This window comes from Ideonella sp. sgz306126, assembly GCF_056032705.1.
This window is the reverse complement of the sequence record NZ_JBVYWP010000002.1, coordinates 612363-721606: the sequence shown is the minus strand read 5'-3', so window position 1 is coordinate 721606 and position 109244 is coordinate 612363. Positions and strand designations below refer to the sequence as shown.

Sequence of the window (109244 nt, the reverse complement as noted above, 5' to 3'; positions counted from 1 at the left end):
CGGCGGCATCGGGATCCGGCGACTGGCGTGCCGCCAGCCGCTGGCGCAGCCGCTCCACCGTGAGCTTCAGCCGCTCGCGCTCGGCAGGCTTCAGGACATAGTCGGCCGCGCCCTGCTCGAAGGCCTCGACGGCGTACTGGTCGTACGCGGTGATGAAGACGATCTCCGGCAGCCATTCGTCGTCGGCCACCGCCATCTGCGCGATCTGCTTGGCCGCTTCGACGCCGGTCATGCCCGGCATCCGGATGTCCAGGAACACCACCTCGGGGCGGTGCTGCTCGACCAGCGCCACCGCTTCGGCGCCATGGCGGGCCTCGGCCACGATCTGCAACTCCGGCCAGGCCTCGGCCAGCCGGCCACGCAACTGCTCGCGCATCAACCGTTCGTCGTCGGCCAGCACGGCACGGGCCGCGACCGCGGAAGGTGTCTTGGCATTCATGGGCGGATCGTAGCCGAGCCACGCGACGCCGCGGCCGTCCCGGCGGCCGGGTTCAGACGCTGCCCTCGGTGGCCGCGCCAGCGGGCGACCCGGCGCTCAGACTGCGATAGGGCACGGTGATGCAGACCACCGTGCCGCTGGGCTGGTTGGCGGTGACGGTCAGCGAGGCCTGGCTGCCGTGCAGCAGTTGCAGGCGCTCGCGGATGTTGGCCAGGCCGACGCCGGTGCCGGCGGTGGCCGCGCTGCCGAAGCCCACACCGGTGTCGGCCACCGTGACGGCGAGCTTGCCGTGGACGATCTCGGCCCGCACCCGCAACTGGCCGCCCTCGGGCTTGGGCTCCAGGCCGTGGCGGATCGCGTTCTCGACCAGGGTCTGGATCATCATGGCCGGGAACTCGGCCGACAGCAGCCCGTCGGGCACGTCGATCCGCGCATCCAGCCGCTCCTCCATCCGCACCTTGAGGATCTCGACATAGGGACGCACGACGGCCAGCTCGCGGCCCAGGTCGCGCGCCGCGTTGTCGCCGGTGTCGCGCATCGTCGGCATGCTGGCGCGCAACAGCGCGATCAGGTTCTTCTGCATCAGGCTGGCGCGCGCCGGGTCGGTCTCGATCAGGTGATCGATCGAGGCCAGGGTGTTGAACAGGAAGTGCGGCTCGACCTGCGCCTGCATCGCAGCCATCCGGGCTTCGATCACCTGTCGCTTGAGCGACTCGGCTTCGGCCGTCTCGGTGGCCTGTGCCGCCTTCACCTCGGCCTGCAGGCGACCTTTGTAGGTGGCCTTGAGCACCGCCGAGGCCAGGATCCACAGGAAGGCGAACGGCGGCAGCGAATCGCCGTAGCTCACCGTGTGAGTCTGCACGCGCGTGCCGCCGCCGTCTTCGGCCGCCTGGGCCGCATCGGCCCGGGCCTGGCGGGCATCGGCCATCGCCTCGACGATCGCCTGCCGCGCCTCTTGCACGGCCTGCTTGACCTCGGCCGCATCGGCGCCGGGTGGCAACACGATGTGCACGCCCTTGTCGCCGGCGCTGACCTCGACCTGCGGCCGGGAGGCGGCCGAGGACGCCGCCGACGCCGTCGCCTGCGGAGCGGACGCCGGATCGTCGTCGGCGAGGATCCGGATGCCGTTGGCGCCGATCGAAATGTCGACCCCGCGTTGCGCGCCGTCGGTGGCCACGCCCGGACCGAGATGGATCACCGGCGGCACCGGCGGAGTGGGCGGTGTGAGCGTCCGGTGCGCGGCGGGTGGTGAATCCACGACCACGGTTTCGGTGTATTTCCAGCTGAACGGCGGCAGCGACGACACGATGCCCGCGCCGATCAGCAGGGCCAGCGACAGCAGGATGAAACGCCCCCAGCTGATGCCGGCCAGCCAGGTGCCGTAGGCGTGGAACCCCCGCACCGACGCGGCGGCGAAGCGCTGCCAGGCGGTGGGCGGCTGAGCGGAAACGGGGGGCGTCGGTGCGGTCATCGGGATCGTTCCAGGCGGGTGGCAGGGCTCACTGTACGCAGTCGGGCACCGCCCGGTGGCGGCATGCGACGCAGTGCCTGCGGGCCACGACAGCCCGCACCCGGCCGTGACAGGCTGCAGCCGGACCCGGCGGCACCGCCATCGACGCTAGCGCCGCTGGACCAGCACCGGCACCAGGCGCAGGTCGCTGCGCAGCCGCTCGGCCATCGACCGGGCCTGCTCGCGGCTGGCGAACGGTCCGGCCTGCACGCGGTTCAGACCGCCTTCGGAAAACACCGTCAGCAGCGGCGCGAGCCAGTCCAGATCCCGGGCCACCCGCTGCTGGAACCCGAGCGCGCCCTCTTTCTTGGCGAAAGCCCCCAGTTGGACCCAGAAGCCGGCGGCAGCCGCCGTGAACGCCCGCTGGGGACCCGCCTCGGCCACCGCCTCGGGCGGCGGATTCGCCGGGACGAGGGCCGGCATCGGTACCGGCTCCACCGCGGGCGCCGCCGCGACCGGCGTTGTCGAGGCCGCACTGGCCATCGGCGGCACGCTGGCGACGGCCGGCGCCGTCGCGCGATCAGCCGGCGCCGCGACCGCGCCCAGGTCCGGGGACGCCGCCGCCGCCCGTGCCTCGCGGCGAACCGGATCCAGGCCGGCGCGGATCTCGTCGTTGGTGATGCGCTGCACTTCGACCTCGGCGACGCCCTTCTGCAGGCCCAGCCTGACCGCGGCCGCCCAGGACAGGTCGATGATGCGGTCCGGCGCGAAAGGACCTCGGTCGTTGATGCGCACGATCACCTCGCGGCCATTGGCCGGGTTGCGCACCCGGGCGTAGCTGGGAATCGGCATGGTCTTGTGCGCTGCCGTCATCGCATTCATGTTGTAGATCTCGCCGCTGGCGGTGCGATGGCCGTGGAATTTGCGGCCATACCACGACGCCAGGCCGCGCTCGACCACCGGCACGTCGCCGGTTTCCGGAACATAGCGCTGGCCCAGCACCTCGTAGGGCTTGTTCGGCCCGCCCTGGCGAATCGGCTCGACCCGGGGCTGCGCATCGGGCACCTGCATCGGATCGGGGGCGGCCCCCAACGGCGGCCCATCGGCGCCGGCGCCCAGCGGCGCCCGCCCGACCGCGCCGCCGCCGACGGTGGAGCAGCCTGCCAGCAGTGCCAGGCCCCATACCGCCCATACCGCGGCCAGCCCGCACCAGGCCATCGGGCGACGCCGGACTGCCGGCAGCCCCCGTTCGCGACACCCGCCCGGCGAAGCGGCCGGACGCAGCAGCGATGCGATCTGAAGCTTCATGCGCCGGATTGTGCCGCCCGCCCGGCCCGGGGCCAGGGCGGCGGTCCCCGACCGCCACGGCACCGGGTCGCCGCATGGCGGCAGGTACACTGCCGGCGATGTTTTTTCGAACGGGTCCGGGTATGGGAGACACGCGCGAAGAACGATGTTCCCTTGCGATTTCTCTGGGTCGGGACGCGTGCCGCCAGGCCCGTTCCGACCCGGATGTCTCGGACCCTCCGTGACGACACCTGGAAGTTGACCGATGCCCTCGTCGCCCGCCGACCCCCCCGTGGAAGACCTGCCCGCCGATGCCGCCGCGCCGTCGGCCTGGAGCCGGTTTCGCCAGCAGCTGCACTACTACGTCCTGCTGCTCGATCTGCCGGGCAAGGGCTTCTCGCTGCTCGCCGGCTTCTTGCTGCTGGCCTGGATCTCGTCGGGCATCTACAAGGTCCAGCCCGACGAACAGGGCGTGATCCTGCGCTTCGGCCGCCATGTCGACGACACCGGCCCGGGCCTGCACTACCACCTGCCGTTCCCGGTCGACCGCGTGCTGCTGCCCAAGGTCACGCAGGTCAACCAGCTGCACATCGGCAACCTGCCGGTGCAGACGGCCGACGGCTCGGACGACACCCACACCGGCCAGATGCTGACCGGCGACGAGAACATCGTCGAGGCCGAAAGCACGGTGCAGTGGCGCATCAAGGACGCCGGCAAATACCTGTTCAACATCCAGGACCCGGGCAGCGCCGTGAAGATCACGGCCGAGAGCGCGCTGCGCGAGGTGATCGGCCGCACGCCGATCCAGGCGGCGATGTCCGACAAGCGCCAGCAGATCGCCGACGAGACGCGCGACCTGATGCAGCGCCTGCTCGACCAGGCCAACGCCGGCGTCTACATCATCCAGGTGCAGCTGCAGCGGGTCGACCCGCCCAAGGAAGTCATCGACGCCTTCAACGACGTGCAGCGGGCGCGCGCCGACCAGGAGCGCTCCCGCAACGACGCCGAGTCCTACACCAACGACATCCTGCCGCGCGCCAAGGGCGACGCCAGCCGCATCGTGCAGGACGCCGAGGCCTACCGGGCGCAGGCCGTCAACCTGGCCGAGGGCGACGCGAAAGGCTTTCTGTCGGTCTACCAGAGCTATGACAAGGCCAAGGGCGTGACCGCCTGGCGGCTGTACCTGGACAGCGTCGACGAAGTCCTGCGGCACGCCACCAAGGTCATCATCGACACCTCCGGCAAGGGCGTGAACGGCGTCGTGCCGTACCTGCCGATGACCGAACAGGACAAGGCCGCCAAGAAGGACGCGTCGAAATGAAAAGCCAGACCAAATGGTGGATCGCCGGCGCGCTGTTCGTGGTGTTCTGGCTGGAGTCGGCCACGCTCTACACGGTCAGCCAGACCCAGCAGGCGCTGATCATCCGGCTCGGCGCGCCGAACCGCGTGGTGTCCGAGCCCGGTCTGAAGACCAAGATCCCGTTCATCGACACCGTCGTCTACTACGACAAGCGCCTGCTGACGCTGGAGCCCGCGAACGAGCAGGTCATCCTGGGCGACCAGAAGCGGCTGGAGGTCCAGCCCTACACCTGGTTCCGGATTTCCGACCCGCTGCGTTTCTACCAGTCGCTGCGCAGCGTCGACCAGGCCACGCCGCAGCTGAGCCAGCTGGTCAGCTCGTCGCTGCGCCGCCGACTCGGCCAGGTCAGCCTGCCCACGCTGCTGTCGCCCGAACGCCAGCGTGTCGTCGACCAGATCCAGGCCGATGTCGCCGAGCGGGTCAAGCCCTGGGGGCTGGCGGTGGAAAGCGTGCGCTTCCACCACGCCGACCTGCCCAAGGAGACCAGCCAGGCGATTTACGACCGGATGAAGTCCGAACGGCGGCGCGAGGCCAAGGAATTGCGTGCCCAGGGCTTCCAGTGGGCACAGACCATCCAGTCCACGGCCGACCGGCAGCGCACCGTGATCCTGTCGGAAGCGCAGAAGCAGTCCAAGATCATCCGCGGCGAAGCCGACGCGTCGGCCAACCAGATCCTGGCCCAGGCTTTCGACAAGGATCCGCAGTTCTACAAGCTCTACCGCTCGCTGCAGACCTACCGCCAGGCCCTGGCCGAATCCAACCCGACCCTGATCCTGTCGCCCGATGCCGATTTCCTGCGCTTCTTCCGCAACGGCCCCGGCGCCTCGGCGGACAAAAAGCGCTGAGCGTGCGCGGATGACCGCCTCGACATCCGGCCCGCTCGACTGGCGGCGGGCGCTGGCACTGTTCGGCCCGGGCCTGGTGGTGATGCTGGCCGACACCGAGGCCGGCAGCGTCATCACCGCGGCGCAGAGCGGGGCACAGTGGGGCTATCGGCTGCTGCTGATGCAGGTGCTCGTGATCCCGCTGCTGTACATCGTGCAGGAACTGGCCGCGCGCCTGGCGCTGAGCACCGGACGCGGCTACGGCGAACTGATCCGCCAACGCTTCGGTCGCGGCCTGGCGTGGCTGTCGGTGGCCACGCTGGTGATCAGCTGCTTCGGTGCGCTGGTCACCGAAATGGGCGGGCTGGCCGGCGCCGGGCAGATCTTCGGCATCCCCGCGTGGATCACGATCTCGGTGCTGGTGGTCGCGATCCTGACGATGGTGGCCGCCGGCGCCTACCAGTCGGTCGAGCGCATCGTGATCGTGCTGGGCCTGTTCGAGCTGGTGTTCCTGGTGATCGCCTGGCGCGCGCGGCCCGATCTCGGTCAGGTTTCGACCCAACTCTTCGAGCTGCCGCTGGACCACCACGATTACCTCTACATGGTCGCCGCCAACCTGGGCACCACCATCATGCCCTGGTCCATCTTCTACCAGCAGTCGGCGCTGATCGACAAAGGCCTGGACATCGGCCACCTGCGCGTCACCCGCATCGACACCCTGCTCGGCGCCGTGCTGTGCCAGGTGATCACCGCCGCCGTGCTGGTCGCCGCGGCGGCCACCTTCCATGGCCATCTGGGGCCGGTGCAACTCGAAAGCGTGCTGCAGATCTCGACCGCCTTCGCGCACGTGCTGGGCAGCACCTGGGGCCACGTGATCTTCGCCATCGGCTTGAGCGGCGGCGCGCTGGTCGCGACCGTGGTGGTCTGCCTCACTGCGGCCTGGACCATCGGCGAAGCCAGCGGACGCCACCACTCGCTGGAACAGCACCCGCTGGAAGCGCCCTGGTTTTATGCCGCGCTGGCCGCAATGCTGGTCGCCGGCGGCGCGCTGGTGGTCTCGGGCGTCAACCTGGTCCGGCTGGCGATCGCGATGGGCGTGGTCAACGCCCTGCTGCTGCCGGTGGCGCTGGCCTTCCTGTTCTGGTTGGCGCGCACCGAGCCCGAAGCGCCGCACCGCCTGCGCGGCGGCTATGCCTGGGTGGTCGCCATCACCTTCCTGTTCACGGCCGGCGTCGGTGTCTATGCCAGCGTGGCAGGCATCCTGGGTTGACTCGAAAGGCAGGCCGACATGGTCATGGACACCGCGCTCCACTCCTTTGACGCCATCTTCGCGCTGCTGGTGGTGGACCTGCTGCTGAGCGGCGACAACGCGATGGTCATCGCGCTGGCCTGCCGCTCGCTGCCGCCGGTGCAGAAGCGCCAGGCGATGCTGATCGGCACCGGCGGCGCGATCGTGATGCGCATCCTGCTGACCACGGTGGCCGGGTTCCTGCTGCAGGTGCCGCTGCTCAAGCTGGCGGGCGGAGCGCTGCTGGTGATCATCGCGATCAAGCTGCTGCTCGACGAAGACGACGAGGCCGGCGACGACGCCCACGGCCCCGCCGCCACCGACCTCTGGGCGGCGGTGGTCACCGTGGTCACGGCCGACCTGATCATGAGCCTGGACAACGTCGTCGGCCTGGCCGCCGTGGCCCAGGGCAGCGTGCTGCTGCTCACGCTGGGCCTGCTGATCAGCATGCCGCTGTTGATGTTCGGCAGCCTGTTCGTCTCGACGCTGCTGGCGCGCTACCCGCTGATGGTGCGCGGTGGCGGCGCGCTGCTGGGCTGGATCGCCGGCGACATCGCGATGTCCGACGCACTGATCGCCGATTGGGTCAACCAGCAGTCGCCCGCGCTGACCGTGGTGGTGCCGGCGCTGACCGCGGCCTTCGTGCTGCTGCAAAGCCGGATCATCGCGCAGCGCCGCCCGGCGCTGGCGGCCTTGCGGCAACGCATCGAGAAAGCGCGGCCGGCGCGGGCCGCGGCGCCGCCCCGCGCGCCGGCAGGCGCCGCCGCCGGCGCACGCCCCGAGATGCAGGCGAAGCTCGCCGCGCCCCTGGCCTCGCCGCCACCGGCGGCCGCCACGCCGGCCATCGCAGCACCGGCCCCCGCGGTGCGCCCCGCACGGCCCCGTCCGCCCCCCCGCGACGAGCCGCCCGGCATCAGCCCGCGGATGTTCTGGCTGCGTGCGGCGGCGGTGGTGGCCTTCCTGACGGTGATGCCCGTGCTCTACGTGAACTTCTGGATGCCCAACCGGGTTCACCTGCAGACCTACAGCTGCTCGCCGGTCCACGCCACGCTGTCCTATCACGAGGGCCAGCCGGCGATTCACCTGGACTTGGGGTCGGCCTTCGCCACCGGCACCGTGGGCCTGCATCACAACATCGAGTGGGGCGATTACCACGCCGTCTCGGTCGCGCTCGGCGCGGCGCCGCCGACCCACATCGAGCCCTCGGGAAGCCAATCGGTGGTGCTGACCGGCGGCAGCTTCGACCACGTCGAGTGCCAGCTGCACACGGCGGCGGCGCCATGAGTCCCAAGCCCGTTTCGCCCCGCGGCGCCGCGGCCGGCCCGGTGCGCCAGATCCTGGCCTACAACCAGGGCCGCGAGCCCGAGCGGCTGGCGCTGAAATACCAGGCCATGCGCCAGAGCACGCTGAACTTCCTGCGCGGCAGCTGCCACCTGTTCTATGCCCGCCTGCCGACATCCAAGACCCTCCACTCGGCGCCGCTGGCCTGGGCCTGCGGCGATCTGCACGTGCAGAATTTCGGCAGCTACAAGGGCGACAACCGGCTGGCCTACTTCGATCTCAACGACTTCGACGAGGCGCTGCTCGCGCCGGCCACCTGGGACCCGCTGCGCTGCCTGACCAGCCTGCGCGTGGCCGCCCACGATGGCGTCTGGTCACCGTCGCTGGCCGAGCAGATGAGCCAGGCCTTCGTCGCGTCCTATGGCCAGGCGCTGGCCGCGGGCAAGGCCTACTGGGTGGAACGCGAAACCGCGCAAGGACCGGTGCGCGACCTGCTGGACAGCCTGCGCAACCGGCCGCGCGCCGAATTCCTCGACACCCGCACGGTGCTGAAGCGGCGCCGGCGCCAGCTGCGCGTCGACGGCCGGCACGCCTTGCCGGCGTCCGAGGCGCAGCGGACCGCGGTCACCGCGTTCATGGCCGGCTTCGCGGCCACCCGGCCCAACCCCGGCTTCTACCGCGTGCTCGACGTGGCCCGGCGCATCGCCGGCACCGGCAGCTTGGGGGTCGAGCGCTACGTGGTGCTGGTCGAGGGCAAGGGGTCGCCTGACGGCAACTACCTGCTGGAGCTGAAACAGGCGCTGCCGTCCTCGCTGGCGCCTCGGCTGGCGTCGCTCCAGCCCGCGTGGCCGAGCGAGGCGCACCGCATCGTCGCGTTGCAGCAGCGCATGCAGGCGGTGTCGATGGCCTTCCTGCAGCCGGTGCACATGGCCGGCCAGGCCTACGTGCTGCGCGGCCTGCAGCCCACCGAGGACCGGCTGGCGCTCGACCGGGCCCGCGTCAGCGACGCCGATCGCACGTCGGCCGTGGAGACCATGGGCCGCCTGCTGGCCTGGGCGCAACTGCGCAGCGCCGGACGGGAAGGCTCGGCCACGGCCGATGCCTTGATCGCCTTCGGCCAGCGCAAGAAGTGGCGCCGCCGCCTGCTCGAGCTCTCGGACGATTGCGCGCGCCAGGTCGCCGCCGATGCCCAGGCCTTCAACCAGGCGTTCGACGGCGGCCGTCTGACCGCCGGTTGATGGCTCGCGCGCGGCGGCGGCGAGGCCCCGCCGCTACAGCGTGCCGAGGATGCTCGACTGGTTTCGCCCGGCCTGCTTGGCGTCGTACATCGCCTCGTCGGCCAACGCGATCAGCGCTTCGGCCTGCTGGCCGTGGGTCGGATAGCAGGCGACGCCGATGCTGGCGGTCACCTGCAGCGACACGTCGCCGGCCAGGTCGATCGGCGACGCCAGCACCGCGTTGACGCGGTCGATCACCGGCCGGCATTCGTCCAGCGTGTCCAGCGGCGTGAGCAGGATCACGAACTCGTCGCCGCCGATACGCGCCACCGTGTCGCTCGCCCGCACACACGACAGCAGGCGCGTCACCACCACCCGCAGCAGCGCATCGCCGACCTCGTGACCATGCTGGTCGTTGATCGGCTTGAAGCGGTCCAGGTCGACATAGCAGACCGCCAGCATCTGCCCCGAGCGCTCGCAGTGCTGCATCGCCTGGTTGATGCGGTCGAACAGCAGGTGCCGGTTGGGCAGGCCGGTCAGCGCGTCGTGGAACGCGAGGTGCTCGATGTTGTCCTGGTAGCGCTTGAGCGCGGTGATGTCGTTCATCATCCACAGCGTCTCGCCGCGCTCCCGCGACAGCAGCACGCCGCTCAGGTCCACCCACAGCGGCTCGCCGTCCTTGTGCATCATCTTCAGCTGCGAGCGATAGGTCAGGCCCTGATTCACCACCGGGTAGGCGGCCTCGGCCAGCGCGAGGTAGGACGCGTCGTCGGGATACAGACACCGTGTCGACTGGCCGATCAAGGCCTGCGGCGGGTGGCCGAACAGACGGTCCAGCGCCCGGTTCTGCCAGGTGATCCGGCGGTCGACCACCTTGACGATGGCGACCATGTCGTTGTCCAGCATCGCGGCCTGTTCCCGATTGACCTCGTCGAGGGCGGTGCGGACGCGGTGCAGCTCGCTGATGTCGACGACGACGGTGCGAAACATCAGGAAGCGGCCGTCTTCGTCGCGCACGGCGGTCGCCATCAGGCTGACGCGGCGCTTCACGCCGCGGCGGCTCAGCAGGTCGAATTCGAGCGGGCCCAGGTGGCCGTCGGCGACGAAGCGGGCATAGCTCTGGTGAAACCGGGCCCGGCCCTCGGCGGTGAAGAAATCCTGCAGGCTCAGGCGGCCGATGACGTCGCCGCGCTCGCAATCCAGCCAGGACAGCGCCAGCGCGTTGATGCGGACGAACAAGCCGTCGCTGTCGAGGGCGAGATAGCCGCAAGGCGCGTTGTCGAACAGGTCGTGGACTTCGGCGGCCGAGGCCGCCAGCTGCACCTCCAGCGTCCGACGGTCGGTGAAGTCCCGACCGACCGCCTGCACCTCCGTCAACCGCCCGTGCGCGTCGAAGAAGCCCCGGTTGACGAACTGCACCCAGCGCAGCCGTCCCTGCCCATCGCGCAGCCGATGCTCGACCGTGACGACCGGTTGCTCGGGCGACAGGCGGGCCAGCTCCCCTTGCACCCGCGCCCGGTCCTCGGGCCACACGCACTCCAGCCAGGCATGGGACAGCGCGGCATCGCGGGTCAGGCCGAAGATCTGCCCGTAGGCGTCGTTGGCGAACAGCACCGTGCCGTCCGGGCGATAGCGGCAGATCAGGTCGGACTGGTCATGCACCACGGCTTTCAGGTGCTGCTCGCTCGTGGCCAGCCGCGCCGCGGTGTCGGCCAGGCGCTTGCCTGTGCGGTGCAGGCGCTCGACCAACTCACCCATGAACAGCGTCGACAGGATGAAAAAACCGGTCGACAACACCGCCCCGGTCGAGCGCAGCCCGGCGCCGAAATGCGGGTAGGTGTTGATCATGAAACCGGCCAGCGCTCCCAGCACCACGGCCGCCCGCCCCGGCCCGGCGCCGCACAGCACGAACACGGCCACCACGGCCGGGTACAGGGTCAGGTAGGTGTGCTGGTCGTGGATCGGCAGCAACGCCAGACGCAGCATCACCGCCACCAGAACGATCGCCCCCGCCAGCCCGTAGCACGCCACGCCGGACTGCGGCGTCGCTTGAATCAAGGTGCTGCGCTGCTTCACCCTGCCATCATAGGGAGAATGCCCCATGGCAACACCTCCTTGGCGCAAGCCGCGCGCCCCGCGGCCATGGCAGGCCGTGCCGTTTCTCACGGACCACGGCCCCCGCTCGACCCAGATCACGAAGGCTTTCGCCAGGAGCAAGTGCCCACATCGAATTGATTTGACATGACGACCCTGGCCACCGATCCCCCCTGGTTCTGCCTGGACGCCGCGCACGCGCATGCGGCGTCGCTGCGGCTGCCGTTCTACGTGGCGGAGCAGGGCGCGCTGCATCGGGTGGGCTCGGTGGCGCACGCCGAGCTCCCCGCGCTGGCGCCGTGGGCAGACGCCTTCCAGCGCCACGCGCACCAGATCGAGCTGCATGTCGACGCCGGCGAGCGCGATGCGCTGCTGGCGCGGGTCCACGCCGCACTGCACGAGCAAGGGCGGATCCGCGGCTGGCGCGACGAGCCCTTCCCCTTGCTGGACGACGGCGGCCGGCGACTGGCGGTGATCGAGCGCGCGGCCGCGCGCTTCTGGGGCGCGCTGACCTTCGGTGCCCATGGCAACGGCTACCTGGCGGACGCGTCGGGGCGCCCCACCCACCTCTGGATCGCCCGGCGCGCGCTGGACAAGCCGACCGACCCGGGCCGCTGGGACAACCTGGTCGGCGGCGGCGTGCCGCTCGGCCAGACCCCGCGCGAGGCGCTGGTGCGTGAAGCCTGGGAAGAGGCCGGCCTGCGCCCGCCGCAGCTGGCCGGCTTGCGGCGCGGCAGCGTGCTGGCCTTGTACCGCGACCTCCCCGAGGGACTGCAGCACGAATGGCTGTTCGTCTACGACCTGGCGCTGCCGCCCGGCCTGCAACCGCGCAACCAGGACGGCGAGGTCGCCGAGCACCGCCTGATGGCCGTCGACGAGGCGCTGGCCTGCGCGGCCGAGGGCCGGATGACGGTCGACGCGGCCCTGGCCACGCTCGACTTCGCGCTGCGCCACGGGCTGCTGGCGCCCGCGGCCGCCGAACGGCTCGCCCCGCGCCTGGCGGCGCTGCAGGTGCCCCCGGCGCGCACGGCGCTCATCGATCCGGCGACTTAGCCCGTCCCCACGCCGCCGAACCACCGCCTGCCGCAGGGGGTTGGGCATTCAGCCAAACTGAAGCCCGTCGTCCATCGCGCTGAACCGCAGCGCGGGCCGGCTCGGCCACACTGCCTTCACTGCGAACCGCCGACCCCGATCGGCTCCTGCCCCATGACCAAGCTCCTCAACCCACCTGCGCGCTACAACGGCCCGGCGATCGCCTTGCACTGGCTGCTGGCGCTGCTGATCACCGCGGCCTTCGGCGTCGGCCTGTACATGGCCGACCTGCCGATGTCGCCCGCCCGGCTCAAGCTGTTCAACTATCACAAGTGGGCCGGCGTGACGATTCTGGTGCTGTCCGCGCTGCGCCTGCTGTGGCGCCTGACGCACCGTCCGCCGGCCGACCTGCCGGCGCCGCGCTGGCAGCAGCGGGCGGCGCACGCGATGCACTGGGCGCTCTATGCGCTGTTCTTCCTGGTGCCGCTGGCCGGCTGGGCCTACAGCTCGGCGGCGGGGTTCCCTGTGGTCTGGTTCGGCGTGCTGCCGCTGCCCGATTTCGTCCCCAAGGACAAGGCGCTGGCCGAGATCCTCAAGTCGCGCCATGAACTCCTCGCCTGGGCGCTGGCCGTGCTGGTGCTGCTGCACATCGCCGCCGCGCTCAAGCACCAGTTCATCGACCGCGACGGCCTGCTCGACCGCATGCGTCCGGCCCGGCGCTGAACCGCACCGGCCGATTCACCCCGACCTTCCGAAGAAGACCCCCATGAACAACGTGCTCACCACCCTGGGCGCCGCCGCGCTGGCGCTGTCGGCCGGCGCCGCCTCGGCCCAGCAAACGCTGCTGCCGGCGCGCAGCGAGATCGCCTTCACCTCGCACCAGATGGGCGTGCCGGTCGACGGCCGCTTCAGCCGCTGGACCGGGCAGCTGAGCTTCGACCCGAAGAAGCCAGCCGCCGGTCAGGTGTCCTTCGCGATCGACACTGGCAGCGCCAGCTTCGGCGCCCCGGAAACCGACGCGGAGGTGCCCAAGCCGACGTGGTTCAACGTCGCCAAGTTCCCGCAGGCCCGTTTCCAGTCCACCGGCATGAAGGCCCTGGGCGGCGGCCGCTACGAGGTCGACGGCCAGCTGACGATCAAGGGCACGGCCCGCGCGGTGCAGGTGCCGGTGCTGCTGACCCAGGCCGCGGGCGTCACCACGGCCAGCGGCAGTTTCACGATCAAGCGGCTCGATTTCAAGATCGGCGAAGGCGAGTGGGCCGACACCTCGATGGTGGCCAACGACGTCCAGGTCCGCTTCAAGCTCGCCGTGACCGGCGTGGCGCCGCTGTAGTCCCTTTGTTCAACCGACCCTTTCCCGACCCATCCTCTTTTCCCAGGAACGCCCTCCCATGAAAACCACGATCCTCGCCGCCGCCCTGCTCGCCGCCGCTGTCGGCGCCCGCGCCGAATCCGCCACCTACGTGATCGACCCGGCGCACACCTACGCCACCTTCGAGATCGGCCACATGGGCACCTCGACCAACCGCGGCCGCTTCGACAAGAAGCAGGGCACGGTGCAGTTCGACCGCGCCGGCAAGACCGGCTCGGTGGACCTGACGATCGACATGGACTCGATCGACACCGGCTTCGACCCCTTCACCAAGCACCTCAAGAGCGACCAGATCTTCGACGCGGCGAAGTACCCGACCGCGCACTTCGTCGGCAACCAGTTCAGCTTCGACGGCGACAAGGTCAGCGCCGTCAGCGGCGAGCTGACGCTGCACGGCCAGACCCACCCGATCACGCTCAAGGCGCTGAACTTCAACTGCTACATGAGCCCGATGATCAAGCGCGAAGTCTGCGGCGGCGACTTCGAGGCCTCGCTGGTGCGCAGCCAGTACGGCGTCGACTACGGCCTGCAGTACGGCTTCCCGGACAACGTGCGGGTGGTGGTCCAGGTCGAGGCGATCAAGCAGTAAACGCCGCGCCCGCATCGCGACAAGGCCCGGCATGCCGGGCCTTGTTTCGTCCGGCGTCGCTCAGGAAGCCGTTAGCCGCTCGAAGTGCTCGACCACCGGCGGCGCCGCGAAGAACGGGCCGACGATCGCCCGCCACTGCGCGAACGCCGGCGACTGGCGAAAGCCCACGGTGTGGTCTTCCAGCGTGTCCCATTCGACCTGCAGCACATAGCGCTCGGGGCTCTCGATGCCCTTGTGCACGCTGAAACGGCGGAAGCCTCGGGCCTGCGCCAGCACGGTGGTCAGGCCACGCTGGAGGGCCTCGTCGAAGGCGGCTTGCTGGCCTGGAACGATGCGGATGTCGGCAAGTTCAAGAATCATGCGGGACTCGCTGGCGCCGTTGGCGGCGCGGGGTGGATGGAAGCGTCGAAGTGTGCCACCGCCGCAGCCTCGATAATCGGCTCCCCCGCACGCTTGGAGCCCGCAGTGACCCGCCCTGACGACTGGCAGCACGACCACGAGATCGGCCGCATCGCGCCCGGCAGCACCCAGGACACCACCCGAGTCGACGATGTGCGCATCGAGGCTGTCCGGCCGCTGATCTCGCCCGCGCTGCTGCAAGACGAGATGGCGCCGACGCCGCCGATGCAGGCGCTGGTCGAGCGCGCCCGCGACGCGCTGTCCGGCGTGCTCTCGGGTGCCGACGACCGGCTGATCGCGGTGGTCGGCCCCTGCTCGATCCACGACCACGAGCAGGCGCTGGACTATGCCCGGCGGCTCAAGGCCGTGGCCGACGAGCTGCGCGGCGAGCTGCTGGTGGTGATGCGCGTGTACTTCGAGAAGCCGCGCACCACCGTCGGCTGGAAAGGCTACATCAACGACCCGCGGCTGGACGGCAGCTTCCGCATCAACGAAGGCCTGCGCCGCGCCCGCCAGCTGCTGCTCGCGGTGGCCGAGCTGGGCCTGCCGGCCGGCACCGAGTTCCTCGACCTGCTGTCGCCGCAATACATCGCCGACCTGGTGGCCTGGGGCGCGATCGGCGCGCGCACCACCGAAAGCCAGAGCCACCGCCAGCTGGCCTCGGGCCTGTCGTGCCCGGTGGGTTTCAAGAACGGCACCGATGGCGGCGTCAAGGTGGCGGCCGATGCGATCGTCGCGGCCGCCTCCGCGCATGCCTTCATGGGCATGACCAAGATGGGACAGGCCGCCATCTTCGAGACCCGCGGCAACCGCGACTGCCACCTGATCCTGCGCGGCGGCAAGACCCCGAACTACGACGCCCGGGGCGTCGACGCCGCCTGCGCCGCACTGCGCGCCAGTGGGTTGCGCGAGCAGGTGATGATCGACTTCTCGCATGCCAATTCCGAGAAGCAGGCGCGCCGCCAGATCGAGGTCGGGCGGGACGTGGCCGCGCGCATCGCGGCCGGCGACCGCCGCATCACCGGCGTGATGATCGAAAGCCACCTGGTCGAAGGTCGCCAGGACCTGGTGCCGGGCCGGCCGCTCGCGCCCGGCGTGTCGATCACCGACGCCTGCCTGGGCTGGGACGACACGGTGCCGCTGCTGCGCACGCTGGCGGCGGCGGTGGCGCAGCGCCGCCGCACGGCCGCGCCGCTCAGTTGATCATTGCCGCGTGCGGCTCGTAGAGCGACGCACGGAATTCGGCCGGGTGGGTCTCGCCATCGCCCATGGCCCACAGGGTCAGCATGTGGGCCGACATCGGCTTGGCGTACAGGAAGCCCTGGAACTCGTCGCAGTGCATCGCGAGCAGCAGTTCGCGCTGGGCGTCGGTCTCGACGCCCTCGGCCACCACGGTCAGGCCCAGCGCGTGCGCCATCTTGATCATCGCGTCGACCACGGCCAGCGCGTCGCCGCTTTCGTGGATGTCGGTGAACAGGCTGCGGTCGATCTTGAGCTGCTTGGCCGGCAGCTTTCGCAGCGCGGCGAAGTTCGAATAGGCGGTGCCGAAATCGTCGATCGACAGTGACACCCCGACCCCGGCCAGCGCGCCGAAGGCGCGCACCGTGGCGTCTTCCATCGCCACCGATTCGGTGATCTCGAAGGTCAGCAGCCGCGGCTCGACGCGGTGGCGCTCCAGCGCGCGCTGGATGCGCGGCACCAGGTCTTCCTGGCGCAGCTGGTGCATCGACAGGTTGACCGCCACGCGCATCCGCAGGCCGCCGTCCAGCCATTCGCTGATCTGGCGGCAGGCCTCCTCGATCACCCAGTTGCCCAGCGCGCCGATCATGCCGAAGCGCTCGGCCACCGGAATGAAGACGTCGGGCATGATCAGGCCGCGGGTCGGGTGGTGCCAGCGCGCCAGCGCCTCGACCCCGGTGATCTGGCCCGACAGCGCATGGATCTTGGGCTGGTAGTACAGCTCCAGCTGGCGCCGGTCGATCGCCAGGCGCAGGTCGTGCTGCAACTCCAGCTGGATGCTGACGTCCAGCTCCATGCTGGGCTCGAAGAACGCGAAGGTGGCGCCGCCGGCCCGCTTGGCGGCGTACATCGCGGCGTCGGCATCGGCGATCAGCTTGTTGCCCGGGCCATGCTCCGGGTACATCACGATGCCCACCGAGCACGACAGGTTCACCGCCACGCCATTGGGCAGGGTGTAGGGCTCGCCGATCGCCTGCAGCACGCGCTGGGCCACCTGGGCCGCCGTCGCGTGGTGACGCGGCTCGCTGACCAGCAGCAGGAATTCGTCGCCGCCGACCCGCGCCGCCAGGTCCACTGCGCGGGTGATGGTCAGCAGGCGGCGGCCGACCTCGCTCAGCACCGCGTCGCCCGCGACGTGGCCAAAGGAATCGTTGACCGGCTTGAAGCCGTCCATGTCGATGAACATCACCGCCAGCGCGCCCGGACGCTCGTCCGCCATCGACAGGCTGTGGGCCAGACGCTCCTCGAACAACAGGCGGTTGGGCAGGTGCGTCAGCGGGTCCGCCAGCGCCTGTTCGCGCAGGCGCCGGTGCGCGTCGTCCAGAGACTCGGCCAGTTCCTCGTTGCGGCCGCTGACGCTGGACTCGGCCAGCACGCCGAACAGGCCCAGCACCAGGCTGACGGCGCCGGCCAGCGCCATCAGCCACACCGCCTGGACGTGGAAGTTGGCGTCGTCCCGCAGCAGGCTGTCGTCGTCGAACAGCCAGCCGCTCAGGGCCTGGTCCTGCGCCATGCCGGCCATCAGTCCGAAGACCAGCGCCGCCAGGCGCTGACGCAGCACGAACGGGCCCAGCGTCGCGAGCCGCGGCTCGAACAGCAGGCCCAGGCACATCGCCGACGCCAGCAGCATCAGCGCGTCGGTGCCGCCATTCGACACCCAGCCCCCACCCAGCGGCTGCGTCCCCAGGCTGTCCCGCGCCATCCACAGCAGCACCGACCACAGCGACGCCAGCGCCAGCGCCAGCGCCGCGACGCGCCGGCCGTCCTGCCACGGCCGCCGCGCCACCGCCAGCACCAGCGCGGTGCCGGCCACCGACACGCCCCAGGCCAGGCCCAGGCCGACCGGCCGGAACAGCATCTCCCAGGGCAGCGTCAGGCCCGACAGCGCCAGCAACTGGGCCGCCCACAGGCCCCCGCCGCCGGCCAGGGCCACGGCCGCCAGCCAGGCGAGCGCCGCCAGGCCCTGGCGGCCGCGGGAGCGCTGGATGCCGTGCGTCAGCAGCAGGAAGAACAGCGCCGCCACGGCGGCGGACGCCAGCGTGGCCACGCCGTGCAGCGAAGGGGAAATCGAGGCGTTCATCAACGGGTGGCGTTATCCGTCACTATCGGCCGGGCCACAAGTCTCTGAAGCCGGCAAGCGTGACGCCTGCCCATTTTCAGGCCTGCCGTGCAGTGCCCAAGCCTCACCGCCGTCGACGCATGACGCCGCAGGCCGCGGCTCACCCGCGGAAACCGATGCGGCGGCGCTCCCGGACCTCCGGTTTGACGCGGTGCTCGCCTTCGAGCTGGGCCAGGAACTCGTCGGCCGCGAACGGCACGCCCAGCACGTCGACCTGGCGCTTGACCGCGGCGAAATCGCCCGGCGTCAGCTGGTCCAGTGCGGCCAGGCGCTGGCGCTGGTCGTCGTCCAGCCGTTCGGCAGCACCGTCCAGCGCCTCGGTGACGAACATCGCCACGCGCTGCGCCGCCGTCAACGGCCTGAAGCGGATCTTGAACGTGAAGCGGCGCAGCGCCGCCTCGTCGAGCTCGTCGAACAGGTTGGTGGTGCAGATGAAGATGCCGGCATAGCGCTCCATGCCCTGCAGCATCTCGTTGACCTCGCTGATCTCGTGATGGCGCTCGGCCAGGCGACGGCTGCGCAGGAAGCTGTCGGCCTCGTCGAGCAGCAGCACCGCCTCCTCGGTCTGCGCCTCCTCGAACATGCGTGCCATGTTCTGCTCGGTCTCGCCGACGTACTTGCTCATCAGATCGCTTGCCTGGCGGATCAGCAGCGGCCGGCCCAGGGCCTGGGCGATGTGCTCGGCGAGCGCCGTCTTGCCGGTGCCCGGCGGGCCGAAGAAGCACAGCGTGCCGTGGCCGCGCCGACGCAGCGCCTCGACCACCGCCGGCACCTCGAAGCGGCTTTCGATATGGATCAGCGCCGGATCGTAGGTGGTCACCACGCGCCTGGCGCCGCGCTCGCTGCCGCCGACGCCCAGCGCCTTGTCGGCATGCGCCAGCTGGCGCTCGATCAGCGCCTCGGCCTCGCTGGCGCCGCCGGCCAGGTCGGCAAAGCGCACGGCGGTGCGGATCTGCGCCGGCGTCAGCGCGCGCCGGGCGGCCAACCGGCTGCAGAAGCCGTCGCTGACCGGCACCCCGACCAGCGCCCGCGCCACCAGCGCCTCGCGCGCGCCGGGCGGCGGCGACACCAGTTCAAGGTGGTACTGGAAGCGGCGGCGGAACGCCGGATCAATCTGCTCGATGCGGTTGGTGATCCAGATCACCGGCACCGGGTTGCTCTCCAGGATCTGGTTGACCCAGGCCTTGCCGCTGATGCTGGAGGAGCCGCCGTCGCCGGCGTCGAGGCGGGCCATCAGCTGGGCGGTGTCGCTGGGCAGCGATGGAAAGACGTCCTCGACCTCGTCGAACAGCAGCGCCACCCGGGGGCTGCCCTTCAGGAAGACCTGGCTGATTTGCAGCGAGCGATAGCGGTCGCGCCCGGCCAGCGAATGGCCTTCGCGATCGGCATATTCGACCTCGTAGAGCGCCAGACCGGCCTGCTGCGCGCAGACCTTGGCGAGCTCGGTCTTGCCGGTGCCGGGCGGGCCGTAGAGCAGCACGTTGACGCCCCTGGCCTTGCGCTCGACGGCACTCGCCAGCAGCGCCGACATCACCCGCACGTCCTCGGCGACGAACTGGAAGTCGACCGGCGTGAGTTCGCTGCGCGCCGCCGGCCGGGTGAACACCGCCATCAACTCGCCCGGCGCACGGTACTCGCGCATCAGCACCGGCGGCATCTGCTCGCTGACCTTCATCAGGTCGGCCAGGTCGGTGATGTTGTGCTCGGAGATCAGGTTCTCGACCATGCCGATGCGCTCCAGCCGCGAACCGGCGCGCAGCGCCTCGGCCACGTCGCGCTCGTCGACGCCGGCCACCTGGGCGATCGCCGCATAGGCCTCCTGGGCATTGCTGACCTTGAACTCCACCAGCAGGCCGCGCAATTCGCGCTGGTAGCGCGCCAGCGTGCCGTACAGCAGCAGCGCCCGCTCGGCCGGATTCAGCTGCAGCAGACCGGCCAGCGCGTCGATGTTCTTCTGCACCAGGGTCGACTGCTTCTTCAGGTCGCGCGCCAGCCACTCGGCGGTGCTGCCCAGCACCGCCAGCAAATCCTTGGGCGCGTCCTTGATGTACTCGTCGATGTAGAAGAACAGCGAGCCTTCTTCATACGGGCCGCGCCAGGCGCCGTGGCGCTCGATGAAGGCGGCGTCGGTCAGCGCCGCCTGGCCGCGCCAGTGTTCGCTGCCGGCGCAGCGCCGCTCCAGGAAGGCGCGCAGCCGGCGCAACACCGCCACCGGCCACACCAAGTGCCGGCCGGTCAGGCCCAGCAGCGCGCTCCAGTCGCGACGCAGGTTGAAGCGGCCGCTGTGGGCCAGAGTCAGCGTCAGCACGAAGTGCGAGCACATGCGGTCGAGCACCGGAGCTTCCGCCAGCCCTGGCGACAGCACCGCCCGCACCTCGCCCGTCCGCTTGACCATCCGCGCGACCCCTCGGTGACGGCGGCCAGACCGCGGCCGCCCGGGGCCGATCTTGGCCCAGCCACTGCCTCAGGGCAAGCCCCGCAAAAACGGCGCGCGGGCGCCGCGGATCAGTGCAGAACGACGGGTTGCGACAAGCCCATGTAGCGGGCCAGATGGGCGTCAATGTCGTCCGGATCGGTCGCATCGCGCGCCAGCGCCTCGACGGCGGCGCGGAACTCGCGTCCGCTGGCGCCGTCCAGAAAGATGCCGCGGCGCCCCGCCTTGTCGATGATCTCGTAGCCGCTGCGGCCCGGCGCCGGCTCGGTCTGGTCGCCGCCCGCCTGGACGGGCGCGGGCAGGTCGACCTGCATCACGGCGAAACTGTCGGAGTTGTAGAGCACGATCATGGTGGACCCTTCAAACCTCAAGGCCCCCGGGTCGGGAGCCGCTACCACGGCAGATGGCAGCGAGGGTCCGCATTTCAAGGGGCGGCCGTGTCAGGCGCGGGCGACGGAGGGTCGAAGGTCCACTGCGTCTCGGCGCCGCCTGGCAGCACCAGCCAGCTCAGGCGCACGGGCCAATGCGGCGGCACGGGCGACAGCCAGACCTCGATGCGCGCGTCGTAGGGCCGCAGCGGCTCGCGCAGCCAGGCCAGCCCCGCTGACGGATCGTCCACCGCCACCGGGCGGAACCACCACAGGTCCAGGTCGCCGCGCGGCCCGGCGACCGACAGCCGCAGCGTCTGCGATCCGCGCTGCGCCGCCGGCAGCGCGTTGACCCGCGCCAGCATTTGCGGCAGCCAGCTGGCCCGGTCCTGCGTGCCGGGCGCCAGCGGCCATTCGCGGGTCGAGCCCGAGAAGCTGATCAGCCCCTTGTCGCGCTGGAAGTTCACCGCCCGCACCGGCCGCTCGCCCTTGAACTCCACCATGCGCTCGGGCGCCAGGCCGGCGCCGTCGAAACGGCCCCGGCTGAGCAGGTTCAGCAAGGGCTTGCCCGCCAGTTCGGCCTGCAGGCGCGAGCTGAACGCCCGGCCGTCCTGCTGCCACTGCCAGACGCCGTGGCCGATGGCCTCGCCGCGCTGGACGCGGAAGTCCAGCGTGGCCGACGGCACCAGCCGGGTCGGCTCGGCCAGCCCGACGAGCCCGCTGCCGCCCTCGCCCACCGCCGCGAGCGCCGGGGAGGCCGGGGCGACGACGCCCTGCAGCACCGGCGTTGCTGGCGGCGGGTTCGTCGCGTCGCCCGGCAGCGGGCGCGATCGATCGCGTTCCGGCGCCGGCTGCGGCAGTGACGACGAGGCGGTGGTGCGGTCCGCGGCGGTTGGGCGGGCCGGGGCCCGGACGGCGCCGCCCCGGTGCGCCGGGTCGGCCGCCGGCAGCGCCAGATCGCGCAGTGGCAGCCCGGCCACCGGCGGCCGCGGCGCGACGAGCTGCATCGGACGGACCGGCGCGCTGCGGCGGGCGGATGGGCCCGCGTCGCCCGGCCCGCGCAGCCAGCCGCCCAGCGCGTCCAGGCTCTGACCGTGAAACCAGGCCACCGCCAGCGCCAGCAGCCCGAAGGCCAGCCCGCGCCGCGCGCCGGCGGGCCACGGACGAGGGGCCGGGGGCCGGCCGGTGGAGGTCGCGGGCATTGGACAATGCTGCCACCAAACTCGCATCAGCCCATGAAACTTGCCACCTACAAGGACGGATCGCGCGACGGCCAGCTGGTGGTCGTCGCGCGCGACCTGGCCAGCGCCCATTACGCCAACGGCATCGCCACCCGGCTGCAGCAGGTGCTGGACGACTGGAACTTTCTGTCGCCGCAGCTTGAAGACCTGTCGACCACGCTGAACCACGGCAAGGCCCGCCACGCCTTTCCCTTCGACCCGGCGATGTGCATGGCGCCGCTGCCGCGCACCTACCAGCGAGTCGACGGCTCAGCCTACCGGAACCATGTCGCGCGGCTGCGCGCGGCGCGCGGCGCTGCGATGCCCGACCCCGCGCCCGGCGAACCGCTGATGTACCAGGGCGGCAGCGACGATCTCCTGGGCCCGTGCGATCCGGCGGCGTTCGCCAGCGCCGACGACGGCATCGACTTCGGCGCCGAGCTGGCGGTGATCACCGGCGACGTGGCGAGGGGCGCCAGCCCGGCGCAGGCCTTGGAAGGCGTGCGCCTGCTGATGCTGGCCAACGACTGGACGCTGCGCGAGCGGGAGCCGGCCGAGCTGGCCCAGGGCTTCGGCTTGCTGCAGAGCAAGCCCGCCACGGCCTTCGGTCCGGTGGCCGTCACGCTCGACGAGCTGGGCGAGTCCTGGCAGGGCGGCCGGCTGCACCTGACGCTGCGATGCCGCTGGAATGGCCGCCCGGTGGGCTCGTGCGACACCGGGCCCGAGATGAACTTTCACTTCGGCCAGCTGATCGCCCACCTCGCCCGCACCCGCAACGTGCGCGCCGGGAGCATCGTCGGCTCCGGACCGGTCAGCAACCAGGACGCCGCCAAGGGCTGCGCCTGCATCGCCGAGCAGCGCGCCATCGAAACGATCACCCACGGCGCGCCGCGCACCACCTACCTGCAGTTCGGCGACACGGTGCGCATCGAGGTCACGGGGCGGGATGGCCTGAGCCTGTTCGGCGCGATCGAGCAGACCGTGTCGGAGCCGGACTGATGCGCCGGCGCGGGGCGGTTCCACGCGCGGCGCGTCGAGGCCTGCTGGCCGTGCTGTTGCTGTGGAGGCTGTCTGCCGGCGCTGAGCCGAGCTGCCCGCCGCCGGCCCAGCCGCTGGACGCCGCCGCGGTGCGCCAGGGCCTGGCCGAGGCCCGGGACCACGGCTTTCTGTGGCAGGTCGACAAGGACGGCCGGCGCAGCTGGCTGTACGGCAGTCTCCACGTCGCGACGCGGGACTGGATGTTCCCCGGGCCGACGGTGCGCGCCGCGCTGCACGATGCCGACCAGGTCGCGCTGGAACTCGACGTGCTCGACCCGGACGTCCTGCGCCGCCTGCAGTCGGGCATGGCGGCCCGTCCCGGCGCTGCGCCGCTGCCGCCCGCGCTGGCCCGGCGCCTGCAGGCCCAGGCCGAGGCGGCCTGCGTCGGCGCGGCGCTGACCGGGCTGCGCCCGGAGATGCAGGCCATCACGCTCGAGGCGCTCGCCGGCCGCCGCCAGGGACTGGACCCGTCGTACGGCGTCGACGCCTTTCTGGCCGGCCTGGCGCACGGCCTGGGCAAACCGGTGATCTCGCTCGAAACGCCCGAGCAGCAGCTCGCGCTGCTCTTGCACGACGACCCGGCGCAGATCGAGGAGCAGGTCGGCCAGACACTGGACGAGCTGGAGCACGGCCAGGCCCAGCGGGTGACCGAGCGGCTCGCCCGCGACTGGGCGCAGGGCCGGCTCGACGACCTGCGGGACTACGCCCAGTGGTGCGACTGCATGACCACTGCCGAGCAACGCGATTTCCAGCGCCGCCTGATCGACGACCGCAACCTGCGGATGGCGCAGCGCATCGACGCGATGCACGCCGCCGGCCACCGCGTCTTCGTCGCCGTCGGGGCGCTGCACCTGGTCGGTCCGCAAGGCCTGCCGGCGCTGCTGGCGGCGCGCGGCTACCAGGTCCGCGCCGTGCCCTTGGGCGGGTCAGTCCCGAGCCGGAACGAGGCCGCGCCCGGCGCACAATGAACGCCAGCTCGTGACCTGACTGAAGGAGATCCGATGACCGCTGCGACCGATTTCGCCAAACTGGTGCCCGGGTTCGATTTTCTGCAAGGGCTGGTGAAGAACGCCGGCTCGGCGCTGCCCAACATCGGCCAATGGGTGGCGCCGACGCTGAACCCCGAGGAACTTGAAAAGCGCATCGAGGAGCTGCGCACGGTGCAGTTCTGGCTGGAGCAGAACGCACGCATGCTGGGCGCCACGATCCAGGCGATGGAGGTGCAGCGCATGACGCTGTCGACGCTCAAGACCATGAACGTCTCGATGGGCGACCTGCGCGACGCGATGACGCTCAAGACCCCCGAGGCCGCGCCGCCCGAGGTGGCCCCGCCGCCGCCCCCGGCCGCCCCCCGGCCCGCGGCGCGCCACAAGTCCAGGCCGGCACCGGCCGCCGCGGCCGCCGCCGCGGTCGACCCGATGCAGTGGTGGGGCGCGCTGACCAAGCAGTTCACCGAGCTGGCCGCCACCGCGATGAAGGACAGCGCCACCGACGCCGCCAAGAACCTCGCCGGCGCGATGGTCAAGCAATCGTTCGACGCCGCTGGCGAGACGCTGAAGAAGGCGGTGGAGATGCCCGGCGCCGTGGCGCAGAAGGCCGCGGCGGCCGCCGGTGCGGTGAGCTCTGCCGTGGGCGCAGCCGCCCGTCCGGCGCGCCGTCCCGCGGCCAAGACGCCTGCCAAGGCCGCCGCCAAGACGCCCACCCGTCCCACGCGCGCCAAGGCCCGCTGACCCGGCCCGCCGCTGACCCGCCATGCGCTGCGCCGGTCCGTTCCTGCCCGCCCACGCCACCCATCCCGATGGCCGCATGGCGCTGGCGCTGGCCGCAGCGCAGATCGACGCCCAGCGGGCCGCGCGCCCCGACTTCGTCGCGTCGCTGGGCCTGCTCTACCTGACCGACGCGCTCGCCGGCCAGGCCGCCGAGGTGCTGGCCGAGGCGCAACAGCGCTGGCCCGGCGTGCACTGGGCCGGCACGGTGGGCGTCGGCATCTGCGCCAGCGGGGTCGAATACGTCGACGAGCCGGCACTGGTGATGATGCTGACCGATCTGCCGGCCGACCAGTTCCGGCTCTTCCACGGCCGCCAGCCGCTGTCCGACCGGCCCGGCGACGGTGCGTGGACCGCGCTGGTCCATGCCGACCCGGCCACGCCGGAGCTGCCCGAGCTGCTCGCCGAGCTGGCGGATCGCACCGGCGCGCGCTACCTGTTCGGCGGCCTGGGCAGCTCGCGCGGACGCTGCCCGCAATGGGCCGACAGCGTGTACACCGGCGGCCTGTCGGGCGTGGCCTTCGGCCCCGGCGTCGCGCTGATCTCGCGCGTCACCCAGGGTTGCCAGCCGATCGGCCCGGTCCGGCACATCACCGCGGCCGAGGGCAACGTGGTGATCGCCCTCGACGAGCAGGCGGCATTGCCGCTGTTGCTGGGCGATGCCGGCGTCTCGCTGGAGCGCCCGCAGCAGGCGATGCAGCGCCTGCGCCAGACCCTGGTCGGCCTGACCGACGCGCGCGACGACGCGCTCGGCCGCGGCGGCCAGTTCGGCGCCGACACCCGGGTGCGCCACCTGATCGGCTTCGACCCGGCGCGCGACGCCCTTGCCGTGGCGGACACGCTGGAAACCGGCATGCAGCTGAGTTTCTGCGAGCGCAACGCCGAGGCGGCGCGGCGCGACCTGGTGCGCATCTGCACCGAAATCCGCGAAGAGGTCGAGGCCGGCGCGACGGCGCTGGCCGCGGGCGACGACCCGTCGCCGCCCGCCGGCCGGCAGATCGCCGGCGCGATCTACGTCAGCTGCACCGGCCGTGGCGGCGCCCACTTCGGCGGCCCGTCGGCCGAGCTGCGCATCGTGCGCCAGGCGCTGGGCGACGTGCCGCTGGTCGGCTTCTTCGCCGCTGGCGAAATCGCCCGCCACCACCTCTACGGCTACACCGGCGTGCTGACCGTGTTCCTGACCGAGCCGCCCGCTTGACGCAGGCGGGCGCGTCGGGCGGGTACGCCAGCGCTCCCGCGATCCGCCGGGCAGGTCCATGCAGCGGGGACCACGAGAAGTTGTCAGTCGCGCTCACGCCTCCGATCACCGTCTGCCCCTCTTTCGGCCGAGTCCTTGTCCGCGCTGCGGTGGCACCTCACGCAGTTCTCGACGTCGCGGATGCCTTCCTCCTCGTGTTCGGCGCGCACGTTCGCCGGCGTATGCTCGTGGCATCCGTAGCAGGTGTAGCGCCCGTAGTCATTGCCGGTGTGGCAGGTCGCGCAGGTGGTGTCGTGGTCACGGTCGAGCGCGAAGGACTTGCCGTGATCGAAGGTGGCCGGCTTCCATGCGGCGGTTGCGTGGCACTGTCCGCAGTGACCCTGGATCCGCCGGTGCAAGGTGTCGGACGGCGCCTTGTGGCAGGCGGTGCACGGGGCGTTCTTGGCCAGCCGCGCATGGTCGAAGGAGGCCGGCTTCCAGCCCCGCGGGCTGTGGCACTGGCTGCATCCGGCCGTCAGATCGCGGTGGACGTCGTTCTTCGGCGCGGCATGACACGCATCGCAGCGGTCGCGGGTGGCCGCGCGCAGCAAGTCGTGCGAGAACGGCTTGCGGCTGCGCTGCGTGAGCCGGGGGCCGGCGTGGTCGCTGTGGCAGGCGACGCAGTCCTGTTCGATCAGCTGCTGGTGGAACGACGATGTCCGTCCCTGCCGAGTCAGCACCGCGCCTCGGGTCGAGCGCAGGCCGATGTCGGCCAGGGCGTGACACTCGACACAACGTTGCGCCGCCGCCCCGCGCCAGGGGGCATGGCAGGCGAAGCAGTCCGTCGCCAGCCCGGCGTGGCCCCGCGACAAGGTCCCGGGACTCACCATCAACTGCGGGTAGACGAAGGCCAGCGCCACCAGCGCGACCAGGTTGGCCGCGATGACGATGAGCAGCCAGGGCGGGCGCTTCACTTCCAGCCCCAGAAGAGAAACACGGCGACGATGTGGGCCAGTGCAAGTACCACGAACGCCAGCGTGATCGGCAGGTGGACCACACGCCACTTCCGGACCGCGTCGAAGGTCAGACTGTCCCAGTACGTGCGGTCCTCGAGCTCCGCGGCCGACAAGCCCTGCCGGCGCATGCGCTGCTGGGCCTCGGCCAGCCGGCGGCGCGAGCGGTCCAGCAGGAACTTGCCGGTCAGGCCGCTGATCACGTTGACCAACATGGCCGCCACCGCGAGCCAGCCGAGGATCGCGTTGAAATGGATGCCGGCATGCACCAGCACCAGCAGCGATCCCAGCCAGGCCAGGCCTTCGTGCCAGCGCAGCAGCCGCGCCGGCTGGCCCGCGCGGATCAGCCGGTGCTTGCGCAGCGAGTAGACCGAGGAGGCCAGGATCAGCAGCGTGCCGGGGATGCCCAGGTAACGGCCGACCCACACCACATCGAGCAGGTGCAGCAGCGCATCGAGCAGCAGCGTGAAGCCCACCAGGACGGAGATGCCACCCAGGAAGGGCAGCACCTCGCGGCGGAACAGGCGGGCCTGCATGGCCTCAGGCCTCCAGAACCAAGGCCGACGACGGCCGGCCGACGCACATCAGGCAGTGGCCCGGCGCCAGGTCGTGGTCGGGCGGGCTCGCGTAGTGCACGGAGCCGTTGGCCAGGCGCGTCTCGCAACTGCCGCAGCTGCCGGAACGACAGCCCGAGTCCACGGCCACGCCGTGACGTTCGGCGAATTCGAGCAGGTTGGCATCCTGCCCGTCCCACACCAGCGTCCGGCCGGAGCGACTGAATCGGATCTCGACGGGCGCCGACGGGACGGCCGCCGCGCCTGTGCGGTCGAAAGGCAGCGTCACGGAGGCCGGGCCGAAGGCCTCGAAGTGCAGATCGTCGTGCGGCACGCCCCACTCTGCCAAGGCCGGCACCAGGCTCTGCATCATGGCGGGAGGTCCGCAGACGTAGAACTGGTGGCGCCCGTGCGGCAGCGTGCGCTTGAGCAGCTCGACGTCGACGTGACCGGCGTGCTGGTAGTCCGCCCCCGGCCGGTCTTGGGGTCCGGGGCGGCTGTAGGCCACCGTCAGGGTGAGCTGCGGGTACGAGGCCGCCATCTCCTGCAGCGGCGCCTTGAAGGCCTGTTCGGCGCCGTTGCGCAGGCCGTAGACCAAGTGGACGCGACGGCCGGGCTGCTCGGTCAGGCACCAGCGGAGCATGCTCATCATCGGCGTGATGCCGATGCCTCCAGCCACCAGCACGGCGGGCACGCTGGCGTCGGGGTCGATGAAGAAGTGACCCGACGGTGCCTTCGCCCTGAGCACGTCGCCGACCTGGATCCGGTCATGAAAGTGACTCGACGACAGGCCCGGTGACAGTTCGGGTCGGTCGGATGGTGCCGGCACGCGCTTGACCGTGATCCGGTAAGCGCCCGGGTCGGGCCGGTCGGACAGCGAATAGCAGCGCGTCACCGTGCACGCCTCGCCGCGGGCGTCGGGCACGTCGAGCGAGAACGTCAGGAACTGGCCGGGCTTGAAGGGCGGCAGCGCCGCGCCGTCCACCGGCACCAGGGTGTAGGAACACTGCGTTTTTGCCGCATCTTCGTAGCTGCGCGAGCGCACCCGGAATTCGCGCCAGCCCGCCCACGCGGCACCGGGCGCCGGCGCCTCGGGTTCGGCCACGATGGGCAGGACCGACGCCGTGCCGCGTCGCCGCCACAGCACGAACCCGATCCCTGCCGCGAGTTGGAAGAGCAGCGCGGCAGCGATCCAGGCCAGAAGTTGGGCAACAGTCACGCGGAAGGTCCGCCAAGAACTCGGTGGGTGTGGACGATTCTGGTATCCGCGTGGTGTCCCGCCGTTGACAGTGGTCAATCACGAGAGAGGCTCGCGGCAATGGGACGCCGTTGACGGCTGTCACTGTGCAGCCAAGGACGTCGCTCGCCGCAGGAGGGCTCCTCCGGAACGCCCTTCACGGACCGCTTCGAGCCCTCTCCTTCCACCTCCCCAGTGATGGGCAGCGGACCAACGGATGGCCCGTGCGCCCTCACGCCGCGCCGAAGTTCTCCGGCATCTGCACCGCCACCACCTCGCCGCGCGCGGTGACCACGCCGCGCGACGAGACCGTGGTCTCGACGATCACCTTGCGACCCTTGACCTCCTTGATCCGGCCCCGGATCTCCAGCTCGGCGTCGATCGGGGTGGGCTTCAGGTAGTCCACGTGCAGCGAGCCGGTGACGAAGCGAAATCCCGGCTGGGTGTCCATCTCGCGGTGCTCGGCGCGGTACATCGCCGCGGCCGCGGTGCCGGTGCTGTGGCAATCGATCAGCGAGGCGATCAGGCCGCCGTAGGTGAACCCAGGCACCGCCGTGTGGTACGGCTCGGGCCGGAAGCGGGTCACGGTCTCGTCGCCCTCCCAGAAGGTCTTGATCCGGTGACCGTGCGGGTTGAGCGAGCCGCAGCCATAGCAGTGCGACACGCTCTCGGGGTAGTGGTCCTGAAAGGCCTTCATGCGATCTCCGCGGGGATATCCGTCCAGGCCTGATTCTCGCCGGGAGGCCGGTCGATTCCCGCCGCCCAGGTCAAAAGCGTTTTGACCGCACGGCGGCCGCAGCGCTCGCGGAGTGGCCGGGTGCGGCAGTACAGTTGCCCCTTGCTCTCGCCCGCGCCCCGCGGGCCGCCGCCGCCCATGACTGCCCTGACCGATTCCGCCGCCTCCCCGCCCACGCCCGCCGAGCGCGCCGCCCGCCAGGCCGACGTGGTGGCCGCCCTGCAGGCGGTGCTGCCGGCCCATGCGCTGCTGTGGCAGGCCGAGGACACCGTGCCCTACGAATGCGACGGCCTGACCGCCTTTCGCGAGCGTCCGCTGGTGGTCGCGCTGCCCGAGACCAACGAGCAGGTGGCCGCCGTGCTGCGCACCTGCCACCGGCTGCAGGTGCCGGTGGTGGCGCGCGGCGCCGGCACCGGCCTGTCGGGCGGCGCGCTGCCGAACGCGATGGGGGTCACGCTGGGGCTGGCGCGCTTCAACCGCATCCTCCAGCTCGACAAGTTCAGCCGCACCGCGGTCGTCCAGTGCGGCGTGCGCAACCTGGCGATCAGCGAGGCGGCGGCGCCGCTGGGCCTGTACTACGCGCCCGACCCGTCGAGCCAGATCGCCTGCACCATCGGCGGCAACGTGGCCGAGAACTCGGGCGGCGTGCACTGCCTCAAGTACGGCCTGACGGTGCACAACGTGCTCAAGGTCAAGGGCTACACGGTCGAGGGCGAGGCGATCGAGTTCGGCGCCGACGCGCTCGACGCGCCGGGCCTGGACCTGCTGGCCGTGCTGGTCGGCAGCGAGGGCATGCTGGCGGTGGTGACCGAGGTCACCGTCAAGCTCACGCCCAAGCCGCAGCTCGCGCGCTGCATCATGGCCAGCTTCGACGACGTACGCCGCGCCGGCGAGGCGGTGGCCGGCATCATCGCCGCCGGCATCATCCCGGCCGGGCTGGAGATGATGGACAAGCCGATGACCGCGGCGGTCGAGGATTTCGTCCACGCCGGCTACGACCTGGACGCCGCGGCCATCCTGCTGTGCGAGAGCGACGGCACGGCGGAGGAGGTCGAGGAAGAGATCGCCCGCATGCAGGCGGTGCTGACGCAATGCGGCGCCACCCGCATGGCGGTGAGCGAGACCGAAGCCCAGCGCCTGAAGTTCTGGAGCGGACGCAAGAACGCCTTCCCGGCCTCGGGCCGCATCAGCCCGGATTACATGTGCATGGACAGCACGATCCCGCGCAAGCGCCTGGCCGACATCCTGCTGGCGATCGCCGAGATGGAGAAGAAGTACGCGCTGCGCTGCTGCAACGTCTTCCATGCCGGCGACGGCAACCTGCATCCGCTGATCCTGTTCGATGCCAACGACCCCGACCAATGGCACCGCGCCGAACTGTTCGGTGCCGACATCCTCGAAACCAGCGTCGCGATGGGCGGCACCGTCACCGGCGAACACGGCGTCGGCGTCGAGAAGCTCAACTCGATGTGCGTGCAGTTCAGCGCCGAGGAACGCGAGCAGATGTTCGGCGTCAAGCGCGCCTTCGACCCGGTCGGCCTGCTCAACCCCGGCAAGGTCGTGCCGACGCTGCACCGCTGCGCCGAGTACGGCAAGATGCACGTGAGTCGCGGCCTGCTGCCGTTCCCGAACCTGGAGCGCTTCTGATGAACGCCGCGTCCAACCATGACGCCGCCGTGCTGGACGCCCTGGTGTCCGCCGTGCGCGACGCCGCCGCCGGCGAGCACCCGCTGTGCATCCGCGGCAGCGGCAGCAAGGATTTTCTGGGCGGCCCGCTCAACGGCGCGCCGCTCGACCTGAGGCCGCTGCGCGGCATCTCGTCCTACGAGCCGACCGAGCTGGTGGTCACCGCGCGCGCCGGCACGCCGCTGGCCGAGCTGGAGGCGGCGCTGGCCGAACAAGGCCAATGCCTGCCGTTCGAGCCGCCGCGCCATGGCGGCGGCGGCACGGTGGGCGGCATGGTGGCTGCGGGCCTGGCCGGCCCGGCGCGGGCCGCGGTCGGCGGGGTGCGCGACTACGTGCTCGGGGCCACGCTGCTCAACGGCCGGGGCGAGTTGCTGAGCTTCGGCGGCCAGGTGATGAAGAACGTCGCGGGCTACGACGTCTCGCGCCTGCTGGCCGGCTCGATGGGCGTGCTGGGCGTGATCTGCGAGGTCTCGCTGAAGGTGCTGCCGGTGGCCCCGGCGACGCTGACGCTGCGCTTCGAGCTCGACCAGCCCAGCGCGCTGCGCCGCCTCAACGAATGGGCCGGCCAGCCGCTGCCGATCAACGCCAGTGCCTGGTGGGAAGGCATGCTGGTGCTGCGCCTGCGCGGTGCCCAGGCGGCGGTGGCCGCCGCCGCCCACCGGCTCGGCGGCGAGACCGTGCCCGAGCCGATGGCCTCCCAGTTCTGGCAGGGCCTGCGCGACCAGAACGACGAATTCTTCTCGCTCGCCGCCGAGGCGGTGGCCGCGGGCGCGACGCTGTGGCGGATGTCGGTGGCCGCCACCGCCCCCAAGCTCGATCTGCCGGGCGAGCCGCAACTGATCGAGTGGGGCGGCGCGCAGCGCTGGATCGTCTCGTCCCTGCCCGCCGCCCGCCTGCACGCGGTGGCCGCCGACGCGCGCGGCCACGCCAGCATGTTCCGTGGCGGCGACCGCTCGAACGGCGTCGGCGCCGCCTTGCCCGAAGCCGTGATGCGGGTGCACCACGGCCTGAAGCGGGCCTTCGACCCGGCCGGCATCTTCAACCGCCAGCGGCTGCTGCCGACGCTGTGATGCAGCGCCTGCGCCGCTCCTGCCCGCGCGCCCGCGCCGGCGCACCGGCCCAGGCCGCCGCATGAACCTGCTGCGGGGCTTCGCGCTGCTGCTGCTGTGCCAATCGGCCGGCGAGGCGCTGGTGCGCCTGACCGGGCTGCCGCTGCCCGGCCCGGTGCTGGGCATGGGCCTGCTGCTGCTGGCGTTGCGCTGGCCGGCGCTGCGCGGCCCGGCCGAGAGCGCCGCCGACGGCCTGCTGGGTCATTTGTCGCTGCTGTTCGTGCCGGTGGGCGTGGGCGTGATCACCCACCTGGATCTGCTGGCCGAGTACGGCGGCCGGATGCTGATCGCGATCGTCGTCTCGACGCTGGCCGGGCTGGCGGTGACGGCGCTGGTGCTGCGCGCGCTGCTGGTGCCGCGCGGCAAGGCGGGCTGACCCATGCGCAGCTTCGTCGAGCTCTGGGTCTACATGTCGGCCACGCCCTTGTTCGGGCTGACCGCCACCGTCTCGGTCTACGTCGCGGCGCAGTGGGCCTACCAGCGGCTGGGCCACGCGCCCTGGGCCAACCCGGTGCTGTGGAGCGTGGTGGTGATCGCGCTGCTGCTGGTGGCCACGCGCACGCCCTACCCGAGCTATTTCAGCGGTGCGCAGTTCATCCACTTCCTGCTCGGCCCGGCAGTCGTCGCGCTGGCGTGGCCGATGTGGCAGCGCCGCGCCCAGCTGCGCGAGCGGGCCGGCGCGCTGCTGCTGGCCGCGCTGGCCGGCGGGGCGGCCGCCAGCGCGACGGCGGTGGCCACAGGCTGGGCGCTGGGCCTGCCGCGCGACGTGCTGCGCTCGCTGGCGCCCAAATCGGTCACCGCGCCGGTGGCGATGGGCATTGCCGAGCAGATCGGCGGCATCCCGGCGCTGGCCGCGGTGTTCGCGGTGCTGACCGGCCTGACCGGCGCGCTGCTGGGCAAGTACCTGTTCGACGCGCTGGGCGTGCGCACGCCCGAGGTGCGCGGCTTCGCGCTGGGCACGGCGGCCCACGGCATCGGCGCCGCCCGCGCGCTGCAGGTCAACCCCGATGCCGGGGCCTACGCCGGCCTGGCGCTGGGCCTGCAGGTGGTGCTGGCCTCGCTGCTGCTGCCGCTGATGTTCCGCCTGTTCTGACCGCACTTTCACCCGGACCGACTTCCCCATGCAAACCCACCTGGCACCCGAATTCGCCGGCACCCCCGACGGCCAGGCCGCCGAGGCCATCCTGCGCAAGTGCGTGCATTGCGGCTTCTGCACCGCCACCTGCCCGACCTACCAGCTGCTGGGCGACGAGCTCGACGGCCCGCGCGGCCGCATCTACCTGATGAAGCAGGTGCTGGAAGGCGGCGCGGTCACGCGCGCCACCCAGGCCCACCTGGACCGCTGCCTGACCTGCCGCAACTGCGAGACCACCTGCCCCAGCGGCGTGCAGTACGGCCAGCTGGTGGAGATCGGCCGCCGCGTCGTCGACGCCCAGGTTGAGCGGCCGCGGGGCGAGCGTGCGATGCGCTGGCTGCTGAAGGAGGGCCTGACCTCGCCGGCCTTCGCCCCGGCGATGAAGCTGGGCCAGACGCTGCGCCCGCTGCTGCCGGCCTCGCTGCAACGCAAGGTGCCGGAAAAGGCCGGCGCCGCGGCCCACCGCTGGCCCACCCGCAGCCATCCGCGCAAGGTGCTGATGCTGATGGGCTGCGTGCAGCCGGCGATGCTGCCCAACATCAACTCGGCCACCGCCCGGGTGCTGGACGCCGCCGGCATCCAGACCCTGGTGGCGGACGACGCCGGCTGCTGCGGCGCGATCCGCAGCCACCTGGGCGACCTGCAGGGCGGCCTGGCCGACATGCGCCGCAACATCGACGCCTGGTGGCCGCTGGTCGAGGGACTGACCGATGCCGGCGCCGTCGAAGCCATCGTGATGAACGCCAGCGGCTGCGGCGCCACCGTGAAGGAGTACGGCCACGCGCTGGCCGCCGACCCGGCCTATGCCGACAAGGCCGCCCGCATCAGCACGCTGACGCGCGACCTGAGCGAATTGCTGCCCGACCTGGTGCCGCGCCTGAAGCCGCTGATCGAGCGGCGGCGCACCCGCCAGGAGGCCGAAGACGCCGAGCCGGTGCCGCTGGCCTACCACCCGCCCTGCACGCTGCAGCACGCCCAGCAGCTGCGCGGCGGCGTCGAGACCCACCTGGCCGCGCTCGGCTTCGACGTCCGGACCGCCCCCTGTGACAGCCACCTGTGCTGCGGCTCGGCCGGCACCTATTCGGTGCTGCAACCCGAGCTGGCGCTGCAGCTGCGCGACCGCAAGCTCAAGGCGCTGGCGCCGGTGCAGGCCGAGGTGATCGTGTCGGCCAACATCGGCTGCATCCAGCACCTGCAGTCGGGCAGCGAGCGCCCGGTGCGGCATTGGGTCGAGGTGCTGGACGAGGCGCTGGCGCGCGGCGAGCCGCCGGGGTTCTGAGCGCCGCCGGCGCTGTGCCGCGATGCCCCCGCACGACCCATGGCCCCCCCATCGATCACCGCCATCCGCCCCGCCCGCTGGCCCGCGGACCTGGCCACGGTGCGCCGCCTGTTCCGCGACTATGCGGACCGCCTGGACGTCGACCTGTGCTTCCAGGGCTTCGAGGCCGAGCTGGCGCAGCTGCCGGGCCGCTACGCCCCGCCTGCAGGCCAGCTGCTGCTGGCCTGGCGCGGCGACGAGGCGGTGGGCTGCGTGGCGCTGAGGCCGCTCGATGCGCGGGTCGGCGAAATGAAGCGGCTCTACGTCAGCCCGCAGGCCCGCGGCGAGCAGCTGGGTCGCCGCCTCGTCGAGCAGCTGTGCCAGGCGGCCCGCGACGCCGGCTACGAGCGCCTCGTCCTCGACACGCTGCCGAGCATGGCGGCGGCGCAGGCGCTGTACCGGTCGATCGGGTTCCGCCCGGCCGAGGCCTACGGGTTCAATCCGGTGCCGGGCGCGACCTTCCTGTCGCTGGAGCTCTGACCGGCACCGCTTTCGGCGGACAATCGAAGGCTGTTCGACTCTTCCCGGGCGCCGCCTGTTTCGCGGCCCACCCGGTCTGGCCATGACCTACAGCGTCAAGGAAATCTTCTACACCCTGCAGGGTGAGGGCGCCAATGCCGGGCGCCCGGCGGTGTTCTGCCGCTTTGCCGGCTGCAACCTGTGGAGTGGCCGCGAGGCCGACCGCGCCAGCGCGATCTGCCAGTTCTGCGACACCGATTTCGTCGGCACCGACGGCACGCTGGGCGGCAAGTTCGACAGCGCCGCGGCGCTGGCCGACACGATCGCCGCGCAGTGGCCGGCCGGCGCCGCGCCGGGCCTGGTGGTGCTGACCGGCGGCGAACCGCTGCTGCAGGTGGACGCGGCCTTGATCGACGCGCTGCATGCGCGCGGCTTCACGCTGGCGGTGGAAACCAACGGCACGCTGGCGCCGCCGCCCGGGCTGGACTGGATCTGCGTCAGCCCCAAGGCCGGCGCCCCGCTGGTGCTGACCGCCGGGCAGGAGCTGAAGCTGGTGATCCCGCAGGAGGGACTGGACCTGGACGCGCTCGCCGCGCTGCCCTTCGAGCACCACTTCCTGCAGGCGATGGACGGCCCGCTGGCGCGCCGCAACGCCGAGATCGCCGTGGCCGCCTGCCTGGCCGACCCGCGCTGGCGCCTGTCGGTGCAGACGCACAAGCTGCTGGGCATCCGTTGAACCCGAACCTGAAGCATCCGATGAAGTACGAACTGAGCCAGACCTTTTATTTCGAGGCCGCCCACACGCTGCGCCGCCAGATCGATGCCGAACCCAGCCTGCGCATCCACGGCCACACCTACATCGCCGAGGTCACGCTGGCCGGCCAGCCCGACCCGGCCAGCGGCATGCTGGTCGACCTGGCGCACCTGCGCCGCGCGATCGAGACGCTGCGCCGCGAGCTGGACCACCGCTTCCTGGACGAGGTCAAGGGCCTGGGGCCGGCGACGCTGGAAAACCTCTGCACCTACATCTGGCGTGCGATGGAGTTGCTCTACGGGGCGCAGCTGGCCTGCGTCGAGGTGCGCCGCGACGCCAGCGGCGACGCCTGCCGGGTGCGGCGCTGAACGGCGGGACGGGACAGGCCCGTCCGCCCGGTCACTTCTTCGCGGCGGCCGCTGGCTTCACCGGTGCGGCCAGCAGGTTGCGCAAGGTCTGCTCGTGCAAGGCCACGCGCACGGCGGCGCCCGGCACCCGCACACGGGTTTCGCTGCGGGCCTTGTGGATCTTGGCGCGGGTGCGCTTGAGCGCGATCTTGTGGCGGGAGCGGGTGGTCATCAAAGGCTTTCGGGAACGCAAGGAGACGTCAGCCCGGCGCGCAGACTGACGCGTCGATCATAGTCCGCACCCCGGGCCGTCCCGGGCACGCGACAATGGACCGGCGGGACCACGTCCCCTCCGCCCATCCCTCTCCTGTCTGCTCGATGCTGGATCTCGCCGCCCTCTGTCTCGTCGTCACCGCGCTGCTGGCCTGGGTCAACCAGCGCTTCATCCGCCTGCCGATCGCGATCGGCGTGATGGTGATGGCGATGACCCTTTCGCTGACCCTGGTCGGGCTCGATGCGATGGGCCTGGCGATGGGCCTGCACACGCAGGCGCGCAGTTGGCTCGGGGCGATCGACTTCGAGAAGCTGCTGATGCAGGGCATGCTGTCGATGCTGTTGTTCGCCGGCGCTCTGCATGTGGATTTGAGCCAGTTGCGCGCGATGCGCTGGCAGGTCGGGGTGCTGGCGGGCGTCGGGACCGTGGCGTCGACGCTGGTGGTTGGCCTGGGCGCCTGGTGGGTGCTGCCGTGGGTGGGCGTGACGCTGCCCCTCTTGCACTGCCTGCTGTTCGGTGCCCTGATTTCGCCGACCGACCCGATCGCCGTGATGGGCATCCTGAAGACCGCCGGTGCGCCGAAGAAACTCGAACTGGTGCTCGCCGGCGAATCGCTGTTCAACGACGGGGTGGGCGTGGTGATTTTCTCGCTGCTGCTGGGCTTGCTGGCAGGAGGTGGCATCCCGACCGTCGGCCAGGCTGGACTGATGTTGCTGCACGAGGCCGGCGGCGGCCTGCTGTTCGGCGCGCTGCTGGGTTATGCCTGCTTCCGGCTGCTGCGCAGCGTCGACAGCTACCAGGTCGAGGTGCTGCTGACCCTGGCCACGGTGATCGGCGGCTATGCGCTCGCGCCGGCACTGCACGTCTCCGGCCCGCTGGCGATGGTCGTGGCCGGCCTGGTGGTGGGCGACCACGGCCGTCGGCTGGCAATGTCCGACACGTCGCGCCATCACGTCGACCTGTTCTGGGAACTGCTCGACGAGATCCTGAACGCGGTGCTGTTCGTGCTGATCGGGCTGGAGATGCTGCTGATCCCGTTCTCGCCGCGCCTGCTGCTGGCCTGCGGGCTGAGCATCGCCGTCACGCTGGCCGCCCGCGTGCTGACGGTGGGCCTGCCGGTGGGCCTGCTGCCGCGGGTCTTCAAGCTGCCGCCGGGCTCGTGGAAGGTGCTGGTGTGGGGCGGCCTGCGCGGCGGCATCTCGGTCGCGCTGGCGCTGTCGCTGCCCGTCGGGCCGCAGCGCGAGACCGTCCTCGCGCTGACCTACGGCATCGTCGTGGCTTCGATCCTGGGCCAGGGACTGACGATAGGTCGCGTGGTCCGGCGCGCACTGCGGACCGCGGGCTGAGACAGGCGGCACCGGCAAGGCACGGCGGCCCGGCCGTCAGCTCAGCGACCGCAAGGCGTCGATCGCCTGTTCGATCCGCTCCACCGGGTGGATCGTCAGCCCGTCGATCGGCTTCTTCGGCGCGTTGGCCTTGGGCACCACGGCCACCGAGAAGCCCAGCTTGGCGGCCTCGCGCAGCCGCTCCTGGCCGCGCGGCGCCGGGCGCACCTCGCCGGCCAGGCCGACCTCGCCGAACGCGATGAAGCCGCGCGGCAGCGGCCGGCCGCGCAGCGAGCTCTGGATCGCCAGCAGCACCGCCAGGTCGGCCGCCGGCTCGCTGATGCGAACGCCGCCCACCGCGTTGACGAACACGTCCTGGTCCATGCAGGCCACGCCGGCATGGCGGTGAAGCACCGCCAGCAGCATCGCCAGGCGGTCGCGGTCCAGGCCCACGCTGAGACGGCGCGGGCTGGGGCCGCCGGCATCGACCAGCGCCTGGATCTCGACCAGCAGCGGCCGCGTGCCCTCCAGCGTCACCAGCACGCAGGAGCCCGGCACCGGCTCGGCGTGCGTGGACAGGAAGATCGCGCTCGGGTTGGTGACGCCCTTGAGCCCCTTCTCGGTCATCGCGAAGACGCCGATCTCGTTGACCGCGCCGAAGCGGTTCTTGATCGCGCGGATCAGGCGGAAGCTGCTGTGCGTGTCGCCCTCGAAGTACAGCACCGTGTCGACGATGTGCTCGAGCACGCGCGGCCCGGCCAGCGCGCCCTCCTTGGTCACGTGGCCCACCAGCACCACGGTGCAGCCGCCGCTCTTGGCGGTGCGGGTGAGCTGGGCCGCGCATTCGCGCACCTGGGCCACCGAGCCCGGCGCGCTGCTGAGCTGCTCGGAGTACAGGGTCTGGATCGAGTCGATGACGCAGAACGCGGGTTGTTCGGCCTCGATCGTCGCCAGGATCTTCTCCAGGTTGATCTCGGCCAGCACCCGCACCGTCGCGCCGCTCAGGCCCAGCCGGCGCGCGCGCAGCGCCACCTGCGCCGGCGATTCCTCGCCGGTCACGTACAGCACCTTCATGCGCGAGGCCAGCGCATCCAGCGCCTGCAGCAGCAGCGTGCTCTTGCCGATGCCGGGGTCGCCGCCGATCAGCACCACCCCGCCTTCGACGATGCCGCCGCCCAGCACGCGGTCCAGCTCGTCCAGCCCGGTGGGTGTGCGCGAGACGTCGCCGGCCTCGATCTCGCTCAGCGTGCTCACCGGCTGCGAGCTGGCCAGCGCCTGGTAGCGGTTCTTCGAGGCGGCGGCCGGCGCCTCGGCCACCGTTTCCTCCAGCGTGTTCCAGGCCTTGCAGTGCGGGCACTGGCCCAGCCAGCGCGGCGCGCTGCCGCCGCACTCGGCACAGGTGTAAACGGTCTTGGCTCGGGACATGGCGGAACGAAGGGGAATGGCGGCGGTGCGGGCGATTCTCTCAGGCCACCCCACTACACTGGACGCCCCCCAGCCTTGCCGCGCGGAGCCCGCCTTGGAACTGTCGACCTGGATCACCTTCTTTCTGGCCACGGTGGCCATCAGCCTGTCGCCCGGGCCGGGCGCGCTGGCGGCGATGAGCGCCGGCCTGGGCCACGGCTTCCGGCGCGGCCAGGCGATCGCCTTCGGGCTCGCGCTGGGCGTGTGGACGCAGCTGCTGGTGGTGGGCATCGGGCTGGGCGCGCTGCTGTCGGCGTCCGAATCGGCCTTCGCCACGCTCAAGTGGCTGGGCGTGGCCTACCTGATCTGGCTGGGCGTGCAGCAATGGCGCTCGGCCGCCGCGCCGCTGGCCGCCCCGGTCGATGCGCCGCAGGCCAGCCGCGCCAGCCTGGTGCGGCGCGGCTGGACGGTGAACTCGCTGAACCCCAAGGGCACGGTGTTCCTGCTCGCGGTGGTGCCGCAGTTCATCGACCCGGCCCGGCCGATGCTGGCGCAATACCTCGCGATCGCCGCCACCTTCGGCCTGGTCGAGTGCTCGGTGATGACCGGCTACGCGGCGCTGGCCTCGCGCGTGCTGCGGCTGCTGCGCACGCCGCGCCAGATCCGCGTGCTGAACCGCAGCATCGGCGGCCTGTTCATTGGCGCCGGGCTGCTGCTGGCCAGCTTCCGCCGCAGCCACTGAGGACAGTGGCCATGACGGTTACCGCGTCCGCGTCCGAGATCAAGCCGCCGTATTACGCGGTGATCTTCAGCAGCCAGCGCAGCGAGGTGGCCGAGGGCTACACCGAGACCGCCGAGCGCATGCTGGCGCTGGCCGCCGAGCAGCCCGGCTACCTGGGCGTGGACAGCGTGCGCGACGCCGACGGTGCCGGCATCACGGTGTCGTACTGGCGCACGCTGGACGACATCGCCGCCTGGCGCCGCAACGCCGAGCACACCGAGGCCCGCAACGCCGGCCGGGCGCAGTGGTACAGCGACTTCCGGGTGCGCATCGCCAAGGTGGAGCGCGAGTACGGCTGGCAGACGCAGGACGGCTTGGCCGACCCCATTGCCCCTTCAGCCGCGCCCTAAAATCAGCGTTTTACGCACCCTACACCCCGAAGGAATGGCCATGGGCATGGAAGACCGCGACGGCAAGATCTGGATGGACGGACAGCTGGTGGACTGGCGTGACGCCAAGATCCATGTGCTGACTCACACGCTGCACTACGGCTGCGGAGCCTTCGAGGGCGTGCGCGCCTACAAGACCGCCCGTGGCACGGCCATCTTCCGCCTGCGCGAGCACACCGAGCGCCTGCTGAACTCGGCCAAGATCCTGCGCATGAAGGTGCCGTTCAGCGTCGAGCAGCTCGAAGACGCCCAGAAGGCCGTGGTGCGCGAGAACCACCTGGAAAGCTGCTACCTGCGCCCGCTGGTCTGGATCGGTTCGGAGAAGCTGGGCGTCAGCCCCAAGGGCAACCAGATCCACGCGATGGTCGCCGCCTGGTCCTGGGGCGCCTACCTGGGCGAAGAGGGCATGAAGCGCGGCATCCGCGTCAAGGTCAGCAGCTACACCCGCCACCACGTCAACATCACGATGACCCAGGCCAAGGCGGTGAGCAACTACACCAACTCGATCCTGGCCAACATGGAAGCCACCGAGGACGGCTACGACGAGGCGATGCTGCTGGACGCCTCCGGCTTCGTCTCGGAAGGCGCCGGCGAGAACCTGTTCGTGGTGAAGAACGGCGTGGTCTACACGCCCGACCTGTCGGCCGGCGCGCTCAACGGCATCACCCGCAACACCATCTTCCACATCTGCCAGGACCTGGGCCTGAAACTGGTGGAAAAGCGCATCACCCGCGACGAGGTCTACATCGCCGACGAGGCCTTCTTCACCGGCACCGCCGCCGAGGTGACGCCGATCCGCGAGCTCGACCGCATCGAGATCGGCAGCGGCTCGCGCGGCCCGATCACCGAGAAGATCCAGAGTGCGTTCTTCGACATCGTCAACGGCCGCAACGACAAGTACGCGCACTGGCTGACGCCGGTCTGAGCCCCGCCCCGACCCCACCCAACGAGACCCCCATGAGCGAACAAGCCAAGGCTGTTGTCGAAGTGAGCGCCGCCGACCTGCAGGGCGACGGCGTCGTCTTTTGCCCGAACCCGAAGATGACCCTGTGGAGCACCCACCCCAAGGTCTACGTGGACCTGAGCCACGGCGGCCAGGGCGTGTGCCCTTACTGCGGCACCGTCTACCGCCTGAAGGCCGGCGAGAAGATCGCCCACGGGCACTGAAACTGGCGCACCCGGTTGCGGGGTACCGCAACCACCCTCCGGGAGGGTTCGCAGGCCGCTTCGGAGCGGCCGTGCGCTGGCCTGCGGTGGCGCACCCGGTTGCGGGGTACCGCAACCACCCTCCGGGAGGGTTCGCAGGCCGCTTCGGAGCGGCCGTGCGCTGGCCTGCGGTGGCGCTCCCGGTTGCGGGGTACCGCAACCACCCTCCGGGAGGGTTCGCAGGCCGCTTCGGAGCGGCCGTGCGCTGGCCTGCGGTGGCGCTCCCGGTTGCGGGCTACCGCAACCGCTGTCAGTGGGCTCAGCGAGGCTGTGCGGCGGCGCGGCGCAAGTCCAGCAGGCAGCGCAGTTGCCGCGCTATTGGGCGAGGCAGCGGGAAGCTGCCGTCCAGCATCGCCCGGGTCAGTGCGGCGGTGCTGTCGGCGTCGATGGCGGCGGGCAACTCGGGCAGGCTGTCCAGCGAGCCGCCCTGCGCCTCGACCGACAGCGTGTCGCTGAGCTGGCCGTGCAAGAAGCACTTGAGCGCGGGCAGGCGGCGCGCGTCGGCCACCGGCTCGCCCTCGGTGCCGCGCAGCAGCAAGGCATCGGCCTGGGTCAGCGCCAGGAATTCCGACAGGCTGACCGCGTATTCCGGATGCGTGTGGTTGACCACCCGCAGGCTGCCCGCCACCGCCGGCAGCAGCTTGGCCAGCGTGTGGCCCGGGTTGCGCAGGCCCAGCTCCGCGCGCAGCGCCAGCAGGCCGGCCAGCGACGGGTGCAGCGCGCCGATCGGCATGAAGGCCGGCTCGCCCGCCGCCCAGCGCGCCTGGGCGGCAGCCGCGTCGGTGACGGGTGGCAGGCTCAGGGCCTCGAAGACCTGGGCGCTGGTGACCCGCGCCGGGTCGGTCAGCGGACCGTGCACCAGCACCGGCACGCCCTCGCGGGCCAGCAGCAAGGCCAGCAGCGGGGTCAGGTTGGGCAGCTTGCGCGCGCCGTTGTAGCTGGGCAGCACCACCGGGGTCGACGGCGCCTGCAAGGCCAGCGTGCGCGGCACCACCGCGTCCATGAAGCCGGCCAGCTCCTCGGGCGTCTCGCCCTTGATGCGCATGGCCAGCGCGAACGCCCCTTTCTGCAGGTCGTTGACCCGGCCGTCGAGCAGCTGGCTCATCAGGTCGCAGGCCTGCTCGCGCGTCAGCGCGCGGGCGCCGTCCTTGCCTCGGCCGATTTCGCGGATGTAGGGGGCGATGCTCATGGGCGTGTCGAAGGTGGGGGTGGGCGGATTGTGTCAGGGCGGTTGCTATGCGGATGTTCATCCAATGCTTCGCCCAGCCGCCCAGGGTCGAGATATTGAACTGGTCGCCCTGAAGACCAGCGTTTCGGTAGCACCACCTCGTCGTGTGACTGCTCTTTGCGTCGACTGCTAACTGGCGCCCAATAGGGATCCTGGAAAGAGAACACCGACGCCCCATCTTGCGCGACCTACGCCGAGTCTGGATCGGCGACGGCAGCCAGCTTCCTCTGGTGGGCCGGTCCTCTGCCAGGCCCTCAGCCCACCGGCACCACCACCGCCACCGTCTTCGCCAGGTTGCGCAGCGCCGGCAGGCAGGAGCCGCAGTTCGTGCCGCACTTCAGCATGGCCTGCAGGTGGTCCAGGCGTTCGGCGGGGCTGCCGGGGCAGGTGTGCAGCGCGGTGCGGATCGCGTCTTCGCTGATGTCGAAGCAGGTGCAGACCTGGGGGCTGCGGGGGGCGGCGGTCCTGCCGGCGAGCGCGCCGGGGGCCAGCAGCTGGCGGCCGGGGCCGGGCAGGGTCTGGTCGGCTTCCAGCAGCGCACGCAGCCAGGCTTCGCCCGCGGCGTCGCCGGCCACCCAGAAGGCGGCGAGGCGCTCGGCGCCGCTCGCATCGCGGGCGATGCGCAGCGCACGCTGCTGGCCGCGCCGGGCGTCCTGGTAGGCCAGCACGCCGCCGGCGTCGAGGCCGAAGGCCTGGCGCAGCGGGCGCAGGTGCTCGTCGGGCAGGGCTGCGGCGGCGGCGGCGCGCAGCAGCAGGCCCACGCGGCCTTGCGGATCGGGTTCGCGGCCGAAGGGCAGCAGGCTGGCGGTGTCGAACGCGGCCAGCGCGGGCTTGAGTTGTTCGCGCACCGCCAGGGCCTGGTCGGCCGGCAGCCAGGCCATCGCGGTCAGGCGCCAGGGCAGGTGGACGGGCTCCAGCGCCACCGCGGCGTGCTTGAGCTCCGGCTGCTGGGACTGCGGGCATCGCGCCGGGCTGGTGAGCGCGTTGACGCCGGTGGCGGGCCGGCCCTGGTCGTCGTGGCCGCCCAGCACCTCCTCGCCCCAGTGCATCGCGATGAAGACCTGCGTCGGCGCGACGGTGGTGCTGGCGCGCGCCGGCAGCAGCACGCTGCCGCGGCGCGAGCGCACGCGCAGCAGCGCGCCCTCCGCCACGCGCAGGCGCGCCAGGTCCTGCGGGTGCACTTCCACCACCGGTTCGCCGTCGTGGCCGAACAGGCGGCCCAGCGTGCCGGTGCGGCTCATGCCGTGCCACTGGTCGCGCAGCCGGCCGGTGATCAGGCTGAACGGCCAGCGCGCGTCGCGCGGCTCGGCCAGCGGGGTGAACGGCAGGTCCGCGAAACGGGCCTTGCCGTCGGCGGTGGCGAAGACGCCGTCTTCGTACAGGCGGGCGCGGCCGGCGGCGTCGCCCTCGCGCAGCGGCCACTGCTGCGGCCCCTGCCGCTCCAGCATCGCGTAGCTCAGGCCGGTGATGTCCAGGTCGCGGCCGCGGGTCGTTTCGCGGTGTTCGCACCAGACCGATTCCGGGCTCGGGTAGGCGAACAGCGGGGCGCGCTCGGGCGCCAGCCGCGCGGCCAGGCGGGCGCCCAAGTCGGCGGCGATGGCCCAGTCGTGCCGCGCCTCGCCCGCCGCCGGCACGGCCGGCCGCACGCGGCTGATGCGGCGCTCGCTGTTGGTGACGGTGCCGTCCTTCTCGCCCCAGGGGGTCGCCGGCAGCAGCAGGTCGGCGTGGGCGCCGGTGATGGTGGTGGCAAAGGCCTCCTGCACGAGCACGAACTCGGCCAGCTGCAGCGCGCGCCGCACGGTGGCCTGGTCGGGCAGCGACTGGGCCGGGTTGGTGCAAGCGATCCACAAGGCCTTGATCTGGCCGTCGGCGGCGGCCTCGAACATCTCCACCGCGGTCAGCCCCGGCGCGGCGGGCACCTCGGGCACGCCCAGGCCCGCCAGGCCCCAGAGCGCCGCCACCTCGGCGCGGTGCGCCGGGTTGGCCAGGTCGCGGTGGCCGCTCAGCAGGTTGGCCATGCCGCCCACCTCGCGCCCGCCCATCGCGTTGGGCTGGCCGGTGAGGCTGAACGGGCCGGCGCCGGGCTTGCCGATCTGGCCGGTGGCCAGGTGCAGGTTGATCAGCGCGGCGTTCTTGGCGGTGCCGCTGTGGCTCTGGTTCAGGCCCTGGCAGTACAGGCTGAGCGTGGCCGGGCTGTCGCCGAACCAGCGCGCGGCGGTGACCAGGTCGGCTTCCTGGAGCCCGGTCAGGCGCGCGGTCTCGCGCGGCGTGAACTCGCGCACGCGGGCCTTCAGCGCGTCGAAGCCGGTGGTGTGCGCGGCGATGTAGTCGGGCCGGGTCAGGCCTTCCCACAGCATCAGGTGCAGCAGGCCGTGGTACAGCGCCACGTCGCTGCCGGGCCGCAGCGGCAGGTGCAGGTCGGCCTGGTCGGCGGTTTCGGTGCGGCGCGGGTCGGCGACGATCCACTTCTGGCCCGGGTTGGCGCGCCGCGCGTCTTCGAGGCGGCGGAACAGGATCGGGTGGGCCCAGGCCAGGTTGCTGCCGGTGATGAACACCGTGCCGGCCAGCGCCAGATCCTCGTAGCTGCAGGGCGGTGCGTCGGCGCCCAGCGTGGCCTTGTAGCCGGCCACCGCGCTGGACATGCAGAGCCGCGAGTTGCTGTCGATCTGGTTGCTGCCCAGCAGGCCTTTGACCAGCTTGTTGAAGACGTAGTAGTCCTCGGTCAGCAACTGGCCCGAGACGTAGACGCCGATGGCTTGCGGGCCATGCGCGAGGTGGATCGCCGCGAGCCGGTCGGCCGCCTCGTCGAGCGCGGCCTCCCAGCCGATCGCCACCGGCGCGGCGCCGCGCGACGGGCGCTGCATGGGCTGCAGCAGCCGGGTCTGGCGCGTCACGCCGGCGCTGGCGGTCAGGTGCAGGGTCGAGCCCTTGGTGCACAGCCGGCCGAAGTTGGCCGGATGCGCCGGGTCGCCGCGCACGCCGGTGATCTGCGCGCCCTCGCTGGCGATGATCACGCCGCAGCCCACGCCGCAGTAGGGACAGGTGGACTTGGTCTCGCGCATGGTGGGTCCGCGTCGGGAGTTCAGGCGGCGCAGCCGCGCCGGGCGGGGCCGGCCACCGGCAGCGGAAGATCCACGCCCAGCGTGGCCAGCTCGTGGGCGTCGAGCGAGACCTGGCCGTCCGCCAGCCGCACCGCGAAGCGGGGCGTGCAGCCCACGTCGGGCGCGGCGGCCACGCCGTCGCACAGGCCGATGCTCCAGTTGTGCAGCGGGCAGGCCACGCTCTCGCCGAAGACGATGCCCTGGCTCAGCGGACCGCCCTTGTGCGGGCAGCGATCGAGCAGCGCGAAGACCCGGTCGCTGGCGGTGCGGAAGATCGCCACCGCCGCGCCCTGCGGCCTGGCCACGCGGCGCGAGCCCAGCGGCGGGATGTCGTCGAGCTGGCAGATGGGGGTCCAGGTGGTCATGACAGGGTGCTCTCGGCGGGGGCGGCGGCGACCGCGATGGGGATGAACTGGCGCGTGTCCACGCGCGCCTTGTCGAACTCGAACCAGGGGTCGGGCTCGCCGTCGAGCGCGAACTGCAGTTCGGCCCACAGCGCCTTGCGGCCCTCGGCGTCGTCGAGGATGCGGGCCTTGACGTGGTCCAGCCCGACGCGGCTGACGTAATGCACCGTGCGCTCCAGGTACCAGCCTTCCTTGCGGTAGAGCTGCATGAAGGCGCCGGTGTACTCCAGCACCTCCTCGGCCGTCTTCAGCTTGGTGAAGAAGTGCGCGACCTCGGTCTTGATGCCGCCGTTGCCGGCCACGTACATCTCCCAGCCGCTGTCGACGCCGATGATGCCGACGTCCTTGATGCCGGCCTCGGCGCAGTTGCGCGGGCAGCCGCTGACCGCGAACTTGACCTTGTGCGGCGCGTACATCCGCCACATCGCGCGCTCCAGGTCCTTGCCCATCTGGGTGCTGTCCTGCGTGCCCATGCGGCACCACTCGGAGCCGACGCAGGTCTTCACGGTGCGCAGCGCCTTGGCGTAGGCGTGGCCGCTGGGCATGCCGATGTCCTTCCAGACGTTGACCAGGTCCTCCTTCTTCACACCCAGCAGGTCGATGCGCTGACCGCCGGTGACCTTGACGGTGGGGATCCGGTACTTGTCCACCGCGTCGGCGATGCGGCGCAGCTCGTCGGCGGTGGTCTCGCCGCCCCACATGCGCGGGATCACCGAGTAGGTGCCGTCCTTCTGGATGTTGGCGTGCGAGCGCTCGTTGATGAAGCGGCTTTGCGGATCGTCCCGGGCCTCCTTGGGCCAGGTGCTGATCAGGTAGTAGTTGATCGCCGGGCGGCAGCTGGCGCAGCCATCGGGCGTCTTCCAGCCCAGCGTGTCGTGCACCGCCGCCATCGAGGTCAGGTGCTCCTTGACGATCGCGTCGCGCACGTCCTGGTGGCTCAGCTCGGTGCAGCCGCAGATCGCCTTCTTCTTGGGCGTGGCCGAGTAGTCGCCGCCGGCGGTGAACATCAGCAGCTGCTCGACCAGCCCGGTGCACGAGCCGCACGACGCGCTGGCCTTGGTGTGCTTGCGCACTTCCTCGAGCGTGAACAGGCCCTTGTCCTTGATGGCCTTGCAGATGCTGCCCTTGGTGACGCCGTTGCAGCCGCAGACCTCGTCGCTGTCGGCCATCGCGGCGGCCTTGTTGTGGCCCTGGTGGCCGACGTCGCCGATGTTGGACGTTGTGAAATGTTGGCCGAACATCAGCTTGTCGCGGATGTCGTGCACGGTGCGGCCTTCGCGCAGCAGCTTGAAGTACCAGCTGCCGTCCACGGTGTCGCCGTACAGGCAGGCGCCGACCAGCTTGTCGTCCTTGAGCACCAGCTTCTTGTAGACGCCGCCCATCGGGTCGGACAGCACGATCTCCTCGGTGCCCGCGTCCTCCGGACGCCCGGATGACGCGCCCATGAAATTGCCGCAGGAGAACAGGTCGATGCCGGTCACCTTGAGCTTGGTGCTGGTCTGCGAGCCGGTGTAGCGGCCGATGCCGAACTGCGCCAGGTGCGTCGCGCAGACCTTGCCCTGCTCGAACAGCGGCGCCACCAGACCGTAGGCAACGCCGCGGTGGGCGGCGCACTCGCCGACCGAGTAGACGCGCGGGTCGGTCACCGTCTGCATCGTGTCGCTGACCACGATGCCGCGGTTGACCAGCAGGCCGGCGCGCTCGGCCAGCGCGGTGTTGGGGCGGATGCCGGCGGCCATCACCACCAGGTCGGCGGGGATCTCGCGGCCGTCCTTGAACGCCACCGCGCGGACCCGCCCCTGCGCGTTGCCCAGCAGCGCGGCGGTCTGCGCACCCAGCTCGAACTGCAGGCCGCGCGCGCGCAGCGACTGGGCCAGCAGGCCGCCGGCCACGTCGTCGAGCTGGCGCTCCATCAGCCAGTCGGCGAGGTGGACCACGCTGACCTGCATGCCGCGCAGCATCAACCCGTTGGCGGCCTCCAGGCCCAGCAACCCGCCGCCGATCACCACCGCGTGCCGGTGGGTCTTGGCGGTCTCTATCATCGTCTGGGTGTCGGCGATGTCGCGGTAGGCGATCACGCCGTCCAGGTCCTTGCCCGGCACCGGCAGGATGAACGGCACCGAGCCGGTGGCGATCAGCAGCCGGTCGTACCCGGCCTCGGTGCCGTCCTCCGCCGTCACCTTGCGCCGGACGCGGTCGATGGTCGTCACCGTCCGGCCCAGGTGCAGCGTGATGCCGTGCTCGGCGTACCAGCTCAGCGGGTTCAGGACGATCTCGTCCATCGTCTGCTCGCCGGCCAGCACCGGCGACAGCAGGATGCGGTTGTAGTTCGGGTGCGGCTCGGCGCCGAACACGGTGATGTCGTACAGGTCGGGCGCGATCTTCAGCAGCTCTTCGAGCGTGCGCACGCCGGCCATGCCGTTGCCGATCATCACGAGCTTCATCTTCTTCATGGTGCGGGGTCCTTTCGGGGCGATTCAGGAAGGGCAGGCGCGGCCGGCGGCGCGCACGGTGACAATCGCGCGATGAGCTTCGACGTCGAGATCGGCTACAGCAGCCAGCGCGGCCCAAGGGCGTTGAACGAGGACTTCGGCGGCGCCGTGCGCGCCGCCGCCGCCGAGGCCTCGCGCGGCCTGATCGCCGCGGTGGCCGATGGCGTCTCCGGCGGCGGCCTGGGTCTGGAGGCGGCGCAGACCACGGTGATGGGCCTGCTGGGCGACTTCTTCGCCACGCCCGCCACCTGGGAGACCACGGTGGTGCTGGACCGCCTGATCGGCGCCCAGAACGCCTGGCTGGCCGACCACAACCGGCGCCGCAACGGCGGCGGTGCGGCGCTCACCACGCTCACCGCGCTGGCGCTGCAGGGCCAGACCTGGACGCTGGCCCATGTGGGCGACACGCGCGCCTGGCTGCTGCGCGACGGCCCGCAAGGCACCGAGCTGAGCCAGCTCAGCCAGGACCATGCGTTCGACCATCCGGACCAGCGCAGCCGGCTGACGCGCGCCGTCGGCCTGGACGACCTGGTGCGCCTGGACTTCGCGCAGGGCGAGGCCCGCGCCGGCGACTGCTTCGTGCTGACCAGCGACGGCGTGCACGGCCGGCTCAAGCCCGCCCGCCTGGCCGAGCTGGCCCGCGCCGGCAGCGCCCAGCAGGCCAGCGACGCGCTGGTGCAGGCGGCGCTGGACGCCGGCGGCCACGACAACGCGACCGCGCTGGTGATCCGCGTGACCGGGCTGGACGCGCGCCAGCTGCACGACGAGCTGGGCGACGTGAAGCGCCTGCCCGTGCCGCCGCTGCTGGCGGTGGGCGAGGTGCTGGACGGCCACACCATCACCGCGCGGGTGGCCGACACCGGCGTGCACCTGCTCTACCAGGCGCGCGAGCCGCAGGGCCGCGGGCTGGTGGCGCTGAAGACGCTGCACCCCTCGCGCGCCAGCGATCCCGAGGAGCGCGCGATGCTGGCCCACGAGGCCTGGCTGGGCCAGCGCGTGACCGCGCGCGGCGAGCGCGGCTTCGTGCGGGTGCACGAACGCCGGCCCGACGCCAGCGCGCTCTACACGGTGTTCGACTGGCACCCCGGCCGCACGCTGGAGCAGATGATGGCGGGCGGCCCGCGCCCGGCCGTGGCGGAGGTGCTCGCGGCGGCGCTGGACTGCAGCCGCGCGCTCGGCCGCTTGCACTGCCACGGCGTGGTCCACCGCGACATCAAGCCCGGCAACCTGCACCTGGGCGACGACGGCGTCTGGCGCATCCTCGACCTGGGCGTGGCGGTGAGCGGCCGCGAAAGCGCCGCCCAGCGCGACCTGCACGCCGGCACGCCCAGCTACATGAACCCCGAGCAATGGGACGAGGGGGGCCGCGCCGACGCCGGCAGCGACCTGTTCGCGCTGGGCGTGACCCTGTACCAGTGGCTCACCGGCCGGCTGCCCTATGGCGAGATCGAGCCCTGGCAGACCGCCCGCTACCGCCGCGACCCGGTACCCGCCTCGCGGCTGCGGCCGGACCTGCCGATCTGGCTGGACCACGTGCTGGCCAAGGCCATCGCACGCACCGGCGCGCAGCGCTTCGAGACCGCCGAGGAGTTGCTGCTGGCGCTGGAGCGCGGCGCGTCGCGGCCCTTGCCCGCGCCCGGCGCCACGCCGCTGCTCCGGCGCGACCCGGCCGCGCTGCTCAAGCTGGGCCTGGGGCTGTCGCTGATGCTCAACCTGCTGCTGGTGCTGTGGCTGCTGTTCCTGCCGCACTGAGGCGGCCGGGGCGGGGTGCGCGGTCATCGACGAAACCCCTCAGCCGACGCGCCGCACGCCCTGCACGCGCACCGGGCTCGGCGACAGGGCCGCGACCGTGCGGGCCCGGCCGCCCTTCTCGGCCCAGGTGCGGGTCCAGCGGACCTGCATCTTGCGCATCACGACCAGCATCAGCAGCGAGAACACCGCCAGCACCACGAAACCGGTCAGGAAGCTGCCGGAGTTCTGCTTGGACTGGCCCATCAGCGCCGGCACCAGGCCGCCGCCCAGCGCGCCGATCTCGCCGATCATTGATCCGGCCACCGCGGTCGTGCTGGGCCAGCGCAGCGGCACCAGCTGGAACAGCGCGCCGTTGCCCGCGCCCAGCGCGGCGAAGCAGAGGATCAGCAGCAGCGTGGTCATCACGACCGAGCCGGACGACAGGCCCACGCCGACCAGCGCCAGCGCCACCACCGCCAGCACCACGGTCAGCGTGTTGACGCCGCCCCAGCGGTCGGAGATCCAGCCGCCGGCCACGCGCACCACCGAGCCCATCAGCGCCGCCAGCATGGTCAACTGGCCGGCCTGCACCTTGCTGACCGAGAACTGGTCGTAGTAGTAGGTCGGCAGGAAGGTGGTGATGCCGATGAAGCCGCCGAAGGTGACCACGTAGATCAGGCTCAGCACCCAGCCGTCCTTCTCCATCAGGCAGGCCAGGTGCTCGCGCAGGCTGGCGTGCGCGTCGCGGTCGGGCGGCTCCTTGGCCATCAGGCCCACCACCAGCATCGGCAGCAGCGCCGACAGCGCGGCAAAGCCGTACACCGTCTGCCAGCCGAAGTGCTGCGCCAGCGGCGGCGCGATCAGCGCGGCGATGGCGGTGCCGCCGTTGCCGGCGCCCACCAGGCCCATCGCCAGCCCCTTGTACTGCGGCGGGAACCAGCCCGAGCCCAGCGACATGGCCACGCCGAAGCTGGCGCCGGCCACCCCCAGCAGCAGCGCCATCTTCAGCATGTCGTCGAAGCTGTGGACGAAGAAGTAGCCGAAGGCCATCGCGACGGCGATCAGGCTCAGCTCCACCAGCGTGGCCGTCTTGCGCCCCACGTACTGCGCCAGCAGCCCGAGCGGGAAGCGCATCAGCGCGCCGGCCACGATGGGAATCGACAGCATCGTGCCCTTCTGCGCGGCGGTGAGGTGGAAGGTCTCGCTGATGAACGGCGCCATCGCGCCGTTCAGCACCCAGATGACGAACGAGTACGTCAGGTAGAAGAACGCGGCGAACAGCGTGGGGGCATGGCCGGCGCGCAGGAAGGTGCGGAAGGAGTTCATGGCGTTGATGGCAGCGAGTGAGGAAACGGCAAAGGCCTGGCCCCCGATCCGCAGCGTGCGGACCGGCCAGGAACGGACAGTCGGGGGATCGGGGGCCAGACCAGGCCCTCGATGAAAGGGGGTGGAACGTGACGCGGGCGCAGCCGCAAGCGCATGCAGCGGGTGTCGGGCCGCCAGCCGGGCGTCAGGAACCTGATCGGAAGCGGTGCGTCGTTACACCGCGCCAAGCCTGACGCAAGTCGTGTGCCCGGATTCGCGGCGGCGGCGATCCGGGGCTGGCCGCGATCTTGCGATCCCCCGGGCACCATGCCGCCGCTGCTCGTGCTTTCCTCGGACCCCGCCGCCGCCCAGCGGGCGCTGCAGGCGCTGGCCGTCGCCGGCCTGGCGGGCGAAGCCGGCACCGACGCCGCGGCGTGGCAGCCTCAAATTGGTGCCGAAGCGGGGGGCAACGCACCGCGACAGGTCGTGATCGTCGGGCCGCAGGCCCTGGCCCGGGTCGGCGACCTGCTGGCCGACCCGGCCGGCGTGCCCCCCGGTCCGGTCAGCCTGGTGGCCGATGCGCCGGACGCCGAGGCCCTGGTGGCTTGGCTGGCCCGGGGTCTGGCCGGCTGGTGGCCCGCCCGTCTGCTGGCCCATCCAGCCGAACTGGCGACCGCGCTGGCGTTGGATCGCGCCCGCTGGCGCCACGACCAGGCGCTGCGCCAGGACCTGGTCCGCGCGCGCGGCGAGCTGGACGAGCGCAAGTGGGTCGATCGGGCCAAGGGGGTGCTGATGAGCGCCCGCGGCATCGGCGAGGACGACGCCTTCCGCCTGCTGCGCAGCGCCTCCATGCACGCCAACCTGCGCGTCGGCGAGATCTCCCGCTCGGTGATCGAGATGGCGCAGTGGGCCGACGCCATCAACCGCGCCGGCCAGTTGCGCATGCTGTCGCAGCGCATCGTGAAGCTGGCCGCGCAGCGCCTGGCCCAGGTGGAGGCGCGCCGGGCCCGCAGCCTGCAGGACGAGGCCCTGGCGCGCACCCAGGAGAACCTGAGCCATCTGGCGGCGCTGCCGCTGCTGGCGCCGGCGGCGGCGCCCTTGCACGACGCGTGGCGCGCCGTCGACGCCGCCTGGCAGGCGCTGCGCGCCGGGCTGGGCCCGCGGCCGACGCTGGCCTCGCTGGCCGAGGCGGATCGGCAGGCGGCGGCCCTGCTCGGCGCCGCCGAACAACTGACCGACGCGCTGGAGGCCGGCGCTGGCCGGCGTGCGCTGCGCATCGTCAACCTGTGCGGGCGCCAGCGCATGCGGGTGCAGCGCCTGGCCAAGGAGGCGCTGCTGGCCGTGCTGCTGGGCGAGCCGGCGCGCCAGCAAGCCCTGGTGCCGCTGATGGAGGCCTTCGAGGCCGCGCTGCTCGAACTGGAGCAGGCGCCACTGTCCAGTGCCGAGATCCGCGACACGCTGGCGGCCGCGCGCGACGAATGGCTGCGCCTGCTGCGCGGCCTTCGCGGCGCCGACGGCAGCGAAGGCCGGGCGCTGCTGGCGCGCTCCAGCGACGCGCTGCTCGGGCTGTTCGATCGCCTGACCGACCGCTACGAGCACAGCCTGCAGGTCATCATGGCCTGATCCGCTGGCGCGGCCCCGCTGCGCTGCCAGGCGGACGCTCCTTACAATCGTGCGTCCAACGGCGCCGCACCCGCGTCCGCCGATGCACCGCAGCCATCATGCCCCGTCCCCAAGAATTCATCCTGACCCTGTCGTGCCGCGACACCAAGGGCATCGTCCACAACGTCTCGGGGCTGCTGTACCAGGCGGGCTGCAACATCCTCGACTCGCAGCAGTTCGGCGACGTGCTGGGCGACGACGCCACCGGCCTGTTCTTCATGCGCGTGCATTTCGAGGCGCCACCGCAGCTCGCCGAGGTGGCGACGCTGGACAAACTGTTCGGCCACGTGCGCGAGCAGTTCGGCATGGAGGCGCGCTTTCACGCCGCCAGCCAGCGCCCGCGCGTGCTGCTGATGGTCAGCCAGCACGGCCATTGCCTGAACGACCTGCTGTTCCGCTGGAAGAGCGGCCAGCTGGCGGTGGACATCCCGGCCATCGTCTCGAACCACCCGAGCTTCGCCGCGCTGGCCGACAGCTACGGCCTGCCCTTCCACCACCTGCCGCTGGCCGCCGGCGCCGACGCCGCCGCCAAGCGCACGCAGGAAGCGCAGATCGAGGCCCTGATCGACGCCGAGCGCGTCGACCTGGTCGTGCTCGCCCGCTACATGCAGATCCTGTCGCCCGCGTTCTGCGAGCGCCTGCGCGGCCGGGCGATCAACATCCACCACAGCTTCCTGCCCAGCTTCAAGGGCGCGCGGCCGTATTTCCAGGCCCATGCGCGCGGCGTCAAGCTGATCGGCGCCACGGCGCATTACGTCACGCCGGACCTGGACGAAGGCCCGATCATCGAGCAGGACGTGGCCCGGGTCGATCATTCGCTGTCGGCCGAGGACCTGACTGCCGTCGGCCGCGACGTGGAATGCGTGGTGCTGGCGCGCGCGGTGCGCTGGCACGTGGAGCACCGGGTGCTGATCAACGGCCACAAGTCGGTCGTGTTCCGCTGAGCCGCCGCCCCGTCCCTCCGAACCCACCCGAGAACGCCCCATGCCCCGCCTCAAGAAAGCCCAGACCGCGGCGCTGATGGCCTCGCCCGACGACGTCGAGCAGCAGTTCTACGAGGCCATGCGCGAGGCCGATCTCGACAAGCTGATGGCCGTCTGGGCCGAGGACGAAGAGGTGATCTGCGTCCATCCCGGCGGCCCGCGGCTGGTGGGTGCCGCGGCGGTGCGCGCCGCCTTCGAGGCGGTGTTCGGCCATGGCGGCGTGGCGGTGCAGCCCGACCACGTGCGCCGCATCCACCTGCTGGGCCACGCGGTGCACAGCGTGATCGAGAAGGTGGAGGTGCGCACCGCCGAAGGCCCGCGCGTGGGCTATGTGGTGGCCACCAACGTCTACCTGAAGACGGCGCTGGGCTGGCGCATGGTCGCCCACCACGCCAGCCCCGGCGGCCCCAGCGAGCCGGCCGAGCCGAGCGAGACGCCGTCCGTGCTGCATTGAGCGCGGGGATGGAGTCCTTTCGCGCGCCGCGCTGGCTGCCCGGCGGCCATGCGCAGACGATCTGGCCGGCGCTCTACGCCCGGCGCACCGACGGACCCGCGCCGGTCTTCCAGCGCGAGCGCTGGACCACGCCGGATGGCGATTTCATCGACGTCGACCTGCGCCCCGCGGCCCGGCCCGACGCGCCCTGGCTGGTGCTGTTCCACGGCCTGGAGGGCTCGTCGTCCAGCCAGTACGCGCAGGCCTTTGCCGAGGTCGCCGAGCGCCACGACCACCACTACGCGGTGCCGCATTTCAGGGGCTGTTCGGGCGAGCTGAACCTGGCGCCGCGGGCCTACCACTCGGGCGATTTCGAGGAGATCGGCTGGATCCTGGATCGACTGCGCCGACGCGCCGCCGCGCCGCTGCGGGTGGTCGGCATCTCGCTCGGCGGCAACGCCTTGCTGCGCTGGGCCGAGGAGGCGGGCGAGCAGGCCGGCGCCACCGCCAGCGCCGTCGCCGCCGTGTGTTCGCCGATCGACCTGGCGGCCGGCGGCCACGCGATCGGGCGCGGCTTCAACCGGCAGGTCTACACCCGCATGTTCCTGCGCTCGATGAAGCCCAAGGCGCTGGCCAAGCTGGCCCAGCATCCGGGCCTGTTCGACCGCCAGCGCATGCTCGCCGCCCGCGACCTGTACGAGTTCGACAACCTGTTCACCGCGCCGCTGCACGGCTTCCGCAACACCGACGACTACTGGCAGCGCGCCTCGGCCAAGCCGCACCTGGCCCGCATCCGCGTGCCGGCCCTGCTGCTCAACGCCGTCAACGACCCCTTCGTGCCGGCCGCCAGCCTGCCCGGCGTGCGCGAGGTGGGCCGCGGGGTCACGCTGTGGCAGCCCCGGCACGGCGGCCACGTCGGCTTTCCGGCCGGCCGCTTCCCCGGCCATGTGCAGACCATGCCGCAGGCGGTGATGGCCTGGCTGGAGCAGGCCGGCGGGGCCGCACCGCCGGCCCCCGAACTCGGGTAGTCTTGCGCGATGGATGAGATCGTCCGCGCCGCGATCGCCAAGTGGCCCCACGTGCCGAACTGCCACGGCTGGCTGGCGCTGGACGCGCGCGGCGAGTGGTACATGCGCGACGAGCGGGCGCAGGCCGCCGGCCCGTTCCCGCAGGTCAAGGGCAGCGTCATCCGCCACGACAAGCTGCGCGAGTTCATCCACCGCAACTACGAGGCCGACGCCCGCGGCGCCTGGTTCTTCCAGAACGGGCCGCAGCGGGTCTACGTGACGCTGGAAGCCGCGCCCTGGATCTGGCGGCTGCAGGCGCCGGACGCTGGCCAGGCCGGCGAGCTGGCCGTGCACAGCCACAGCGGCCGCCCGGCCACGCCCGTCCAGGCCTGGCTGGACGAACAGGGCCGCCTGTTCCTGGACACCGATCTCGGCTTCGGCCTGGTCCACACGCTGGACACGGGCCTGGCCGCCGACGCGATCGAAGCCGGCCGGTGGCCGCTGCGCGAACTGCCGTTCGCCGAGATGCCGGCGCGCTTCGGCTACCGGCTCGTCCCCGCGCCGGAATGAAAAAAGCCGCCCGGTGGGCGGCTTTCCGAACGCTGCAGGCGCCTTATTGCGCTGCGCTGGCGGCGCTCGCGCCGGCATCGGCGCCGCTGGCCGCCCCCGCAGGCGGCTTGGGCTCGTCGAAATGCGCGCCGCCGTGGTTGGCCATGTAGACCAGGGCCCGGGCGATCTCGTAATCCGAGGCATCGCCCCCGCTCTGCGCCGGCATGTTGTTCTTGCCATGCAGTGCCGACTGGTAGAGCGCATCGAAGCCCTTGGCGATGCGCGGGCCCCAGGCCGCCGCGTCGCCGAACTTCGGCGAACCGAGCGCGCCCACGGCGTGGCAGGCACCGCACTGGGCCTGGAACACCTGCTCGCCGGTACGGGCCTCGCCGCCGCCGGCGGCCTTGATCTCGATCGCGCCGATCGGCTGGATGCGCGCGGCGGTGGCCTGCTCGTCCAGCGCATCGGTGCCGGCCGCGGTCTTGTTGCCGTGCGACACGAAATTGATCAGCAGCACGATGCCGATGATCGGAATCAGGAACGACGCCAGCACGGCGGCAACCAGCTGCTTGGGCGTCTTGATCGGGCCTTCGTGGGGGGCGTCGTGTGCTTGGTCTTGAGCGTCGCTCATGGGATCCTCGGTCGCGGGGCGTGAAGATGAGGCAGCCGGCAAAGGCCGCCCGGGACGGCAATGTGGCGCCCTGCTCGGGCACCGCGAAGGCACAGCCGGAGCGGCTGACCAAAACCCATGAATTATAGCCGCGTGCACCCCCCGGCCCGCCGACCGGGCCCGCCACTGCTAGAATCCGCCTCTCTCCGCAGTGCGCCCGTAGCTCAATGGATAGAGTACTGGCCTCCGAAGCCAGGGGTTGCTGGTTCGATCCCAGCCGGGCGCACCATCCGCCGCCGCCAGACGGCCATCGCGTGCTATGACTTGACCCATAAGTTGGCCGGATTGACAGAGTTAGCTAGATTCTTCAATCGGCCAATCTTTGGTACAACAGTCGCGCAGAGAGCAGAAAGCCTCCGAAAGGAGGCTTTTTTTGTTGGGTGTGGAAGCCTGAGGCCCGAGCGATCTTCATGGCTTTTCGAAGGCTACTGGTTCCAGGATGTAGCCCGAGGATTGCCTACGGCCACATCCAACCAGAGCACGCCTTAGCTCAGGCACATGCCGGCACACCCTGACGTACCAGTTCGTCATCGAGATCGACCCACTTGGCGTGGTCGATCAAGGGCACATCGTCCTGCCCGGCCTGCCAGCGCAGCCAGGCACTGATTCTCAGGTCCGCCATAGAAAGCGAGCGCGCGCCGCGGGTGCACAAATGCGGATGCAAGGACAGCGTCAGTTGCCGTTTCACCGACGGCCCATCGGCAGCCTTCCAGGCGGCCGCCCGCTGACGCAAGGCTTGCCATCGCTGTTGCTCATCGGCGTCGAAAGTCAGCGCGACCCAGTGGACGCCGGGTTCGGACGCGGCAGGCCGCTGGGCCGGCAGCGCTGCGGCGTCGGGACGCAGGGTCAGGGTCTCGGTCAGGATCTCGGCGGAGCCGTTGCCCCGGGCGATCTTCACGTCCACCTGCAGCGCGTCGCGGGGCGTTTGCGCCGCGACGGGCAAGGCGGCCAGCACGCGCACCTGCGCTACATCGAGGGTGGCCAGGTCGAGATGGCGCAAGACCCACAGCGATCGCAATGGAATCTGGCTGCAGCCGGCGAGGATCAGCAGGCCGGCACACCCCAGGTATCGACTCAACAATAGTTGTTTGACGTTCATAAATTACTGTTTTACAGTAAACATCATGCACATCGCAAGTCCTTCGTCGGCCTCCGAGCCCCAGCACGCGCTGGCTCGCCGCCTGCACCGCTTGTCCACCGCCGTCCAGGCCTTGGTGGCGCTCGGGGCGCTGGTCTTGTTGGCTTGGCCGCTGCTATTGGCCATCACGCCACTGAGCGTTCAGCAAAGCTGGTTGGGGCCGGACGGCAACAACCTGCTGCACTTGCTGCGGGGACCGTTCACCTCTGCCGTGCGCTGGCGCCTGGCACTCAGTTCATTGCCTCCCATCGCGGTGGGTCTGGCGGTGCTGTGGCAGGTGTGGTCGCTGTTCGGCCAGTACCGGCGCGGCGCGGTGTTCGGGGCCCCAGCGCTGTTGCATCTGCGGCGTTTCGGTTGGTGGCTGCTGGCGTTGGCCGTGGTGGAGCCGGTCTCGCGTTCGTTGGCCACGGTGGCCATCTCGCTGGACAACCCGCCCGGCCAGCGCATGCTGGTGTTGAGCCTGGGATCATCCGATTACACCGTGCTGCTGCTGGCGCTGGTCTTCATTGCCATCGCCCGGGTGATGGCCGAAGCTGCGCGCGAAGCCGAAGAAAACCGTCAGTTCGTCTGAGCACGGCCATGGCCATCGTCGTGCACCTGGATCTGATGCTGGCGCGGCGCAAGATGCGCTCGCGCGATCTGGCCGAGCAGGTGGGCATCACCGAGCAGAACATCTCGCTGCTGAAATCGGGCAAGGTGCGCGGGGTGCGCTTCGACACCCTGCAGGCCATCTGCAAGGTGCTTCAATGCCAGCCTGGTGAGCTGCTGGAATATGTGCCCGATGCTGCCGTGCCAGAGCCCTGAGCCCCGCAATGAGCCCGACGCCGTGGCATGGCCGACGCCGGCCCGGGCTGCTCGCCCTGGTGCTGCTGGCGCATGGGCTGGCGCTGCTGGGTTGGCAGCGCACGATGGCGCCCGCCCGACTGCCAGTCGCACCCGCAGTCACCACCTCACCCTTGGTCTGGCTGCGCTTGTTGCCCCCCGTGACGGCCATGGCCGACAAGACGCCGGCCGCGCCGACGGCGCCTTCCAAGCCCGTGCCACCAACCCCGCCAGACCGGGGCCAGCGAGTCGCTCGCCGGCACGAAACCCAAGGTATTGCCGTCGCCACCGAGCCCGCACCCAAGCTGCCCGAACTCCCGCGGGCCGTGGCCGCTGAACAGCCCGCATCGGCGGCCAGTGCACCGCCGCGTCGATTGCTCGACACCGAGGCGACGCGCAAGGCCATCAGAGCGGCCGCCCAAGCGCCTTTGCTGTCCGAGCGTGCCGATGCCGCTACTGGCGCGAGCCCGCGCAGCGGCGCCCAGCGCCTGTCCGACGCCGAGGCGGCCGCGCTGAAGGGCGACTGCGCGAAGGGCGACTGCGCGAAGGGCGACTATGCAGGAGGCGGCATGGGTTTGCTGAGCCTGCCCTTCCTCGCCTACGCCGCAGCGACCGGCGCCTGTGCACGGTGATGCCACCGGCCTGGCGCCGCGTGGCGCCTGGATCTGTGTGGCGGCTGCGATCGCGGCAACCGCTACCGCGGAACCGCGCTGGCACCGGGCTCGGGTCGAAACGCGGCGCCAGCCCGCGCAGCGTTATTCGACATGGGCCAGGCCCAGCTTCACAGCCCAGGGCGAGGTTTGGGCCGAGGCGGCGGTGGTCGCCCTCAGGTTGACCGCCAGCAGAGTGGCGATCTTCACCTGGGTCTTCATCGGTATCGTCTCCTCGAAAAAAATGGGTTTTGTGCTTGTCTGGACCGGTTCAGAAGAAGCGGTCGAAGTGGACTTGTTGATAGGGCACCATCAGCTTGCCCATCAGCAGCTCCTGGATGGCTTGGGTCATGGGCGGTGGGCCGGCGAGGTAGAACTCGTGCAGAGGCAGGTTGGCGCCCAACTCGCGTGACAGCGCCTCGTGCACAAAGCCCTGGTCGCCCGCCCACCTGGCGGCGTCGGCGCTGGCGCGGTCGGACACCACCGGATGGAACCTCAGCGCCGTGCCAAAGCCGGACAGTTCGCGCAGGAAGGCATCGCCGCAGACGTCCCGTGGGGTGCGTGCGCCATAGAAGAAATGCAGCTTGCGCCTGGACAGGATCCCAGCGGCGGCGGCGCCGCGGGCGATGGACACCATCGGCGCCAGCCCCGACCCTCCGGCCACGCAAACGATGTCGCGCGGCGCGTCCTCGCGCAGACCCGCCAAGCCAAAGGGCCCGTCGATCTCGATCGCGTCGCCAGCAACGAGTTGCTCGAACAGCACACCGGTGGCCCTGCCGCCCGGCAGCTTGCGGACCATGAACTCCCAGCGCCCTTGGGCGTTGGGCAGGTTGGACATGGAATAGCTGCGCGGTGCGGCAAGGCCCGGCAGCGTCAGGCTGGCGTACTGCCCAGGCAGGAACTCGGCAGGGGCGTCGGTCTCGAAGCGGAACTCACGGATGTCGTGCGTGACCTCGGTGCTGCCGACAAGGCGGGCCTGAATGCGCCGAGGCCGGGTGGCTGGCACGTACTCCGCCGCCGTGTGCACCTTGATGGCCAGTGCGCTGGTGGCAACGCACTGGCAGGCCAGTTGCCGACCCTTGCGGCGGTCCCGTTCGGTCAGGCCAGGTGCGTCGGGCCAGAGCACCTGGACCTCGCCTGAGACGATGTCGAACTTGCAGCCACCGCAGCCGCCCGCATTGCACTCGTAAGGGAAGCCCACGCCGGCGCGCAGCGCGGCGCGCAAGACAGTGTCCGGAGTCACCTGCTCGAAGGCGACGGTGCTGCCGTCGATGTAAATCGGATGGCTCATTCGGACAACGTCCCGTTCACAAGCCCAGTGCGCTGCGGATCCTGCGTGTGGCGGCCTTGGCGTCCGCTGCCGCGTTCGGCACGTCCGGCAGGGCCATGCAATAGGCGTCGATGGCTTCGTCTGCCAGCGGCTCCCACTTGGCGATCCAGCCCTTGATGACTGCGCTGTTTCCTTCCGTCTCCAGCGCCATCTTGACCAGCGCGGCAGACCAGCGGCGGTGGCGCTCGGCGTCCTGCAGCTGCGCGTCCGTCAGCATGCCCAGCAAAGTGTCGTTGTTGTGGCGGGCAGCCTGTCCCAGACCGCGCAGCACGGCCTCTTCCACGGCCGGACGCACCACCAGGTTCATGGCCACGAACGACTCGGCCCAGTCCCAGGCCACCAGGGCCTGCTCGACCAGCTTGCGCCAGCCCTGCCAAGCTGGGTGCTCTTCCCACAAGCTGCGCTCGTTGGTGCCGAAACCCAGGTCGGCAAAGCTCAGCGAAAGCTCTTTGGTGCGGTACGCGGTGTGTGTCAGCCAGCGCAGAGAATCGGCGGTCTGGTAGGCGGCACAGTTGGAGATGGTGGACGACGGTGCGATCTGCGTCAGGTAGGCCGAGCCCATCTGCAGTGTGTGGAACAGGTAGCGCGCCGGGCTGTGCAGGCGAGCCAGCGTGGCGGCCCAGGGGCGCTCCAGCATGCTGTCGTGTCCGCGGTCGGAGAACTGGCTCAGCAGCCCGAAGACATAGGTCTCCTGCCCATCCTGCAGCATGTTGTAGGTGCGGTAGACGATCTCGTCCGGATCACGAAAGGCGTTCCAGTCCGGGTGCTTCAGCGGCGATGCGTTGCGATGCTGCTTGTACCAACTGGCCATCGGGAAGTTGGGGTCAAGCTCGAACGGCGCATCGGGGTTGTCGGTACTGAAGTGCAGGTTGGTCGAGACGATCTCGTACTCGCTGGGCTTGCGGCGCCGTCCGGCCAGATGGCTCCAGGTCTTCAACGGCTTGAGGACTTCGGGTTGCGTCATGGGTGTCTCCTGGTCAGAGCGTCAGTTCGTAGTAGAAGCGGACGTACTCGTCCGTGGTCTCGATGCGGCCGGCGAACGAGCCGAGGTTGACCTCGAGTTCGGTCATCTTGAACGGGCGGCCCAGCGTCTCTTCCAGCGTCTTGCGGCGAAGGATGAGTTCGCCATCGGTGTCGATGCGCACGTAGGCCAGCTTGTCGTCGACGCGGATCTCCTTGCCGGGGTTGTCTTCATGCGCTGCCTCGATGACGCCCGCGGTGATGCTGCTGGCACGAAGCACCGGCCCGACGCGGTTGTTGCGGTAGCCTTCGGCTGCCTTGGGGTTGCTCATGGTGCGATCCTTGTTCGGTGTCAGGAATGGGCGAACAGCGGCTCGACGCCGTCGACGGCGACCAAGATGTCGTCGCCATCCACCTTGACGGGGTATTCGGCGAGCCTGCAGTTGCCTGGGTTGATGCCTGCGCCGGTGTTGGCGTCAAACGTCCACTGGTGGGCGCGGCACATCAACACCTTGCCGTCAAACTTGCCTTCGGCCAGGGCAATGTCCTGGTGCGGGCAGACGCCCTGAAAGGCGCGCAATTCGCCGCCTTCCGGCCAGACCAGCACCACCACGTGGTCGCCGATCTCGACTTCAATCATTTCGCCTTCCCAGAGGTCATCCACGGAGGCTGCCTTCTGAAATGTCATCGCGGCCTCACTCGTCGCAGAAGATGAACTCGAGCGACTCCATCGGCTGGACGTCGGTTTCGCTCAGCTTGGCAGTGCGGGGAAAAAAGGCATCAGAGCCCTGGCGGCGCACGCGGATGACCTTGTTGGGCCGGGGTGCCACGCGCCGGCCCACCGAGTGGTGGGCCGCGGCGGCGGCTACCTCGTCCATCGTGTTCTCGGTGTCCACCGGCAGCAGCTGCAGCACAAAGTCGTACTGGAAATTGGAGATCAGGGGAAACAGGGCCATGTCGTCTTCCTTTCGGTGGCGTGGTCAGGCTGCACGAGGTGTTTGCCGCAGCTGGCGGTAGGCCTCGACCCAGGCGTACTGGTGGGCGTCGTCGCCCATCTCGCCGGGGGCCAGCCCCATGTACTGCAACGCACCCATCAGGTTGGGCGGCTGGATCTGGCCGGCCAGGAAGCGGTCCACCAAGCTCAGGTGGTCGCGGTAGCGCACCGGGTCTTGCTGGAACACCCAGCGGTCGATCTCGGAGTTGAAGTGGTAGGTACGGCCCTTGTAGGTCAAGGGGTAGTCCTTGACGTTCCAGCCCTTGCCGGGGATCGCGCAGATCGGCAGCTGACTCATGTTGCAGACGATGGGCAGCGTCTCTGGCACGGTGAGCTCATTGCGGCCGGCCACCAGGTTGTCGATGATCACGTCCCAGGCCTGGCCGAAGCTGTCGTTCCAGCCCGGGTACTTGTCTTCCAACCAGTCGCGGCAGTCCGGCGTCACGCCCGCGGCCGGGTTCCACCACAGCGTGGGCCGCCAGAACCACAGGCCCATCTGGTAGGCGTGGTGCTGGTAGTCGAACTCGTTGACCATCTGATCCCAATACCAGGGCAGGTCCAGGCCGAGGTCGATCAGCGAGCGCTCGAACTGGCCGACGATCCACTCGCGCATGAATTCCTTGAACGACTGCTTGCGGTGGTGCAGCGGCGTCGAGTAGTCCATGGACGAGCCGGTGAGCAGGCTGAACAAACGCCAGGCGCGGGCGATGGCCACGTCCACCAGCTTCTGCGCCTCTTCCTTGCGACCGTTGGCGATCAGGATCTGAAGTGCCGGGCCGCCAATCTGGGCATGGCGCGACTCGTCGGTCTGGATGCTGGAGATCAGGCTGGCGAAAGTGAAGTCTCCGGCCTCGGCGGCGTCAGCGGCCAGACCCAGGAACTGCATGTTGGTGAAGCCGGTCTCGAACGCGAAGGTCAGCATCACCGCGATCTCGATGGCACTGCGGCCCAGGAACAGGTCGTCGAAGGTGTGGCGCGCAGCGATAGCGCCCCATTCATTGGTGTGATATGCCTTGTGTGCCCAGTCGAACTGCCGGTCCTTGGGGCAGTAGTCGTGCGGGAAGTACAGCTGCAGCTGGGCGTGGCGGTTCTCGTCCAGCAGGCCGAAGGTGGCCATGTTGCGCATGCCCGGAGCACGGCCGAAGCGGGCCATGCGCGCCTCTGCGCTCATGGCCGCGTATTCGCCCAGCGCGATGGCGCCGTAGTGCGACTTGAGGATCGACAGCCAGCCCGGATCGGCGTCCTCGAACATGCGGCTGCGCTCCAGCGCGGCCTTGACGGAGTACGCGCCAGCATCTTTCTCGCGCTGGATACGCACGTACTCGGAATACGAGGTCTTGTAGGGCTCGTCGTAGCTCTCCCAGGACGCCATCGGTACGCCCATGGCACCGGTCATCACGTCTGGAAAGAGTTCGGACTCGGCGACGTACGTCGGTGTCCAATTGGTGGCACGCGCAATGTCGTACCAGTCCGCGCGTTCAAGCAGCGCCATGGCCTTGTCTCCTTCTTGGTTTGCTCGGGCCCCCGAACCGCGCATGGCGGATGGCCCAGGTCAAAGAATAGGGAGAGGCCGCCAGGCCCGCCATTGCACCTTCTCCGGTGCGCCATTGAACTTTGGTTTAGACCGCGCCGCCGTCACCAGCGTGGACTTGCTCGAACATGCCGATGAGTGCCGGCAGTGAGCGCGCGCCCATCTTCTCCATGATGTTGTGGCGATGGACCTTGACCGTGACTTCTGTGATGCCCAGCTCGACAGCAGTCTGCTTGTTGCGCTTGCCGCGCACGATGCGGGTGATCACCTCGCGCTCACGCGACGTCAACTTGTCGTAGCGTGCCTGGATCTCGGCCAGCTCGGCGCGCTGGTGGCGCGCAGTGCCGTCCAGCTCGAGCGAGTGCGCAATCACGTCCAGCAGGTCCTGATCGCGAAAGGGTTTGGGCAGGAAGTCAATGGCGCCAGCCTTCATGGCATGCACCGTCATCGGGATGTCGCCATGGCCGGTGATGAAGATGATGGGAATACGCTGCCCGATCCGCGTCAGTTCGCGCTGTAGTTCGAGACCGCTCAGCCCCGGCATGCGCACGTCGAGCACCAAGCAGGCCGGCGCGTCCGGGCGATCGAACTGCAGAAATTCTTTCGCCGAAGCGAACGACTCGACCCCCAGACCCACCGATCGGATCAGGCTGCACAGCGCCTCGCGCACCGAGAGGTCGTCGTCGACCACAAAGACGATCGATTTCATGCCCGGGGGATGGGTAAAGTGAAGTGGAAGGTCTCGCCACGGTCGTCGTTTGGAGATGCCCACATCCGGCCGCCGTGCGATTCGACGATCGAGCGACTGATGGCCAGGCCCATGCCCGTGCCGTCCGGCTTGGTGGTGTGGAAGGCATCGAAGATGCGGTCGCGGTCCAGCGGGTCAATGCCCGGGCCGGTATCGCGCACGGCGATCCACACGGCCTGCTCCGCGTCGACCACGCGAGCACTGAGATCGATCACCCGCGGCCCGTCGCTGGCCCCCATCGCCTCCATGGCGTTCATCACCAGGTTCAGCAGCACTTGTTGCAGCTGGACGCGATCCGCCAGCACCGCAGGCAGGTCGATGGCCTGGACGTGGCGGAGCGACACGCCTTGGGCGCGGGCCTCGGCGCCCACGAGCTCGATCACCTCAAGCATGGCTTCCTCGACATCCGCAGGCGCCGGCAGGAATTCCTGACGCTTGAGGAAGCCGCGAATGCGCGCGATCACCTGTCCGGCTCGATTGCCATCACGCACGATGCGCTGCACGGCCGTTTCTACTTCGGCCAAGTTCGGCGGCTGCGCAGCCAACCAGCGCAGACCCGCCTGACCGTTGGCCACCACGGCCGCCAGGGGTTGGTTCACCTCGTGAGCGATCGACGCGGCCAATTCGCCCAAGGTGGAGGCCCGGGCCACACGGGCCAATTCGTTCTGAGTCTTGGCCAGGGCTTCTGCCGCCAGCTTGCGTTCGGTGATGTCTTCGGCCACCAGAACCAGCATGCGTGGTGTCCGGCGGGTGGCGGGAATCAACGACACGCTGGTGTTGGCCCAGACCACTCCGCCGTTGCGGTGCTGATAGCGCCTTTGCAGGTGATATTCATGCACCTCGCCAGAGAACAGCTTGGCAATGCGCGCCTGCATCGTCGTGTGATCTTCTTCCGGTGTGATCTTCAGCATGGAGCCATTGCGGAACTCTTCGGCGGAGTAACCCAGCATGTTCTGGAAGGCCGGATTGGTTCTGCGGATCTGGCCGCCTGCGTCGGTCAGGGCAATGCCCACCGGCGAGTGCTCGTACAGCGCTCGCCAACGCTGCTCGGATTCCTGCAAGGCTTCCATGCTGCGTTGCAGCGTCTGACGGTTGGCGATGAGCTGACGAGTCAATTGCGACAAGTCCTCGTTCTGCGTGGCCAGCTCATGCTGCATCGCGTCGCGGGACAGCTTCATCATCAGCAGGTTGCGTACACGTGCCCGCAATTCATGGGGAGAGAAAGGCTTGGTCACATAGTCCTGCACCGATTCGGCCAGCAACTGGGCGCGCAAGGCTTCGTCGCCCTTGGCCGACAGCACCAGCACCGGCACCTGCACCAGAGCTGGGTGGTTGCGCATTTCGGCCACCAGGCGGTCTCCCCCCAGCCGAGGCATCATCAGGTCGGTGACCACCAGGTCAGGGGGGTGCGCCAACACATGCGCCAGGGCCTGCTCACCGTCTTCCACCGCCACAACGCGGTAGTCGCCCACGAGCACGTTGGAGACGAAGCGACGCATGTCGGGGTTGTCTTCTACCACCAGGATGGTGGCCCGGCCATCGCTGGGTGCCGTCGCTTGCTCGTCAGCCCCGGCCTGGCCCTGCCACGTGACGATGTCCTCTGCAACGACCTCATCGGCATCGGATTCCGACGACGTCTCGATTTCGCGCACATAAGCGCCGGCTGGCGCCCGCAAGGGCAGTTCAACCTGGAACAGCGAGCCACCGCCGGGTGCGGCCAGGGCAACGATGGTCCCCTGGTGCAGATCAACCAGTTCCTTGGCGATGGCCAAGCCCAGTCCGGTGCCGGCGGCTTCGCGCGTGGTGCCGGTCTGGGCCTGACGAAAGCGCTCGAAGATGGCGCGCCGCATGTCAACCGGAACGCCAGGCCCGGTGTCTTGGACGCTGAGCAAGAAGGTATCGGCCTCGCCTTGTTCTAACGCCACGCGCACGCGCCCCCCAGCCGGGGTGAACTTAAAGGCGTTGGACAGCAGATTCAATAGCACGCGCTCGACCTTCTCCGGGTCGATCTCTGCATGCAGGCCATCTGGCGTGTCGATCACATACGACACGCCGCGTTGCGGGGCGATGGCGTGGAACTGGCCTGCAACCCTGGTGACGAGTCGCACCAGGTCGAGGCGTGCAAGGTTCAGCCCCAGCTTGCCTGCGTCGATTGTGGCGAGATCCAGCAGGTCATTGACGTGGTTGAGCAGCGTGGCGGCATTGCGGTGGATGACATGCAAATCTCGGCGTTGCAGGGGGGTGAGCTTGTCATCGCCTGAGAGCAGGGCCTCAGCCGGTCCGAGGATCAACGCCAATGGTGTGCGCAGCTCATGGCTGATGTTGGCAAAGAATTCGCTCTTGAGCTGGTCAGCCTGGCGCAGCTTGTCGAGCAGGTTCTGCAGCTCCTCGGTCTTGCGGGCCAGCTCGGCCTCGGCGCGCTTCTTCTCGGTGATGTTGCGGCCTTCCGCGAGCAGGAAGACGATGCTGCCGGTGTCGTCCCTGACCGGCAGCAGCGAGAAGTCGATGACGATGGTCTCCTCGCCGGCCGCCTTGCCAAAGACCTCGACATCGCATCGCACGAACTCGCCACCACCGGCGCGCGCGACGAGTTGCCGCGTGTTCTCGACCGTCTCACGCGACACGGCCCACCAGCGCGCCTCCCAGAAGGGTTTGCCCTGGATGTCTTCGAGGCGGATGGCAGCCGCTTCGAGTGCAGCCCGGTTGATTTCGAGCGTGGTGCCCTTGGCATCCAACAGGCCGATGAACTGGTACATCTCGGCCAGCACGATGCGGGCGAGCTTGCCGCGATGTGTTTGCACATCGTCACTGGCTCGAAGCGTTACGTCACGCAGACGGTGTTGGATGGTGCTCGACACCCTCTGCCTCTCGGGCTGATCCAGCGCCACTGGGCGGGCCCCTAGGCCAGCACGCTGGCGACGGTGGGGCCACTCCATTCGTGGGCCTTGAGCACATCGCAGGTCAGCCGGATGTGTGACTCGAGCGCCAACGCGGCACGCGCCTCCTGTCGGGCCATGGCGGCGTTGAAGATGTCGGTGTGTTCCTTGTGCACGTCGCGGTGCACGGCTTCGGTGGCGCCGATCTTCAGCGCGATGTGGCGATAGCGTTCGGAATGCCGGTGGAGGATGCCCAGCATGTACTTGCTCCAGGCCGAATCGCAGGCGCTGATGAGGGTTTCGTGAAAGGCCTTGTTGGCCATTTCCCAGTCCCCAGGGTCGTCACCGCGCAGACGGTCTTCGCTTCGGGTCAGGCGGGTGAAGGCCTGGTGCAGCGCTTCCTCCCAGCTCGCTCCGCCGCGGCGGATGGACTGGCGCAGGGCTTCGGTCTCGATCATCACGCGCGTGCTGGTGACGTCTTCCAGGTCGGCCATCGACATGGCCGTGACCCTGAAGCCACGCTGCCCCTCGGCCACCACCAGCGCATCGGACACCAGCAAGGCCAGGGCTTCGCGCAGCGTGCCCGCGCCCACGCCGTAGCGGTCCTTGAGGTGCTCCACGCGCAGGCGATCGCTGGGCTGGTGCAGGCCGTGGACAATGTCCCGTCGCAGGGCCAGGTAGGCCCGCTCCACCAGGGTGCGCGGCGCCGTGCCGCCATGGCCCGTCGTGGTGAGTTTGGTCCGGGCGTGCAGCATCACGCTTCTCCTGGCTGGGACGCCTCGGGCTCAGCCAGGCGCTTGAGCCGGTAGGCCAGCTGCGGTCGGGTCAGGCCCAGCGCCCGCGCTGCCCCGGCCAGGTTGCCCTGGGCCCGGACCACGGCCATTTCCAGCAATCGCTGCTCCAGCGCGTCCAGCGTCAGGCCCGAGGCCATCACCTGTTCGCACAGGGCCTGCTGGGCACGCGTGCCGGGCGTGTCGAGTTCGCCGCTGGCTGTCACCTCGGCGTGGGCCTCATCGGGGGCATTGGGAAACAGATCGCCGGCCTCGATCCAGCCGCCCTGCGCGGCCAGGATCACTCCACGCTCGATCAGGTTCTCCAGCTCGCGCACATTGCCCGGCCAGGTATGCCGGTGCAGGGCTTGCAGCGCACGCTCACCGATGCCTTCGATGCGCTTCTGGTGCAGCGCGGCAAAGCGGCTGAGCATGGCCAGGGCCAGCGGGGTGATATCGGTGGGGCGCTCGCGCAGCGACGGGATGCGGATGGGGTAAACGTTCAGCCGGTACAGCAAGTCGCGCCGGAAGCGGCCCGATTTGACGGCCTCGTCCAGGTCCACGTTGGTGGCGGCAATCAGGCGTACGTTCACCTTGCGGCAGGCCTCTGAGCCCAGCCGCTCGATCTCGCCCTCCTGCAGCGCGCGCAGCAGCTTGGCCTGCGCAGGCAGCGGTAGCTCGCCCACCTCGTCCAGGAACAGGGTGCCGCCGTCGGCTCGCTCGAAACGTCCGGCGCGGGCCGCGTGGGCACCGGTGAAGGCGCCTTTCTCGACGCCGAAGAGCTCGGCCTCGATCAGCTCGCCCGGCAGCGCAGCACAGTTCACCGCCACGAAGGGCGCGGCGCGGCGTTCGCTGAGCTCATGCAGCGAGCGCGCAAAGCGCTCCTTGCCCACGCCGGTCTCACCGGTGAGCAGCACGCTCACCTGGGTGGGGGCTGCCTTGCGCAGCAGGTCGAGTGCGCGTTTGAAGGTGGGCGCGTTGCCGATCAGGTTGCCCACGTCGGCCGGCTCGAGCGAGGAGCGCAGGGCCTCCACCTGCTGGCTCAGACTCTCCATTTTCTCGAGCAGCGAGTCGGCTTCGAAATACCGGCGCAGCGCCTCGCCGTCCGGCCACTCGTCGGCAGGGCGCCCCACGATGCGGCAATGAGCGTCGCCGCAGGCCGTGCACAGCACCTCCTTGAACAGGATGGTGCGGCCCATGAAGCCGCTGGTGTAGCCCGAGGCATAGCCGGTCAGCGTCCAGCACGAAGGGTCCTTGGCGGGGCCGATCTTTTCGCGGTGGGCATGGGCCTCCCAGGAATGGTCCCACCGGAACTCGCCGTAGAACGTGCCCGCAGCCATGTCGAACTCCATCACCTCCGGCGTGACGCGCGCTGCCCCTTCCAGCATGTGTAGTTGCGGCCCCACCAGGAAGGCGGCGTCGAGCGAATCGCGGCCGTGCAGGCGCTTGGCGAATTCGGCGTCGCGCATGCCGCTGGCAAAACCCATGCGGGTGAGCACACGGCGCGCCTGCTCCGGGCCGATGGAGTTCACCAGTTCTTGGCGCAGGGCTCCCAGCGAGGCGGTGTGCAGCAAGACCATGCGCCGCTCACCCAGCCAGATCGAGCCCTCGTCTGGCGAAAAGCGCAGCAGGCGCCGCAGATCGGCATCGGGAGGGTAGTTGAGGTTCATGGCCAAATATCGAGATATTGATGCGATGCAGCAGTTCGAGGCTCTGGCGAAGGGATCGATCATTTCGACAGATCAGGCGCGAACGATTGATCAAATCATCAATTGAATCGGGATTAAGCGCTGTTTCCAGCGATCCTGCGTCGAGGGTTTCCACGGAATGGGCGTCATCGTGGCGCTCTTGTCGGGTCTGAATTCTCCGGACATACCCTAGGAATATCGAGATTTCAGACCGCGCGCCATATTTCAGGCGCGGGCTTTGCGATGTGTGGGGCATGACCGATGTCGCGCTGTTCAACCCCGCTCAACGTTTCGTGCGCATCGTGGACGAGCGCGCCGATGGCTTCGTTGAATTTGAGTTCGCGGTGGGCGAGCCCGAGCTCTTCGTCGAGATGTTGCTGGGCCGCGAGCAATTCAACGAGTTCTGCGCCCAGCAGGGCGTGCAGCCCAGCCACGGTGGCTTGCCACCGGCAGCGCTGGGCGAGGTTGCCCATGAATGGGACTGGACGCTGCAGCAGGCGCGCCAGCAGCGCTTCCGCCACGAACCCGACGGCACCGATTGAGCCCTGACAGACCCGCGGGACAACGTCAGCACACCAAGCAAGGAGACACCACACATGCAATCCATGGACCTGCGCACCGTGAGCATCAAGCCACTGCGCCACACCTTCGACCACGTGGCCAAGCGCATCGGCGGCGACAAGCCCGCCACGCGCTACCAGGAAGGCACGTTCGACGTGCAGGCCACCCACAACTTCCACTACCGACCCACCTGGGACCCCGAGCACGAGATCTTCGACCCCAAGCGCACGGCCATCGCCATGAAGGACTGGTACGCCTTCAAGGACCCGCGCCAGTTCTATTACGGCACCTACACCCAGACGCGCGCCCGCCAGCAGGAAACCACCGAGTCGAACTTCGAGTTCGTCGAGTCGCGTGGCCTGGCCGCGGCCTTGCCTGCCGGAGTTCGGCGGATGGCGCTAGAAGTCCTGCTGCCGATGCGCCATCTGGCCTGGGGCGGCAACATGAACAACGCCTACATCTGCGCCTACAGCTATGGCACGGCCATCTCGCAGCCGCACATCTACCACGCGATGGACCAGCTGGGCATCGCCCAGTACCTGACCCGCGTGGGCCTGCTGCTGGACGAGCCCGAGGCGCTGGACCGCGCCAAGCAGCAGTGGCTGCACGACCCCAAGTGGCAAGGCCTGCGCCACTACGTGGAAGACGTGTTCGTGGTGAAGGACTGGTTCGAGGTCTTCGTCGCGCAGAACCTGGTGCTCGACGGCCTGGTCTATCCGATGGTCTACGAGACCCTGGTGGACGACGTGCTGACCACCCAGGGCGGCTCAGCCATCGCGATGCTCACCCAGTTCATGACCGAGTGGCACGCCGAAACCGCCAAGTGGGTGGACGCGCAGATGAAGACCGCAGCTGCCGAGTCGTCCGAGAACAAGGCCCAGCTGCAGACGTGGACGGCGCACTGGTTCGAACGCGGCCTGGCCGCCGTGACTCCGCTGGCCGAGTTCGCGCTGGGCGACAAGGCCCCGGCCGTGATGGCCGACCTCACCCAACAGTTCAAGACCCGCGTCGCCAAAACCGGCGTCACTCTTTGAAGGAACCGCGATGTCCAAGGTATTCCTGGCTCTGCAGCTGAGCGACGACAGCCGCTGCATCGTCGACGCGCTGCTGGCCGACAACCCCGCCGCCGAGCTGGAAGAGCAGCCGGCCATGGTCAAGATCAACGCCGAAGGCCGGCTCACGCTCAAGCGCGACAGCGTCAGTGAGCGCATGGGGCGCGACTTCAACCTGCAGGAGCTGCACCTGAACCTCATCACCCTGTCGGGAAACATCGACGAGACCGACGACGAATTCACTTTGAGCTGGGGCCGCTGAACGCGTGCCACGAGGAGACAACCCATGGACATGAACGTTGCCAAGAAGAAGCTGGGCCTGAAGGAGCGCTACGCGCTGATGACCCGGGGCCTAGATTGGGAGACCACCTACCAGCCGATGAACAAGGTGTTCCCGTATGCCGAGTACGAGGGCATCAAGATCCACGACTGGGACAAGTGGGAAGACCCGTTCCGCCTGACGATGGATGCCTACTGGAAGTACCAGGCCGAGAAGGAAAAGAAGCTCTACGCCATCATCGACGCCTTCGCGCAGAACAACGGCCACCTGGGCGTCACCGATGCCCGTTACATCAACACGCTCAAGCTGTTCCTCAATGGCGTGAGCCCGCTGGAGTACCAGGCGCACCGGGGCTTTGCCCACGTGGGTCGTCAGTTCCCCGGCGTGGGCACGCGCGTGGCCTGCTTGATGCAGTCGCTCGACGAGATGCGTCACTCGCAGACGCAGATCCACTCGATGAGCAACTACAACAAGTATTACAACGGGCTGCACTCGTTCCCACAGATGCACCAGCGGGTCTGGTACATGAGCGTGCCGCGATCGTTCTTCGACGACGCCATCACCGCCGGGCCGTTCGAGTTCATGGTGGCCGTGGGCTTCAGCTTCGAGTACGTGCTGACCAACCTGTTGTTCGTGCCCTTCGTCTCGGGTGCGGCCTACAACGGCGACATGGGTGCGATGACCTTCGGCTTCAGCGCGCAGAGCGACGAGGCCCGCCACATGACCCTGGGCCTCGAGTGCATCAAGTTCATCCTGGAGCAGGACCCGGCGAACCTGCCCATCGTGCAGCGCTGGATCGACAAGTGGACCTGGCGCGGCTACCGCGTGCTGACCCTGGTGGGCATGATGATGGATTACATGCTGCCCAAGCGCGTGATGAGCTGGAAGGAGGCCTGGGAGGTCTACTTCGAGCAGAACGGTGGCGCGCTGTTCAAGGACCTTGAACGCTACGGCATCCGTCCGCCCAAGTGGCTGGACCAGATCGAGAAGGACAAGGACCACATCTCGCACCAGGCCTGGGCCACGTTCTACCAGTACAGCGCCGCCAGCAACTTCCACGGCTGGATCCCCACCGCTGAGGAAATGGACTGGCTCTCGGCCAAGTACCCGGACAGCTTCGACAAGTACTACCGCCCGCGCCTGGAGTTCTGGCGCGACGAGGCCGCAAAAGGCAACCGGCACTACAACACCACGCTGCCGATGCTGTGCCAGACCTGCCAGATTCCGATGCTCTTCACCGAGCCGGACGACCCGACGCAGATTTGCTACCGCGAATCCACGTACCACGGCATGAAGTTCCACTTCTGTTCGGACGGATGCAAGGAGATCTTCGACCACGAGCCCGAGAAATACCAGCAGGCCTGGTTGCCGGTGCACCAGATCTATCAGGGCAACTGTTTCAACCCCGGGGTGGACCCCACGGTGGAAGGCTTCGAGCCGCTGCCCGCGGTGCTGGACTACTACAACCTGAAGATGGGCCGCGACAACATGGACTTTGAAGGCTCGGAAGACCAGAAGAACTTCGCCGCCTGGCGCGGCGCGGCCACGTCCAACGCCAACCCCAGCAAGTGAGCCAGAAGGAATTGCACACCATGGCACAAGTCGCCGCAAAAGTAGCCGCCATCGGCCCCTACGAATTCGAGCCCGCCGACAAGCTCGAGAAGTTCCACGGTAACCAGCTGGTCTACATCGGCTGGGATCAGCACCTGCTGTTTTGCGCACCGTTCTGCTTCCCACTGCCGCCCAGCATGCCCTTCGGGGCCTTCGTGGAAGCGGTTCTGCCGGGTGCTTTCGGCTACCACCCCGAGTTCAAGCAGATCAACTGGGCGAAGGCTGAATGGCTGCTCTCGGGCAGGCCCTTTACGCCGGACTTCAGCAAGTCGCTGGCCGAGAACGGCATCCACCACAAGGACGCCCTGCGCCTGCGCACGCCTGAGCTCAAGGGCATCAAAGGCGCCAGTAGCTGACATGGGCTACGAGCTGACGATCGAGCCGCTGGGCCAGACGCTGGAGGTCGAGGATGGCCAAACCATCCTCGATGCAGCATTGCGTGCCGGCATCTTCCTGCCCCACGCCTGCTGTCACGGCCTGTGCGCCACCTGCAAGGTCAAGGTGACAGATGGGGAGGTAGATCATGGCGAGGCCAGCAACTTCGCGCTGATGGACTATGAACGCGAGGAAGGCCAGTGCCTGGCCTGCTGCGCCACGCTGCAGAGCGACGTGGTGATCGAGGCAGACGTCGAGCAGGACCCGGATGCCCTGAACCTGCCCGTGCAGGACTACGCCGGGATCGTGAGCCGCATCGAAGACCTCACGCCCACCATCAAGGGCGTGTGGATAGCGCTCGATGACAAAGGCGGGATGCGGTTCCAGGCCGGTCAATACGTGAACCTGCACCTGCCGGGTGGCACCGGCACGCGGGCCTTCTCGCTGGCCAACGCACCCCAGAAGCCGGAAGAGGTGGAGCTGAACATCCGCCTGGTTCCCGGCGGTGCCGCCACCACCTGGGTGCACCAGCACCTCAAGGTGGGCGACAGTGTCTCGATCAGCGGGCCCTATGGCCGCTTCTTTGTGCGCAAGACGGCGGCGTTGCCTTCGCTGTTCCTGGCCGGCGGCTCGGGTCTGTCCAGCCCCAAGTCGATGATCCTGGACCTGCTGGCCGAGGGCAGCACCCAGCCCATGACCCTGGTCTATGGCGCGCGCAACCTGGCCGAGCTCTACGACCACGACCTGTTCACCGAACTGGCCGCCGCGAACCCCCACTTCAGCTATGTGCCGGCACTGTCCAACGAGCCGGCCGGTTCGGCGTGGGCCGGCTTTCGGGGCCATGTGCACGAAGCTGCCAAGGCGCACTTTAACAATGACTTCCGCGGGAGCAAGGCGTACCTCTGCGGTCCGCCGGTGATGATTGACGCCTGCATCACCACGCTGATGCAGGGGCGTCTCTTCGAGCGCGATATCTACACCGAAAAGTTCATTTCCGCAGCCGATGCGGCGCAGCAGATGCGCAGTCCGCTGTTCAAGCGAATCTGACGTCAGACGCGAGGGCGCTGAGCATGCATCGATTTGACGTTCTGATCGAAGACACGGGCGAGCACTACACATGCACCGAGACCCGTTCGCTGCTGGAGGGCATGGAAGCCCTGGGCCGCAGGGGCATCCCCGTGGGCTGTCGCAACGGTGGCTGCGGCGTCTGCAAGGTGGCCATCCAGGCCGGCGACTACACCACGCGTGTGATGAGCCGAGAGCACGTGAGCGAAGACGACGAACGCTGCGGCCGTGTGCTGGCCTGCCGCGTGAAGCCGGCCAGCGACATCCGCCTGGCCGTGATTGGAAAGATGAAGAAAAGCGTTTGCCGCGAGGTTGAGCCGGCAGACGCACGCAACACCCCCTCAACCTGAACCTGAACCTGAGACACAACAAGGAGACATGACATGGCAATGACTGGCGTACTGAGACCTGGCCACGCAGTGGTGCGTGTGCTGGATCTGGACGAATCGGTGAAGTTCTACACCGACGTGATGGGTCTGAAGGAAACCGGGCGCGACAAGAGCGGTCGCGTGTACTTCAAGTGCCAGGACGAGCGCGACCACAACAGCTTCGTGATCCGCAGGGCCGACCGCGCCGGCTTGGACGCGTTCGGCTTCAAGGTGCTGAACAAGGCCACGCTGTCCACGATCGAAGGCCGTTTGCGCGAATACGGCGTGAACACCGAACGCGTGCCGGCTGGCGAGATGCTGGAGACCGGCGAGCGGGTTCGCTTCCAGGTTCCCACCGGTCACACGATCGAGCTCTTCGCCGAGAAGACCGACGTGGGCAATGGCCTGGGCTACACCAACCCCGAAGCAGTCATGCCTGACGCCAAAGGCATCAACCCCGTGCGAATGGACCATTGCCTGATCTACGGGGGCGACATCGACGGCAACCGCAAGCTGTTTGAGGAGGTGCTCGACTTCACCTTGGTGGAGCGCATCAAGCTGGAAGACGGCCAGACCGACCTGGCCACCTGGCTGACCTGCTCGGCCAAGGCGCACGACATCGCGATGGTGCGCCACGCCGAGGATGGCAAGCTGCATCACGTGTCCTTCCTGCTCCAGACCTGGGAGCAGGTGCTGCGCGCGGCCGACATCATGTCCATCAACCGCGTCTCGATTGACATGGGCCCGACCCGCCACGGCGTGACCCGCGGCACGACGATCTATTTCTTCGACCCGTCCGGCAACCGCATGGAGACCTTCTGCGGCGGCTACGACTTCTACCCGGACATGCATCCCACCACCTGGACCTGGGACGAGGTGGGCGCCGCGGTGTTCTATCACGACCGCAAGCTGAACCCGGCCTTCCTGACGGTCGTGACCTGACCACCCCCGAGGCGGCCGGCCGCCTCCCCCTCAAGGGGGCGCCGCGAGCGGCCTGGCAGAGCCAGTTCCGCCGCGGCCACTTGACGGGTTCTTCGACTGCCAAGCGCCTTCATGACATCTCACAGCATCACGCAACGCCAGATCACCGCCGAAGCCGCCAGCGCCGCCTGCCGGGCGGCGCTGTCCCACGCCGAGACACAGGGCTTGCGCATCAATGTCGCGGTGACCGATGCCTCGGGCACGTTGATGGCGTTCTTGCGCATGCCCGGCGCCTTCCTGCATTCCATCGACATTGCCATCGACAAGGCCTACACCGCCGCGAGCTTCGGCTTTCCCACCTCGCAATGGGCCGGGGCCGTGGCAGATGACGAACTGCTGCGCATGGGCCTGAACCAGCGGCCCCGCCTGGTGATGTTTGGCGGCGGCATGCCCATCACCGAAGAGGGCACGCGCATTGGCGGCATCGGTGTCTCGGGCGGCTCGGCAGCCGAGGACGAGGCCTGCGCCCGCGCCGGCTTGGTCGCCCTGAATCTGAATTGACTTCGACTCTCAGCGAGCACCCCATGAAACAGTTCCTCAACTTCATCAACGGCGAATTCGTTGCCACCGGCAAGACCTTTGACAAGCGCGCGCCTGCCACCAACCAGGTCATTGGCCAGGTGCACGAGGCGGGCCAGGCCGAGGTGAATGCGGCCGTGGCCGCAGGCCGCGCCGCGCTGAAGGGCGAGTGGGGCCGCATGAGCGTGGTCAAGCGCGCCGAACTGCTGCACGCCGTGGCAGACGAGATCAACCGCCGCTTCGACGAATTCCTCGCCGCCGAGCTGGCCGACACCGGCAAGCCACATTCGCTGGCCAGCCACATCGACATCCCGCGCGGCGCGGCCAACTTCAAGATTTTCGCCGACATCGTCAAGAACGTGCCGACCGAGAGCTTCCAGATGACCACGCCGGACGGCGGCACGGCCATCAGCTACGCCATGCGCACGCCGCTGGGTGTGCTGGGCGTGATCTGCCCCTGGAACCTGCCGCTGCTGCTGATGACCTGGAAAGTCGGTCCGGCGCTGGCCTGCGGCAACACCGTGATCGTCAAGCCCAGCGAGGAAACCCCCGCCACCGCCACGCTGCTGGGCGAGGTGATGAACGCGGTCGGCATTCCCAAGGGCGTGTACCAGGTGCTGCACGGCTTCGGCCCCGGATCGGCCGGCGAGTTCATCACCCGGCACCCGGGTGTCAACGGCATCACCTTCACCGGCGAGACGCGCACCGGCGAGGCCATCATGGCGGCGGCCGCCAAGGGCGTGCGCCCGGTCAGCTTCGAGCTGGGCGGCAAGAACGCCGGCATCGTCTTCGCCGACGCCGACTTCGACAAGGCGGTCGCCGGCATCACGCGCAGCGCCTTCGAGAACTGCGGCCAGGTCTGCCTGGGCACCGAGCGCGTCTACGTGCAGCGGCCCATCTTCGACCGATTCGTCGCCGCGCTGAAGGCCAAGGCCGAGGCCCTGAAGGTGGGCGGTCCCGACACTCCGGGCGTGGGCCTGGGCCCGCTGATCTCGGCCGAGCACAAGGCCAAGGTGCTGTCCTATTACGCCAAGGCCAGGGCCGAGGGCGCCATCGTGGTCACCGGCGGCGGCGCCCCGGTGCTGCAGGGCGAGTACGCCGAGGGCCACTTCGTGCAGCCCACCATCTGGACCGGCCTGCCCGAGTCGTCGACCGTGATCCGCGAGGAGATCTTTGGCCCCTGCTGCCACATCGCGCCTTTCGACACCGAGGAAGAAGCCATCGCACTGGCCAACGCCACCGACTACGGCCTGGCCACCACCGTGTGGACGCAAGACCTGGGCACCGCTCACCGCATGGCGGCCGCCATCGAGGTGGGGCTGTGCTGGATCAACAGCTGGTTCCTGCGCGACCTGCGCACCGCCTTCGGCGGCGCCAAGGCCTCAGGCATCGGCCGCGAAGGCGGCGTGCATTCGCTGGAGTTCTACACCGAGCTCCGCAACGTGATGATCAAGCTCTGAGAGACGCCGTGATGACACCCGAGACCATTCAACGCTACGGCGACGAGCTCTACCAGTCGCTGCTCAGCCGCGTGCCGGTGGAGCCGCTCACCAACCGCGAACCCGGCATCACCATCGCCGACGCCTACCAGATCCAGCTGCGCATGATCCAGCGCCGGTTGGATGCCGGCGAGGTCGTGGTGGGCAAGAAGATCGGCGTCACCAGCCAGGTGGTGATGGACATGCTGGGCGTGAACCAGCCCGACTTCGGCCATTTGCTCTCGGGCATGGTGTTCAACGAAGGCGAGCCGGTGGACACGGCCAGGATGATCGCGCCCAAGGCCGAGGCCGAGGTGGCCTTCATCCTGGCGCGCGACCTGAGCGGCCCGGGCGTCACCGCGGCCGACGTGCTGCGCGCCACCGACTGCGTGATGCCCTGCTTCGAGATCGTCGATTCGCGTATCAAGGACTGGAAGATCAAGATCCAGGACACCGTGGCCGACAACGCCAGTTGCGGCGTGCTCACCCTGGGCGGCACCCGCCGCAGCCCGCGCGACCTGGACCTGGCTCTGGCCGGCATGGTGCTGGAGAAGAACGGCGAAATCATCAGCACCTCGTGCGGCGCTTCGGTGCAGGGCTCGCCGGTGAACGCCGTGGCCTGGCTGGCCAACACGCTGGGGTCGCTGGGCATCTCCCTCCGGGCCGGAGACATCATCCTCTCGGGTTCGCAGTCGCCCCTGGTGCCGGTGAAGGCAGGCGACAGCCTGTACGCCAGCGTGGGCGGCCTGGGCAGCACCTCGGTGCGCTTCATCTGACTCCGGCGAGAACCCCACCATGGCACTGACCCGTACCGACATCGAGACCCTCGCCGCCCATCTGGAGGCGGCCGAACGAGACGCCCGCGACGTCACCAAGATCACCGATGACTTCCCCCAGATGGACTGGGCCGACGCCTACGACATCCAGGACGAGCTGCGCCGGCGCAGGCAGGCGCGAGGCCACCGGATCGTGGGCCTGAAGGCCGGCCTGACTTCGTTCGCGAAGATGAAGCAGATGGGCGTCGACACGCCTTGCTTCGGCTTCGTCAGCGACGACATGGCGCGGCCCGAAGGAGGGGAGATCAAGATGAGCGAGCTGATCCACCCCAAGGTCGAGGCCGAGATCTGCGTGGTCACCAAAGCGCCGCTGCGCGGCCCCGGCTGCCACGTGGGCGCGGTGATGGCGGCGATCGACTTCGTGCTGCCGGCGGTGGAGATCATCGACAGCCGTTACCGCGACTTCAAGTTCGACCTCAAGAGCGTGATCGCTGACAACACCTCGGCGTCGCGCTTCGTGATCGGCGGACGGGCGCGCCCTGTCGAAGAGCTGGACCTGCGCACGCTGGGCGTGGTGCTGGAGAAGAACGGCAAGACCGTGGCGATGGCCGCCGGCGCCGCCGTGCTGGGCCACCCGCTGGCGGCGGTGGCGATGATGGCCAACCACCTGGGTCGGCGTGGCCAGGAGATTCCGGCCGGCAGCTTCATCATGACCGGCGGGGTCACCGAGGCCATCGCCGTGGCTGCGGGCGACAACATCCACGTGCGCTTCCAGGATCTGGGCAGCGTCTCCATGCGTTTCGTCTGAGGCCGAATCCGCCGTGAACCCGTCTGACAATCCCGAGATCGCGCGCAGCGTGCGCACAGGATCCTTCGACACCAACTGCCACGACCTGGGCCAGGCCCAGTTGGGTCAGCCACCGGTGCTGCTGATCCACGGCTCCGGGCCGGGCGTGAGCGCCTGGGCCAATTGGCGCCTGGTGATGCCCGAGCTGGCGGGCTTGACCCCCCCAGCCCCCGAGGGGGCCGGGACGGCTTGGGGCGGCCCGGCGCTCGTCCGAGGCCGGCGCGTGCTGGCCCCCGACATGGTGGGCTTTGGCTACACCGACCGGCCCGTGGGCATCGCTTACACCATGGATACCTGGGTGCAGCAGGCGCAGGACCTTATGGACGCGCTGGGCGTGCCGCAGGTGGACCTGGTGGGCAACTCGTTTGGCGGCGCGCTGTCGCTGGCACTGGCCATCCGCGCACCGCGCCGCGTGCGCCGCCTGGTGCTGATGGGCAGCGTGGGCGTGCCCTTCGCGATCACGCCGGGCCTGGACGCGGTGTGGGGCTACGAGCCCTCGCTGGCCGCGATGAAGGGGCTGCTGGACCTCTTTGCGCACAGCCGCGCCCTGGTGACCGACGAGCTGGCCGAGCTGCGCTACCGCGCGAGTATCCGCACCGGCTTTCAGGAGTCCTTCGCGGCCATGTTCCCCGCACCGCGCCAGCGTTGGGTGGACGCCATGGCCAGCCGCGAGAACGACATCCGCGCGCTGCCGCACGAGACCCTGGTCATTCACGGCCGGGAGGACCAGATCATCCCGCTGCAGAACTCGCTCACGCTCAGCCAGTGGATTCCGAACAGCCAGCTGCATGTCTTTGGCCACTGCGGCCACTGGACCCAGATAGAACATGCCAACCGGTTTTCGCGGCTCGTGAGTGACTTCTTGGCCGAGGCCGACCGCGCCTGAGGCTACCCCCCCGTTTTTCACCTCTCGGAGATCACCCTGATGAGCAAGAAGATCAAATGCGCCCTGATCGGGCCTGGAAACATCGGCACCGACCTGCTGGCCAAGCTGCAGCGCAGTCCGGTGCTGGAACCGGTGTGGATGGTGGGCATCGACCCCGAATCCGATGGCTTGAAGCGCGCCCGCGAGATGGGCATCAAGACCACCGCCGAGGGCGTGGACGGCCTGGTGCCGCACATGCTGGCGGACGGCGTGCAGATCGTGTTCGACGCCACCAGCGCCTACGTGCACGCCGAGAACTCGCGCAAGGTCAACGCCCAGGGCGCGATGATGATCGACCTCACCCCTGCCGCCATTGGCCCGTACTGCGTGCCGCCCGTGAACCTCAAGCAGCACGTGGGCCGGCGCGAGATGAACGTCAACATGGTCACCTGCGGCGGCCAGGCCACCATCCCCATGGTGGCGGCCGTGTCGCGGGTTCAGCCCGTGGCCTACGGCGAAATCGTGGCCACGGTGAGCAGCCGCTCGGTGGGCCCGGGCACGCGCAAGAACATCGACGAATTCACCCGCACCACGGCTGGCGCCGTCGAACGCGTGGGCGGTGCCAAGAAGGGCAAGGCCATCATCGTCATCAACCCGGCTGAGCCGCCGCTGATCATGCGCGACACCGTGCACTGCCTGACCGAGACCGAACCCGACCAGGTCGCCATCACACAGTCGATCCACGACATGATCAAGGAAGTGCAGAAGTACGTGCCTGGCTACAAGCTGGTCAACGGCCCGGTGTTCGACGGCAAGCGTGTGAGCGTGTTCATGGAGGTGGAAGGCCTTGGCGACTATCTGCCCAAGTACGCCGGCAACCTCGACATCATGACCGCCGCGGCGGCCCGAACCGCCGAGATGTTTGCCGAGGAAATCCTGGCCGGCCAACTCGTCCTCGAACCCACCGTTGCCGCCTGAAGGAGCCCCCCATGACCCACCCCAAGAGCCCGATGGACGGCCGCCAGATCACGGTCCACGACATGACGCTGCGCGACGGCATGCACCCCAAGCGCCACCTGATGACGCTGGAACAGATGAAGACCATCGCCTGCGGCCTGGACGCCGCGGGCGTGCCGCTGATCGAGGTCACCCACGGCGACGGCCTGGGCGGCTCCAGCGTGAACTACGGCTTCCCGGCCCACACCGACGAGGAATACCTCGGCACGGTGATTCCGCTGATGAGGCGGGCCAAGGTCAGTGCCCTGCTGCTGCCGGGCATCGGCACCGTCGACCACCTGAAGATGGCCCACGGCCTGGGCGTGAACACCATCCGCGTGGCCACGCACTGCACCGAAGCCGACGTGAGCGAACAGCACATCAGCTACGCGCGCAAGCTTGGCATGGACACCGTGGGCTTCCTGATGATGGCCCACATGAACAGCCCAGAGGGCCTGGTGAAGCAAGCCAGACTGATGGAGAGCTACGGCGCCAACTGCCTCTACATCACTGACTCGGCCGGTTACATGCTGCCCGCCGATGTGAAGGCCAGGCTGCAGGCCGTGCGCGATGCGCTCAAGCCCGAGACCGAGTTGGGCTTTCACGGCCACCACAACTTGGCGATGGGTATCGCCAATTCCATTGCCGCCATCGAGTGTGGGGCGAACCGCATCGACGCCGCCGCCGCGGGCCTGGGTGCCGGCGCGGGCAACACACCGATGGAAGTGCTGGTGGCCGTGTGCGACCGCATGGGCATCCAGACCGGCGTGGACGTGTGGAAGATTCAGGACGTGGCCGAAGACCTGGTGGTGCCCATCATGGACTTCCCCATCCGCATCGACCGCGATGCGCTGACGCTGGGCTATGCCGGCGTATATGGCAGTTTCCTGCTGTTTGCCAAGCGGGCCGAGAAGAAGTACGGCATCCCGGCGCGCGACCTACTGGTCGAGCTGGGCCGGCGCGGCATGGTCGGCGGCCAGGAAGACATGATCGAAGACACCGCCATGACCATGGCCCGCGAGCGCGGCCTGCGCGTGGCCGCCTGAACGCAACGCAGAATGAAGGAGCCCCCATGCCATTCGCCCAGATCTACATGCTCGAAGGCCGTACCGAAGACCAGAAGCGCGCCGTCATCGAAAAAGTGACCCAGGCGCTGCAGGACGCCGTGGGCGCGCCCAAGGAAACCATCCGCGTGTGGATCCAGGATGTGCCCAAGCAGAACTGGGGGATCGCGGGAGTCAGTGCCAAAGATTTGGGTCGTTGACGCATTGAACTCGGGCTTGCTGTCGCGATGCTGGCGGTCTGGGAAGCTGTCGTTCAGGTTCGTCTGCCATTGGCCGGGAGCGAGCGGCCGTGGCGATGGCTGGCAGCGGACTTCGGAAGGCTGTTCGGATGAGTGGCATCCTGTCGGCCGCGGTTCTCGATAGTCGATCCAACTGCGACATATGGGTCGGCGAATTCGACGCTGCTCAGCGCCCCTCCGCGGACGGATCGCCTCAGACCCGTGTCGCAACCCGCTGCGACAGCGTTCCCCCAACATGGCGCCACATGACGAGAGGTTGGAGTCGGTGATCTGAATCTGTGCTCTCAACACGTCCCCGCAGGGCATGGCCAATTCATATGCTGCGCGCGCAGCTTGCCACCTGCGTTGCACGTCAGGGCGGGGCGCAGCTCGGTGATCGACGCGGGCGTTGCGCACCGGTGCAAGCTCTGCGCCTGCTGTAAAGATGCGGCCGTCGAGCCTCCTCTACACTCGACGTTCGTTCACATCCAGCTCGACTCGATCCATGTTGAACCGCCTTCTCTTCGTGGCTGCGGCCGCAGCGAGCGTCCTGCTCACCGGTTGCGCCACCCGCACCACCCAGGCCTTCGAAAACGATGCCGGCCGCGTTGCGGCGACAAGCGACCCGGTCTACCTCATGACCGCCACGGTCCGCAACGAGTACAAGAAGGGCTGGCAGCCGCACCTGCTCGTCGTCAACGTCGAGAAGGACGGCGCCACCGAATCGTCGGACCGCTTCAACTTCACGATGGACAAGAAGGCGCTGCTGGACGAGACCGACAAGGAAGCGGGCAACAAGTATCTGCTGCGCATGCAACTCGCACCCGGGAAGTACGAGATCGTGGGCTTGACCGAGTTGAGCCGCAGCTTCCCGATCATTGCCACGTTTTTCACCCCGCTGCACGAGACACTGAACGTGAGCACCAAGGGCACGATCACGTACTTGGGCCACGTCGAAGCCAGCATCCGCGAGCGTAGGGGTGAGGAATTCAAGGCCGGCCCGTCGATCCCGCTGATCGACCAGGCCGTCGCCGGCGCGTCCGGCGGCACCTGGGACGTCGCGATCGTCGACGCGTGGGACACGGATGAAGCGCTTTTTCGCGGCAGGTTCGCAGCGCTGAAGGACACCCCGATTCAGAAGGGCCTGCTGGCCCCGTGGGACCGTGACGCGGCCCAGAGGTGGTGGGTGGCGCACTGATTCAGTCGCGAGCACGGATACGTTGCGATATGCCTGCTCAGGCTGTCGCACAGCGGTCACTTGACAGCGCGGCTCGTGGCGGGTGCAACCTATTTTGGCATCGATCCTCAGGGGATCAGACTCTTGCGCATCGCTGCATATTCGATGGAAACGCCCCGCACTTCCTTGATGTGATGCTCAACAATCTTGAACCCGAAATGGATGTAGAACGGCTGCGCAGTGCGGCTGACTTCTGATGTGAACTCGGCGATGCCGAGTTCACGGGCTCGCTCATGGATGCGCTCCATGAGTCTCCTCCCCATGCCCACTCCGTTCGCCGCGGCCGCGACGAAGAAGTGGTCGATGTATCCGTTGGATTGCACGTCGGCACACGCCACAATTTTGCCGTCGCGTTCGATCACGAATGGGGCGATGCCCTGCATGCGTCGGGCCCACAAGGCTGGGTCAAACGTTCGAGGTGCCCACGCGTCCACTTCAGCTTGGCTGTCATCGTGGATCGCAACTTCATGGATCGCAGATTCGAAAACGAACCGAAGCTGGGGTTCGTCGCCGACACGGAAGTTTCGTAGCTCAATCACAGTGTTCAGCTTACATGTGCGCGGCGCTCGGGCGGCAGCCGCATCGAACACTGGCAACCGCCGAAAGCCAGACCCTCGCCGCCGTCTGCATCTGGCCGAGTCCGCTCTTCTGGTGCACGCCCAGCGAGCTGACGTTCACCCGGACGGCTACGGCGCGAACGTCAGCTTCCAAGGGAACTGGCGAACTCATGCGGCCGGCCAGATGCGGACACCGGCGGAGATCAGCCCTCGGGCAATCCTCCGCCGCGAGTGATGCTCGGAAGACAATGCAGATCATGCAAGTACAACCTGCTTCATTGCTTCTCGACATCTCTAAAGATCTCGCGGGTCATCGCGAGCGTCGGGATGCGAGTTGGTGCTGGTACGCCAACGAGGACGACGAGGACACAGGTGGGGCGTTGCCCTTCGCGGTAGACAATTTGTTCCGAGGTCAGACTGCACGTCATGTCCCTATGTTGCCGTCCATCGCCCGTGGATTGGCGACTTCTGACATAGGCGAAATGTGGCGAGGCTCTATCGCTGATCAGGCACTCGTGATTCTGCGGCTCGCGCAGTCGTGGTGGTTCTCCAAGGAACTTCAACGTCATCCAGTTGCGCAGCATGCAAAGACTCAGCACCTCGACCTGAACCCAATTGGGTTGGCGCAGCACTACGGCATCTCGACAGGCTACCTTGACATCAGCGATGACTTCGATGTCAGCGCCTTCTTCGCCACATGCCGTGAGACAGACCAAGGCTGGCAACCGGCGATTGAGAGCACCGGCGTTGTTTATCGTGTCAGCCTGAAAGAACTAGATCAGCACGAGGTTGCACGCTACCTTCCGTTAGGGCCGCAGTCCTTGCCCCGGCCAACAGAGCAAGGGGCCTGGGTAACTGAGCTTCCGATGTGCCACGCTTTCGACGGGTGGCCCGGTGTGGGCATGCTGCAGTTCGAGCACGACCGGCGCGTAGCTGAACATTTTCTGGAGATGTTCGACGGAGGCGCCAAGTTGTTCCCGGCCGATCCACTCGCCCGCGTGGCATCCGAGATTCTCAGATGTCGCGAACTACCAGTCGACTTAGTGGACGCTGCTCTGCAATCCTTCGCCAGAGATCCACACGGGCCACGCTCCGACCAGCTTCAAGCGATTCGGGCAGAAATCTTCGGGCAGGTAGCACCGATTCAGGGTCGAACGCTGTTGACGAATGAGCAGGTTTCAGAACTCCTAGCCGATGAATCGTGGTGCGCCCACAGGCTCGCCGATATCAAGGCCCACGCCGTAGCCGTTCGCCTCATTCCCGTCGTGGACTGATCTTGCATGACACAGCGAGAGTCCGCTTTCAGACGGTGAGTTCGCCGAACACGATGTCCGCAACGGGTCGTGATGCTGAGTTCGGTGAGTGCCGGACCGGTCGCGCTGTCCGGATTCGGCAGATCGCTGTCTCGATCTGGCAGCAATTGATGCCCGGCAGCGAGACCCAGGTCGGAGCGGCATCGAGGAGGTTCACGCCGAGGCGTCCATTGATCCACTTGCGTCGACACCGGATGCGACGTGCTGGATCGGTCTCGATCCGAAACTCGCAGCAATCGAGTAGCGATGTGCTGCGAGTTCAAGGCGGTCCCCGCCCGTGGGCATTTCACCCTCGGCCGGAGTGGCTGGGACGAACTGGGCGGCTTCGCTGCCGAGTGGATCCGGCGCCTGGTCGGCCCGTGAACCCCGCGCCTATCAGGCGCCGGCGAGCAAAGCAGCAAACTCCGTGGCGAAGCGGTGCGCGTCGCCAGGCCAGCGTGCCGAAAGGTAGTGGCCGTCGCGCACGGTGAAGCCCCGTTCGAGCCGCGCCGGCGAATCGCGGCATAGCCCGGGCGGTCCGGAGACGAAATCATCCTGCTTGGCCAGCGCCGCGGTGACTTCGGCCTGCACCGTCAGCGGGTAGGTGCGGTAGTAGCGTCCAAGCCAGGCCGCGGTCAACGCCCAGGCGCCGAGCTCCAGGCTTCGGGTCAGAGCGGTCGTTCGCCGGCCGAACAACACCGATTGGCCGTCGGTGCCTTTCGAGCGTGCGACCAGCAGCACGCCGTGGCAGATCGCCGCCAGCGGGCGCCTCGCGGCGAACGCGGCCGCCACCAGCGCCTGCAGGGACGCCGATTCGAGGTAGGGCCTCATACCCGGTGCATGACCGCCCGGCAGCAGCAGGCCGTCGAAGTCGGCCAGCGACAGGTCGGCATATCGCTGGGGCTGCCTGAACTCCGGGCTGCAGTGCATCTCTTCATAGGCCTGGCGGGCCCTCGCGTCGGCACGCAGCAGTTCCTTGAGCGGGCCCAGATCGACGCCGGTCAGCATCCGCGGATCTGCCTGGCCGGGCTCGCCATCAGGCGTGGCGAAGCGGACTCGAAACCCACGCGCCGTGAGCACCTGCCAAGGCACGGCGGTCTCGGTCGGGTCGAAGTCCCTGTTCGGGATCGGGATGAGAACGGTGCTCAAAGATCGTTCAGGAATCGGGCCACGGCTCGATCATAGGTCACGGCCCCACGCAGCCCGCCCCGGCATGCCGGCAACGCGCGCGCTGCTTTCCTCGACGGCTTTGCTGCGGAGCGCTACGGATGGGTGGACTTGCGTCCAACGTAGGAGGTCAGTCGGCGAAGCAGCAACGTTGGATCGAACGGCTTGGCGATGACCTCGACCATCCCAGCCTGCTTGGCCGCCACAATCTCTTCGGTCCCCGCCGCGGCACTGAGGCCGACGATCACGAGTGCGCTCAGTTGTCGATGGAGGCGCATCTGGCGCACTGCCTCGACACCACCTAACGGCTGCATGTGCAAGTCCATCAGAACGATGTCGAAGGCCTGCCCTGCGGCGTGAGCAGCGAGCACCTTCGCCAAGCCGTCGTGTCCATCTCCAGCGATCTCGACCGTCCCGCCCCAACGCTCGACGAACGTGCGCGCAATCAACTGATTCACTTCGTCGTCCTCGACGATCAAGATGCGCACGCCCGTCAGTTCGCGGGAAGCCAATGCGTGGTCTGGCGCGTCCGGCGGCGAAGCCGGCAGCGAAGCGGGAGGTCCCATTGGGAGGGGCAGTTCCACCCAAAAGCAGGTTCCTTGTCCGACCGTACTTTCAAAGCCGACCTGGCCACCCATTCGTTGTGCCAGGTCTTTGCTGATGGCCAAGCCCAGTCCCGTGCCTGAAACGGCCGCACCGGCCGGTGCGGCCTTCAGCTGCACGAAGCGCTGGAACAGCTTGGCTTGCGCCTGTTCGTCCAACCCCGGACCTTGATCGTGCACTTCAAATCGGGCCAAACCATCGGGCAGCCATCGATATCGAACGCTTACCTCGCCATGCGTGGCAAATTTGAGCGCATTGGAAATGAAGTTGGACAGGATTTGCCGAATCCGAAGCGCGTCACCTAACAACCATGGCGGCGCCTGCTCCTCCGCGTTCAAGGACAAGGATAACGACTTGTTCAGGGCTGCGAAGCGCCACGTTGAGACCAATTCGTCGAGCAGGTCCGTCACCTTGAACGAACGCTCATCCAACGAGAACATGCCCGCTTCGATCTTGGAGAAGTCGAGGGTGTTGTCCAGCAGGTCCTTGAGCGTGAGTGCACTCGCAAGAAGTTGCCGAAGGTATGGCGTCACCTGCTCTGGCGGCGTGTCCGGTGAGCAGGCCAAGTGCGCCATGCCCAGCAGAGCGCTCAGCGGATTGCGGATTTCGTGGCTGACATTGGCAACAAAGACACTCTTTGCCAACGCGGCCTCCCGCGCACTGCTCAGCGCGGCGGCGAGGGCCGCATCGCGCGCATTGCGTTGGGTCAGATCTTCGAAGATCATGACCGTCCCTTCGGGGCGGCCTTGCCCTTCCAGGACCATTTTCCCGCGCAAGAGGCAGGCAAAGGTACTGCCATCCTTGCGCATCAACGTGCATGCGAATTCAATCGCTTCTCCGCAGCGTAGGGCCTGCTCGCACGCCGCCAACCCGTCCTGATAGGCCTCGCGCGATGGCCAGATGCATGATGTCGGCTGTCCGACCAATTCGCCAGCGGACCAACCGAACATGGCTTCGAAGGCGGGGTTGCAGCGCAGGAAGTGGCGCGGCGGCGGAAACGATCGATTGAACGCAATGCCCACTTGCGCCGTCTCCAGAATGGCGCTCATTTCTGCGCGCTCGTGATCATGAGCGGCGATTTCCATCACCTGGTAGATGTGCAAGTCGACGCCATCGATTTGCGCCGCCGACGCGTTGACCGTCGCCAGGATCGCAGCGCCATCGCCGGCCTGGACCACCATCACCGTGTCGGCAACGCTTTCACCGAGTTCAAGGCGTTCCACCAGCCGTGTTCCCATCCCTTCATTGGCCCAAAATCGGATTTCGCGAAGGGTGGATCCTGAAAGCTCATCGGAACGCCTGCCCAGCAGCCGCTCCACCGCAGGATTGACGTGAATCAGCGTCTGGTCGGCTGCGCGGACGATCAGCACGCAAGCCATGCTGTTTGCAAGCAGCGGCGCCCAAGATGGGATGGCGTTGACCATGGCGAGTCTCCCTGAATGATGAGGGGCTCCGTCTACGGGTCGACTGGAGTCAGAACCAAATCGAGCAAGTTCTCAGCAGCGGTCGACAGGGACCCGCCATGCCGCCGGGCCTCTGGCGGCCGGATGCGGTGCCCCCGCACACCTTGAGGGTAAAGGCCCAGGTCGGCGCAATGGGGGGGCTGTTCGCTTCGACCCCACCGTCGCCAAAAAAAAATGACAAAGTGCCCATTGCAGGGGGTTACCCGCTACGGATTTGTGTGGCGGTCTCAAGTCTGAAGTGCAACACCTTGCCAGTCGGTAAGGTGTGAACTTCGCCTGTGGCGTGCTCCAGGCATGGAGCCCTGCCCATGCGAACGGGGACTCCTGCCTGAACCGGAATACCCGTGGAGCGTCTGCGGTGCTCGAGGTCGTTGCCCGACGTGCATCCCGGCAGATTCGCTCAAGCGCCCGGCCGCATCCACCGCAGCGGCCAGGGCGGCCGGCGACGGCACGGAAAGTCGGTGCGGTGCGACGCCGCTCCCACGGCACGGGCGAAGTCCGTTCGGCCGCACTCGCTCCCGCGGCTCGCTCCCGCGCTCAGGCGCGTGCCCGGACCGCCAAGCTCTGGGTCGCCCGGCCGATGAGCCCTGCTTCGTCAAAGAGCTGCGACTCGGCCAGGCCGCACCCGTTGGGCGCCAGCAGCGTGCGCGCATCCACGCAGATCCACTCGCCGAGCGGACGGCGCAGCAGGTTGATCGTCAGGTCGGAGTTCACGAAGATGTAGCGCTCGAAGTCCAGCACCGCGGAGATGCCGTTGCCCGAATCGGCCGCCACGGCCACGCGCTGGTAGCCGCTGGGATCCTCGTTTTCGACCAAGGGCCGCTGCAACCTGAACCAGGCGGCGCAGCGGCTCCGGAAGAAGCTGCCGCTGGCGATCCGGTTCTCGACCAGGTCCGCATAGCCCGGCAGGCGGCGGCCGAAGGGCATCCGCTGAATCGCACTCTCGGCCGGTGACTTCGGGGCCTTCGGCAAGGGATGACCGTCCAGATCGTCGGGCAGCGCGATCTCGTTCTCTCGTTGCGCGAGGGCCGTGAAGCGCGCCAGCTCCTTGCCTCCGCTCGACAGCACCGCGGCATAGTGCGCGGCATTGCGGCCGGCATAGTCCGTCGCCACCTCGATCTCCAGCTCGGCGATCGGCAGCGGCCTGAGCAGGTTGGCGGTGAGGCGCCCGAGGTGATGGAGTCCGTGTTCCCGCGCAACCGCCTCGATCGCCCGGCACACCATGGCGATCGGCGGCCCGGCGTGCTGGTGCTGGGGGTCCCAGGGACCCCGTGTCAGCTCGCTGGCGCGGACCGTGCGATGCGACACGACGGTATAGGCCGCTGGCGGCAAGGGTGCGGAGGAGGCAGGCGAGGTGGCGGCAGTCATGGCGGGAGGTGTGCGGTCATCCAGGTTGCGTTGCCGATGATACGGATGCACCGGTATCCACCGGTGCCGGGTGCTGCCGCGGTGGGCAGGGTCGATGTTCTTGACGCCTCCTCGGATTCCGCCGACAGGGGGTCGCCCGCCGCCCTCTCTAGACCGTGGGTGCCCGCTCCGCGGCGCGGCTCGCCCAGGCACGCAGGCGGGGCCACAACAGGTTGAGCGCCAGCCCCGACAGCACCAGGGCGGCGGCCGCCAGCTTCCAGCTCGGCAGGGCTTCGGTCAGCAACCAGGCCGAGGCGCTCATGCCGAAGACCGGCACGAGCAAGGCCATCGGGGTGATCGTGGCGGCCGGGTGGCGCGCCAGCAGCCACCCCCAGGCCGCATAGCCGAACAGCGTGTTGCCCCAGGACTGCCAGGCCACGGCGGCCCAGGTCGGCAGGTCGGCGTGCCGCAGCCCGGCGAGGATCGCGTCGCTGCCCTCCAACGCCAGCGACAGGCCGAACAAGGGCGGCACCGCGAAGGCGCTGGACCACACCACGTAGGCCAGCATGTTGGCAGGCCGGCCCTGCTTGGCCGTCATGTTGCCGCCCGCCCAGGCCAGCGCCGCCAGCACGACCAGCGCCAGGCCGAGCACGGTGGTGGCGCCGTCGGTGTGCCGGCCGATCACCACGATGCCTGCGACTGCCAGCGCCAGCGCCAGCCACTGAAAGCCGTGCACCCGCTCGCCGGACAGGCGCATCGACAGGCCGATGGTGAAGAACACCTGGATCTGCACCACCAGCGAGGCCAGGCCCGGCGAGATATGCCCGTTCATGGCCACGTACAGCAAGCCGAACTGACCCACCCCGATCAGCATCCCGTACAGCGCCAGGTTGCGCCATGGCACCCGAGGGCGCGGCAGGACGAAGGCGGCCGGCACGAACGCCAGCGTGAAGCGCAGCGCCGCGAACAGCAGCGGCGGCAGATGGCCCAGCCCCAGCTTGATGACGACGAAGTTGGTGCCCCAGACGAAGACCACGGCCAGCGCGAGCAGGAAATGGCGAAGCGGAAGGGCAGCGGGCATCGGTGAGGTCGGGTGAAGGGCAGCCAGGCATCGTACGTCAGGCCCGCGCCGGCGAGCGCGCTTGATCCAGTGCAAGGGCGGTCGATCTGGATGCTTGCGAAACGGGCCGGCGTCGGCGTAGTGTGGCTGACGGGCGGGCTGATGTCCGGTTCAGGTCTGGACTGGCCGGCCGGCCCCGGGATCGACAGGAGGGCGTATGTCCAGGTTGCATGTGTCGCCGCACACGGTCCAGCTCACCAAGACCTTTGCGCAGGGAAGCCTGCTGACCGTCATCGGCATCGTCTCGGCCATCACCGCGGCGACGCTGATCTACGTCTGGCTGTTCACCTGAGGCGCGGCGGCCAGCCGGCCCGGCACCGGCGCGTCGCGGGTGGTGCTGGCGGGCTCGGAGCGCGGGTGTGCGCGCAAGAGCGTGGGTGCGGCCAGAATGGCCTGTCGGGCGCTGCCCGCCTGCCCCATGGAGACGCCCTTGAGCACTGCCCCGCCCCGCCCCGCCCTCGCGACAGCGCCCCACCACGCCGCCAGTGACATCGTGGCGCTGGATGCAGTGGCCTTGTCGCGCGCGATCGCCGCCCGCCAGCTGTCCTGCCGTGAGGTGATGCAGGCCTACCTGGCGCAGATCGACCGCTTCAACCCGCAGGTCAACGCGATCGTGTCGCGCCAGGATCCCGACGATCTGCTGCGTCAGGCCCAGGTCTGCGACGACGAACTGGCGCAGGGGCGGTCGCGCGGCTGGATGCACGGGTTTCCGCTGGCCCCCAAGGACCTCGCCAACACGGCCGGCATTGTCACCACCCAGGGTTCGCCGCTGCTGCGCGACCAGGTGCCGGCGACCGACGCGATCGTCGTCGAGCGCATGCGACGGCAGGGCGCGCTGCTGATCGGCAAGACCAACACGCCGGAATTCGGCCTCGGCTCGCACACCTACAACACGGTGTTCGGCACCACGCGCAACGCCTTCGATCCCAGCCGCTCGGCAGGCGGCAGCAGCGGCGGGGCGGCGGTCAGCCTGGCGCTGAACATGCTGCCGGTGGCCGATGGCAGCGACATGATGGGTTCGCTGCGCAACCCGGCGGGCTGGAACAACGTGTTCGGCCTGCGCCCGTCCTGGGGCCGCGTGCCCCACGGCCCGGCCCAGGAGGTCTACGTCCAGCAACTGAGCACCGAGGGGCCGATGGCCCGCACCGTCGGCGATCTGGCGATGCTGCTGTCGGTGCAGGCCGGTTTCGACGCCCGTTCCCCGCTGTCGATCGCCGAGGACCCGGCGCAGTTCACCCGGCCCCTGCAGCGGGACTTCCGCGGCGTGCGCATCGGCTGGCTGGGCGATTACGGCGGCCATCTCGCCACCGAGCCCGGCGTGATGGCGCTGTGCCGCGACGCGCTGCGCCACTTCGACAGCCTGGGGTGCTCGGTCGACGAGGTGCTGCCCGACTATGCACCCGAGCGCCTCTGGCGCACCTGGCTCACGCTGCGGGCCTTCCTGGTCGCCAACCTGCTGGCCGGGCCGCATGGCCGCGAAGCCACGCGCGCGCAGATGAAACCCGAGGCGGTCTGGGAGGTCGAGCAGGGCTTGACGCTCAGCGCCGCGCAGGTCTGGCAGGCCAGCGTCGACCGGACGGCCTGGTACCAGGCGCTGGGTGCGCTGTTCCAGCGCTTCGACTACCTGGTGCTGCCCAGCGCGCAGGTCTTTCCGTTCGACGCGCGCACGCCCTGGCCCGACACCATCGCCGGCCGCCCCATGGACACCTACCACCGCTGGATGGAGGTGGTGATCGGCCCGACGCTGGCCGGCCTGCCGGCGGCGGCCGTGCCGGCCGGCTTCAGCCCGGCGGGCCTGCCGATGGGGCTGCAGATCATCGGCCCGGCCCACGCGGACCTGGCGGTGCTGCAGCTGGCTTACGCCTGGGAGCAGGCGACCGGGTTCACGCAGCGGCGCTCGCCGCTGCTGGGCTGAAAGACCCCGCTGGCACGGTGCCCTCCGCCGCCGGCTGGCATGATGGGCCCGGAGGCGGCCTGCCGGGCCGGCGCGCGGCGCCCCGCAGTCCCCCCGCCCCGTGTCCACGTCGAATCACCGCAGGCCGCCGCGCCGGCGTACAGGAGGCCCACCCATGTCGTCTCGCACCGTTCAACTCCATCGCGTGCTCCGGACCCGGCCGGAGAAGGTCTATCGCGCCTTCCTGGAGCCCGAGGCGATGAGCAAGTGGCTTCCGCCCTACGGCTTCACCTGCACGGTGCACCAGATGGACGCCCGGGTGGGCGGGCGGTTCAAGATGTCGTTCCGCAACTTCTCGACCGGGACCGGCCACTCGTTCGGCGGCGAGTACCTGGAACTGGTGCCGGACGAGCTCATCCGCTACACCGACCAGTTCGACGATCCGAACCTGCCCGGCCTGCTCCAGGTGACGGTCCGCCTGAAGCCGGTGCTGTGCGGCACCGAGATCGCCATCACGCAGGACGGCATTCCCGACGCCATCCCGCTGGAGATGTGCTACCTCGGCTGGCAGGAATCGCTGGCCCAGCTGACCACGCTCGTCGAGCCGGACATTCCGGGCTGAGGCCGGGCCGAGCAAGCCCCCTGCGGGCTGGCAAGTGCCAGCCGAAGCGCCCGGGCAGGTAAGCCCGGGCGTGGGGTGCGAACGCACGGACCGCGAGGCGCCCGGCACGCGGCGCCGCGGCGTCCACCCGGCCCGGCCGCGCGTCGCGCGTCGCGTATGCTTGCCGCGATGAACCACCCGGTACAAAAGTCGCCGCCGCGGCGCGGCCGTCCCACTCGCCATGAGCCCGCTCCGGTGGCCGAAACTCCAGGGGCCGAAGCCCCGGTCGCCGGACGCACCAACGACCCGGACCGCACCATGGCGGACATCCTGGAGGTGGCCACGGCGGAGTTCGCGGGCAAGGGCCTGGCGGGCGCGCGCATCGACGAGATCGCGGCGCAGACCCGCACCAGCAAGCGGATGATCTACTACTACTTCGGCAGCAAGGAGGGTCTGTACCTCCGCGTGTTAGAGGAAGCCTATTCGCGCATCCGCCGCATCGAGGCCGAACTGAAGCTCGACGCCCTGGCACCGGAACGCGCGCTCCGCACGCTGGTCGGATTCACCTGCGATTATCTGCTGGCCCATCCCGATTTCGTCAGCCTGGTGATGAACGAGAACATCCGCCATGGCGAGTCCCTGGCCCAGTCGCGCACCCTCCAGGACCTGAACGATCCGATCATCGCCGCGGTGAACCAGGTGTACCGGCGGGGCGTCCGTTCCGGCGCCTTCCGGCCCGGGCTGGACCCGGTGGACCTGCACATGTCCATCTCGGCGTTGTGCTTTTTCAACGTGTCCAATCGCCGCAGTTTCTCGCTGGCCTTCAAGCGCGATCTCGACGCGCCCGCGGCCATCGCGGCGCGCCGCGAAAGCATCGTCGAGATGGTCCTGCGCTACGTCCAGCGCTGAACCGCCGATCGCTCCGGATCGTCGTGTCAAAAATGTACCATTCGGTACATAATGGGTCCGCACCGGTGACGCCAAGACGGCGTCCAACCGGTCTTTGTGAGGCTTCATCATGATCACCGGCAAGACCACCCTCATCGCGCACCTGGGCTACCCGACGGCGGCTTTCAAGGCGCCGATGATCTACAACCCCTGGTTCGAACGCCAGGGCATCGACGCCGTGGTGGTGCCGATGGGCGTGAAGGCCGACGACTATGCCGCCACGATCGCCGCGTTGCGCAAGTTCACCAACCTGCGCGGCGCGCTGGTGACCATGCCGCACAAGGTCAGCACGCTGGCGCTGGTGGACGAGCTCACCCCCACCGCCCAGGTGGCGGGGGCCTGCAACGCGATCCTGCTGCGGCCCGACGGCTCGCTGCTGGGTGACCAGTTCGACGGCGCCGGCTTCGTGCGCGGCGTGCTGCGCAAGGGCTTCGCGCTGCAGGGCAAACGCGTGCTGGTCTCGGGCAACGGCGGCGTCGGCTCGGCCATCGCGGCGTCGCTGGCGGCCGCCGGCGTGGCCGAGATGAGCTTGTTCGACCACGTCTCGGCGTCGTCCGACGCGCTGGCGTCGCGTCTGAACCGTCATTACCCGCAGCTCAAGACCCGCACCGGCTCGAACGATCCGGCCGGCCAGGACCTGATCGTCAACGCCACGCCGCTGGGCATGGCCGATGGCGACCCGTTGCCCTTCGACATGGACCGCGTGGCCCCCGGCACCTTCGTCGGCGAGGTGGTGATGCGCCAGGCCATCACGCCGCTGCTCGCCGCCGCGCAGGCCCAGGGCTGCCCGATCCAGATGGGCACCGACATGTTGTTCGAGATGATTCCGGCCTACCTGGAGTTCTTCGGCTTCGGCACCGCCACGCCGGACGAACTGCGCGCGGTCGCTCAGATCACCTATTGACCCGACCCTTTACGGAACCCCGCCATGACCCAGATCCTGATGCTGCACGGCATCAACCACAACATGTTCGGCAAGCGCGACCCGGCGCAGTACGGCACGATCACGCTGGCCGAGATCGACGCCCGCCTGCAGGCCCTGGGCCGCGAGCTCGGCGCCGAGGTCGACAGCTTCCAGACCAACTCCGAGCGCGAGATGGTCGAGCGCATCCACCAGGGCTACACCGACGGCGTGGACGCGGTGCTGATCAACGCCGGCGCCTGGACCCACTACAGCTACGGCATCCGCGACGCGCTGGCCATCCTCACCTGCCCGGTGGTGGAACTGCACATGTCCAACATTCATGCCCGCGAGGCCTTCCGACACCACTCGGTGCTGGCCGAGATCGTGCGCGGCCAGATCTGCGGCTTCGGCGTCGACAGCTACCTGCTGGCGCTGCGCGCGGCCGTCTCGGCCGTGAACGCCGCGGCGCGCTGACTCCCGGCACGCGTCGCGATGCCGAACGTCCTCAACGTCACCGGTCCGATCTACCTGCTGATTGCCGCCGGCTATCTGCTGGTGCGCCTGGGCGTGCTGGCCCAGGCCGACATGCGGGTGCTGGGCCGCTTCGTCGTGCAGTTCTGCATCCCGGCGCTGCTGTTGCGCACCCTGGTGCACCTGCCGATCCGCGAGGTGCTGCACTGGAACTACCTGCTGGCCTACGCGGGAGGCTCGCTGGCATCGCTGTTCACCGTGCTGCTGTTCTCGCGCCAGGTGCTGGGCCGGCCGTTGTCGCTGGCGGCGATGCAGGGCATGGGCTCGGCCGCGTCCAACAGCGCTTTCGTCGGCTACCCCATCGTCCAGCAACTCATCGGCCCGAGCGCCGGCCTGGCGCTGGCGCTGGTGCAGCTGGTCGAGAACCTGCTGGTCATCCCGCTCGGCCTGATCCTGTCCGACGCGCAAGGCGGACAGCAGAGCGCGGCGCAGGTCTTGCGGGCCACCGGCCGGGGCCTGGTCCGCAACCCGATGATCCTGGCCATCGTCGGCGGCCTGGCGGTGTCGGCGCTGGCGCTGCCGATCCCGGTGATGCTGGACAAGGCGGTGAGCCTGGCTGCGGGCGCCGCACCGCCGACCGCGCTGATCGTGATCGGCGGCTCGCTGGTCGGCCTGCGCCTGGACGGCCTGCGCAGCGAACTGGCGATGGTGGCCTGCGGCAAGCTTCTGCTGCATCCGCTGGCCGTGCTCGCCGGCTTGGCGGTGGTGGGCGTCCTGATCGCACCGGTGCCCGCGCCGCTGCGCGGCGCCGCGGTGCTGTTCGCGGCGATGCCCATGCTCAGCATCTACCCGGTGCTGGCGCAGCGTCATGGCCACGAGCGCTTCAGCGCCGCCGCGCTGCTGGCAGCGACGCTGCTGTCCTTCGTCACCGTCAGCGCCTTGGTGGCGCTGATGCCGCCGGCCTGGCTGGCCGCGCCGTAGCCGAGCCGTGATCGCCGGCAGCGCGGGACCGCTATCCTCGGAACGATGAAACTCTATCTGGCCCGCCACGGCGAGACCGATCTCAACATCGACGAGCGCTACCAGGGTCGCAGCGACGCGGCGCTGAACGCCAGCGGCCTGGCGCAGGCCCAGGCGCTGGCCGCCGCGCTGCCGGACGACATCACCCGCATCGTCAGCTCGCCCCTGCAGCGCGCGCTGCAGACCGCGCAGACGGTGGCCGGCTCGCGCGGCCTGGCGGTGGAGGTGGTGCCGGCGCTGCGCGAACGCGACTTCGGCGTCTTCGAGGGGCTGACCGCCGACGAGGTGGCCGAGCGCTTCCCGGCGCTGTGGCAGGCCGGCGTGATGACCGCCTGGGACCTGCCGCCGCCCGAAGGCGAAAGCACCCGCGAGGTCGTGCAGCGGGTCGGCGACGCGTTGGAAGACTTGCAGTCCCGCCACGCCGGCGAGGTGCTGCTGCTGTGCGTGCATGGCTTCGTGATCCGCGCGCTGCGCTACCTGATGGATGGCCTGTCCGAATCCGAGTTCTTTGTCGCACCGCGCCTGGGCAATGCGCAGTTCCTGGTCAGGCAGGTGCCGGGCGCGCGGGCCGCGCCTCGTGCGCGGTGAGCCAGGTGCCCAGGGCGCCGCAGAACGCGACGCCGGCGATGCCCGGCAGCAGCGTCGCACCGTGCCGCGATCGCGCGCGGACCGCGGTGACAGCGACCTGGAACGCGTAGCGCGCCCACAGCACCATCACCCGCAGCGCGCTCATCGGAGCAGGTAGCCCAGGATCACCTCGCGCACATGCGAAATGCGCTCGGCCAGCGCCTTGGGCGCATCGGCCGGGCGGCCGAAGATGACCGACAAGGTGTGCCGGTTCGACAGATAGAAATAGGTCAGCCCGGCGATCGAGATGTAGAGCTGCGCCGGATCCACGCCGCCGCGGAACTGGCCTTCGGCGCGGCCGCGCTCCAGCACCTCGCCCAGCGTGGCGATCAGCGGCGAGTTCATCTCCAGGATGCGCGTGGAGCGCGCCAGGTGCTCGGCGCGATGCAGGTTCTCGCTGTTGATCAGCGCGATGAACTCGGGGTGGTCCAGGTAGTACTGCCAGGTGAAGTCGATCAGCCGGGCGATCGCCTCCCTGGGCGGGAGCGCGCCCAGGTTCAGCGCTTCCTCGGCGCTGCGGATGCCGGCATAAACGTCTTCCAGCGCGGCCAGGAACAGCGTGTCCTTGTTCTGGAAATAGTAGTAGACGAGGCGCTTGTCGACCCCGGCACGCTGGGCCACGTCGTCGAGCCGCGTGCCGCCCAGCCCGTGCTCGGCAAAGGCCTGGCGCGCGGCATCCAGGATGGCCCGGCGCGAGCGCTCGGCATCGCGGGTGCGCGGCTCGGGGGACGGGGCGGCGGGCGGGCGGGGCATGGTCGTTGAAATTCTCTTTCAGGTGAATTGTGCCAGACCGTCCCGCCACAGATTCGGCTCGTCAGCGATTGGTATCGACTTGCAATTCACCAAATAGGGAATTAATATCCGACCACGATGACGAAAAGCGCGCGCATGCTGATCAACCTGGCCTCGCTGCCCGAGGGTGACGATTCTTTCGACCTGGTGGTGGTCGGCGCCGGCGGTGCGGGCCTGTCGGCCGCGCTGTTCGGCGCGCTCGAAGGCGCCCGGGTGCTGCTGCTGGAGCACACCGACTTCGTCGGCGGCACCACGGCCTGGTCGGCCGGCACCACCTGGGTGCCGCTCTCGCGCCACGCGGCGACGGTCAACCCGGCCGACCGCCTGGCCGACGCGCAGCGCTACCTGGACGCGGTGGTGGGCGACGCCTCCGACGCCGCGCTGCGCCAGGCCTTCCTGGACCACGGCGCGCAGGCGGTGGAGCGCCTGGAGACCGACACCGAGGTCCATTACCGCCCTTACCCGCTGCACCCCGACTACGAGTCGGACCAGCCCGGCGCGACGCTGCAGGGCCGCGCGCTGGAGCCGCTGCCGTTCGACGGCCGGCGGCTGGGCCCGCTGTTCGCGTTGATCCGCCCGCCCATCCCCGAGTTCACGGTGCTGGGCGGCATGATGGTGGACCGCAGCGACATCAACCACCTGCTGGGCATGACGCGCTCGCTGGGCTCGCTGGTGCATTCGGCGAAGATCCTCGCCCGCCACGCGCTGGACCGGCTCAGCCACCCGCGCGGCACCCGGCTGGTGATGGGCAACGCACTGGTCGCGCGGCTGCTGTATTCGCTGTCCCGGCACGCCAACGCCTCGCTGGCGATGCAGGCCTCGGTGGTGGCGCTGCAGGCCGGCCCGGCCGGGGTCGACCGCATCACCGTGGCGCAGCACGGCGTGCAGCGGACCCTCCGCGTGCGCGGCGGCGTGGTGCTGGCCAGCGGCGGCTTCAACCGCCACCCGCAGCGCCGCGCGCAATGGCTGCCCGGCCTGGCCGCCGAAGGGTGCCCCGGCGCGCCGGGGCACACCGGCCAAGCGCAGGTGCTGGCCGAGCGCCTGGGCGCGCGCTTCGGCGCGGGCGGGCCGACGCCGGCGTTCTGGGCGCCGGTGTCCAAGCGCCAGCGTGCCGACGGCAGCACGGCCGTCTTTCCCCACTTCGTGATGGACCGCGCCAAGCCGGGCTTCATCGCCGTCAACGCGGCCGGGCGTCGCTTCGTCAACGAAAGCAGCTCGTACCACCGCTTCGGCCTGGCGATGCAGGCGGCGCACGCGGGCTCGCCGAGCATCCCGGCCTACCTGATCTGCGACGCCGACGCGCTCAGGCGCTACGGCATCGGGATGGTGCGCCCGGGCGGCAAGGGTCTGGCGCCCTACCTGGCCGACGGCTACCTGACCCGGGCCGACAGCCTGGACGCGCTGGCGCGGCAACTCGGCATCGATGCCGGCGGGCTGCAGGCCAGCGTGGCGGCGCTGAACGGCTTCGCCGAGCACGGCGTGGACGCTGAGTTCCAGCGCGGCAGCACGGCCTACCAGCGCAACCTGGGCGATGCCCGCCGCGGCATCCCCAACCCGACGCTGGGCGCGCTGCGGACCGCCCCGTTCTACGCGGTCAAGCTCTACCCGGGCGACATCGGCGCCGCCGCCGGCCTGGTCACCGACGCCCGAGCCCGCGTGCTGGACGAGCGCGGCCAGGCCCTCGCCGGCCTCTACGCCGTCGGCAACGACATGCAGTCCATCATGGGCGGCGCCTATCCCGGGCCCGGCATCACGATCGGCCCGGGCATGGTGTTCGGCTCGCTCGCCGCGCGCGACGCGTCGGCACGCGCCCGGTCCGCCGCCCCGACTTCCTCGTGAAAGAACCCCTCGCCATGAACATTGCCGACACCCTCAGCGGCGCGACCCGCGTCATCGTCATCATCGGTGACCCGATCGCCCAGGTGAAATCGCCGTCGGGCGTGACCCAGCGCCTGATCGACCGCGGCTGCAACGCCGTGGTGGTGCCCCTGCATGCCCGCCCGGCCGACCTGAAGGCCTGCGTCGCCGGCCTGAGCCTGGCCCGCAACGTCGACGGCATGATCGTCACCGTGCCGCACAAGCTGGACGCCTACGCGCTGTGCGCCACCGCCACCGAGCGCGCGCACTTCCTCGGCGGCGTCAACGTGATCCGCCGCAACGCCGACGGCAGCTGGCATGGCGACCACGCCGACGGCCTGGGCTTCGTCGAAGCCCAGCGCGAGGCCGGCTGCGTGCCCGAGGGCCGGCGGGCGCTGCTGGTGGGTGCCGGCGGCGCCGGCTCCGCGATCGCGCAGGCCTTGCTGGAAGCCGGCGTGAGCGCGCTGGCGCTGCACGACGGCGACCCTGCAAAGCGCGACGCCTTGATCGCCCGGCTGCAGAGCCGCTACGGCGCCCGGGTGCGCGCCGGCAACGCCGATCCGACGGGCTTCGACCTGGTGTTCAACGCCACGCCGGCCGGGATGCGCGACGGCGACGCGTTGCCGGTGGACGCCAGCCGGCTCACCGGCGACATGTTCGTCGGCGACGTCATCACCCTGCCCGCGGTCACGCCGCTGCTGCAGATCGCCCGCGGCAAGGGCTGCCGGACCCAGGTCGGCGCCGGCATGTTCGCGGCGGTCTGCGAACGCATGGTCGACTTCCTGCTCGCTGAAGGCCCGCTGGCGTCCGACGCGGCCCGGCTGCGCTGAATCGACCTGCGATGAACGCGGCACCCGCCCCCCTCGCGACCCGGACCGTGGACCTGCTGGTGGTCGGCTCGGGCGCGGCCGGCCTGTCCACCGCGGTCACCGCGGCCGCGCTGGGTCTCGACGTGGAGGTGGCCGAGAAGGCGGCGCAGTTCGGCGGCACCACCGCCTGGTCGGGCGGCTGGCTGTGGATCCCGCGCAATCCGCTAGCGCGCGCCGCCGGCATCGCCGAAGACCCGGAGGCGCCCCGCCGCTACCTGCGCCACGAGCTGGGCGCGCACTTCGACGCGGAGCGCGTCGACGCCTTCCTGGAACACGGCCCGCAGATGATCGAGTTCTTCCAGCGCCACAGCGCGCTGGCCTTCATCGATGGCAACGGCATCCCCGACTTCCACGGCGACAGCCCCGGCGCCGCCCGCGGCGGTCGCTCGGTGTGCGCCGCGCCGTTCGACGGCCGCCGTCTGGGCCGGCACCTGCAGCAGCTGCGCCCGCCGCTGGACCTGATCTCGCTGTGGGGCATGGGCATCGCCAGCGGATCGGATCTGCGCCATTTCATGAACGCGACACGGTCCTGGTCGTCCTTCGTCCACGTCGCGAAACGCGTGCTGCGGCACGGCGTGCAGCGCCTGGTGCACGGCCGCGGCACCCAGCTGGTCAACGGCAATGCGCTGGTGGCCGGCCTGCTCCGCTCGGCGCTGGACCGGGGCGTGAGCCTGCAGGTGTCGTCGCCCGTGGAGCGCTTGCTGCTGCAAGGGGGCCGCGTGGTGGGTGCCGTGCTGCGCACACCGCAGGGCGCGTTGACCGTCCACGCCCGGTGCGGCGTGGTGCTGGCCTGCGGCGGTTTCCCGCACGACCGCGAGCGCATCGCCCGGCTCTTCGCGCATGCGCCGACCGGCGCCGAGCACCATTCGGCCGCGCCGCCCGCCAACACCGGCGACGGCCTGCGCCTGGGCGAGGCGGTGGGCGCCGCGGTGGCCGAGGACCTCGCCGCGGCCGGCGCCTGGGCGCCCGTGAGCCGGGTGCGCCGCGCCGACGGCAGCGTGGGCCATTTCCCGCACCTGATCGAGCGCGCCAAGCCGGGGCTGATCGCGGTCACGCGCCAGGGCCGGCGCTTCGCGAACGAGGCCGACTCCTATTACGACCTGATGTCGGCGCTGTTCGCCGCCACGCCGGCCGGCGAGCCCGTCGAAGCCTGGCTGCTGTGCGACCACCGCTTCATCCGCCGCTACGGCCTGGGCCATGCGCGGCCGGCGCCGGTGCCGCTGGGGGCCTCGCTGCGTTCGGGCTACCTGTTGCGCGGCCGCACCCTTGCCGAGCTGGCCCGGGCCTGCGGCATCGACGCCGCCGCCCTGGATGCCACGGTGGCGGCCTACAACCGCGCGGCAGAGCGCGGCGAGGACCCCGCCTTCGGCCGCGGCCGCAGCGCCTACAACCGCGTCAACGGCGACGCCGCGAACACGCCCAACCCCTGCGTCGCGCCGCTGCTGCAGGCGCCGTTCTACGCGGTGAAGATCGTGCCCGGCAGCCTGGGCACCTTCGCCGGCCTGCGCACCGACGCGCAAGCCCGCGTGCTCGACGGCCAGGGCACCCCGATCGCCGGCCTCTGGGCCTGCGGCAACGACGCCGCCAGCGTGATGGGCGGCCGCTACCCCAGCGGCGGCATCACGCTGGGGCCGGCGATGACCTTCGGCTACCTCGCCGCCCACAGCGCTGCCGGCCGGCCCGCCGGCAGCGCCCCGAACCCCGCCCCCTGATCCTCTTTCCAGGACACCCCATGCCCTCGACCCCCGTCTACGAAATCGCCACGCTGCAGCTGCGCCTGGGCACCACGCCGGCCGCCGCCGCGGCCATCGCCGAGTACGCCAACCACCCCGACGCGGGCGGCCGCCTGCTGGGCTGCTGGTTCGCCGACATCGGCGACCTGAACGAGGTGCTGGTGCTGCGCGGCTTCGAGACCGAGGCCGCGCTGAACGCCGAGCGCCGCCGCACCTTGCTGGCGGCCGATCCGTTCGGCTGCGCCGACCACCTCACCCACCTCAGCCTGCAGAGCTACGCCCCGTTCCCGTGGCTGGCGCCGGTGGAGCCGGCCGCGCTGGGCCCGATCTACGAGATCCGCAGCTACGAGCTCAAGACCGGCGGCCTGCAACCCACGCTGGACGCCTGGGAAAAGGCCTTGCCGGCGCGCTGCGAAGTCTCGCCCTGCACGATCGCGATGTATGCGCTGGATGGCACGCCGCGCATCACCCACATCTGGCCCTGCCGCGACCTGAACGAGCGCTCGGCCACGCGCGCCGAGGCGGTCAGGCGCGGCGTCTGGCCGCCGGTGGGCGGACCGGCCTGGCTGATGCCGGCGATGAAGTCGGGCATCTACCTGCCCACCGCCGTGTCGCCGCTGAAGTGAGGATCGCCCCATGACGCCCCCGCCGCCCGTCTCGCTGGCCCACCTCACGCTGCTCGGCTTGCCGCCGCCGCAATTGATCGGCGTGGCGGCCGAGGCCGGCTACCAGCACGTCGGGCTGCGCCTGCTGCCCTCGTCGCCAACCGGGCCGTCATACCCGCTGATGACCGACGCCGCGATGCGGCAGGAGACGCTGGCGCGCATCCGCGACACCGGGGTGACGGTGTTCGACCTCGAGATCATCCGCCTCGTCGAGGGCTTCGAGGTCGGCCCGCTGCTGCCTTTCTTCGAGGTCGGGGCGCTGCTGGGCGCGCGCGCCATGCTGGTCAGCGGCGAAGACGCGCACCTGCCGCGCTGTGCCGAGGCCTTCGCCCGGCTGTGCGAGGCGGCGCGGCCGTTCGGCCTCAGCGCCGACCTGGAGTTCATGCCCTGGACGGCGACCCGCGACCTGCCCGCCGCCACCGCGCTGATCGAGGCCGCTGGCCGGCCGGCCAACGCCGGCCTGCTGGTGGATGCGCTTCATTTCGCGCGTTCCGACAGCACGCTCGCGCAGGTCGCCGCGCTGCCGCGCGACTGGCTGCATTACGCGCAGGTGTGCGACGCGCCCACCGAGATCCCGGCCACCGTGGCCGAGCGCATCCACTGTGCGCGCGAGGCGCGGCTGCTGCCCGGCGAAGGCGGCATCGCGGTGGCCGAGCTGCTGGCCGCGCTGCCGGCCGATCTGCCGCTGAGCGTCGAGATCCCCAACCCGCCGCGCGCCGCCGCCAGTGCCGTCGCCTGGGCGCGCCAGGCGCGCGTGTTGTCGATCGAGGCCTGGCGCCGTGCCCACCCGTGAGGGTGGCCCCGCCCCGGCGGCGCGTTCACAGCCCGATCAGCGGGCGGGTCACGGCCACGTGGCCGGCCGCGCGATGGAGGTGGGCGACGAAATGTCGCACCGCCGGCTTGAGCAGGGTCGGGGCGAGCGCCATCGCCCCGAGCGTCAGCGTCAGCGGCCCTTCCTTGATCGGCACGATGCTCAGGTAGGGCGCGGCGGCGGGATGGGTCGCGATCGGCAGCGGCATCAGGCCGGCGCAGTCGCCGCGGCTGATCAGCGCCATCAGGCCCAGCGTCGAGTTGACGATCGCCGCCGGTGCCGGGGGCGTCAGGCCGTGCCGCTCGAACAGGCTCTTGACGTAGCCCGCATGCCCGATGGCGCTGGTGTAGACCCAGCGCGCATCGGCCATCTGCCGGAGCGAGCGGCAGCGCGCCTTCGGATGGCCGCGCCCGACCACCACGACCATCTCGATCGGCATCAGCGCGTCGACGTGGATCTCGCCGGCCGGCAGATGGTCGGGAACCGGGCCGACGACCAGGTCGACCTCGCGTTGGCGCAGCAGGCTCAGTTGCCCGAGGTACAGCTCCTCGCGCAGCTCCAGCATCATCGCGGGAAATTCGCGGCCGAAGGTGCGGACGGCTTCGGGGACCAGCAGCAGCAAGGCCAGCGGCACGGCGCCGACGCTCAGCTCGCCGACCATCTTGCCCCCCAACTGGCCGATCTGCTGGACCGCCTCGTCGAGTTCGCGCGTGGCGGCCAGGCCGCGGGCATGCAGGATCTTGCCCTGCGCGGTGGGAATCACCCCGGTGGTCGAGCGCTCCAGCAGCGGCGCGCCGACCTCGCGTTCGAGCTCGCGCACCATCTTGGTCAGCGCCGGTTGCGAACAGTCCAGCGCGCGCGCCGCGTTGCGCAAGCTCCCGGTGTCGATGGCCGTGATCAGGGCCCTGAGTGCCGCCAGCTTGATGACCATCCCGGCATGATAACCAGACGTTATCGCGCCGGGCTGCAGCGCATCTTCTCGACCGCAGCGCCTGTCCCTAGACTGCGCCCCGTCGTGTTGCGCCAGATCAAGCGCAGTGCCTCGCCGGCCCGCGTCCACGCAGCGCGCCGGCACCCCCAGGCGCCTCGTCGCGCGGCCGGGCCCCGACCCGGATTTCTGAACCAGGACCAGCAGGAGACTTGAGATGGCCATCACTGGCAAGACGCGCGTGTTCATGATCGTCGGCGACCCGGTCGCGCAGGTGCGCGCGCCCGAGGTCTACAACCACCTCTTCGCGCGCCATGGCGTGGACGCGGTGCTCGTCCCGGTCAAGGTGCCGCCGGCCCAGCTGGCGGATTTCGTCCGCAACGCCTTCGCGGCCGAGAACCTGGGCGGCTTCTGGGTGACCATCCCGCACAAGGGCGCGATGCAGGCGCTGATGTCGGTCTGCGACCCGGTGGCCCAGGTCGCCCAGGCCGTCAACGCGGTCCGGCGCTCGCCCGCCGGCGGCCTGGAAGGCGCGCTGTTCGACGGCACCGGCTTCGTCAAGGGACTGGACCATTTCGGCATCGCCGTGGCGGGACGCTCGGTGCTGGTCGTCGGCGCAGGCGGCGGTGGCCAGGCGGTGGCCGCCGCGCTGGCCCAGCGCCGGCCGGCCCGGCTGGCGATCGCCAACCGGTCGGTCGACAAGGCCCGCGTGCTGGCGGAGCGCCTGGCGTCGAGCTTCGGCATCGCGGCCAGCGCCGCCGCAGGCGACGACCCGGCCGGCTACGACCTGATCGTCAACTGCACCTCGCAGGGCCTGTCGCCGCAGGACGCCCTGCCGTTCGATCCGGCGCGCGTCGATCCCGGCGCCGCGGTGGTCGACATCATCATGACCCGCGAGCCGACGCCGCTGTTGCGCGCCTGCCGCGAGCGCGGCCTGGCCGCCCACGCGGGCTTCGAGATGCTGGTGCAGCAGGTGCCCGAGTACCTGCGCTTCTTCGGCATGCCGGCGCTGGCCGAGCTGCTGCAGCAGGACCTGGGCGAGGTGCGCAACCTGCTCTACCCCCAATGAGCCGCGCCCGCCCTCGCGAGCGACGGATGCCAGCGGCCGGGGTCTCCCGGCCCAGCCGGAGTCGGCGATGAGCCTGTTCGACGAAGACAAGATCGACTGCCACAACCACATCCTCGACCCGGCCCGCTTCGCCTACGCGCCGGGCACGAGCTACCGTCCGAGCGGGCAGGAGATCGGCAGCCGCCAGCAGCACCAGGCGGTGATGGACGCGTACGGCATCCGGCACGCCTTGATCGTCGGGCCCAACTCCGGCTACGGCGAGGACAACCGCTGCCTGCTCGACGCGCTGGCGGCCAGCGGCGGGCGCTTCAAGGGCATCGCCGTGGTGCCCAACGACGCGTCGACCGAGACCTTGCTGGCCCTGCGCGCCCAGGGCGTGGTGGGCGTGGCCTTCAACCCCAGCCTGCACGGCGTGGCGCATTACGCCGGCGCCCGCCCGCTGATGCGCCGGCTGGCGGACCTGGACATGTTCGTGCAGGTCCAGGTGCAGGACGATCAGATGGTCGAACTCGCGCCCTGGATCCTGGACAGCGGCGCCCGCATCCTGGTGGACCACTGCGGCCGGCCCGACCCGGCGCGCGGGCTGGCGCAGGCCGGCTTCCAGGCCGTGCTGTCGCTGGCGCGCAGCGGGCGGGCGGCGGTCAAGCTGTCGGGCCTGCAGAAGTTCTCGGCCGGCGGCTGGCCCTTCGCCGACGCGCGGCCGTTCGTCGACGCGCTGATCGAGGCCTACACGCTGGACCACTGCCTGTGGGCCTCCGACTGGCCCTTCCTCAAGGCCACCGAGCGGGTGGACATCGGCCCGCTGCTGCGCTGGATGGAGCAGCGGCTGCCGGACGCCGCCGACCGGCGCCGCCTGTTCTGGGACACGCCCTGCCGCCTGCTGAAGTTCGCGCCCTGAAGCCGGCCCGGCCGGCCCGCCGCACCGGGGCCGGCGCCGCGCTTCAGACCTCGACCGGATGCCCCAGGCGGGCGCTGCGCGCCAGCGCCTCCAGCGTCGCGGCGTTGTCGACGCTGGCCTGGGCGGCACGCTGGATCGCCGCCACGTCGCCCGCGGCCACGACCCGGGCGAACGCCTCGGCGGCGAAGCGAAAGCCGCTGCCGACGCCAGAGTGGATTTCCTCGAACGGCACCGTGTTGGCCGTGCCGCGGCGCACCCGCAGCTGGCTGGGCAGGAAGCCGCGCGGATCGGCCTGGCCGGGCGCAGCGGTGTGGTTCAGGTATTCGGTCTCGATCGTGCCCTGGCTGCCCACGATGGTGGCGCGGCGGTGGTTGGCGGTGTCCATCGCGCACGAGAGCTGGGCGCGCCGGCCGTCGGCGTATTCGAGCGTGGCCATCAGGCTGAGGTCGACGCCGGACTCGGTCCAGCTGGCGCTGGCGGCGACCCGTCGCGGCGCCTCGCCCATCGCCAGGCGGATCAGGCT

At 69.8% G+C, this 109244-nt stretch carries 110 protein-coding genes and 1 tRNA gene (2 of these 111 cut by a window edge); 70 read left to right on the top strand and 41 right to left on the bottom strand.

The window, feature by feature from the left end:
• From AC0N04_RS07850 to AC0N04_RS07840, 3 genes are all read right to left on the bottom strand, one after another.
• On the bottom strand, positions 1 to 439 hold the 5' portion of the coding sequence (locus tag AC0N04_RS07850) for a LytR/AlgR family response regulator transcription factor (protein WP_474280236.1). 401 nt of this gene lie to the left of the window's left edge; only the first 439 of its 840 coding nucleotides appear in the window; its start codon is at positions 437 to 439; its stop codon lies beyond the left edge, outside the window.
• A 52-nt stretch (positions 440 to 491) separates the two neighbouring features.
• On the bottom strand, positions 492 to 1910 hold the full coding sequence (locus AC0N04_RS07845; protein WP_474280234.1) for a histidine kinase: 1419 nt from the start codon (positions 1908 to 1910) through the stop codon (positions 492 to 494).
• A 147-nt stretch (positions 1911 to 2057) separates the two neighbouring features.
• Positions 2058 to 3197, bottom strand: coding sequence for a septal ring lytic transglycosylase RlpA family protein (locus AC0N04_RS07840; protein WP_474280232.1), 1140 nt, complete (start codon positions 3195 to 3197; stop codon positions 2058 to 2060).
• A 244-nt stretch (positions 3198 to 3441) separates the two neighbouring features.
• Here AC0N04_RS07840 and hflK point away from each other — a divergent pair, with 244 nt between their 5' ends.
• Genes hflK through AC0N04_RS07815 form a run of 5 tightly spaced genes read left to right on the top strand, consistent with a single transcriptional unit; the run spans position 3442 to position 9167 of the window.
• Entirely contained in the window at positions 3442 to 4497 is a 1056-nt protein-coding gene (hflK, locus tag AC0N04_RS07835; protein ID WP_474280230.1) for an FtsH protease activity modulator HflK, read from the top strand.
• Positions 4494 to 5381, top strand: coding sequence for a protease modulator HflC (gene hflC, locus AC0N04_RS07830; protein WP_474280228.1), 888 nt, complete (start codon positions 4494 to 4496; stop codon positions 5379 to 5381). Before hflK ends, hflC begins: the two co-directional genes overlap by 4 nt.
• A 10-nt stretch (positions 5382 to 5391) precedes the next feature.
• A complete protein-coding gene (locus AC0N04_RS07825) occupies positions 5392 to 6630 on the top strand; it encodes an Nramp family divalent metal transporter (protein ID WP_474280226.1) in 1239 nt (412 codons plus the stop codon).
• 24 nt (positions 6631 to 6654) lie between these two features.
• Positions 6655 to 7932, top strand: coding sequence for a YjbE family putative metal transport protein (locus AC0N04_RS07820; RefSeq protein WP_474280224.1), 1278 nt, complete (start codon positions 6655 to 6657; stop codon positions 7930 to 7932).
• Entirely contained in the window at positions 7929 to 9167 is a 1239-nt protein-coding gene (locus AC0N04_RS07815; protein ID WP_474280222.1) for a DUF2252 domain-containing protein, read from the top strand. The genes AC0N04_RS07820 and AC0N04_RS07815 overlap by 4 nt, the downstream gene beginning before the upstream one ends.
• A 33-nt stretch (positions 9168 to 9200) precedes the next feature.
• On the opposite strand, the gene AC0N04_RS07810 is transcribed toward AC0N04_RS07815, so the two are convergent.
• The gene (locus AC0N04_RS07810) at positions 9201 to 11249 is read right to left on the bottom strand and encodes a diguanylate cyclase domain-containing protein (RefSeq protein ID WP_474280220.1); all 2049 of its coding nucleotides are present in this window, start codon (positions 11247 to 11249) and stop codon (positions 9201 to 9203) included.
• A 138-nt stretch (positions 11250 to 11387) separates the two neighbouring features.
• On the opposite strand from AC0N04_RS07810, the gene AC0N04_RS07805 reads away from it, so the two are divergent.
• From AC0N04_RS07805 to AC0N04_RS07790, 4 genes are all read left to right on the top strand, one after another.
• Positions 11388 to 12293 carry an NUDIX hydrolase gene (locus tag AC0N04_RS07805; protein WP_474280218.1) on the top strand — a complete coding sequence of 302 codons (906 nt, stop codon included), beginning with the start codon at positions 11388 to 11390 and terminating at the stop codon, positions 12291 to 12293.
• Positions 12294 to 12446: 153 nt separating this feature from the next.
• The gene (locus AC0N04_RS07800; protein WP_474280216.1) at positions 12447 to 12995 is read left to right on the top strand and encodes a cytochrome b; all 549 of its coding nucleotides are present in this window, start codon (positions 12447 to 12449) and stop codon (positions 12993 to 12995) included.
• A gap of 43 nt (positions 12996 to 13038) precedes the next feature.
• Complete coding sequence (locus tag AC0N04_RS07795; RefSeq protein ID WP_474280214.1) at positions 13039 to 13605, top strand: YceI family protein; 567 nt, start codon at positions 13039 to 13041, stop codon at positions 13603 to 13605.
• A 58-nt stretch (positions 13606 to 13663) separates the two neighbouring features.
• The gene (locus AC0N04_RS07790) at positions 13664 to 14233 is read left to right on the top strand and encodes a YceI family protein (protein WP_474280212.1); all 570 of its coding nucleotides are present in this window, start codon (positions 13664 to 13666) and stop codon (positions 14231 to 14233) included.
• Between the two features lie 60 nt (positions 14234 to 14293).
• On the opposite strand, the gene AC0N04_RS07785 is transcribed toward AC0N04_RS07790, so the two are convergent.
• A complete protein-coding gene (locus AC0N04_RS07785) occupies positions 14294 to 14593 on the bottom strand; it encodes an antibiotic biosynthesis monooxygenase family protein (protein ID WP_474280210.1) in 300 nt (99 codons plus the stop codon).
• Positions 14594 to 14698: 105 nt separating this feature from the next.
• On the opposite strand from AC0N04_RS07785, the gene AC0N04_RS07780 reads away from it, so the two are divergent.
• Positions 14699 to 15835 carry a 3-deoxy-7-phosphoheptulonate synthase gene (locus AC0N04_RS07780; protein ID WP_474280208.1) on the top strand — a complete coding sequence of 379 codons (1137 nt, stop codon included), beginning with the start codon at positions 14699 to 14701 and terminating at the stop codon, positions 15833 to 15835.
• Here AC0N04_RS07780 and AC0N04_RS07775 read toward each other — a convergent pair.
• From AC0N04_RS07775 to AC0N04_RS07760, 4 genes are all read right to left on the bottom strand, one after another.
• Entirely contained in the window at positions 15828 to 17951 is a 2124-nt protein-coding gene (locus AC0N04_RS07775) for a putative bifunctional diguanylate cyclase/phosphodiesterase (protein WP_474280206.1), read from the bottom strand. The two genes, AC0N04_RS07780 and AC0N04_RS07775, sit on opposite strands and share 8 nt — an antisense overlap.
• A gap of 139 nt (positions 17952 to 18090) precedes the next feature.
• Positions 18091 to 20385, bottom strand: coding sequence for an ATP-binding protein (locus tag AC0N04_RS07770; protein WP_474280204.1), 2295 nt, complete (start codon positions 20383 to 20385; stop codon positions 18091 to 18093).
• A gap of 110 nt (positions 20386 to 20495) precedes the next feature.
• Positions 20496 to 20774, bottom strand: a complete 279-nt coding sequence (locus AC0N04_RS07765; RefSeq protein WP_474280202.1) for a BTH_I0359 family protein — start codon at positions 20772 to 20774, stop codon at positions 20496 to 20498.
• A 74-nt stretch (positions 20775 to 20848) separates the two neighbouring features.
• Positions 20849 to 21994 (bottom strand): DUF3108 domain-containing protein, encoded by a 1146-nt coding sequence (locus AC0N04_RS07760; RefSeq protein ID WP_474280200.1) that lies wholly within the window; start codon positions 21992 to 21994, stop codon positions 20849 to 20851.
• Between the two features lie 33 nt (positions 21995 to 22027).
• On the opposite strand from AC0N04_RS07760, the gene AC0N04_RS07755 reads away from it, so the two are divergent.
• From AC0N04_RS07755 to AC0N04_RS07740, 4 genes are read left to right on the top strand one after another with little or no spacing between them, the layout of a single operon-like run.
• Positions 22028 to 23011, top strand: coding sequence for a fumarylacetoacetate hydrolase family protein (locus AC0N04_RS07755; RefSeq protein WP_474280198.1), 984 nt, complete (start codon positions 22028 to 22030; stop codon positions 23009 to 23011).
• A gap of 50 nt (positions 23012 to 23061) precedes the next feature.
• Positions 23062 to 24018 carry a TraB/GumN family protein gene (locus AC0N04_RS07750; RefSeq protein WP_474280196.1) on the top strand — a complete coding sequence of 319 codons (957 nt, stop codon included), beginning with the start codon at positions 23062 to 23064 and terminating at the stop codon, positions 24016 to 24018.
• A 33-nt stretch (positions 24019 to 24051) separates the two neighbouring features.
• Positions 24052 to 24780 (top strand): PhaM family polyhydroxyalkanoate granule multifunctional regulatory protein, encoded by a 729-nt coding sequence (locus AC0N04_RS07745; protein ID WP_474280194.1) that lies wholly within the window; start codon positions 24052 to 24054, stop codon positions 24778 to 24780.
• A 22-nt stretch (positions 24781 to 24802) separates the two neighbouring features.
• Positions 24803 to 26014, top strand: a complete 1212-nt coding sequence (locus AC0N04_RS07740; RefSeq protein ID WP_474280192.1) for an FIST signal transduction protein — start codon at positions 24803 to 24805, stop codon at positions 26012 to 26014.
• 83 nt (positions 26015 to 26097) lie between these two features.
• On the opposite strand, the gene AC0N04_RS07735 is transcribed toward AC0N04_RS07740, so the two are convergent.
• The 4 genes from AC0N04_RS07735 to AC0N04_RS07720 form a co-directional block, all read right to left on the bottom strand.
• A complete protein-coding gene (locus AC0N04_RS07735; RefSeq protein WP_474280190.1) occupies positions 26098 to 26967 on the bottom strand; it encodes a cytochrome c3 family protein in 870 nt (289 codons plus the stop codon).
• Complete coding sequence (locus AC0N04_RS07730; protein ID WP_474280188.1) at positions 26964 to 27542, bottom strand: hypothetical protein; 579 nt, start codon at positions 27540 to 27542, stop codon at positions 26964 to 26966. The genes AC0N04_RS07735 and AC0N04_RS07730 overlap by 4 nt, the downstream gene beginning before the upstream one ends.
• A gap of 4 nt (positions 27543 to 27546) precedes the next feature.
• Complete coding sequence (locus AC0N04_RS07725) at positions 27547 to 28779, bottom strand: 2Fe-2S iron-sulfur cluster-binding protein (RefSeq protein WP_474280186.1); 1233 nt, start codon at positions 28777 to 28779, stop codon at positions 27547 to 27549.
• Between the two features lie 250 nt (positions 28780 to 29029).
• Entirely contained in the window at positions 29030 to 29494 is a 465-nt protein-coding gene (locus AC0N04_RS07720; RefSeq protein WP_474280184.1) for a PaaI family thioesterase, read from the bottom strand.
• Positions 29495 to 29671: 177 nt separating this feature from the next.
• Here AC0N04_RS07720 and AC0N04_RS07715 point away from each other — a divergent pair, with 177 nt between their 5' ends.
• From AC0N04_RS07715 to AC0N04_RS07680, 8 genes are all read left to right on the top strand, one after another.
• Entirely contained in the window at positions 29672 to 31180 is a 1509-nt protein-coding gene (locus AC0N04_RS07715) for an FAD-linked oxidase C-terminal domain-containing protein (RefSeq protein WP_474280182.1), read from the top strand.
• Positions 31180 to 32289, top strand: coding sequence for a glycolate oxidase subunit GlcE (gene glcE / locus AC0N04_RS07710; RefSeq protein ID WP_474280180.1), 1110 nt, complete (start codon positions 31180 to 31182; stop codon positions 32287 to 32289). The genes AC0N04_RS07715 and glcE overlap by 1 nt, the downstream gene beginning before the upstream one ends.
• A gap of 61 nt (positions 32290 to 32350) precedes the next feature.
• A complete protein-coding gene (locus AC0N04_RS07705; RefSeq protein ID WP_474280178.1) occupies positions 32351 to 32704 on the top strand; it encodes a CidA/LrgA family protein in 354 nt (117 codons plus the stop codon).
• A gap of 3 nt (positions 32705 to 32707) precedes the next feature.
• On the top strand, positions 32708 to 33421 hold the full coding sequence (locus AC0N04_RS07700; RefSeq protein WP_474280176.1) for an LrgB family protein: 714 nt from the start codon (positions 32708 to 32710) through the stop codon (positions 33419 to 33421).
• Positions 33422 to 33449: 28 nt separating this feature from the next.
• Positions 33450 to 34742: a glycolate oxidase subunit GlcF gene (glcF, locus tag AC0N04_RS07695; RefSeq protein WP_474280174.1), complete on the top strand. Its 1293-nt coding sequence runs from the start codon at positions 33450 to 33452 to the stop codon at positions 34740 to 34742.
• A 39-nt stretch (positions 34743 to 34781) separates the two neighbouring features.
• Positions 34782 to 35261, top strand: a complete 480-nt coding sequence (locus AC0N04_RS07690; RefSeq protein ID WP_474280172.1) for a GNAT family N-acetyltransferase — start codon at positions 34782 to 34784, stop codon at positions 35259 to 35261.
• Positions 35262 to 35343: 82 nt separating this feature from the next.
• A complete protein-coding gene (gene queE / locus AC0N04_RS07685; protein WP_474280169.1) occupies positions 35344 to 35976 on the top strand; it encodes a 7-carboxy-7-deazaguanine synthase in 633 nt (210 codons plus the stop codon).
• 20 nt (positions 35977 to 35996) lie between these two features.
• The gene (locus tag AC0N04_RS07680; protein WP_474280524.1) at positions 35997 to 36362 is read left to right on the top strand and encodes a 6-pyruvoyl trahydropterin synthase family protein; all 366 of its coding nucleotides are present in this window, start codon (positions 35997 to 35999) and stop codon (positions 36360 to 36362) included.
• A gap of 31 nt (positions 36363 to 36393) precedes the next feature.
• Here AC0N04_RS07680 and AC0N04_RS07675 read toward each other — a convergent pair whose 3' ends face one another.
• Positions 36394 to 36573 carry a hypothetical protein gene (locus AC0N04_RS07675; RefSeq protein WP_474280167.1) on the bottom strand — a complete coding sequence of 60 codons (180 nt, stop codon included), beginning with the start codon at positions 36571 to 36573 and terminating at the stop codon, positions 36394 to 36396.
• Positions 36574 to 36719: 146 nt separating this feature from the next.
• On the opposite strand from AC0N04_RS07675, the gene AC0N04_RS07670 reads away from it, so the two are divergent.
• A complete protein-coding gene (locus AC0N04_RS07670; protein WP_474280165.1) occupies positions 36720 to 37961 on the top strand; it encodes a cation:proton antiporter in 1242 nt (413 codons plus the stop codon).
• 36 nt (positions 37962 to 37997) lie between these two features.
• Here AC0N04_RS07670 and radA read toward each other — a convergent pair whose 3' ends face one another.
• Positions 37998 to 39365 (bottom strand): DNA repair protein RadA, encoded by a 1368-nt coding sequence (radA, locus tag AC0N04_RS07665; RefSeq protein WP_474280163.1) that lies wholly within the window; start codon positions 39363 to 39365, stop codon positions 37998 to 38000.
• A gap of 94 nt (positions 39366 to 39459) precedes the next feature.
• On the opposite strand from radA, the gene rhtB reads away from it, so the two are divergent.
• From rhtB to AC0N04_RS07645, 4 genes are read left to right on the top strand one after another with little or no spacing between them, the layout of a single operon-like run.
• A complete protein-coding gene (gene rhtB / locus AC0N04_RS07660; RefSeq protein ID WP_474280161.1) occupies positions 39460 to 40086 on the top strand; it encodes a homoserine/homoserine lactone efflux protein in 627 nt (208 codons plus the stop codon).
• Between the two features lie 11 nt (positions 40087 to 40097).
• A complete protein-coding gene (locus AC0N04_RS07655) occupies positions 40098 to 40475 on the top strand; it encodes an antibiotic biosynthesis monooxygenase family protein (protein WP_474280159.1) in 378 nt (125 codons plus the stop codon).
• A 40-nt stretch (positions 40476 to 40515) separates the two neighbouring features.
• A complete protein-coding gene (locus tag AC0N04_RS07650; protein ID WP_474280157.1) occupies positions 40516 to 41439 on the top strand; it encodes a branched-chain amino acid transaminase in 924 nt (307 codons plus the stop codon).
• Positions 41440 to 41471: 32 nt separating this feature from the next.
• The gene (locus tag AC0N04_RS07645) at positions 41472 to 41681 is read left to right on the top strand and encodes a zinc-finger domain-containing protein (protein WP_474280155.1); all 210 of its coding nucleotides are present in this window, start codon (positions 41472 to 41474) and stop codon (positions 41679 to 41681) included.
• A gap of 298 nt (positions 41682 to 41979) precedes the next feature.
• On the opposite strand, the gene ybiB is transcribed toward AC0N04_RS07645, so the two are convergent.
• The 4 genes from ybiB to nirB all read right to left on the bottom strand — a co-directional run bounded on the left by ybiB (position 41980) and on the right by nirB (position 48906).
• Positions 41980 to 42909 carry a DNA-binding protein YbiB gene (gene ybiB / locus AC0N04_RS07640; protein ID WP_474280153.1) on the bottom strand — a complete coding sequence of 310 codons (930 nt, stop codon included), beginning with the start codon at positions 42907 to 42909 and terminating at the stop codon, positions 41980 to 41982.
• A gap of 293 nt (positions 42910 to 43202) precedes the next feature.
• The gene (locus AC0N04_RS07635) at positions 43203 to 46010 is read right to left on the bottom strand and encodes a nitrate reductase (RefSeq protein WP_474280151.1); all 2808 of its coding nucleotides are present in this window, start codon (positions 46008 to 46010) and stop codon (positions 43203 to 43205) included.
• A 20-nt stretch (positions 46011 to 46030) separates the two neighbouring features.
• Positions 46031 to 46414, bottom strand: a complete 384-nt coding sequence (gene nirD, locus AC0N04_RS07630; RefSeq protein WP_474280149.1) for a nitrite reductase small subunit NirD — start codon at positions 46412 to 46414, stop codon at positions 46031 to 46033.
• Positions 46411 to 48906: a nitrite reductase large subunit NirB gene (gene nirB / locus AC0N04_RS07625; protein WP_474280147.1), complete on the bottom strand. Its 2496-nt coding sequence runs from the start codon at positions 48904 to 48906 to the stop codon at positions 46411 to 46413. Before nirB ends, nirD begins: the two co-directional genes overlap by 4 nt.
• Positions 48907 to 48978: 72 nt before the next feature.
• Between nirB and AC0N04_RS07620 the strand changes: the two genes are divergently transcribed.
• Positions 48979 to 50697, top strand: a complete 1719-nt coding sequence (locus AC0N04_RS07620; RefSeq protein ID WP_474280145.1) for a bifunctional protein-serine/threonine kinase/phosphatase — start codon at positions 48979 to 48981, stop codon at positions 50695 to 50697.
• Positions 50698 to 50736: 39 nt separating this feature from the next.
• On the opposite strand, the gene AC0N04_RS07615 is transcribed toward AC0N04_RS07620, so the two are convergent.
• Positions 50737 to 52002: an MFS transporter gene (locus AC0N04_RS07615; RefSeq protein WP_474280143.1), complete on the bottom strand. Its 1266-nt coding sequence runs from the start codon at positions 52000 to 52002 to the stop codon at positions 50737 to 50739.
• 306 nt (positions 52003 to 52308) lie between these two features.
• Here AC0N04_RS07615 and AC0N04_RS07610 point away from each other — a divergent pair, with 306 nt between their 5' ends.
• The 5 genes from AC0N04_RS07610 to AC0N04_RS07590 all read left to right on the top strand — a co-directional run bounded on the left by AC0N04_RS07610 (position 52309) and on the right by AC0N04_RS07590 (position 56636).
• Positions 52309 to 53604: a type IV pili methyl-accepting chemotaxis transducer N-terminal domain-containing protein gene (locus AC0N04_RS07610; RefSeq protein WP_474280141.1), complete on the top strand. Its 1296-nt coding sequence runs from the start codon at positions 52309 to 52311 to the stop codon at positions 53602 to 53604.
• A gap of 98 nt (positions 53605 to 53702) precedes the next feature.
• Positions 53703 to 54587: a formyltetrahydrofolate deformylase gene (purU, locus tag AC0N04_RS07605; RefSeq protein ID WP_474280139.1), complete on the top strand. Its 885-nt coding sequence runs from the start codon at positions 53703 to 53705 to the stop codon at positions 54585 to 54587.
• 40 nt (positions 54588 to 54627) lie between these two features.
• On the top strand, positions 54628 to 55080 hold the full coding sequence (locus tag AC0N04_RS07600) for a YybH family protein (RefSeq protein ID WP_474280137.1): 453 nt from the start codon (positions 54628 to 54630) through the stop codon (positions 55078 to 55080).
• Between the two features lie 8 nt (positions 55081 to 55088).
• On the top strand, positions 55089 to 56087 hold the full coding sequence (locus tag AC0N04_RS07595; protein WP_474280135.1) for a YheT family hydrolase: 999 nt from the start codon (positions 55089 to 55091) through the stop codon (positions 56085 to 56087).
• Between the two features lie 9 nt (positions 56088 to 56096).
• Positions 56097 to 56636, top strand: a complete 540-nt coding sequence (locus AC0N04_RS07590) for a DUF2946 family protein (RefSeq protein WP_474280133.1) — start codon at positions 56097 to 56099, stop codon at positions 56634 to 56636.
• Between the two features lie 43 nt (positions 56637 to 56679).
• Here AC0N04_RS07590 and AC0N04_RS07585 read toward each other — a convergent pair whose 3' ends face one another.
• The gene (locus AC0N04_RS07585) at positions 56680 to 57246 is read right to left on the bottom strand and encodes a c-type cytochrome (protein ID WP_474280131.1); all 567 of its coding nucleotides are present in this window, start codon (positions 57244 to 57246) and stop codon (positions 56680 to 56682) included.
• 192 nt (positions 57247 to 57438) lie between these two features.
• On the opposite strand from AC0N04_RS07585, the gene AC0N04_RS07580 reads away from it, so the two are divergent.
• A tRNA-Arg gene (locus AC0N04_RS07580) sits at positions 57439 to 57514 on the top strand.
• Positions 57515 to 57775: 261 nt separating this feature from the next.
• Here the strand turns inward: AC0N04_RS07580 and AC0N04_RS07575 are convergent.
• Positions 57776 to 58384 carry a hypothetical protein gene (locus tag AC0N04_RS07575; protein WP_474280129.1) on the bottom strand — a complete coding sequence of 203 codons (609 nt, stop codon included), beginning with the start codon at positions 58382 to 58384 and terminating at the stop codon, positions 57776 to 57778.
• A 25-nt stretch (positions 58385 to 58409) separates the two neighbouring features.
• Between AC0N04_RS07575 and AC0N04_RS07570 the strand changes: the two genes are divergently transcribed.
• The 3 genes from AC0N04_RS07570 to AC0N04_RS07560 are packed head-to-tail and all read left to right on the top strand — an operon-like array spanning position 58410 to position 59877.
• Positions 58410 to 58994, top strand: coding sequence for a DUF2975 domain-containing protein (locus AC0N04_RS07570; RefSeq protein WP_474280127.1), 585 nt, complete (start codon positions 58410 to 58412; stop codon positions 58992 to 58994).
• An 8-nt stretch (positions 58995 to 59002) separates the two neighbouring features.
• On the top strand, positions 59003 to 59227 hold the full coding sequence (locus AC0N04_RS07565; RefSeq protein ID WP_474280125.1) for a helix-turn-helix domain-containing protein: 225 nt from the start codon (positions 59003 to 59005) through the stop codon (positions 59225 to 59227).
• An 8-nt stretch (positions 59228 to 59235) separates the two neighbouring features.
• Complete coding sequence (locus tag AC0N04_RS07560; protein ID WP_474280123.1) at positions 59236 to 59877, top strand: hypothetical protein; 642 nt, start codon at positions 59236 to 59238, stop codon at positions 59875 to 59877.
• Positions 59878 to 60166: 289 nt separating this feature from the next.
• Here the strand turns inward: AC0N04_RS07560 and AC0N04_RS07555 are convergent, their stop codons facing one another.
• The 10 genes from AC0N04_RS07555 to AC0N04_RS07510 form a co-directional block, all read right to left on the bottom strand.
• Positions 60167 to 61186 carry a 2Fe-2S iron-sulfur cluster-binding protein gene (locus AC0N04_RS07555; protein ID WP_474280121.1) on the bottom strand — a complete coding sequence of 340 codons (1020 nt, stop codon included), beginning with the start codon at positions 61184 to 61186 and terminating at the stop codon, positions 60167 to 60169.
• 16 nt (positions 61187 to 61202) lie between these two features.
• Entirely contained in the window at positions 61203 to 62189 is a 987-nt protein-coding gene (locus AC0N04_RS07550) for an aromatic/alkene monooxygenase hydroxylase subunit beta (protein ID WP_474280119.1), read from the bottom strand.
• A 13-nt stretch (positions 62190 to 62202) separates the two neighbouring features.
• Positions 62203 to 62517 (bottom strand): MmoB/DmpM family protein, encoded by a 315-nt coding sequence (locus AC0N04_RS07545; protein WP_474280117.1) that lies wholly within the window; start codon positions 62515 to 62517, stop codon positions 62203 to 62205.
• Positions 62518 to 62537: 20 nt separating this feature from the next.
• On the bottom strand, positions 62538 to 62873 hold the full coding sequence (locus AC0N04_RS07540) for a monooxygenase system ferredoxin subunit (RefSeq protein ID WP_474280114.1): 336 nt from the start codon (positions 62871 to 62873) through the stop codon (positions 62538 to 62540).
• 7 nt (positions 62874 to 62880) lie between these two features.
• Positions 62881 to 63141 carry a toluene-4-monooxygenase system B family protein gene (locus tag AC0N04_RS07535; protein ID WP_474280112.1) on the bottom strand — a complete coding sequence of 87 codons (261 nt, stop codon included), beginning with the start codon at positions 63139 to 63141 and terminating at the stop codon, positions 62881 to 62883.
• A gap of 24 nt (positions 63142 to 63165) precedes the next feature.
• A complete protein-coding gene (locus AC0N04_RS07530; RefSeq protein WP_474280110.1) occupies positions 63166 to 64671 on the bottom strand; it encodes a ferritin family protein in 1506 nt (501 codons plus the stop codon).
• Between the two features lie 127 nt (positions 64672 to 64798).
• Positions 64799 to 65419, bottom strand: a complete 621-nt coding sequence (locus AC0N04_RS07525) for a response regulator transcription factor (RefSeq protein ID WP_474280108.1) — start codon at positions 65417 to 65419, stop codon at positions 64799 to 64801.
• Complete coding sequence (locus tag AC0N04_RS07520; protein WP_474280106.1) at positions 65416 to 68316, bottom strand: ATP-binding protein; 2901 nt, start codon at positions 68314 to 68316, stop codon at positions 65416 to 65418. The genes AC0N04_RS07525 and AC0N04_RS07520 overlap by 4 nt, the downstream gene beginning before the upstream one ends.
• A 41-nt stretch (positions 68317 to 68357) precedes the next feature.
• Positions 68358 to 69089: a GntR family transcriptional regulator gene (locus AC0N04_RS07515; RefSeq protein ID WP_474280104.1), complete on the bottom strand. Its 732-nt coding sequence runs from the start codon at positions 69087 to 69089 to the stop codon at positions 68358 to 68360.
• A complete protein-coding gene (locus tag AC0N04_RS07510; RefSeq protein WP_474280102.1) occupies positions 69089 to 70774 on the bottom strand; it encodes a sigma 54-interacting transcriptional regulator in 1686 nt (561 codons plus the stop codon). The genes AC0N04_RS07515 and AC0N04_RS07510 overlap by 1 nt, the downstream gene beginning before the upstream one ends.
• Positions 70775 to 71046: 272 nt before the next feature.
• Between AC0N04_RS07510 and AC0N04_RS07505 the strand changes: the two genes are divergently transcribed.
• The 17 genes from AC0N04_RS07505 (at position 71047) to AC0N04_RS07425 (ending at position 85046) form a co-directional block, all read left to right on the top strand.
• Positions 71047 to 71334, top strand: a complete 288-nt coding sequence (locus tag AC0N04_RS07505) for a phenol hydroxylase subunit (protein WP_474280100.1) — start codon at positions 71047 to 71049, stop codon at positions 71332 to 71334.
• Positions 71335 to 71388: 54 nt separating this feature from the next.
• Complete coding sequence (locus tag AC0N04_RS07500; RefSeq protein WP_474280098.1) at positions 71389 to 72387, top strand: aromatic/alkene monooxygenase hydroxylase subunit beta; 999 nt, start codon at positions 71389 to 71391, stop codon at positions 72385 to 72387.
• A 10-nt stretch (positions 72388 to 72397) separates the two neighbouring features.
• The gene (locus AC0N04_RS07495; RefSeq protein ID WP_474280096.1) at positions 72398 to 72667 is read left to right on the top strand and encodes an MmoB/DmpM family protein; all 270 of its coding nucleotides are present in this window, start codon (positions 72398 to 72400) and stop codon (positions 72665 to 72667) included.
• 24 nt (positions 72668 to 72691) lie between these two features.
• Positions 72692 to 74257: an aromatic/alkene/methane monooxygenase hydroxylase/oxygenase subunit alpha gene (locus AC0N04_RS07490; protein ID WP_474280094.1), complete on the top strand. Its 1566-nt coding sequence runs from the start codon at positions 72692 to 72694 to the stop codon at positions 74255 to 74257.
• 20 nt (positions 74258 to 74277) lie between these two features.
• Positions 74278 to 74652, top strand: coding sequence for a phenol hydroxylase subunit P4 (locus tag AC0N04_RS07485; RefSeq protein WP_474280092.1), 375 nt, complete (start codon positions 74278 to 74280; stop codon positions 74650 to 74652).
• 1 nt (position 74653) lies between these two features.
• A complete protein-coding gene (locus tag AC0N04_RS07480) occupies positions 74654 to 75718 on the top strand; it encodes a 2Fe-2S iron-sulfur cluster-binding protein (RefSeq protein WP_474280090.1) in 1065 nt (354 codons plus the stop codon).
• Between the two features lie 23 nt (positions 75719 to 75741).
• Positions 75742 to 76086 (top strand): 2Fe-2S iron-sulfur cluster binding domain-containing protein, encoded by a 345-nt coding sequence (locus AC0N04_RS07475; protein WP_474280088.1) that lies wholly within the window; start codon positions 75742 to 75744, stop codon positions 76084 to 76086.
• 33 nt (positions 76087 to 76119) lie between these two features.
• Positions 76120 to 77046: a catechol 2,3-dioxygenase gene (locus tag AC0N04_RS07470; RefSeq protein ID WP_474280086.1), complete on the top strand. Its 927-nt coding sequence runs from the start codon at positions 76120 to 76122 to the stop codon at positions 77044 to 77046.
• Positions 77047 to 77157: 111 nt separating this feature from the next.
• Positions 77158 to 77586, top strand: coding sequence for a GlcG/HbpS family heme-binding protein (locus AC0N04_RS07465; protein WP_474280084.1), 429 nt, complete (start codon positions 77158 to 77160; stop codon positions 77584 to 77586).
• 23 nt (positions 77587 to 77609) lie between these two features.
• Positions 77610 to 79064 carry a 2-hydroxymuconic semialdehyde dehydrogenase gene (locus tag AC0N04_RS07460; protein ID WP_474280082.1) on the top strand — a complete coding sequence of 485 codons (1455 nt, stop codon included), beginning with the start codon at positions 77610 to 77612 and terminating at the stop codon, positions 79062 to 79064.
• 11 nt (positions 79065 to 79075) lie between these two features.
• A complete protein-coding gene (dmpE, locus tag AC0N04_RS07455) occupies positions 79076 to 79858 on the top strand; it encodes a 2-oxopent-4-enoate hydratase (protein ID WP_474280080.1) in 783 nt (260 codons plus the stop codon).
• 19 nt (positions 79859 to 79877) lie between these two features.
• Complete coding sequence (gene dmpH, locus AC0N04_RS07450; RefSeq protein ID WP_474280078.1) at positions 79878 to 80666, top strand: 2-oxo-3-hexenedioate decarboxylase; 789 nt, start codon at positions 79878 to 79880, stop codon at positions 80664 to 80666.
• A 13-nt stretch (positions 80667 to 80679) separates the two neighbouring features.
• Entirely contained in the window at positions 80680 to 81591 is a 912-nt protein-coding gene (locus AC0N04_RS07445; RefSeq protein ID WP_474280076.1) for an alpha/beta fold hydrolase, read from the top strand.
• Positions 81592 to 81630: 39 nt separating this feature from the next.
• Complete coding sequence (locus tag AC0N04_RS07440) at positions 81631 to 82548, top strand: acetaldehyde dehydrogenase (acetylating) (protein ID WP_474280074.1); 918 nt, start codon at positions 81631 to 81633, stop codon at positions 82546 to 82548.
• 32 nt (positions 82549 to 82580) lie between these two features.
• A complete protein-coding gene (gene dmpG / locus AC0N04_RS07435; RefSeq protein ID WP_474280522.1) occupies positions 82581 to 83612 on the top strand; it encodes a 4-hydroxy-2-oxovalerate aldolase in 1032 nt (343 codons plus the stop codon).
• 26 nt (positions 83613 to 83638) lie between these two features.
• Complete coding sequence (locus AC0N04_RS07430) at positions 83639 to 83830, top strand: 2-hydroxymuconate tautomerase (RefSeq protein ID WP_474280072.1); 192 nt, start codon at positions 83639 to 83641, stop codon at positions 83828 to 83830.
• 523 nt (positions 83831 to 84353) lie between these two features.
• Positions 84354 to 85046: a hypothetical protein gene (locus AC0N04_RS07425; protein WP_474280070.1), complete on the top strand. Its 693-nt coding sequence runs from the start codon at positions 84354 to 84356 to the stop codon at positions 85044 to 85046.
• Between the two features lie 107 nt (positions 85047 to 85153).
• On the opposite strand, the gene AC0N04_RS07420 is transcribed toward AC0N04_RS07425, so the two are convergent.
• The gene (locus tag AC0N04_RS07420; protein WP_474280068.1) at positions 85154 to 85624 is read right to left on the bottom strand and encodes a GNAT family N-acetyltransferase; all 471 of its coding nucleotides are present in this window, start codon (positions 85622 to 85624) and stop codon (positions 85154 to 85156) included.
• Positions 85625 to 85899: 275 nt separating this feature from the next.
• On the opposite strand from AC0N04_RS07420, the gene AC0N04_RS07415 reads away from it, so the two are divergent.
• The gene (locus AC0N04_RS07415) at positions 85900 to 86916 is read left to right on the top strand and encodes an FRG domain-containing protein (RefSeq protein ID WP_474280066.1); all 1017 of its coding nucleotides are present in this window, start codon (positions 85900 to 85902) and stop codon (positions 86914 to 86916) included.
• A 414-nt stretch (positions 86917 to 87330) separates the two neighbouring features.
• Here the strand turns inward: AC0N04_RS07415 and AC0N04_RS07410 are convergent, their stop codons facing one another.
• The 4 genes from AC0N04_RS07410 to AC0N04_RS07395 form a co-directional block, all read right to left on the bottom strand.
• Entirely contained in the window at positions 87331 to 88083 is a 753-nt protein-coding gene (locus AC0N04_RS07410; protein WP_474280064.1) for a type 1 glutamine amidotransferase domain-containing protein, read from the bottom strand.
• 113 nt (positions 88084 to 88196) lie between these two features.
• Positions 88197 to 90128, bottom strand: coding sequence for an ATP-binding protein (locus AC0N04_RS07405; protein ID WP_474280062.1), 1932 nt, complete (start codon positions 90126 to 90128; stop codon positions 88197 to 88199).
• Between the two features lie 576 nt (positions 90129 to 90704).
• The gene (locus AC0N04_RS07400; RefSeq protein WP_474280060.1) at positions 90705 to 91535 is read right to left on the bottom strand and encodes a thioesterase family protein; all 831 of its coding nucleotides are present in this window, start codon (positions 91533 to 91535) and stop codon (positions 90705 to 90707) included.
• 148 nt (positions 91536 to 91683) lie between these two features.
• Positions 91684 to 92595, bottom strand: coding sequence for an EamA family transporter (locus tag AC0N04_RS07395; RefSeq protein WP_474280058.1), 912 nt, complete (start codon positions 92593 to 92595; stop codon positions 91684 to 91686).
• A gap of 196 nt (positions 92596 to 92791) precedes the next feature.
• Between AC0N04_RS07395 and AC0N04_RS07390 the strand changes: the two genes are divergently transcribed.
• From AC0N04_RS07390 to AC0N04_RS07355, 8 genes are all read left to right on the top strand, one after another.
• A complete protein-coding gene (locus AC0N04_RS07390) occupies positions 92792 to 92926 on the top strand; it encodes a hypothetical protein (protein ID WP_474280057.1) in 135 nt (44 codons plus the stop codon).
• 126 nt (positions 92927 to 93052) lie between these two features.
• Positions 93053 to 94549 carry an amidase gene (locus AC0N04_RS07385; RefSeq protein ID WP_474280055.1) on the top strand — a complete coding sequence of 499 codons (1497 nt, stop codon included), beginning with the start codon at positions 93053 to 93055 and terminating at the stop codon, positions 94547 to 94549.
• 154 nt (positions 94550 to 94703) lie between these two features.
• Complete coding sequence (locus tag AC0N04_RS07380; protein WP_474280053.1) at positions 94704 to 95150, top strand: SRPBCC family protein; 447 nt, start codon at positions 94704 to 94706, stop codon at positions 95148 to 95150.
• A 168-nt stretch (positions 95151 to 95318) separates the two neighbouring features.
• Positions 95319 to 96038: a TetR/AcrR family transcriptional regulator gene (locus AC0N04_RS07375; RefSeq protein WP_474280051.1), complete on the top strand. Its 720-nt coding sequence runs from the start codon at positions 95319 to 95321 to the stop codon at positions 96036 to 96038.
• 109 nt (positions 96039 to 96147) lie between these two features.
• Positions 96148 to 96981: a shikimate dehydrogenase family protein gene (locus tag AC0N04_RS07370; protein WP_474280049.1), complete on the top strand. Its 834-nt coding sequence runs from the start codon at positions 96148 to 96150 to the stop codon at positions 96979 to 96981.
• Between the two features lie 24 nt (positions 96982 to 97005).
• Positions 97006 to 97455, top strand: coding sequence for a type II 3-dehydroquinate dehydratase (gene aroQ, locus AC0N04_RS07365; protein ID WP_474280047.1), 450 nt, complete (start codon positions 97006 to 97008; stop codon positions 97453 to 97455).
• A gap of 18 nt (positions 97456 to 97473) precedes the next feature.
• Complete coding sequence (locus AC0N04_RS07360; RefSeq protein WP_474280045.1) at positions 97474 to 98433, top strand: AEC family transporter; 960 nt, start codon at positions 97474 to 97476, stop codon at positions 98431 to 98433.
• 45 nt (positions 98434 to 98478) lie between these two features.
• A complete protein-coding gene (locus AC0N04_RS07355; protein ID WP_474280043.1) occupies positions 98479 to 99060 on the top strand; it encodes a histidine phosphatase family protein in 582 nt (193 codons plus the stop codon).
• On the opposite strand, the gene AC0N04_RS07350 is transcribed toward AC0N04_RS07355, so the two are convergent.
• Together AC0N04_RS07350 and AC0N04_RS07345 are read right to left on the bottom strand one after the other, a co-directional pair.
• Complete coding sequence (locus tag AC0N04_RS07350; protein ID WP_474280040.1) at positions 99017 to 99205, bottom strand: hypothetical protein; 189 nt, start codon at positions 99203 to 99205, stop codon at positions 99017 to 99019. The genes AC0N04_RS07355 and AC0N04_RS07350 overlap by 44 nt on opposite strands.
• The gene (locus tag AC0N04_RS07345; RefSeq protein WP_474280038.1) at positions 99202 to 99852 is read right to left on the bottom strand and encodes a TetR/AcrR family transcriptional regulator; all 651 of its coding nucleotides are present in this window, start codon (positions 99850 to 99852) and stop codon (positions 99202 to 99204) included. The genes AC0N04_RS07350 and AC0N04_RS07345 overlap by 4 nt, the downstream gene beginning before the upstream one ends.
• A 117-nt stretch (positions 99853 to 99969) precedes the next feature.
• Between AC0N04_RS07345 and AC0N04_RS07340 the strand changes: the two genes are divergently transcribed.
• The 5 genes from AC0N04_RS07340 to AC0N04_RS07320 are packed head-to-tail and all read left to right on the top strand — an operon-like array spanning position 99970 to position 105808.
• Entirely contained in the window at positions 99970 to 101730 is a 1761-nt protein-coding gene (locus AC0N04_RS07340; protein ID WP_474280036.1) for an FAD-dependent oxidoreductase, read from the top strand.
• 14 nt (positions 101731 to 101744) lie between these two features.
• A complete protein-coding gene (locus tag AC0N04_RS07335) occupies positions 101745 to 102578 on the top strand; it encodes a shikimate dehydrogenase family protein (RefSeq protein WP_474280034.1) in 834 nt (277 codons plus the stop codon).
• 11 nt (positions 102579 to 102589) lie between these two features.
• On the top strand, positions 102590 to 104329 hold the full coding sequence (locus tag AC0N04_RS07330; protein WP_474280031.1) for an FAD-dependent oxidoreductase: 1740 nt from the start codon (positions 102590 to 102592) through the stop codon (positions 104327 to 104329).
• A 20-nt stretch (positions 104330 to 104349) separates the two neighbouring features.
• Positions 104350 to 104976, top strand: coding sequence for an NIPSNAP family protein (locus tag AC0N04_RS07325; protein WP_474280029.1), 627 nt, complete (start codon positions 104350 to 104352; stop codon positions 104974 to 104976).
• A 10-nt stretch (positions 104977 to 104986) separates the two neighbouring features.
• The gene (locus tag AC0N04_RS07320; protein ID WP_474280027.1) at positions 104987 to 105808 is read left to right on the top strand and encodes a sugar phosphate isomerase/epimerase family protein; all 822 of its coding nucleotides are present in this window, start codon (positions 104987 to 104989) and stop codon (positions 105806 to 105808) included.
• A 25-nt stretch (positions 105809 to 105833) separates the two neighbouring features.
• On the opposite strand, the gene AC0N04_RS07315 is transcribed toward AC0N04_RS07320, so the two are convergent.
• A complete protein-coding gene (locus AC0N04_RS07315; protein WP_474280025.1) occupies positions 105834 to 106757 on the bottom strand; it encodes a LysR family transcriptional regulator in 924 nt (307 codons plus the stop codon).
• Between the two features lie 214 nt (positions 106758 to 106971).
• Between AC0N04_RS07315 and AC0N04_RS07310 the strand changes: the two genes are divergently transcribed.
• Together AC0N04_RS07310 and AC0N04_RS07305 are read left to right on the top strand one after the other, a co-directional pair.
• The gene (locus AC0N04_RS07310) at positions 106972 to 107823 is read left to right on the top strand and encodes a shikimate dehydrogenase family protein (RefSeq protein ID WP_474280023.1); all 852 of its coding nucleotides are present in this window, start codon (positions 106972 to 106974) and stop codon (positions 107821 to 107823) included.
• Between the two features lie 67 nt (positions 107824 to 107890).
• Entirely contained in the window at positions 107891 to 108721 is an 831-nt protein-coding gene (locus AC0N04_RS07305; RefSeq protein ID WP_474280021.1) for an amidohydrolase family protein, read from the top strand.
• A 43-nt stretch (positions 108722 to 108764) separates the two neighbouring features.
• Here AC0N04_RS07305 and AC0N04_RS07300 read toward each other — a convergent pair whose 3' ends face one another.
• Positions 108765 to 109244: the 3' end of a Gfo/Idh/MocA family protein gene (locus AC0N04_RS07300; protein ID WP_474280019.1), read on the bottom strand. The gene runs 561 nt beyond the window's last position; the window shows 480 of its 1041 coding nt (coding positions 562-1041); its start codon lies beyond the right edge, outside the window — the gene reads right to left on this strand; its stop codon occupies positions 108765 to 108767.

What these genes read in the sequence shown, in the direction of transcription:
- AC0N04_RS07525 (WP_474280108.1), bottom strand. Translation starts at nt 65,419, where the DNA reads ATGAAATCGATCGTCTTTGTGGTCGACGACGACCTCTCGGTGCGCGAG.
- AC0N04_RS07355 (WP_474280043.1), top strand. Translation starts at nt 98,479, where the DNA reads ATGAAACTCTATCTGGCCCGCCACGGCGAGACCGATCTCAACATCGAC.
- AC0N04_RS07670 (WP_474280165.1), top strand. Translation starts at nt 36,720, where the DNA reads ATGCTGGATCTCGCCGCCCTCTGTCTCGTCGTCACCGCGCTGCTGGCC.
- AC0N04_RS07680 (WP_474280524.1), top strand. Translation starts at nt 35,997, where the DNA reads ATGAAGTACGAACTGAGCCAGACCTTTTATTTCGAGGCCGCCCACACG.
- AC0N04_RS07540 (WP_474280114.1), bottom strand. Translation starts at nt 62,873, where the DNA reads ATGACATTTCAGAAGGCAGCCTCCGTGGATGACCTCTGGGAAGGCGAA.
- AC0N04_RS07475 (WP_474280088.1), top strand. Translation starts at nt 75,742, where the DNA reads ATGCATCGATTTGACGTTCTGATCGAAGACACGGGCGAGCACTACACA.
- AC0N04_RS07535 (WP_474280112.1), bottom strand. Translation starts at nt 63,141, where the DNA reads ATGGCCCTGTTTCCCCTGATCTCCAATTTCCAGTACGACTTTGTGCTG.
- AC0N04_RS07345 (WP_474280038.1), bottom strand. Translation starts at nt 99,852, where the DNA reads ATGCCCCGCCCGCCCGCCGCCCCGTCCCCCGAGCCGCGCACCCGCGAT.
- AC0N04_RS07530 (WP_474280110.1), bottom strand. Translation starts at nt 64,671, where the DNA reads ATGGCGCTGCTTGAACGCGCGGACTGGTACGACATTGCGCGTGCCACC.
- AC0N04_RS07320 (WP_474280027.1), top strand. Translation starts at nt 104,987, where the DNA reads ATGACGCCCCCGCCGCCCGTCTCGCTGGCCCACCTCACGCTGCTCGGC.
- AC0N04_RS07820 (WP_474280224.1), top strand. Translation starts at nt 6,655, where the DNA reads ATGGACACCGCGCTCCACTCCTTTGACGCCATCTTCGCGCTGCTGGTG.
- AC0N04_RS07440 (WP_474280074.1), top strand. Translation starts at nt 81,631, where the DNA reads ATGAGCAAGAAGATCAAATGCGCCCTGATCGGGCCTGGAAACATCGGC.
- dmpE (WP_474280080.1), top strand. Translation starts at nt 79,076, where the DNA reads ATGACACCCGAGACCATTCAACGCTACGGCGACGAGCTCTACCAGTCG.
- AC0N04_RS07840 (WP_474280232.1), bottom strand. Translation starts at nt 3,197, where the DNA reads ATGAAGCTTCAGATCGCATCGCTGCTGCGTCCGGCCGCTTCGCCGGGC.
- AC0N04_RS07310 (WP_474280023.1), top strand. Translation starts at nt 106,972, where the DNA reads ATGGCCATCACTGGCAAGACGCGCGTGTTCATGATCGTCGGCGACCCG.
- AC0N04_RS07400 (WP_474280060.1), bottom strand. Translation starts at nt 91,535, where the DNA reads ATGACTGCCGCCACCTCGCCTGCCTCCTCCGCACCCTTGCCGCCAGCG.
- AC0N04_RS07585 (WP_474280131.1), bottom strand. Translation starts at nt 57,246, where the DNA reads ATGAGCGACGCTCAAGACCAAGCACACGACGCCCCCCACGAAGGCCCG.
- AC0N04_RS07800 (WP_474280216.1), top strand. Translation starts at nt 12,447, where the DNA reads ATGACCAAGCTCCTCAACCCACCTGCGCGCTACAACGGCCCGGCGATC.
- AC0N04_RS07430 (WP_474280072.1), top strand. Translation starts at nt 83,639, where the DNA reads ATGCCATTCGCCCAGATCTACATGCTCGAAGGCCGTACCGAAGACCAG.
- nirB (WP_474280147.1), bottom strand. Translation starts at nt 48,906, where the DNA reads ATGAAGAAGATGAAGCTCGTGATGATCGGCAACGGCATGGCCGGCGTG.
- AC0N04_RS07335 (WP_474280034.1), top strand. Translation starts at nt 101,745, where the DNA reads ATGAACATTGCCGACACCCTCAGCGGCGCGACCCGCGTCATCGTCATC.
- dmpH (WP_474280078.1), top strand. Translation starts at nt 79,878, where the DNA reads ATGGCACTGACCCGTACCGACATCGAGACCCTCGCCGCCCATCTGGAG.
- AC0N04_RS07500 (WP_474280098.1), top strand. Translation starts at nt 71,389, where the DNA reads ATGCAATCCATGGACCTGCGCACCGTGAGCATCAAGCCACTGCGCCAC.
- dmpG (WP_474280522.1), top strand. Translation starts at nt 82,581, where the DNA reads ATGGACGGCCGCCAGATCACGGTCCACGACATGACGCTGCGCGACGGC.
- AC0N04_RS07690 (WP_474280172.1), top strand. Translation starts at nt 34,782, where the DNA reads ATGGCCCCCCCATCGATCACCGCCATCCGCCCCGCCCGCTGGCCCGCG.
- AC0N04_RS07570 (WP_474280127.1), top strand. Translation starts at nt 58,410, where the DNA reads ATGCACATCGCAAGTCCTTCGTCGGCCTCCGAGCCCCAGCACGCGCTG.
- hflC (WP_474280228.1), top strand. Translation starts at nt 4,494, where the DNA reads ATGAAAAGCCAGACCAAATGGTGGATCGCCGGCGCGCTGTTCGTGGTG.
- AC0N04_RS07340 (WP_474280036.1), top strand. Translation starts at nt 99,970, where the DNA reads ATGACGAAAAGCGCGCGCATGCTGATCAACCTGGCCTCGCTGCCCGAG.
- AC0N04_RS07825 (WP_474280226.1), top strand. Translation starts at nt 5,392, where the DNA reads ATGACCGCCTCGACATCCGGCCCGCTCGACTGGCGGCGGGCGCTGGCA.
- AC0N04_RS07550 (WP_474280119.1), bottom strand. Translation starts at nt 62,189, where the DNA reads ATGACGCAACCCGAAGTCCTCAAGCCGTTGAAGACCTGGAGCCATCTG.
- AC0N04_RS07720 (WP_474280184.1), bottom strand. Translation starts at nt 29,494, where the DNA reads ATGAAGGCCTTTCAGGACCACTACCCCGAGAGCGTGTCGCACTGCTAT.
- AC0N04_RS07815 (WP_474280222.1), top strand. Translation starts at nt 7,929, where the DNA reads ATGAGTCCCAAGCCCGTTTCGCCCCGCGGCGCCGCGGCCGGCCCGGTG.
- AC0N04_RS07760 (WP_474280200.1), bottom strand. Translation starts at nt 21,994, where the DNA reads ATGCCCGCGACCTCCACCGGCCGGCCCCCGGCCCCTCGTCCGTGGCCC.
- AC0N04_RS07755 (WP_474280198.1), top strand. Translation starts at nt 22,028, where the DNA reads ATGAAACTTGCCACCTACAAGGACGGATCGCGCGACGGCCAGCTGGTG.
- AC0N04_RS07610 (WP_474280141.1), top strand. Translation starts at nt 52,309, where the DNA reads ATGCCGCCGCTGCTCGTGCTTTCCTCGGACCCCGCCGCCGCCCAGCGG.
- AC0N04_RS07465 (WP_474280084.1), top strand. Translation starts at nt 77,158, where the DNA reads ATGACATCTCACAGCATCACGCAACGCCAGATCACCGCCGAAGCCGCC.
- AC0N04_RS07650 (WP_474280157.1), top strand. Translation starts at nt 40,516, where the DNA reads ATGGGCATGGAAGACCGCGACGGCAAGATCTGGATGGACGGACAGCTG.
- AC0N04_RS07645 (WP_474280155.1), top strand. Translation starts at nt 41,472, where the DNA reads ATGAGCGAACAAGCCAAGGCTGTTGTCGAAGTGAGCGCCGCCGACCTG.
- AC0N04_RS07620 (WP_474280145.1), top strand. Translation starts at nt 48,979, where the DNA reads ATGAGCTTCGACGTCGAGATCGGCTACAGCAGCCAGCGCGGCCCAAGG.
- AC0N04_RS07470 (WP_474280086.1), top strand. Translation starts at nt 76,120, where the DNA reads ATGGCAATGACTGGCGTACTGAGACCTGGCCACGCAGTGGTGCGTGTG.
- hflK (WP_474280230.1), top strand. Translation starts at nt 3,442, where the DNA reads ATGCCCTCGTCGCCCGCCGACCCCCCCGTGGAAGACCTGCCCGCCGAT.
- purU (WP_474280139.1), top strand. Translation starts at nt 53,703, where the DNA reads ATGCCCCGTCCCCAAGAATTCATCCTGACCCTGTCGTGCCGCGACACC.
- AC0N04_RS07635 (WP_474280151.1), bottom strand. Translation starts at nt 46,010, where the DNA reads ATGCGCGAGACCAAGTCCACCTGTCCCTACTGCGGCGTGGGCTGCGGC.
- AC0N04_RS07765 (WP_474280202.1), bottom strand. Translation starts at nt 20,774, where the DNA reads ATGATCGTGCTCTACAACTCCGACAGTTTCGCCGTGATGCAGGTCGAC.
- AC0N04_RS07785 (WP_474280210.1), bottom strand. Translation starts at nt 14,593, where the DNA reads ATGATTCTTGAACTTGCCGACATCCGCATCGTTCCAGGCCAGCAAGCC.
- AC0N04_RS07490 (WP_474280094.1), top strand. Translation starts at nt 72,692, where the DNA reads ATGGACATGAACGTTGCCAAGAAGAAGCTGGGCCTGAAGGAGCGCTAC.
- AC0N04_RS07370 (WP_474280049.1), top strand. Translation starts at nt 96,148, where the DNA reads ATGATCACCGGCAAGACCACCCTCATCGCGCACCTGGGCTACCCGACG.
- AC0N04_RS07315 (WP_474280025.1), bottom strand. Translation starts at nt 106,757, where the DNA reads ATGGTCATCAAGCTGGCGGCACTCAGGGCCCTGATCACGGCCATCGAC.
- AC0N04_RS07505 (WP_474280100.1), top strand. Translation starts at nt 71,047, where the DNA reads ATGACCGATGTCGCGCTGTTCAACCCCGCTCAACGTTTCGTGCGCATC.
- AC0N04_RS07375 (WP_474280051.1), top strand. Translation starts at nt 95,319, where the DNA reads ATGAACCACCCGGTACAAAAGTCGCCGCCGCGGCGCGGCCGTCCCACT.
- AC0N04_RS07805 (WP_474280218.1), top strand. Translation starts at nt 11,388, where the DNA reads ATGACGACCCTGGCCACCGATCCCCCCTGGTTCTGCCTGGACGCCGCG.
- AC0N04_RS07705 (WP_474280178.1), top strand. Translation starts at nt 32,351, where the DNA reads ATGAACCTGCTGCGGGGCTTCGCGCTGCTGCTGCTGTGCCAATCGGCC.
- AC0N04_RS07330 (WP_474280031.1), top strand. Translation starts at nt 102,590, where the DNA reads ATGAACGCGGCACCCGCCCCCCTCGCGACCCGGACCGTGGACCTGCTG.
- AC0N04_RS07575 (WP_474280129.1), bottom strand. Translation starts at nt 58,384, where the DNA reads ATGAACGTCAAACAACTATTGTTGAGTCGATACCTGGGGTGTGCCGGC.
- AC0N04_RS07745 (WP_474280194.1), top strand. Translation starts at nt 24,052, where the DNA reads ATGACCGCTGCGACCGATTTCGCCAAACTGGTGCCCGGGTTCGATTTT.
- AC0N04_RS07560 (WP_474280123.1), top strand. Translation starts at nt 59,236, where the DNA reads ATGAGCCCGACGCCGTGGCATGGCCGACGCCGGCCCGGGCTGCTCGCC.
- AC0N04_RS07590 (WP_474280133.1), top strand. Translation starts at nt 56,097, where the DNA reads ATGGATGAGATCGTCCGCGCCGCGATCGCCAAGTGGCCCCACGTGCCG.
- AC0N04_RS07395 (WP_474280058.1), bottom strand. Translation starts at nt 92,595, where the DNA reads ATGCCCGCTGCCCTTCCGCTTCGCCATTTCCTGCTCGCGCTGGCCGTG.
- AC0N04_RS07845 (WP_474280234.1), bottom strand. Translation starts at nt 1,910, where the DNA reads ATGACCGCACCGACGCCCCCCGTTTCCGCTCAGCCGCCCACCGCCTGG.
- AC0N04_RS07360 (WP_474280045.1), top strand. Translation starts at nt 97,474, where the DNA reads ATGCCGAACGTCCTCAACGTCACCGGTCCGATCTACCTGCTGATTGCC.
- AC0N04_RS07485 (WP_474280092.1), top strand. Translation starts at nt 74,278, where the DNA reads ATGGCACAAGTCGCCGCAAAAGTAGCCGCCATCGGCCCCTACGAATTC.
- AC0N04_RS07390 (WP_474280057.1), top strand. Translation starts at nt 92,792, where the DNA reads ATGTCCAGGTTGCATGTGTCGCCGCACACGGTCCAGCTCACCAAGACC.
- AC0N04_RS07545 (WP_474280117.1), bottom strand. Translation starts at nt 62,517, where the DNA reads ATGAGCAACCCCAAGGCAGCCGAAGGCTACCGCAACAACCGCGTCGGG.
- AC0N04_RS07380 (WP_474280053.1), top strand. Translation starts at nt 94,704, where the DNA reads ATGTCGTCTCGCACCGTTCAACTCCATCGCGTGCTCCGGACCCGGCCG.
- AC0N04_RS07405 (WP_474280062.1), bottom strand. Translation starts at nt 90,128, where the DNA reads ATGGTCAACGCCATCCCATCTTGGGCGCCGCTGCTTGCAAACAGCATG.
- aroQ (WP_474280047.1), top strand. Translation starts at nt 97,006, where the DNA reads ATGACCCAGATCCTGATGCTGCACGGCATCAACCACAACATGTTCGGC.
- AC0N04_RS07415 (WP_474280066.1), top strand. Translation starts at nt 85,900, where the DNA reads ATGCAAGTACAACCTGCTTCATTGCTTCTCGACATCTCTAAAGATCTC.
- AC0N04_RS07775 (WP_474280206.1), bottom strand. Translation starts at nt 17,951, where the DNA reads ATGAACGCCTCGATTTCCCCTTCGCTGCACGGCGTGGCCACGCTGGCG.
- glcF (WP_474280174.1), top strand. Translation starts at nt 33,450, where the DNA reads ATGCAAACCCACCTGGCACCCGAATTCGCCGGCACCCCCGACGGCCAG.
- AC0N04_RS07600 (WP_474280137.1), top strand. Translation starts at nt 54,628, where the DNA reads ATGCCCCGCCTCAAGAAAGCCCAGACCGCGGCGCTGATGGCCTCGCCC.
- glcE (WP_474280180.1), top strand. Translation starts at nt 31,180, where the DNA reads ATGAACGCCGCGTCCAACCATGACGCCGCCGTGCTGGACGCCCTGGTG.
- AC0N04_RS07675 (WP_474280167.1), bottom strand. Translation starts at nt 36,573, where the DNA reads ATGACCACCCGCTCCCGCCACAAGATCGCGCTCAAGCGCACCCGCGCC.
- AC0N04_RS07565 (WP_474280125.1), top strand. Translation starts at nt 59,003, where the DNA reads ATGGCCATCGTCGTGCACCTGGATCTGATGCTGGCGCGGCGCAAGATG.
- AC0N04_RS07510 (WP_474280102.1), bottom strand. Translation starts at nt 70,774, where the DNA reads ATGAACCTCAACTACCCTCCCGATGCCGATCTGCGGCGCCTGCTGCGC.
- radA (WP_474280163.1), bottom strand. Translation starts at nt 39,365, where the DNA reads ATGTCCCGAGCCAAGACCGTTTACACCTGTGCCGAGTGCGGCGGCAGC.
- AC0N04_RS07795 (WP_474280214.1), top strand. Translation starts at nt 13,039, where the DNA reads ATGAACAACGTGCTCACCACCCTGGGCGCCGCCGCGCTGGCGCTGTCG.
- AC0N04_RS07460 (WP_474280082.1), top strand. Translation starts at nt 77,610, where the DNA reads ATGAAACAGTTCCTCAACTTCATCAACGGCGAATTCGTTGCCACCGGC.
- AC0N04_RS07425 (WP_474280070.1), top strand. Translation starts at nt 84,354, where the DNA reads ATGTTGAACCGCCTTCTCTTCGTGGCTGCGGCCGCAGCGAGCGTCCTG.
- queE (WP_474280169.1), top strand. Translation starts at nt 35,344, where the DNA reads ATGACCTACAGCGTCAAGGAAATCTTCTACACCCTGCAGGGTGAGGGC.
- AC0N04_RS07325 (WP_474280029.1), top strand. Translation starts at nt 104,350, where the DNA reads ATGCCCTCGACCCCCGTCTACGAAATCGCCACGCTGCAGCTGCGCCTG.
- AC0N04_RS07715 (WP_474280182.1), top strand. Translation starts at nt 29,672, where the DNA reads ATGACTGCCCTGACCGATTCCGCCGCCTCCCCGCCCACGCCCGCCGAG.
- ybiB (WP_474280153.1), bottom strand. Translation starts at nt 42,909, where the DNA reads ATGAGCATCGCCCCCTACATCCGCGAAATCGGCCGAGGCAAGGACGGC.
- AC0N04_RS07480 (WP_474280090.1), top strand. Translation starts at nt 74,654, where the DNA reads ATGGGCTACGAGCTGACGATCGAGCCGCTGGGCCAGACGCTGGAGGTC.
- AC0N04_RS07305 (WP_474280021.1), top strand. Translation starts at nt 107,891, where the DNA reads ATGAGCCTGTTCGACGAAGACAAGATCGACTGCCACAACCACATCCTC.
- AC0N04_RS07740 (WP_474280192.1), top strand. Translation starts at nt 24,803, where the DNA reads ATGCGCTGCGCCGGTCCGTTCCTGCCCGCCCACGCCACCCATCCCGAT.
- AC0N04_RS07495 (WP_474280096.1), top strand. Translation starts at nt 72,398, where the DNA reads ATGTCCAAGGTATTCCTGGCTCTGCAGCTGAGCGACGACAGCCGCTGC.
- nirD (WP_474280149.1), bottom strand. Translation starts at nt 46,414, where the DNA reads ATGACCACCTGGACCCCCATCTGCCAGCTCGACGACATCCCGCCGCTG.
- AC0N04_RS07810 (WP_474280220.1), bottom strand. Translation starts at nt 11,249, where the DNA reads ATGGGGCATTCTCCCTATGATGGCAGGGTGAAGCAGCGCAGCACCTTG.
- AC0N04_RS07770 (WP_474280204.1), bottom strand. Translation starts at nt 20,385, where the DNA reads ATGGTCAAGCGGACGGGCGAGGTGCGGGCGGTGCTGTCGCCAGGGCTG.
- AC0N04_RS07790 (WP_474280212.1), top strand. Translation starts at nt 13,664, where the DNA reads ATGAAAACCACGATCCTCGCCGCCGCCCTGCTCGCCGCCGCTGTCGGC.
- AC0N04_RS07730 (WP_474280188.1), bottom strand. Translation starts at nt 27,542, where the DNA reads ATGCAGGCCCGCCTGTTCCGCCGCGAGGTGCTGCCCTTCCTGGGTGGC.
- AC0N04_RS07700 (WP_474280176.1), top strand. Translation starts at nt 32,708, where the DNA reads ATGCGCAGCTTCGTCGAGCTCTGGGTCTACATGTCGGCCACGCCCTTG.
- AC0N04_RS07655 (WP_474280159.1), top strand. Translation starts at nt 40,098, where the DNA reads ATGACGGTTACCGCGTCCGCGTCCGAGATCAAGCCGCCGTATTACGCG.
- AC0N04_RS07385 (WP_474280055.1), top strand. Translation starts at nt 93,053, where the DNA reads ATGGAGACGCCCTTGAGCACTGCCCCGCCCCGCCCCGCCCTCGCGACA.
- AC0N04_RS07615 (WP_474280143.1), bottom strand. Translation starts at nt 52,002, where the DNA reads ATGAACTCCTTCCGCACCTTCCTGCGCGCCGGCCATGCCCCCACGCTG.
- AC0N04_RS07555 (WP_474280121.1), bottom strand. Translation starts at nt 61,186, where the DNA reads ATGAGCCATCCGATTTACATCGACGGCAGCACCGTCGCCTTCGAGCAG.
- AC0N04_RS07515 (WP_474280104.1), bottom strand. Translation starts at nt 69,089, where the DNA reads ATGCTGCACGCCCGGACCAAACTCACCACGACGGGCCATGGCGGCACG.
- AC0N04_RS07595 (WP_474280135.1), top strand. Translation starts at nt 55,089, where the DNA reads ATGGAGTCCTTTCGCGCGCCGCGCTGGCTGCCCGGCGGCCATGCGCAG.
- AC0N04_RS07350 (WP_474280040.1), bottom strand. Translation starts at nt 99,205, where the DNA reads ATGAGCGCGCTGCGGGTGATGGTGCTGTGGGCGCGCTACGCGTTCCAG.